Here is a 115,343-nt window from a genome sequence, read left to right as displayed (position 1 = left end):
TTAAAACGAATTATTCTGTATTTAATCTATAACACTTATAAGACACTAATTTTTCGAGTTCGTCACAATTTTTAGAAAAAATTTTCTGATGGTTATTTATGGACTTATCTTTGAACACAAATTATTACACCTAAACAAATGAAACAACTGCAATCCGTTATTGAAAACGCTTGGGAAGATCGTTCACTTTTATCTAATAAAGTATCCATTGACGCTATAAGAAGCGTTATAGATTTAGTTGATGCCGGAACATTACGTGTTGCCGAACCAACAGAAAATGGATGGCAAGTCAATGAGTGGGTGAAAAAAGCTGTTGTTTTATATTTCCCGATTCAGAAAATGGAAACTTTCGAAGTCGGTATATTTGAATATCACGATAAAATTCCTTTAAAACGTGGTTATGCGGATAAAGGGATACGAGTTGTTCCTCATGCCGTAGCTAGACATGGTGCTTATATTTCATCTGGTACTATTTTAATGCCAAGTTATGTAAATATTGGTGCTTATGTTGATGAAGGTACGATGGTAGATACTTGGGCAACGGTTGGTAGTTGCGCGCAAATTGGTAAAAACGTACATCTTTCCGGAGGTGTTGGAATTGGTGGTGTTTTAGAACCTTTACAAGCGGCGCCAGTAATTATTGAAGACGGAGCTTTTATTGGATCAAGGTGTATTGTAGTGGAAGGAGTTCGCGTTGAAAAAGAAGCGGTTTTAGGTGCAAATGTCGTTTTAACTATGAGTACAAAGATTATTGATATTACCGGAGATAAACCTGTAGAAACAAAAGGAGTTATCCCTGCTCGTTCTGTTGTAATTCCAGGAAGTTATACTAAAAAGTTCCCTGCGGGAGAATTCCAAGTTCCTTGCGCTTTAATTATTGGAAAACGAAAAGAAAGCACGGATAAAAAAACATCATTAAATGATGCTTTACGTGAATATGATGTCGCCGTCTAACAATTAACAGAATGGTAAATTATATAAATAGTTTAAAACTTTTTGCTAAACGTATTTTATTAGTTGTTGTAATTTACCAATTATGTAGAATTGCATTTTTACTCTTCAATTTTAGCACTTTTAATAAACCATTCTTTAGTACGTTCTTAGGAGGTCTGAGATTTGATTTATCTGCAATAGCTTATACCAATTTGCTATTTGCAATACTTCATTGTCTTCCAGGAAACTTCAAATACAATAGAACATATCAAAGGGTCCTTAAAGTTTTATTTTATAGCGTCAACTTAGTATTTATACTAACCAACTTTGTGGATTTCGAATACTATAAATTCACAGGCAGGCGTAGCACCTTTGGGCTATTAACCGCTCAAGGTATGGAAAATGAAATTGGCGGTCTTCTAGGAGTATTTTTATTGGAATTTTGGTATTTATTAGTTCTTGGAATTTTACTTGCCATAGGGTTTTACAAAGCAATACCGAATAAACAACATGCACTTATCACAGAAAGCAATTCAAAAAAGGATTATACTAAACAAGCTCTAATGTTTGTTGGAGTGATACTTGTCTTTATTATTTTAGGAAGAGGTGGCGTTCAAAAAAAACCATTACGAATTATAGACTCTAGTGCCTATGGCGAGATTAATCATGCTGCACTGGTACTCAATACGCCATTTTGCATATTAAAAACTTTAAACAAAACTGAAACTTTAACAAGCCCTAAATATTTTACTAAAGCCGAATTAGACAGTATATTTAATCCTGAAATCAGCATCAATCCAACTAAAGAAAAGACCAATCAAAACGTTGTTTTAATTATTTTAGAAAGTTTTGGTAGAGAAAACCTTCATATTGGAGCAACCCCCTTTTTAGATTCACTAATCACAGCCTCTTATTTCTTTGAAAATGGATTTGCCAATGGAAAACTTTCAATTGATGCCGTACCTTCAACATTAACAAGCATTCCTAGTTTATTAAAACACTCAATTATAACTTCGAGCTACGCTGTAAATGAAATTAATGGCTTACCTAAAATTTTAAAAAAGCAAGGTTATCATACCTCCTTTTTTCATGGCGCTTTTAATGGTAGCCAAAATTTTGATCAATATTCTAAAGTATCAAATTTTGATGCTTATTTTGGAAAAGATGAATATGAAGGGCCTGAAGCTTTTGATGGTAAATGGGGAATTTTTGATGAAGAATTTCTTCAATTTTTTAATAACACTTTAGATACATTTAAGCAGCCTTTTTTCAGTACTGTTTTTACAATTTCCTCTCATAACCCATATAAAATACCAGAAAGATACACTAATAAATTTCCGAAAGGCGAAACAAAAATCTATCAATCTGTTGCTTATTCGGATTTTGCTTTAAAACGTTTTTTTGAATCTGCCAAACATAAAGATTGGTATAACAACACGCTTTTCGTCATTACAGCAGACCACACATCATCTGAAACAAAAAATAAAATTTACAATACTAATGTAGGGAAGTTTAGAATTCCTATTTTATTTTTCGACCCATCTAACAATGAATTAGTTGGCACACATTTTAGAAATTTTCAACAAGTTGATATATCACCTTCAATTTTGGAATATTTAGGTATTTCTACAAAAACAATCAGTTACGGAAAGTCCTATACTTCAGAAGAGGATTATGTAGTCTATTACCTTGATAACATATATCATCTTATTGATGGTGAATTTTATTTAGCTTTTAATGGTAGTGAATCTTTAGCCTTATATAATATTAAAGAAGATCCTTTAATGAAAGTTAATTTACTTTCAAAAGAATCTCAATTAGCTCATAACTTAGAAAAGTTTATTAAAGCTTACATTCAGTCATTTAACGAACGAATGATTCAGAACAAATTAACCCTTTAATTTCTCAAGGCGCTGCAACTTTATAAGTTTTGCATATTTCATATATGAAAAGAAAGCTTGTATTAATGCTATTGTAATTCCATCTAATCCATTAAAAACTCCTTTTTTAAAAAAATAGCATCTAACAAAAGCAACTGTTCCGTTTAAAACAGGCTTGAAGCTATTAATGCGTTTACCTTGATTAAATAATTGATTAGCGTGCCAGGTTGAATATTGATTTTTTTTTGCAATTATTTGTTCAAAAGAATCCCATCCATAATGCAAAATATGAACGTTTACTTTTTTTTCATTGGTAGTGATTATCTTCTGATGAACTTTTGACTCTGACGGTTTCGCTGATTTTTTATTAAAAAATCTCACTTTATGATCAGGATACCAGCCTGAGAAATCAATCAACTCATCTCCGAGGAAATTTTTTACTCTAAAAGAAAACCCATCAAAATCACCGTCTAAATACTTCTTATCCATTATGAATTTTTCAGCATCAGTATCAAGAAACTCATCTGCGTCAAGATTTAGAATCCAATCATTTTTGCAATATTGTAATCCATGCGTACGCTGTGGTCCATCTCCCAAAAATGCTTGTGAAATAACTTTCGCCCCTTTACTTTGTGCGATCTCAACGGTAGCATCACTACTCATTGAGTCCACAATAATAACTTCATTACAAACCCTGAATAAAGCATCAATACATTTTTCAATATTTTTTTCTTCATTATATGTTATTACTAATCCGCTGATGTCCATAAATGTTGAGTTTATGGGGTAAAAATACAGTTTTTATTAATACTTTTACTTCAATAAATTCTGCACTTAAATTTACTTAATGAAGGTATTAATCATACAACAAAAGCGTATTGGAGATGTTTTAACCACTTCTATTTTAGCTAATATCTTAAAGAAAAACTACCCTGATGCCTCAATAGATTATTTGTGCTATTCGTACTGCGTAGATGTACTAAAAGAAAACCCTTCCATAGACAAAATAGTTGTTTTAGAAGAAGTTACTAGAAAAAATTATTGGTCTCTTTTAAAGTTCATCAATAGAATAAGAAGGGAAGAATATACAATTGTAATAGATGCTTATAGCAAGTTAGAAACGAATTTAATTACTGGTTTTTCAGGAGCTAAATATAAAATATCGTATCACAAAGGGTATTCGAATATTTTTTATAATCACAACATTAAAAGGCTTCCTAATGGCACTAATAGTAAAAATGGTTTGGCTATTGATAATAGATTAGCCTTATTAGAACCAATTTTAAAAACTAAAAATATCAAAGATTATAAACCAAAAATATTCTTATCTCAGTCTGAAATTGAAACGGCTAAATTACTATTAAATAAACATGATATAAACACATCTCAGCCTGTTTTTATGATAGGAATTTTAGGTAGCGAGTGGTATAAAACTTATCCGCTTGAAAGTATGGCTAAGCTTTTAGATTTTATTGCAAAGGAAACCAAGGCATCATTATTATTCAACTATATACCAAACCAGAAAGAGGATGCTCTAAAGCTATATAACCTCTGTAACCAATACACTCAAGAAAAAATTTATTTTGAACTTTACGCTACATCTCTAAGAGGATTCTTAGGACTACTATCACAATGTGATGCCTTAATAGGAAATGAAGGAGGCTCTGTGAACATGGCAAAAGCCTTAGATGTTCCTACATTTTCATTATTCTCTCCTAGTGTAGACAAAGAAACTTGGCAAATTTTTGAAGATGATAAAAATATATCTATCCATCTTAAAGACTTGAAACCTGAGATTTTTGAAGAGCACGACGAAAAGTATATAAAAGAACACACTATGAAGTATTTTGATGCTTACCCTATATCAAAAATCAAAGAAAAATTAAGTAAATTCTTAATTACTACACTTAAATCAAACAACTAAGTAATTGATTTGTACTAATGCTTCTTTTTATTGATGCCAAAATCTGTATAATAAGATTTTAATCGTTTAGTTTCTTTTCGTATAGCATTATTCTTTTGAAGAATTTCCTCATTTTTATAAGGTCTATCATGGTATAAATGAACGCAAATCGCACTATATCGAATTTGCAAAAACTTGATACCATTATTCATCATGCGCTCTCCTACTTCTCTATCCTCTGCTCCATACTGCATGCGTTCATCAAATCCATTTACCGCTAGAATATCTTGTTTATAACAGGACACATTCATACCATCAAAGGTTGCCTTTGTTGGCGTTAAAGTATTTAGCAGTCTAGCTTTAGTTTTCGATTTGGTTAATTTATTAAATTTAAAACTTTTAGTTTGACCTTGTGCTAAAAGCCATTCCTTATCGAAACATTCTTGTTTTTGGATCACTTCCTTCGAAATCTTATTAGATACAGAAGCATCTAACTTAAAATAACCACCAGAAAGAGCATATTTTGTTCGTCTTAAATTAAGGTGAGTTTCAACAAAATCTTTACGAGCTATACAATCGCCATCCGTAAAAATAAGATAATCTGTATTTGAAGCAACAATAGCTTTATTCAATATTTTGGTTTTCTGAAAGCCATCATCTTCTTGCCAAACGTGAATGATGTTTAATTCCGTTTTAGCCCTAAAACTATCAATAACTATTTTAGTTCTTTCATCTGAACCATCATCAGCTATAATAATTTCAAAATCATTTCTAGATTGAAAATTATAACTATGCAGCACTAAGTCTAACCAATTCGGCTGATTATAGGTGCTAATTATTACAGATGCTATAGGATTAGATTGCATAGCACAAAAATACTATTTTTACAGCTCAGAAATTAGAACCATGTTAAAACTATCTGGAGTCATAATTACTTTCAACGAGGAACGCAATATTGAAAACTGTTTACAGTCATTAGTGAATGTTGTAGACGAAATTGTTGTTGTGGATTCTTTTTCAACAGATAACACAAAACAAATTTGCAAAAAATTTAATGTAAAATTTATTGAACAGAAATTCCTGGGTTATATAGAACAAAAGAATTTCGCCTTATCACAGGCTAGTTATGATCATGTTGTTTCATTAGATGGTGATGAAGCCTTATCTGAAACTCTTCAAAAATCGATAATCGAGCTAAAATCTCATTGGAAATTTGATGGTTACTACGCCAACCGCTTCAATAATTTCTGTGGCCAATGGATAAAACATTCTGATTGGTATCCGAATAAAAAGCTTAGAATTTTTGATAGACGAAAAGCAGAATGGCAAGGAACCAACCCGCATGACCATGTGCAACTGCATGACTCTACTCTAAAGACAGGACATTTAAAGGGAGATATTTTACATAAAACGTATCAGACCTATTCTGAGTTCAACTTAAAAACCGAGCATTTTTCAACCATTGCAGCAAAAGCCTATTATGATAAAGGCAAGAAAGCACCACTCTTCAATATAATTTTCAATCCTACGTGGGCCTTTTTCAAATCTTACTTCTTAAGACTTGGATTTTTAGATGGTTTTAATGGTTTTGTAATCTGTGTACAAACCGCCAATATTACTTTTTTGAAGTACTCGAAGTTAAGAGAATTGTATCAAGAGAAGTAATCACTACTTATTTGTTTTCCAAAACCTAAGCTTCTTTTTTAATCGTTTTTTTCTGTAAAATCGTTCTTGAAATGCTTCAGTTTCTGACCACATTAGATTAAATACTCGATCGTAATCGTAGCCACCCATTTTAGCATATTCATCACTCATCACTTCAACCATAGACTTATGAGTGGTTAAACGTGCAAAGTTTTTAATTCGAGTCTCAAAATTCATTTCACCAAATTCCATTCGATTTAAATCCACCAAATAAAACTCATAGTCCTCCCCTACTTTTTTAATTAAAGTATTTCCAGGAGAATGATCTAAGAAATTAACCTGCTTTTCATGAAGTCTGTAAGTGAATCTGGTGAAAGCCCTTAATATCCCTTCATGATTAGGATAATCAAAATCGGTAGTTAATTCTCTGTAAGTGATATCACAATCTAACTGCTCTGAGATATAATAGCTTTTTTTAAATAACAACAACGTTTTAAACTCATAATAAGCAACAGGTTGGGGTGTTCCAATGTCTAAACTTTGTAGTTTTTTAGCATATTCAAAAGAGCGTTGTGCTTTACTTTTTCTAAGAAACCTATACGCTATTTGGTTAATAATATTAGGAACTCGAAACGATTTTACATTTAATGTTTTTCCTTCAAGTTCAAAAAGCTTTAATGAGTTTCTATCTTGATTTCCAAAGTTTTCGCCTAAGCTATCAAAATTGAATATAATATGATTAAGGCTTCCTTTTAAGTCTTTAAATTTATTATGTATTACAGAGTTTACACTCATAGGATGCATGGAGTTTACTAATCCTTTTTAAAAGGATAATTATCAGCAAATCTATTGAAATTTATTAGGGTATTTAATTATTATCATGATGTATTTCCTTTGCAATATTATATCATCTAAAGGATAAATTAAAGGTTTAATTATGAATTTAAACTATTATTTTATTTATTTTTCCGAAAATTAATATTTACAATTTTTAGAAATGAGATTAATTCAATTCACAGCATCTACTGTTTGGCGTGGACACGAGCAAAAAATAGTTTATCTATATGAAGCCTTTGCTGCACAGGGTTATGTGGAAGACCAATGGATTGTTTGTCCTCAAAATTCTGAAATTTACGAGGTTGCTAAAGAGAAAGGTTTGCAAGTGATTTCTTTTGATTTCACATCTGAGTATAGTTTTTCTTTTGCTAAAGAATTTAAAAAAATTGTTCAGGAAAAGAATGCTTCAGTAATTTTCATCCATAGCTCTAAGGCCCAAACTATAGCGGTGATGTCAGCCTTTATTTTTGGATTAAAAGTTCCATTAGTTTTATGTAGAACACTTATAAAACGAGTTGACACTAATTTTTTCAGAAAATGGAAGTACAACTATAAAGGAATCAAAAAGATCATTTGTGTTTCTCAACCTGTTGTAGAATCGTTAAAATTCGCTATTAAAGATCACAGCAGGTTTACCGTAATTGGTAGTGTTACCGATATAAATAAATTTCAAAAACAAGAAGGAACTGGATTGCTCCATGAAGAATTTAATATACCTAGGGAATACAAAATTATCGGGAATATTGCTGAATTCACTAAATTTAAAGATCATTACACCTGGGTTGATACGGTAAGTATTTTAGTAAAAGAAAACACTTTTAAAGCGAAATACATTCTCGTTGGAAAAGGTTTTATGGAAGAAGAGATTCGTAGTTATGTCGACGAAAAAGGTTTGACGGACCATATTATATTTGCTGGATTTAGACGTGATATTCCTGAAATTTTACCTGAATTCGATTTATTTTTATTCACTTCTAATAACGAACCAACTGGAGGTGTTTTATTAGAATCTTATGCATGTAAAGTTCCAATCGTAGCCGCCAGAGCTGGTGGAATTCCTGAAGTTATCGTCGACGGAGAAACTGGATTATTAGCTGAAGTTGGCAATCCTAAAGATTTTGCGCTAAAAGTGAACTCTTTAATTAACAATAAAACTTTGCAAAATAAATTGACATCTCATGGGTATCAATATCTTGTAGACAATTTCACCAAACCTGTTATAGCTAAAAAGATGTTTGATGAGCTATCTAAACATGAGTTGAAATAGGTAATTTCATTAAATCGCCCAATTCTTTATTTAACCGTTCAACTGTAAGACGTTTTAACCCTGCCCATGGAAAAAAGGTTAATTCACCGAAGTAAATTTTATCTTGAATTGAATATAAATCTACTCGGACAAAAATAAATTCACTTGAGAGTTTCTTAGAAATTGAAATCAGTTCATTTAGGTTTCCTGGTTTCGGTATCGATTTGTTTAGAAAGTCTTTTTTATTAGAGTCATCCTGAAGCTTGTTCCATTCTAAATCATAATAACAACTTCTAAACTTTCCATCACTAAAAGTTTTTACCCAAATATATTCGGGTTCTCCGTGTATACAGAAAAACTTGAAGTCTATGATATTCTCACTATCTGATTGATCTAGATAATGCTCGACTAAAATGCGAGGCTTTACATCTTTATAAATCAACTCTTTATACTTATCATAATAGTTTAAGTGGAGATACTTATTTAGAGTTTTCTTTACTTGACTGATATCAATTTTAGATTTATCATCCACAATAACATTATACCCTGAACCATGGGTTCCTTTTAAAGCATATTGATTTGGTAGCGCTTGAAAACCAATAGCATCAACATTGTCATAAATTGCAATAAAATCTACTAAATAATTCCCACCGATTCGTTTTTCTACAAACTTCCTTACTTCATATTTATCTACAAAATCACCATAATCCTCAGTATATAGATAAAATTTAAGCCAATTTAATTTTTCAGCAAACTCTACTGGATTGTCCAAATTTAATTCTCTTTCATTTTTTAAGAAATACTGTGCTTTAGTAAAGGCTACCTCTGAATTTGGCTTACTTTTTAAATACTTAGAAAGTAATTGATAATATTTCCTTTTAAAGAAATTCATAAATTAGTAATTGAGTTAGGACGTAAATGTATTAATTAAATTATCCATTTTAATTTAAAAATTCACAATTCACGGCTTCAATTATATTATTGACGGACAGTATTCAAAAAGCATTGCATTCATTTTAAAAGAATAGCAGTAAATCGTACATTTGCACAGCAAAAATCAACGCATTTTCGGTAATATAAAAAAGCGCTGACATTACCCTATTATGAACCACAAGCAAGCATTAAAGCACAATATATTTAATATTATTTCACAATCTGCTGAAGAGCTACAAGTAGAAAGCTACGTCATTGGTGGCTTTGTACGCGATTATCTATTGGACCGTGGTGACGCTAAAGATATTGATGTCGTGGCTGTTGGAAGTGGAATTGAGTTAGCAAAACAAGTCGCTAAAAACTTACCTAACAAACCTAAAGTTCAAATATTCAAAACATACGGAACAGCTATGTTGCGTTACGACGATATTGAAATTGAATTCGTTGGTGCGCGTAAAGAAAGCTACCATGAAGACAGTAGGAATCCGATTGTTGAAAATGGAACCCTAGAAGATGACCAAAATCGACGTGACTTTACTATCAATGCCTTAGCTCTAAGTCTGAATAAAGATAGTTTTGGAGACTTATTGGATCCGTTTAATGGTATTAGCGATTTAGACAAAGGTATCATCCGAACACCTTTAGAGCCTAACATCACTTATAGCGACGATCCGTTGCGTATGATGCGAGCTATTCGTTTTGCGACGCAACTAAATTTTAAAATTGAAGAAGCGTCGCTTAAAGCTATTACAGATAATAAGGAGCGCATCAAGATTATTACTAAAGAACGTATTGTTGTAGAGCTGAATAAAATTCTTGAAAGTGAAACGCCTTCCATTGGATTTATTCACCTGGAAGAAACAGGGCTTCTAGACTATATTTTACCTGAATTAACAGCCTTAAAAGGCATTGACGAAATTGAGGGTCAAAAACATAAAGACAATTTTTATCACACTTTAGAAGTGGTTGATAATATTGCAAAAACTACAGATAACTTATGGTTACGTTGGGCCGCACTATTACATGATATTGGAAAAGCACCAACAAAGAAGTTCCATAAAAAAATTGGTTGGACTTTTCATGCGCATGAATTTGTAGGCGCGAAAATGGTCTACAAACTTTTCAAACGTTTAAAAATGCCATTGAATGACAAAATGAAATTTGTTCAAAAAATGGTTTTAATGAGTTCTAGACCTATTGTTTTAGCTTCAGAAGTAACCGATTCCGCAGTAAGACGTTTGGTCTTTGATGCTGGAGACCATGTTGAAGATTTAATGACACTTTGTGAAGCAGATATCACGACAAAGAACCCTAAGAAATTCAAGAAATACCATAATAATTTCCAAAAGGTTAGAAATAAAATTGTTGAAGTTGAAGAACGTGATCAGGTTCGTAATTTCCAACCACCTGTTAGTGGCGAAGAAATTATGGAAGCTTTCAACTTAAAACCTTCAAGAGAAATTGGGATTATTAAGGAAGCTATAAAAGAAGCTATTTTAGAAGGTGAAATTCCTAACGAACATGAAGCTGCTTTTGAATTAATGCTAAAAAAAGGAAAGGCCTTAGGCTTAACTTCAACCATTACCAAATGAAAGTAAAATTTAGAAAAACAGTAAAAGTCGCATTGGTGCTCGTTTATTTAGTGATCATTGCGGGAGCTGTAGTGCGTATGACAGGTTCTGGTATGGGCTGTCCGGATTGGCCAAAATGTTTTGGATACTACATTCCACCAACTGAACTTTCTGAATTACAATTTAAACCCAACCACGATTATAAAAAAGGAGTGGTGATTATTGTAGATGAAACACTTCAAGTTGCAAAAGAAAATTTTACTTCGGGAGAATCATTAGATTTATCGCACTGGAATAAATATACCGCTCACGATTACGCTACCTTTAATCCAGTTCACACTTGGGTAGAATATATTAATAGGCTTTCTGGAGCATTATCTGGAATTCCAATTTTGATTTTTACCATAATGTCTATATGGCTTTGGAAGGATAGAAAACGTTATTTATTGCTATCTATTTTCACCGTAGTTGCCATGGGATTTCAGGCTTGGCTAGGTAAAACAGTGGTTGATTCTAATTTAGCCCCTTTCAAAATCACTATTCATATGGTTATGGCGCTAGTCATTGTTGCCGTTATTTTATATCTCATTTTTATCTCTAAAGAGAAATTCAAATTGGTGAAATTTGACCCATTATTTAAAAATGTTCTCATTTTTGCAACCCTTTTAACTTTAGTTCAGATTGTTTTAGGAACGCAAGTTCGCCAACATGTCGATGAACAAGTGAAAGCTATTGGCTATATAAAATCGCTGTGGTTAGACAATCCCACATTAGATTTTTACATACACAGAACGCTTTCCATTCTTGTATTAGCTGTTAATGTTTGGTTATACTACAGAAATAAAAAACAGCACTTAGGTTATACTAAATTAGATTGGGTACTAGTTTGTATTGCACTCGAAATTCTAACAGGCATGGCCATGTACTACTTCGATTTCCCATTTTCTACACAGACCTTACACTTAGTTATAGCAACTATCTTAATTGGAATTCAATTTTACATTGTTTTAGAAAGTAGTCGTAGAAGTGTTGATAAAACTGCCATAGCTTAAACATAAATTATATCTTTGCAAATTCTTAAACCAGAACAATGATTTACAGATTTAGAATTATACTTGATAACGATTCCGAAGAAGATGTATTCCGTGATATTGAAATTCGCGAAACTGACACTATGGAAGATTTACACAATGTTATTACCCAATCCTTTGGTTTTGACGGTATGGAAATGGCTTCGTTTTATGTGAGTGATGAGCAATGGAATCAAGGTGAAGAAATTGCTATGATGGACATCAGTGAAGCTGGCAACGAAATCAAAATGATGGGAACTACTATCATTAAAGATATTGTTCATGAAGCTAGTACTCGTTTAATCTATGTCTACGATTTTATGAGTATGTGGACATTTTACGTAGAACTTGGTGAAATCATTGAAGAAGCTGAAGGTACAGACTACCCTAATTTAATGTTTGTTCATGGTCAAATTCCTGATGAAGCTCCAGAAAAAATATTTGAAGCTGAAGAAGACGAAGATTTATTTAATGAATTCGAAGACGATTTAGACGTTGATGATTACAGTGATTTAGATTTCGATGAAAATTGGAATTAAAGAAATCGTTTTAAACTCACATCTTCATAATTACGCTTAACAAAATCGAGTGCATTTCTTAGAATTTCACCCATATTTTCACTTTTTCTAAAGTTTAAATCCATAGTAAATTCATAAATATCCTCTTTTAGCATTTCAATATGTTTTGGTATAGATATCTCATCTTCTACCATACAATCTAATAATGCATTAAGTCGCGTATGATAACTAATCATGCGCTTTGCGACGATAGAACGTTCTTCTATTTTATATTGATCGATAGATTCATTCTGGATTTTCTCACCTACTAATTCCACCATTTTATAGTTTTCTTTAAAAAATTGTGGCTTGTAAATTTTAAAATTACCCTCATAACACTGTTGATCAAAATCTATAGCTCTAATTTTAAATACAACATGATCAAAATCGTGGGTTGGTACAATCACGTAATTATATGAACGCATATCACCTAAAAGTCGAATTAAACAACGCTCATTAAACTTTACAAATTCTTTGGCGATTTGAGCTTTTTCAGATTCATTACAATCAGGAAGCATGGTGTTTATAAAAACATCTCCAGGAATTCCAGCAATATGTTCTTCGATCAAGGTATCTCCACATACCAAAAAGTTAATCTGATATGGGGATAACATTTGCTCCAATTCTAGTCCATAAACTCGAGAAGCATCCGCGGTTTTTACATAAAAATAGGTGTAATTATCATTTAGAATATTACGAACTTTAACTCTAAAAGGTTTAGAATTTCCAAAGGTGCAAAAGTCAATAGCATCTACACTTAGATATTTTAAAATACCTTTACCTCCATCTGAAATCAAATTAGAATAAACCTGCTTTAGGCTAATGTCTATTTCCTCACGTTCATAATCATTATAATATACTCGAACCCATAGTGTGTCCTCATCATTTTGATCGTAAACTACAACAGACCCTTGAAAACGCAGTAAATCTGAATAAAAAATAGGAAGGTCTATATTTCGTCGGTATTCCGACAAATAGGCATCTAATTTCTCAGAGATAGGATACGTTGGCTTTCGTTTTGAAATTTTCAAATCATCATTCATTTTCTAAATTTAAGAGTTCCTAAATGAATAGGAAAATCTTTAATACGAATTTTAGATATTTATTCGCAAATGATATAAAAATTGCCATTTAGAGTGCTTTTTTATAAGAAAACCGACCTTTTTCTTTCTAAAAATTGGAGTTTAACTCATTTCTATAGTAATACAAAAATGAATAAATGCGATAACTTTTATATCCCGATGTAATAAAACCAAATATTTTGTAACAAACATTTATATCACTCGTCTTATCTACATAACCAATTGATATTGTTTAAAAACTATTTAAGACAATGAGTTTTTGACAATTTCACAAAAACCAATCATTTTGGAGACTATCCTCACCATTAATAATCTCACAAAGAAATTCGGCCGTTTAACGGCTGTAAAAGATTTAAGCTTTACCATTCATAAGGGAAATGTTTACGGCATTTTAGGTCCTAACGGAAGTGGAAAATCCACAACTTTAGGAATCGTTTTAAATGTAGTAAATAAAACAAAAGGCGATTTTCATTGGTTTGATGGGAATACCACAACTCATGACGCTTTAAAACAAGTGGGAGCTATTATCGAACGACCTAACTTTTATCCTTATATGACTGCGGAACAAAACTTAAAATTAGTCTGCCGTATCAAAGAAGTGGATAAAAGTAAAATTGACGAAAAGTTGGACGTTGTTGGTTTATTGGATAGAAAACATCATAAGTTCAGCTCCTATTCACTCGGAATGAAACAGCGTTTAGCAATTGCTTCTGCCCTACTTAATGACCCAGAAATACTAATTTTAGACGAGCCAACTAACGGATTAGATCCACAAGGAATTCATCAAATTCGACAAATTATAAAAGATATTGCAGCTAGCGGAACTACTATTCTTTTAGCTTCTCACCTTTTGGATGAAGTTGAAAAAGTGTGTTCACATGTGGTCGTACTGCGTAAAGGTGAAAAATTATATTCGGGTCGCGTAGACGAGATGATTAACAGTCATGGCTTTTTTGAACTAAAAGCAGAAAAACATGATGAACTATTAAAGGTCTTAGATGTACATTCAAACATTGGAAAAGTAAAGGTTGAAGGTGAATTAATCACGGCGTTTTTAAACGAACCTATGTCAGCTTCAGAATTTAACAAAACCATGTTCGAACAAGGGATCTTCCTTTCTCATCTCGTAAAACGAAAAGAAAGTTTAGAAGAACAATTTCTTCAACTTACTGATAAAAAATAAAGCAATTACAAAATCAGCATAATTTTTAGCAATAGAAATTATGTAAAACCAACCCATATATGTTACGTCTTGTACAATTAGAATTACAAAAATTATGGCTCAATAGAGTAAGCCGAATTTTAATATTCATATCCTTCATCCTGCCTTTTACTGTCTTAATTTTATCGTCAATAAAAATCAACTTTTTTAACTTTTTCACTTTAGAATTAGGAGAACTTGGTATTTTTAATTTTCCTATAATTTGGCATATCACCACGTTTTTTGCGTCGTATTTTAAATTCTTTTTTGCTATTGTTGTAGTGAGCATGATTGGAAATGAATACAGCAACAAAACTTTAAAACAAAACCTCATCGACGGATTGAGTAAGAAGGAATTTATTCTTTCTAAATTCTATACCATTGTATTCTTCTCCTTGGCTGCTACTCTATTAATTGGTATAGCGACTTTTGTTATTGGGATGTATTATTCGAGTTATACAGAAGCATCCATTATATTTAGAGAGATAGAATTCTTACTAGCTTATGGTGTAAAACTTATTGGATTCTTTAGCTTGTGTCTATTCTTTGGCATGTTAGTTAAACGTTCCGCTTTTGCTTTGGCCTTTTTAGTAATTCTTTACATTGTAGAATGGTTAGTATTTTGGGCTGCCTATTATTTCACAGGTACGACCGATGCCGCTTTTAAAGTAAAAAACTTTATGCCTTTAGAATCAATGTATAATCTTATCAACCAACCCATACAACGAATAGCGATGACTAAATTCCCTGAAAAGAATGATTTAGCCTATGACTACGCTGTACACTGGTACGAGATTGCTATCGTTTTAGGCTGGACTGCTATTTTCGTTTCCTTATCTTATCAATTATTAAAAAAGCGAGATTTATAATAACGTTCATTCTTTCCTTTTTATCATTACCAACTAATACGAAGGTATTTTAATATCTTGTGGTTATATTGTATGCTTTATATGTATTTAGCGTATTAAGATTTTATGAAAAGGATTTGTTTCATTTTATGTATACTCTTTTCTATTGCTCAATGTTTTGGACAAAAGGAGGCTTCATTCTGGTATTTCGGCAAGAATGCTGGTCTTCGTTTTAATGCCGAATCGGGAACAGTTACGGCTATTACAAACGGACAGATTAACACCTTAGAAGGATGTACTTCCTTTTCTGATATGGATGGAAATTTACGCTTTTACTCTGATGGACGAACCGTATGGAATCGAAATCATCAAATCATGGATAATGGCAATTATGCTGCCGGAACTGGTCTTTTAGGCGATCCCTCAAGTACTTCCTCAGGCCTAATAGTTCCAAAACCCAACGACCCAGACAAATATTATCTTTTTACGGTTGATGAGCCACATCATGACAACGCTTCTGTATATCCAAATCAGTTTACCGGTATTTACGAAGAAGGCGGATCTGTTCCAGAATCTGATGATGGTTTTAATAATGGTTTCAATTACTCACTGATTGATATGACTCTTAATAATGGATTAGGAGACGTCGTTCCCACTGAAAAGAACATACATTTGGTTACCTACGATCCTGCTGACCCTTTAGAAATTCAATATAAATGTTCAGAAAAAATTACGGCAGTTCGTGCTGAAGACTGTACATCGTTTTGGGTAATAACACATTTTGTCAACAAATTTTATGCTTTTAAAATTGATGCGACCGGTGTAGAAACCACTCCTGTTATTTCAACAATAGGTCCAAATATTCCTTTAGAAGGCTACAGACGGAATGCCTTAGGTTATATTAAATCCTCTCCTGATGGATCAAAGCTTATATCAGCCAATTTTGGTGAAGCTACTGTGACAGGTGGGAATTCTGGAGGAAGCATATATCTTTTTGATTTTGATAATGAAACTGGTATTATTTCAAATTCCTTAGAATTATATGCTTCGACAAACAATGATAGTCCTTATGGCGTAGAGTTTTCTGCTGAAACTAAGAAAGCTTATGCTACCATCAACAAAGGTATTGAAGGCACAGGAACAAGTCAAGTATTGCAATGGGATTTAGAGAGTGCTAACATTCCTAACTCGCTCCAAGTGATTCATACCTCTAATGATATTTCGGCGGGAGCACTACAATTAGGTATTGACAGACGAATTTACAGAGCACAATTAAGTTATAGTAACCATCCTACACTCTCAAAACACTTAGGAGTTATCCAAAATCCTGAAGCTGATGGATCAGCGGCAAATTACGATGAGCATGGTGTCCTTTTAGATATTAATGGTTCTAACCAAAATGTCAGTCGTATTGGTTTACCTCCTTTCATTCAATCTCTATTTAATTCGGAAATTGATATCATTAAAAATGGAATCAGCACTACTGAACTAAATCTATGTACCAACGACAGTTATACCTTAAAAGCCGATGATATTGCAGGAGCAGACTATATTTGGTCTTTAGATGGTGTTCAATTAGCTGAAACCTCTTCAGAATTATTTATTACTAGTCCTGGTTTTTATGAGGTGTATATTGAACCGAATAATGGAGATTGCCCAATTGAAGGAAGTGCTGTAGTCGGTGTTTTTGATATTCCCATAGTTTATTCACTTTCCGACGAAATTATATGTGACGACAATGGAGATATTGGCTTTTACAGTTTGGACTTTAGTCATAAAAATGCTGAAGCCTTATTAAATCAAGATCCCTTAATTTACAAGGTGAGTTATTTCGAAACGGAAGATGAAGCCACTTCTGGTGAAAACGAAATTACATTTCCTTACAACAACATAAGTAATCCTCAAACTATTTTTGTTCGTGTTTATAATTCTGAAAACCCGAATTGTTTTGCCGTTAACTCCTTTAATGTTGAGATTTTTAACACACCAAAAATCCACTCATTAAATAATTTTGAAATTTGTGATAATCAAGGGGACGTTTCAGATGGCATCGCTACAATTCAACTTGGAGACTTAATACCAACAATTCGAGGCGACCAAGATGCGACACAAACTCGTGTGTCATTTCATGCTTCACAAAATGATGCTAACAATGGCTTCAATGAACTTCCTTTAAATTACACCAACACTTCAGCTGTCAATGAAACTATTTTTGTTAGGATAGAAAACACTCTAAATCCAGCATGTTTTTCAACAGGTAGTTTCAGTTTAATTATAAATCCGATTCCAATTGCTAATCAAACATCTATTGTGCAATGTGATGAAGATGGCATTCCTGAAGGATTCACAATTTTTAATCTCACTAATCACATCAGTGAAATTACCGATAACATTTCTAACCATAATGTAGAATTTTACACATCATTATTGGATGCCGAAAACCAAGAAAACAGTATAGATGCTGATGCCTTTGAGAATTATTTCAACCCTCAAATTATATATGCAAGAGTGATTAATACAAATTCCGGTTGTTCTAATATTAGTGAAGTTTCCTTAGAGGTTAATATCACATCTTCAATCAATACCAGCTTAACCCTATGCGATATCGACGGAACCGAAGATGGCTTGATGGCCTTTAATCTTTTGGATGCAGAAACTACTATTTTATCTGATTCACCAATAGGTTTAGATGTAACCTACTATGAAACTTACGAGGACGCACTTCTAGAAAACAACCCATTAGAAACTACGTTTACCAATACAGTTCCCTATAGTCAAACCATTTATGGACGAGTAGAAAATTCCAACGCATGTTTTGGCATCAGTGAAATTGAACTCACAGTTTTAAGCTTACCTAATCTAGCTACTGAATTTGAAACTTACTATTGCTTAAATCAATTTCCTGAAACCTTAACTATAAATGGCGGTATTCTTGAAGACTCCCCAAGTAACTATTATTATGAATGGTCTACAGGAGAAACCACTTCAGAAATACAAATTAATGCGGCAGGAATTTATAACGTTCGGGTAATGAACACCAACGGTTGTTTCAAAGATCGCACAATTACTGTTTTACCTTCAAACGTTGCCAACATTATAAATATTGACATTGTTCATGCTTCACAAAACAATTCAATCTCTGTTATAGTCAATGGTGAAGGAAATTATGAGTACGCATTAGATGATGTTAACGGCCCTTATCAAGACAGTTCTACTTTTAATAATGTTCAACCTGGTTTGCACACCGTTTACGTTAGAGACAAAAATAATTGTGGCGTTGTTGAAGATTTAATTTCGGTAATAGGATTTCCTAAGTTTTTTACACCGAATAACGATTCAATTAACGACTTTTGGCAAGTCTATGGAATTACAGAACAATTCCAAGCCAATGCAACCATTTATATTTTTGATAGGTATGGAAAACTTTTAAAAGAACTAGACCCTTTAGGTCCTGGATGGGATGGCACTTACAATGGTGCTAAAATGCCAACAAGTGACTATTGGTTTAAAGTTATATTAGAAGATGGACGCACCTATACCAATCACTTTACATTAAAACGATGATTCAATTCCCTCAACTTTGTCTAAAATCCTTATGGACAATTATATTAATCTTCTCCTTCAATTCTTTTTGTTTTGCACAACAGCCAAATGATTGCCAATTTGCTGTAACCGTTTGTGGAAATTCGGATTTCAATTTAGATGTTAATGGGGTTGGCACACAGGAATTAAATAATTCAAACTCTTGTGGAAGTAGAGAATACAATAGTATTTGGTTAAAAGTTGATATTGCAACAGACGGAACCTTAGCTTTTACATTGACACCCGACAGTAATAGTATTAATGAAGATTACGATTTTTTCGTATTTGGTCCTAATGTTGAATGTGGTAATATTGGGCAGGCTATTCGTTGTTCTACAACAAATCCAGCTGCGGCTAATCAAGGTAACAACTTAACAGGCTTAAACTCTACCTCAACAGAAACCTTTGATGGTCCAGGTGCAAATGGCGATAGTTTTGTTAGTGAAATAGATGCCTTAGCAGGCGAAAGCTACTTTATAGTTATTGATAGACCAATTGGTAATAGTCCCTTTTCTATGGAATGGACAGGAACGGCAACCTTCCCAGAAGCACCAACTAATCCTTTGTTAGACAACCTTAGTTCTACAAGTTTACCAACTATAGATATTTGTGATAATGATGCTCCGTTTGATGATAATATTATAGAATTGGACTTCACTTCCTTGACTCAGGATATCATTAATAACGAATCTGATGTAGAAGTGAGCTATCACTTATCGGAAAGTGATGCCAATATAAATATTAATCCCTTAGGAAATGTTTTTAATAATACCTCTCCAAATGAAACCATTTATGTTAGGGTAGAAAATACGACATCAGGCTGCTATATTATTAACGACTTTGATATAAATGTTTCAACATTAACCAATTTTAATCAACCTTCAGATTACCGTATTTGCGATAACGACTTAGATGGCGATGATCAAAATGGTCAAGTTACTTTTGATTTTAATATTAAAAGTGAAGAAATTCTCGATGGAATCGTCGGTGTTAATTATGATATTAGCTACCATTTGAGTCAATCAGATGCTGAAACGTCTACTTCAGCTTTACCTCTTCTGTATTCTAATACAGCTCCCACTCCAACTGATATTTTTGTTAGAATTCAAGATCTCGATTTAGGTTGTATAGGATTTACTTCTTTTAAGATTCATGTGAACCCAAAACCTATAGCCCATGATGTTACCTTGATTCAATGTGACGAAGATGGAATTCCTGAAGGTTTTACTACTTTTAATATCACTGAAGTTGCCGACGACATTACAGGAGGAAATCCAGATACTACCATTTCATATTACCTCTCTCTTACAGATGCCGAAAATCAAATTAATGAGATTGATGGCAATGCTTTTGAGAACTACTTCAACCCTCAAATTATTTATGCTCGAGTAACCAACCAAACAACGAGCTGTTCAAATATTAGTCATATCACTTTAGAAGTTAGTACAACGTCTACAAATAATACAAGTTTAAAACTATGCGATACAGATGGTATAGAAGATGGCTTTATGGAGTTTAATCTAGCTGATGCAGAGCCAATTATTTTAGCTGGAGCTCCTGCTGATTTAGATATCACTTATTATGAAAATTATGATGATGCTTTAGTCGAAAGCAATGCTCTTGGCTCAACTTTTACTAATACGATACCTTACAATCAAACTATTTACGCAAGAGTAGAAAACACAAATGCTTGTTATGGGATTAGCACGGTAGAACTTTCTGTTTTCGCACTTCCTAATATTGAAACTACATCTGAAGCTTACTATTGTCTCAATCTATTTCCTGAAACCTTAAGCTTATCTGGAGGAGTCATTGACGACATACCAAACAACTATAGTTATTTATGGTCTACAGGTGAAACAACCACTGAAATTAATGCAAATTCACCAGGCACTTATACGGTTAGAGTTACGAATTCTAACGGTTGTTTTAAAGATAGAGTAATAAAGGTTTTACCTTCTAATATTGCAAGCATAACCAACATTGAAATCGTTGATGGAACAATTAATAATTCCGTTTCAATCCTAGTGAATGGTGAAGGTAATTACGAATATGCTTTAGAAGACATATGGGGTCCTTATCAAGATTCAAATACTTTTGAAAATGTACCTCCAGGCCTCTATACGGTTTATATAAGGGATAAAAATAATTGCGGCATCACAGAAGATTTAATCTCCGTAATTGGTTTCCCTAGATTTTTCACACCAAATGATGATAACAACAATGACTTTTGGCAAGTAAAAGGGATTTCATCAGAATTTCAATCGAATTCCACTATTTATATTTTTGATAGGTATGGGCAACTTTTAAAAGAACTCGATCCGTTAAGCGTTGGTTGGGACGGCACATTTAATGGAATAAAACTACCATCTAGCGATTATTGGTTTAAAGTACAGCTTGAAGATGGCAGAACATTTACAAGTCATTTCACATTGAAGCGCTAACTTAAAAATTTGTATTTTGGTATGATCAACCTTCAAATTTGAAAACATACCAATACATATTATTATACGTCATAAGTATTTCTCAGCTGTTAATGGCTCAAGACATTTCCTTGTACCAGCAATTTAATGGTCGCTACGATTATCTCGCCATTGGAAATACTATGAACTTAGCCGAAAATGGCACTAGTGCTCCTTGTGAGATTCACACTGAATCATCGGCAAATTTAACTCTAAACGACAACCAAAATGTGGTCGCTGCCTATTTGTATTGGGCAGGATCTGGTGCTGGTGATTTTAATATCTCATTGAACAATATAGATATTACAACAGAACGAACCTTTAGCGATGCTATAGATAGTAATCGGATTTTCTTTGCTGCCTTTGCCGATGTTACTTCAATTATTATAGATCAAGGAAGTACTGAATATACCATTTCAAATTTCGACCTCACTGATGTAATCGCTCCCTACTGTCCATCGGGAACAAATTTTGGAGGTTGGGCCATTACTATTATATATGAGGACTCTAACCTTCCGCTAAATCAACTAAATGTATATGATGGTTTACAGAGTGTCCCAGAATATTTAAGTATAACATTAGATAATCTCAATGTTTTAGACAATGAAAATGCTAAAATTGGATTCGTGGCGTGGGAAGGTGACCGATCAATTGCTGTAAACGAACAGTTGACTATTAACGGAAGTGTTATTAGTAATTACCCTTTAAACCCTGCTAACAATGCATTTAACGGCACAAATTCTTTTACAGGAGAATCCAACCTCTACAATATGGATATTGATGTTTATAGCATTCAAAATCATATTAATATTGGCGACACCACAGCTAATATTGTTTTAACATCTGGTCAGGACTTTGTAATGATTAATAATATTATAACAGTTCTTAATAGTCAATTACCAGATGCTACGATCACGATTGATAATGATGCTATGAGTTGTGGTGATAACCAAATTGAAATTTTTTATACCGTTTACAATAGTAATAGCACCGCTATTTTACCTGCCAATACACCAATTGCGTTTTATTATAACGATAGTTTAATTGGCGTGAGTGTAACTCAAAATGAAATTGCTATTAATGGAAGCGAGAGCAGCTCCATAAGCATTAATCTACCAGACAACCTTGACTCTTTGGTTACAATTATTGCGATAGTAGATGATGACGGCACCATGAACGGAGTTGTTACAGAATCGAATGAAAACAACAATAGTGCATTTAAAGAGATTGAATTACTAATTATTCCTGAAACCACCATTCTACCAGACCTTATTGGTTGTAACGAAGGATTTGAAAGCTCAACTTATAATTTATTTGAAGCTATTGAAAGCTTGGATTTTAATGAGGAAGACCTATCATTTTATCGTTCATTGGAAGATTTACATTTAGGAGATAATTCTATAATTATGCCTAGCCATTATTATAATGTTTCAAACCCAGAAACTATTTATATTAAACTAATTAGTCCACCTTGTTATGAAATTTTTCAGTTTAATTTGAACATAGAAAATTGTCCTCCTTATATTCCACAAGGCTTCTCACCAAACAATGATTCAAAAAATGATTGGTTTAATATTCAGGGATTATATAATATTTTTACTGAGCATGAATTACAAATTTTCAATCGTTACGGTGAACTCATCTTTTACGGAAACAACGATAAACCGTGGAATGGCGAAATAAACAGAGGCTTAAATAATAAAGGCAATATTGTTCCTGTTGGCACATATTATTATGTCTTAAATTTGAATGATCCTAAATACCGACCTAAAGTAGGCTGGGTCTATGTAAATTATTAATATAAATTCAACTTTTTCTAAATTCAGTACTGCTTTATAATTAAAATAACAGTACTGAAGTCAACCTTCATTTGGCACATTTTACGCTTTCAGATTAACATATTTACGAATAAAGATAAAATTCTAATTATCAACTATTTAGTTTTGCATGGTATTTGATTAATATTTTGTACCTTTTAGTAATCCATATTTCAAAAAGATAAATAGGTTATTGAGAGTTTAATTTGTGGAAGGAAAGTGAATTTTTGGGTGCATTTTAACATAATACAACCTATACCGACAATAAATGTTAACATTTTATGTATTTCGTCGTATTTATTTGTATTTCGTCTTTAGAGTAGGTATATTTCGCCCCTATTAAATATGTGTAGTCTTGAGTTCTAGCTCGTCCTCCACTTAATTATTAAATTTAAGCGAAACTAATGACATATTTCAACCGCTCCCTCTTCTTAATTTTTTGCCTAATTTGTAGTATATCATATTCACAACAAATTTCGGTAGATAATTCAGTCTCGCCACAGGACTTAATTCAAAACACCCTTGTTCAAGGTTGTGTGGAAGTCTCAAATATTTCTTCGCCTTTAAATGGATCTACATTAGGAATAGGCAGTTATGGCTATTTTGAGCGTGGTGCTTCTAATTTTCCTTTTGAAAATGGAATCGTATTAACTACAGGTGACGCTAGCTCTGCAGGAAACGGTATAAATACAAATGTTTTAAATGCAGGAGATGACACTTGGTTAACGGATAGTGATTTGGAAACGGCTTTAGGAATTTCTGGAACGCTGAATGCAACTTCAATAGAGTTTGATTTTATTTCAATTTCAAACCAAATTCAATTCAATTATATTTTAGCCTCAGAAGAGTATTTTGGGAATAATCCATGTAACTATTCTGATGGATTTGCATTTTTAATTAGAGAAGCAGGAACGACTAATCCATATACAAATATTGCATTAGTACCAGGTACAACTACTCCAGTAAATACCAACACTGTACATGCTGAAATCGTAGGATTCTGTCCGGCTTCGAATGATGAATATTTTGAAGGTTATAATATTGGAGACACCAACTACAATGGTAGAACTACGGTTCTTACTGCAACGGCATCCATCCAACCTAATGTGCAATATCAGATTAAACTTGTGATTGCTGATCAAAATGATGAAAATTTTGATTCTGCTGTATTTATTGAGGGTAATAGCTTTGACGCTTCGGTAGACCTAGGTGAAGACTTTACGACTTGTGCAACGAGCTCTACTTTAGATGCTGATATTGGTAATCCAAATGCCGTTTACTCATGGTATTTGAATGGGGTGTTAATGCCATCTGAAACACAAGCAACTCTTAATGCAATACAATCTGGAAATTATAACGTTAAGGTACAAATTCCTCTTGCAGGTAGTTCTTGTTATATTGAAGATGATATTAACATCACATTAAACTCACCTCAAACATCAGATCCTATATCAGATTATGAAGTTTGTGACGATTTAGGCGGTGACGGAGTTGAAACTTTTGATTTATCAACTAAGAATGCTGAAGTATTAAATACCGTACCACCATCGACCTATACGATTTCATATCACTATACAGAAACAGATGCATTAAATAACAATAATGCTATCACTTCTCAGATTCAAAATACATCCAATCCTCAAACAGTTCACGTTAGAATTGAAGATAATGTTAATGGTTGTTTAGCTTATTCTACATTTAATTTAGTAGTTCATACACCACCTATTATAGGAAACCCTTCGGATGTCGTTATATGTGCAGATGCTTCTGCTAATGGTATCGCTTCTATGGATTTGAATTCTCTTAGAGATAGTCAAATTGTGCTAGGACAAAATGACCTAATTGTTACGTATCATGGGACGGCAAGCGACGCTGCAAATGGAGTAAACGCATTCCCAATGCCATATTCTAACACTAACCCTAACGAACAACTATTTGTAAGTATTAGAGATGTTGACACTGGTTGTATAAGAACAACTACTATAAATATAAGTGTTTTCGATAGTCCGACGATCAACGCCCTAGGGCCACATTTTATTGATGCTTGTGACTCAGATCTTGACGGATTTGCGAGTTTTGATTTAACATCAATAATTCCAGACGTGTTAGAAGGTCTAACAGGTGTATCCACAACATTTCATCTTACGGAAGAGGATGCTCTAACTGGTGCCAACCCCATAGCAGACGAATCTAATTATTCGAATATTAACGCAAACGTACAAACCATTTATATTAGAGTTGAAGACGATTCTTCTGGTTGTTCATCTGTTGCTCCGATTGAGTTACATAGTAATCTATTACTTACTGCAACTAATATTAGAGATGTGACTGCATGTGATATTGATGATGATGGCACAGAGGATTTCACCTTTGATTCAATTGCAACTACTATAATAAATAACTTAGAAGATGTTACTGTAACATTTTACGAAACGGAAGACGATAGGAATAATGGGACAAATCCAATTGATTCATCTAGCCCTTATCCGTCACAGGATAACCCACAGATTATTTATATTACTTTAGAAAGTCCAACATGTACTGAATTCGCGGAATTTGAACTGATCCTATTCCCAATAGTTGAATTTGATTCTGTTGGCACCTTAGAAGTTTGTGACGACGATCAAGATGGAATAGTCACCACTAATTTATCTCATTTAAATGCAGATGTAACGAACGGTCAAACTGGTTTTAATGTAAAATATTATTTAACGGAACAAGATGCAATAGACGATACTAACGCACTACCTAACTTATATGAAAACGTTTCAAATCCGTTTACTTTATATACACGAATTTCCTTTTCAGAAACGGGATGTTTTACAAATAACTCTTTAGAAGTAAACATAATCCCTGCTCCAGAAAGCGAAAAGCCTGATGATATAATTATTTGTGACGACGACAGAGATGGTTATTCTTCAGTTAATTTATACCAGAGCATTCCAACTTCAATTTTAGCGACATCAAATCGTACGGTAACTTTTCACAATAGCTTATCAGATGCGCAAAATGATGAGAATCCTATTCTATCCATGTATAACTATGAGGCAACAACGGAAATCGTTTATATGCGTGTTGAAAATAGTAATACAAACTGTTATGTAATAGAAGAACTTAGTATTACGGTTAACGCTTTACCTTTTGTAGGTGACTTAACCAACTATGTCGACGAATATAATTTTTGTGAGGATGTTTCTGATGGTATAGGAGAATTTATTTTCCAAACTAAGGATGAGGAAGCTTTAAGTGGTCAAGTTGGAAATGAAGTATCATACTACCTTACAGCTTTAGACGCAGAAAACAAGACTAACCCAATTGATAAAACTAGTGTTTATGAAAACATTAGCAATCCGCAAGAAATATATGTGCGAGTTGAAAACATCTCAGACGAATCTTGCTATATGACGTCATCTTTTCAAATTGAGGTTGGAACAAATCCAACTTATAATGAGCCAACAGATATTTTTGTCTGTGATGATATCTCTAACGATGGATCTGTTTTATTAGACTTGACGAGTATAGTTGATGAAGTATCGGCTGGAATTCCAGATATTCAAAGTGTTAAATTTTTCACTACAGAACTAGATGCAAAAAATAACACTAACGAAATTCCTCTGCAGTACGCAAACACGGTAAATCCACAACAAATTTACGTACAGATAGATAACGGAACCATATGCCAATCTATTACATCATTTGTAGTCAATGTTATTAAAGTCCCTGATATGACTCCTGTAGCACCAATGATTGTATGTGAAGAGGATATGGACGGAACCTCTGTTTTTGACCTAACTACAGCAGAAGATCATATTACGGATGTTAGACAGGAAAATATTGTTATTAATTATTATGAGACTTTAGAGGATGCTGAATCAAATACAAATGAAATAGCAGTACCAGAATCCTATACTAATTTAACTAACCCACAAACGGTATATATTAAAGTAACCAATACCTTATCTAATTGTCCAGCTTTAGTGCCTTTTGAACTAATTGTAAATCAGCCGCCAGTGATTAACGACTTTCAAACTTATAATGTTTGTTCGAATCCTGACAATACGGTTGATTTATCACTGATTAACCAAATAGCAACAGATGTTAACTTTAATGTATTATTTAGTTATTTCTCTAATGAGGCAGACGCTATTGCCAATACAAATGCCTTAGACACAAATTACGAGTATCAAAGTACTTCAGAAATCTTATATGTTAGAGCTGAATACAGTACCACTCATTGTTTCGATTATTATGAATTTAATTTAATAGTAGACCCATTACCTGTTGCAAATCAGCCGAGTGATTTGGTAGCCTGTGACGATAATCATGATGGAATCTTAGAATTTGATTTAACATCACAAAACGCATCCATATTAGGAGGTCAAAGCCCAACATTATATTCAATTTCTTATCATAATTCAGAGTTAGAAGCTCATGAAGATATCATGCCTCTTGATACGAATTATGTTGCATTTGATGGTGAGGTTATCTATGCTCGTATAGAAAACAACACCACAGGATGTTATAGTCTTACACAGTTTTCAATCATCATCAACCCTATACCTTTTGTTGATATAGGAGATCAAGTCGTATGTATTGATAATCTACCATTATTAGTTTCTGCTAATACTAACGTAAGCACTGATACTTATTTATGGTCTACAGGAGAAACGTCTCCAGAAATAGAAATTACGGAAGTAGGAAGCTACTGGGTAACAGTGACATCAGATTTAGGTTGTCCAAACACCAGTTCTTTTAACGTTACAGAGTCTGAAGCTGCCACAATTGAAACAACCGAAGTAGTTGATTTCTCAGATCCAAATAATATTACAGTGACCATTAGTGGAATTGGTAATTACATGTATCAATTAGATAATTTCCCTCCTCAAGAATCTAATGTTTTTGAGAATGTAGCCATGGGATATCATACAATAACAATTATTGATTTAAACGGTTGTTCTAACATTACTAAGGAAGTTCTAGTGATAGATATCCCAAAATTCTTTACACCAAACGATGATGGTGCATTTGACACATGGCACATTGTTGGTGTAGAAACCTTACCAGGAACTGTTATCGATATATTTAATCGATACGGTAAATTTTTAACGCAAATACGTTCTGATACACCCGGGTGGGATGGCACATTTAATGGCTTAAAATTACCAGCAAGTGATTATTGGTATGTTGCAAATGTAAAACGTGGTGAGATTGCCTTTCAATTAAAAGGGCATTTTACGTTAAGAAGGTAAATTTTATACAAATTTCAAAAACCATAAATTTCGTTAATTAACCATATTATAATAAAGGTTCTTAACTTTTTCATATTTTTATAAAAAAAGAATTATCCTCTCCTTTGGAGTATTAGTGAAAAAGTTAAGAACATTATGGTTTATTATTCTTTTTGTTCAAATCCAAGTTGGATTTGCGCAGCAGGTTTCTACAGATAATACCCAAGAACCTAATGAACTTATTCAAAATTTAGTTGGTAATGATTGTATCACGGTAAATAATGTTTCATCACCTATAAACGGAGACATTAACAATATAGTGAGCTACGGCTCATTCAATAATAATTCTTCCAATTTCCCACTTCAGAGTGGTTTAATTTTATCGACAGGCCGCGTAAGTTCGGCAGGAAATATTCCTAACCCAAATAATTTAAGTGAAGGTGATATAGCTTGGGGAACCGACTCAGATATTCTTGAAGTCATAGGAATCGATCAGACTCTAAATGCCACATCCATAGAATTTGACTTTTCTTCTCCCAATAATTCAATAGCATTCAATTATTTATTTGCTTCAGAAGAATACCAACAAGAATTTCCTTGTAATTTTAAAGATGTATTTGCCATTCTAATAAAACGCGCAGGTACTTCAGATCCTTACGTTAATATTGCAGTTATTCCTGAGACCTCTACTGAAATCAGTTCCAACACAATTAGACCAAATATTTCTGGTTTTTGTGACGCTCTTAACGAAGAATATTTTCGAGGTTATAATAGTGGAGACACTAATTTTAGTGGTAGCACACAGGTTTTAACAGCTAGAACAGACATTATTGCGAACGAAACATACCACATTAAATTTGTTATAGCAGATCATTTTGACGAGAGATTCGACTCTGCCGTCTTTATTGAAGCAGACGGATTCGGGACTTCAATTAACTTAGGACCCGATCAAACTATTTGCGGTAGAGCCCTGACTTTAGATGCTAATGTGAGTAACTCTGCAGCCAATTACTCATGGTATTTGAATGGGAATCTCATTCCAGGTGAAATTAACCCAAGCATAGACGTGGAAGACTCGGGAACCTATAGCGTGGAAGTTTCAATCCCTACTTCTAGTGGGAATTGTATACTCGAAGACTCCATAAACATAGAAATTACACCTTATCAAGATGCTGCTCTAATAAACAATTGGGAAGTCTGTGACCCTGAACCGAGTGATGGTCTTTTCGATTTTGATTTCTCGCTAAAAAATGAGGAAATCTATGCCAATTTACCATCTACAGATTATACTATAAGTTATCATAATTCACTAGATGATGCTCAAAATAATGAGAATCGGATTACTGGGATTTATCAAAACACGGAAAGTATTGAGACCTTTTTTGTACGGATTGAAAGTTTAGCTGGAGACTGTCTTCAAATTGGTACATTCGATATTTTAGTTAAAGAATCTCCTAATACTTTAGAATACACCATTGATGTTTGTAATGGTGAATTAGTAGAACCTTCATTCTACGATTTAAACTTATTCATTTATACCGTTTCTAACTTTGAACTAGATAACAATGTCACTTTTTACTTAACCGAAGAAGATGCTACAAATACTGAAAATGCAATAACTGAATTCCCTAATATTGACGATGAATTGCCTTTCTTTTATGCAAGAGTTGAAGATATCTACAACTTTTGCCCATCAGTTGTTCGTGTTAATTTAAATTATATAACTCCTCCAGATATTGGTGAACGCTATATTATCAACCTTTGTATGGACCCTGATTATAATGAGTCTATTGATGGAGAGACTTATGACTACAACAGCTTACCCATTCTTTATAATCTTGAGGACATGATAAGTGAGATTGAAACAATCTATCCTGATATTTTTGTTCAAATTGAAATGTTAGTGATGGGCATCCCAAGAACTATCACTACAGCATCACCTACCCAAATAGTACCCATTAGCATTAGAACAAATGGCGAAAACTGCCCAACATTTTTAAGGGTAGAGTTCCACAAAAATTTATTATTCAACAGGTTTAAAAAAGAACTTAATTTGTTTAAATGCGATGATGAAACTAACGATGGAGTTGTTAATTATAATTTAGCAGAAGTTGCCGCAGAACTCAAAGGTACTTACGACATAGACTTACAATTTTATGAATCGGAAGAAGATCGCTTAAACGACACTAATCCTTTAGATGAAAATATACCTTTAACAGTCATAGGTTCTAAAACCATTTATTTAAGTTCGTCGTATAAAGATTGCTCTCTCAATTCTAAATTAAACTTAGGAATAACTCCAGGTCTATACGTACCTCCCAAAACAATAGATTATTGTGGAAACACAAATCCTTTAACAAATACGACAAATATTGTTTTAGATCCTTTGGTTGAAACCGTAGTAGATGGCCTTAATATTGTTAGCCAAGTTGAATTTTACCTCACTGAGGAAGATGCAGAAAATCAAGTCAACCAATTAGTGGAGAGTGTAGATATCGTTGGTAATCAACAAACTTTATTTATAAGAGTGATAGATATATTTTCAACCTGTCACGACGTTTCAACTCTCCAAGTTAATATTACAAATGCTATCGGAGCTAGTAATCCCGACCCACTTATTATCTGTGATGATGATCAGGATGGATTTTCCAATGTCAATCTTGAGAATATACTACCCGAACTTTCTGGAGGAATGAATAATATAAACTTTACTTTTTTCGAGGACTATGAAGATGCTGTAGAAAATGAATATCCAATCATAAATCGGACTGACTATAACACAGAAAGTACTACCGTTTTTATTCGCAGTGAAATCGAAGGACTAGATTGTTTTTCAATATTTAGTTATGATATACAAATATATGCTACCCCTTTCCTGAATGAAATTACAGATTTTATTAAATGTGAGTTAGATCTAAGTACGCCTTCAGAATTTTTATTCATTAATAAAGATACCGAGATAATTAATGGACAGGAAGACATGCAAGTTCTTTATTTTGAAACTGAAGCAAATGCCATAAATCGAGTGAATCCGATTGATAAAAACACAGCTTATCTTCAGTCATCTAATCCTCAGACCATCTATGTTCGTTTAGAAAATGAAACTGGTAACTCTTGTTTTAAAGTAGCGCCAATGAACATTGAGTCTCGGCAAGCACCTATCTTTAACGAACCGAGTGATGTTTTTGAATGTGATATTAATAAAACAGGCTTAGCCACTACCGACCTAAATAATAAAATACAAGAAATCAACTTAGGCTCTCCTACGAGTTTAATTGTTACGTTTCACCTTTCCCCTCTTAATGCCGAACTAGGCACTAATGAAATTCCATTAAACTTTACAGCGACGAGTAATCCACAATTAATTTATGCACGAATTGAAAACATCAACTCAGGATGTCACGATACGGCTTCTTTTTGGATGAATACACTATCACTACCCGAAGTGAATTTTCACCAAAAATTAGAGGCATGTGGAAATAATTATAATTTATCACCAGAATGGGATTTAACCCAAATAGAGTTAGATATTTTAGATGGAAGACAATATAATATAGCCTTTACATATTACGAATCTGAAGATGATGCTATAGCTAATCAGAATCGAATACAGAGTCCGGAAAACTATATAAATTCTGAAGGCTCACAAACCATTTACGCAAAAATCAGGAATGCCACAACTGAGTGTTATGATATTGTTCCGTTTGAACTAATTGTGAACTCTCCTCCTCCAATTAATGAATTTGAGAATTACGAAATTTGTGAGAATTCAGAAAATTTTGTCGATCTAAAGGAGATTAATACAATCCTATTAGACAACACCTATAATGTTTTATTAAACTACTTCACATCTGAAGTTGATGCAGAAAATAATCAAAACCCTTTGAATACTGATTATTTCTATACGGATACAACAGATACTCTTTTTGCACGAGTAGAATACAGCACCACGAATTGTTATGCTGTTTATCCTTTTAATATCATCGTAAAGCCCTTACCAATTGCAAATACCCCAAGTGACTTACAAGCTTGTGATGACGATTTTGATGGAATATTCGAATTCAATTTAAACCAACAAACCACTCAAATTTTAGGTGATCAGAATTCAAATGAATTTCTGGTAACCTATCATCAAACAGAGGATGATGCGATTGAAAACATGGAAGCACTTAATGAAAATTATTTAGCTTTTGATGGACAAGTAATTTATATAAGACTTGAAAATATTCAAACAGGTTGTTTTGATACCACACAGTTTTCAGTTATAATCCATGAGTTACCATTTGCATCAATCACGGACCAGGTTATTTGTTTGAATGACTTACCTTTAATGGTTTCAGCATACACTAACGTAAATACAGACACCTATCTTTGGTCAACAAATGCTACAACACCTGAGATACAAATAGATGAGATAGGAACTTATACTGTAACCATCACAAACCAATTTGGTTGTCAAAATACCAGCACATTCAATGTAATAGAATCAGAGTCTGCCAATATCGACGTCGTGGAAACAGTAGATTTTTCAGACCCCAACAATATTACTATAACCATTAGCGGAATTGGAAATTACCTCTATATTCTAGATGATGGTGTCCCACAAAATTCTAATGTATTTGAAAATGTTGCTCTTGGTTATCATACTATTACCATAATTGATTTAAATGGCTGTGCCGAAGTTACTAAAGAGGTACTCGTTATTGATGCCCCAAAATTTTTCACTCCAAATGGAGACAGGCAAAATGACACCTGGCATATTATTGGTATCGAAACCTTACCCGGAAGTATCGTTTATATATTTGATCGTTACGGTAAGCTTTTAAAACAGTTGGGTCATAATTCTCAGGGATGGAATGGAACGTATAACGGTCATCATATGCCTGCTAATGATTATTGGTTTTTAGCTGAAGTTAAACAAGAAAGTATTGCATTTGAAGTACGAGGCCATTTCACCTTACGCCGTTAAGTAAACCTCCTACAATTTCTTTAACACCTATTTATATCTTTGATTAACTTGTATGCTTATCTTTGCCTTCTCTAAATTTTAAAATGAAGTATTTAGTCCTTTTAACTGCCCTCATTGGATCCTTATTTACGTATTCGCAAAATATAATCGTAGATAGCCAAAACTACACTCCTCAAGAACTTATTGAGAATGTATTAATTGATAGTGACTGTATTGACAATATTAATGTCACAAATGTAATTGGTGGTGACTTTGGGAGTACAGACAAAAGCTATGGCTACTTTGAAGCGAATGGATCTTCATTTCCATTTGAAAGTGGCATTGTAATGAGTACTGGACGATTAAGCAATGTCCCTGGACCAAACACAAGTTTAAGTGATGATGATGCACCAAATTGGGGAGGTGATATAGATTTAGAGAATGCCTTAAACGAATCTGGAACTGTAAATGCTACAATTATAGAATTCGAATTTACTTCTGCTGCTTCGCAAGTTAGTTTCAGATACCTTTTTGCTTCGGAAGAATATCAAGAAAACGACCCAAATAGTTGTAATTACTCGGATCTTTTTGGATTTCTGATTAAACCCGTAGGTGCTCAAAATCAATTTGAAAATATTGCCTTAGTACCAGATACAGATACACCTGTTAAAGCAACAACCGTAACCCCGGGAGTTCCTGGAGTTTGTCCGCCACAAAACGAAACCTATTTCGGAGGTTATAATGGTAGCGATGCACCTATCAACTTTAATGGCCAAACGGCAATTTTAACAGCTACCGCAAATATAACTCCTAACCAAACCTACCACGTAAAGTTGGTGATTGCTGATGAAAAAAATTACAGATATGATTCCGCTGTTTTTTTAGAAGCAGGAAGTTTTGAACTTTCTACGGACTTAGGTCCAAACATGCTTATAGCAACTTCTAATGCGCTATGCCATGGGGAAACTTTAGAAATTAGCGCAGTTCAAGATGGACAAAGCGCTTATAAATGGTACAAAGATGGAAATCTAATCTTATCTGAACCAAGTAACTGCACAGACTGTGAAACTTACACCATTACTGAGCCTGGCACCTACACTATTGAAGTCACATTAGAAAATAATTGTATTTCTTACGGAGAAGTCATAGTTGAATATGCACCTTTACCCGTTGTTAACGATTCGGTTTTAGTTGAATGTGATATCAATCAAGATGGATTAACCACTTATAATTTATTTAATGCCACATTTGACTTAGTAAATGGAGATCAAGATTTAAGTATCGAAGGTTTTTTCTTAACAGAAGCCGATGCTATAGCAAATGAAAATCCTATTACAACACCTGAAGCTTTTCAAAACACCTACCCAAATCAAATTGTCTATACACGTATTAAAAATCAAGCAAATTGCTCGAGTATTGCTGAATTAGAGTTACAAATTTCAAATAACGTCCTAAATATTCCAGACTTAAACGGATGTGATGGCGATATGGTTGATGGCTTCGCTAATTTCGATTTATCACTAATAGAAGGCTCTATTCTCAATCAAATTCCTGAAGGTGCCAATGTGAGCTATTATGAAACTGAAGAAGATGCTTTTAATGAAACTAACCCATTATCGAATTCATTTGAAAATAGTATAGCCAACGAACAAACAATTTACGTAAAAGTCACAAGTAACAATCAATGTTTCAGCGTAACGTCTGTGGACCTTAAAGTTCTTTACACACCTTTATTAGAAGCCGATGAAACGGTATCCTATTGTCTGAACACATTTCCCGAACCTCTTAAAATTTATGGAGGAGTTCTTAATGATTTGCCCAATAACTATTACTACGAATGGCAATTTAATGGTACAACTACAGATGTAACGACCTTGTTTTATAATGTTACAGAACCTGGGATCTACACCGTTATTGTTACAGATCCAAACGGCTGTTCTGCAAGTCGAACAATCACAGTAGAATCGTCAAATTTGGCCATCTTAGAAAGTGTGGATGTCATTGGAGTTGATCCTAATAATAGTGTAAGCATTAATGTTTCCGGAGAAGGTGATTATGAATATGCCTTAGATGATTACAATGGCCCCTATCAAGACTCTAACGTATTTACTAATGTCCGAAGAGGTTTCCATACCGTCTATATAAAAGATAAAAACGGTTGCGGAATTGTTGAAGAAACCATTTCCGTTTTAGGCTTTCCAAAATACTTTACACCAAATGGTGATAATCAAAATGATACATGGCGGGTTATTGGCACTAATGCTCAATTTAATCAAATAGAAGTCGTTCAAATTTATAGCCGTTTCGGAAAACTTATTACGCAACAAACAACGTTGAGCGGAGGTTGGGATGGAACTCTAAACGGTCGACAACTACCAAGTGACGATTATTGGTTTGTTGCTAAGTTTACAGATGGTAAGACCTATACTGGTCACTTTGCACTGCGTCGCTAATTGGCTGACATAGAACTTTATCGTAACTTTGCACTATGCGATTTAAAATTGAATCTGAATTTAAACCTACAGGAGATCAGCCTCAGGCTATAAAACAATTAGCTGAAGGAATTACTAATAACGATAAGTACCAAACACTTTTGGGTGTTACAGGGTCTGGTAAAACATTTACTGTGGCCAACGTTATAGAAGAAGTACAACGACCAACCTTAGTTTTAGCACATAATAAAACCTTAGCGGCTCAACTGTATTCAGAATTCAAACAATTTTTTCCAAATAATGCAGTTGAATATTTCGTCTCCTATTACGATTATTATCAACCTGAAGCTTACATTCCTGTCTCTGGAGTTTATATAGAAAAAGATTTATCTATTAATGAGGAGATTGAAAAGATGCGTCTAAGCACCACCTCTTCCCTACTCTCCGGTCGACGTGACGTGATAGTCGTTGCTTCCGTTTCCTGTTTATATGGTATCGGAAATCCAGTTGAATTTCAGAAAAATGTCATTTCAATAGAACGCGATCAGGTTATTTCCCGTACTAAATTGTTGCATCAGCTCGTTCAGAGTTTGTATTCAAGAACTGAAGCCGAATTTAAAAATGGAAATTTCAGAATTAAAGGAGATACCGTTGATGTGTTTCCAGGTTATGCCGATCATGCTTTCAGGATTCATTTCTTTGGAGATGAAATTGAAGAAATTGAAGCATTTGACGCTAGAACAAACGAAATCATAGAACGTTATGATCGTTTGAATATCTATCCAGCTAATATGTTCGTTACATCACCAGACGTTTTGAATGGCGCTATAAAAAACATTCAAGATGACCTGGTTAAACAATATGATTATTTTAAGGAAATAGGAAAGCATCTCGAAGCCAAACGACTTAAAGAACGTACTGAATTTGATTTAGAAATGATTCGTGAATTAGGTTATTGTTCTGGAATTGAAAATTATTCACGCTACTTAGATGGAAGAGCTCCTGGTACTAGACCATTCTGTTTATTGGATTATTTTCCTGACGACTACTTAATGGTTGTAGATGAAAGCCATGTGACTATTTCACAAGTTCATGCCATGTATGGTGGTGACAGAAGCCGAAAAGTAAACTTAGTGGATTATGGTTTTCGCTTACCTGCAGCCATGGATAATAGGCCTTTAAAGTTTGAAGAATTTGAAGCGCTTCAAAATCAAGTCATCTATGTTTCGGCAACTCCAGCGGATTATGAAATGCAAAAATCGGATGGTGTTTATGTAGAACAAGTAATCAGACCAACAGGTTTATTAGACCCAATTATTGAGGTTCGTCCGAGCCTAAATCAAATAGATGATTTAATTGAAGAAATTCAAGATCGTGTTGAAAAGGACGAACGTACTTTAGTGACCACTTTAACTAAGCGAATGGCTGAAGAACTCACAAAATATCTCACACGAATTTCAATACGTTGCCGATACATTCATAGTGATGTTGATACTTTAGAACGTGTAGAAATTATGCAAGATTTGCGTAAAGGGGTATTTGATGTTTTAATTGGTGTTAACTTATTACGTGAAGGTTTAGATTTACCTGAGGTGTCTCTTGTGGCTATTCTAGACGCGGATAAAGAAGGGTTTTTACGATCGGAGCGCTCATTGACACAAACAGTTGGTAGAGCAGCGAGACACTTGAATGGAAAAGCAATTATGTATGCGGACAAAATAACGAACAGCATGCAAAAAACTATAGACGAAACCAATTATCGTCGTGAAAAACAAATAGCCTATAATACCAAGCATAACCTCGTACCTACAGCATTAAATAAGAGTTTAGATAGTGCCTTATCAAAGAATTCGGTGAGCACATATAGAACAGAATTAGACGCACAAATTGCCGCAGAACCAGAAAGTGAATACTTATCTAAATCTGAGCTTGAAAAGAAAATCCGAGAAAAACGCAAGCAAATGGAACAAGCTGCTAAGGCTTTAGATTTTATGGAAGCAGCGCAGTTTAGGGATGAAATAACAGCTTATCAGAGTAAATTAGAAAAACTAAAAGTGAACTAACACCTCATTTTTCGTGTTGTCGAAAATGTGTGTCTGATATGCCATGATATTTATTTGCCAAGGTTTACTGAATCAACCTTTCAATTAATTATACTGTATCTTAAAAATATCGATCAAAAAATCAGGTGGAACGATTTTATTTGGAAAACTATCCATTAAATCTAAAACGCGATTTATAGATTCATGGCTCAATCCCATACGTAATCCAAAATTATGAATTTTAACCAATTGTTTGGGAGCAACCTTATGATCTAAATTCATGAGTAACACCAATCTGTGAAATTGGACAATCCGCTCACTATGGGATTTCAAATGTACGTAAGTTACAGGATGCTCTAAAAGGTACTGAAAATCCTCTTTAGAAATTTCTAATTGTTTAGCAATGCTCAAGAGAAAATTATATTCAATAGCTTTTATATTATCATCCGTTTGAGCAAAAGCTATCATCTCAGAAAGCAAGCTTAATTTTTCAGCACGATTTATCATGAGTCGGAGGGAGTTAAATTATACTGTAAAGTTAACGAGGTAGTTTATTTTATTGTCGTTGATATAATGTATCTTGTCGAAAAGTTTAATGTAATTGGTCGGTAATATTAAACGTTTATCAATTTACAACTGTTATAATCGCATGATATTGAAGCATTTACACCTGCTTGTTATTGTATTAGCCTTCTTTAACCTAACATCTCAAAACACTGTATATGAGAGAGTTACAAAATTTACAATTAACGCACCTCAACTAAATACAGTTAAAACTATTTGGGTTTATCTACCTACAAATTACCAAAACGCTAAAAATCATTTTCCTGTCATTTACATGCATGACGCACAAAACTTATTCGACGCAAGCACCTCATACGCAGTAGAATGGCAAATTGATGAGTTTATGGATAGTCTTCAAGCTAACCAAAGTATCATTGTTGGCATTGAACATGGTAATGAGAAACGCATTGATGAACTCACTCCTTATAACCATGAAAAGTATGGCGGAGGAAATGGAGAAGCTTATATCACTTTTATAAAAAACACTTTAAAACCACATATAGACCTAAGCTATAGAACAAAGCCGAGTGCAGAGTTTACTACTATATTCGGATCATCTTTAGGTGGGCTGATTTCATTTTACGCCACAATTAATTATCCTGAAACATTTGGTAAAGCTGGAGTGTTCTCTCCATCTTTTTGGATAAATCCAGAAATTTTTAAATTAGTAGTTGCGACCGATATTCCTGAGACCTCAAGATTTTATTTTGTTGCAGGCACAGATGAAGGTGAAAACATGGTTCCGAAATTAAAAGAAATGATATCATTACTTAAAACTAAAGGTATAAAAGATCATCAATTTGAAAGCCATATTGTTGAAGGGGGACAACATAATGAAAAATTTTGGTCATCTCAATTTGGAAAGGCATACTATTGGCTATACAGTCATTAAAAATTTTTAAAGTTCTAAATAAATTAAAAACATAAACGTCATGACAAATAACGACATATTTAAAAAACTACGAGTAGCTCATAAACTTAGAGATGATGATATTGTAAAAATATTAGAATTGGTCGACTTCAGAATTTCAAAAAGTGAACTAAATGCCTTCTTTAGAAAAGACGATCATCCAAAATATATGGAATGTGGCGACCAAGTTTTAAGAAATTTTTTGAATGGTTTAATTATTCATCTAAGGGGTCCAATGCCTAAAAAAGGAGAAAAGAAGAAGGATTAATTTTATCTACTATTTCGATTTAAAGTACAAAAAAGAGCGACTAAAAAAATTAGTCGCTCTTTTCAATTTATATAACTAAGTTATTTAAGATAAAACTTGCTGTACTTTATCAGCTGCTTCTTGGAATTCAGTTGCACTCATAACATCTAAACCAGAATTATCAATTAATTCTTTAGCGATGTCTGCATTTGTTCCTTGTAAACGTACAATGATTGGCACATTAATATTACCCATGTTTTTATAAGCATCAATAACACCTTGAGCAACACGATCACAACGTACAATACCACCAAAAATGTTGATTAAGATTGCTTTTACGTTCGGATCTTTCAAGATAATTTTGAAAGCTGCTTCTACTCTAGCTGCATCAGCAGTACCACCAACATCTAAGAAGTTAGCTGGCTCACCACCTGCTTGCTTAATTAAATCCATAGTAGCCATTGCTAAACCTGCACCGTTAACCATACAACCAACGTTACCGTCTAAGTCTACATAGTTTAATCCTAGAGCACCTGCTTCAACTTCGATTTGGTTCTCTTCACGTAAATCACGTAATTGAGCTAAATCTCTGTGTCTGAATAAAGCATTATCATCTAAAGTCACTTTAGAATCTACTGCCATAATTTTATTATCACTAGTTTTTAAAACTGGGTTGATTTCGAATAAGGATGCATCAGATTTGTCATAAGCCGTATATAGGGCTGTAACAAATTTTGTCATTTCTTTAAACGCTGTACCAGATAAACCTAAATTAAAGGCAACGCGACGGGCTTGGAAAGGTAAAATCCCAGTTGCTGGATCAATTTCTTCAGTAAAAATTAAATGCGGAGTTTCTTCTGCAACCGTTTCAATATCCATTCCACCTTCAGTAGAATACATAATCATATTTCTTCCAGTTCCACGGTTTAATAACACAGACATATAATATTCCTCTGGTTCACTATCACCTGGATAGTAAACGTCTTCAGCTACTAAAACTTGGTGTACCTTTTTTCCTTCTGCTGAAGTTTGAGGTGTTACCAGGTTCATACCAATAATCTGTCCTGCAATATCTTCAACTTCTTGAAGATTTTTTGCCAATTTTACTCCACCACCTTTTCCGCGGCCACCAGCATGAACTTGCGCTTTAATAACGTGCCATCCTGTACCAGTTTCAGCCGTTAATTGTTTTGCTGCATCAACAGCTTCTTTAGCACTTTGGGCAACGATTCCTCTTTGAATTCGTACTCCAAAACTACTTAATAACTCTTTTCCTTGATATTCGTGTAAATTCATTTTTAATCAGAAATTTTTGATTGCTCTTCGGAAAAATTAACACCGAAAGATTATTGCCACAAAAATAATTAATCACATTAACTTACCCTAATATTTGATAATGAATTAATCTAACTTCTCTAATTTATCCTATATTTAACTGGTTCTTTATAGAAAGAAATAAATTACCATAGTGTCAACCACAGAAATCTTAATAAATCCTCATTGAATTAATAAAATATGAATCAGCAACTTTTACAAATAGCAAAAGATTTTGGAAGCCCCGTTTACGTTTATGATTCTGAAAAAATCATTTTTCAGTATAATCGATTAACTAGCGCTTTTAAATCGGTTAAAAACTTAAAACTCAACTATGCAGTAAAAGCCCTGTCTAATATTTCTATTCTAAAGCTATTTAACACTTTAGGTTCTGGATTGGACACCGTCTCTATTCAAGAAGTGAAATTAGGATTAACGGCTGGATTTAAACCTGAGGATATTATTTACACCCCTAACGGAGTTTCTTTAGAAGAAATTGAAAGTGCTGCACAACTTGGTGTTCAAATTAATATAGACAATCTATCTATCTTAGAACAATTTGGCACGAAGCACCCGAATACGCCAGTATGTATTCGAATTAATCCTCATGTCATGGCTGGTGGAAACACTAATATTTCTGTGGGACATATAGATAGTAAGTTCGGCATATCAATTCATCAGATACCTCATTTATTACGTATTGTAGAGAATACAAATATGACTATTAATGGTATCCATATGCATACAGGCAGTGATATTTTAGATATTGAAGTGTTCTTATATGCTAGTGAAATACTTTTTGAAACCGCAAAACAGTTTAAAAATCTAGATTTTATTGATTTTGGATCTGGATTTAAAGTCCCTTATAAAGAAGGAGATATTGAAACAAATATTGAAGAATTAGGCGAGAAGTTGTCCAAACAATTTAATCTGTTTTGTAAAGAGTATGGTAAAGAACTAACTCTAGCATTTGAACCCGGAAAATTTTTAGTGAGTGAGGCTGGTGTGTTTTTAGCTAAAGTTAATGTTGTAAAACAAACGACCTCAACTGTTTTTGCTCAAATTGATTCAGGTTTAAATCATTTGATTAGACCTATGCTCTATGGTTCTCAACATGAAATACTAAACATCTCAAATCCGAATGGCCGAGACCGGTTTTATTCTGTAGTAGGTTATATCTGTGAAACCGACACCTTTGCTAATAACCGACGAATCCCGGAGATCACTGAAGGCGATATCTTATGCTTTAAAAATGCTGGCGCTTATTGCTATTCCATGTCCAGTAATTATAATTCTCGATATAGGCCTGCTGAAGTCTTATTGCATAAAGGTGAAGCTCACCTCATAAGACAAAGAGAAAATTTTGAAGATATATTGAAAAATCAAGTAGAACTAAATTTTTAAAATTGAATATAAAATTATGTTACTGGGTTAATCTTTTGTCTAATAAAATCACAATCACTTAAGCTTTACCTTTACCTTTGACCATCTCTAACTCACCATAATGAATCAAATTGCACCTAAAATAATCCGTCAAATTTTTGTCTTACTATTAATCATCCTCACAGGAAGTTTGATTTTTCGTGAAATGATTCCATATTTAAGTGGTGTTTTGGGAGCTATTACCTTCTATATCTTAATGAGGAAAATGATGAAGAAGTTGGTTAAAGAGCAAAATTGGAAACCGCCTTTAGCTGCGCTCTTCTTAATGGCGGCCTCATTTTTCGTTGTACTTATTCCACTTACTGGATTTGCGATTATGTTGGGGAACAAAATTTCTGAAGTCGATAATAATAGTGAGAGGGTAATCAATGCGTTTAAAGATCAGGCTGGTAGACTAGAATTAAAAAGCGGCATAGATATAAATTCTCAAATTGATACCCAAGGCATCACCACATGGCTTTCGGAGAGTTTACAAAGTATGGCTGGCAGCACCTTCAATTTATTTATTGCTATTGGTCTTATGTACTTTATGCTCTATTTTATGCTTACCAATAGAAAGGAATTAAGACAATCTTTGCGTGACTATATTCCTATGAATAATTATAACATCAATAAGATTGGTGTCGAAGTGCAAGCGATGGTAAAATCTAATGCCATTGGGATTCCTTTAGTTGCGGTTGCACAAGGTATTATTGCGCTTATTGGATTCTTCATTTTTGGTATCGAAGAACCATTCTTTTGGTTTGGAATAGTCACCATAGGTTCCATGATTCCATTCGTTGGTACCCTAATTGGAATTCTCCCCGTGTTTATACTGACTCTATCTACAGGAAACTCATTTCAAGCCTGGGGAATATTAATTTACGGATTCGTTGTAGTAGGTTCTACAGACAATATCATCCGATTATATGTCTTGCAAAAACTTGATAATGTCCATCCTTTAGTAACACTTATTGGGGTCATAGTTGGTGTACCTTTATTCGGATTTATCGGTTTAATATTCGGTCCACTCCTAGTGAGTATTTTTATGGCATTGGTTAAAATTTATAAAGATGAATATGGTAAACCCATAGAAGAACACCCTGCTGATAGAATTTAACTCCTGAAATTTTAAGTGAAGTTTGAGAATAAAAAACGACCGATCAGTAGAGTATACTTTTCGGTCGTTTTATACTGTACTATTTTTATGTTAAGATTACTCCTTCTCCAGTTGCTCTTTATAGTGGTCTACCTTCGCCTTTTGTTCAGCTGGTAATTCTGGTTCAGTTATATCTTCATATTCTTTTAAAGTGTCATATAAAATCTTCGCTACAATATAACGCGCTGTAGGTTTATCGTCTGCAGGTATATTATACCACGGTGCATGTGGTTTTGACGTTCTATCAATTGCATCCTCATAGCAATGTTGATATTGATCCCAAAGCTTTCTTTCGTCTAAATCGTCTGGAGAGAATTTCCAATTTTTAGTTGGTTTGTTTAATCGTCTTAATAATCGATTTTTCTGTTCGTCTTTAGATAAATTCAGAAAGAATTTAAACACAATGGTACCATTATTTGCGATGCGTTTTTCGAAATTATTAATTTCATCGAAGCGTCTGTCCCAAAAGGCATCGTTAACATCATCCACACTATTAATATCTGGCATATTTTCATTCAGTAAATACTCCGGATGAACTCGTGTTACCAATACATTTTCGTAATGTGTTCTATTAAAAATTCCAAATTTACCACGTTCTGGCAAGGCCACATCATGTCTCCACAGATAATCATGTCTCAACTCTAAAGCTGTAGGAGTTTTAAAACTATGAGCTACAATACCTCTGACATTGAATTCTTTAAAAACTTCTCGAATCAAGCTATCCTTTCCAGCAGTATCCATCCCTTGGATACACATAAGAACTGCATATTTTCCGTGAGCATACATCCTATTTTGAATCTCAGCTAAGTTTTCACTCACAGTTCTAAGCTCTCGCTTAATTTTCTTTTTCTTCGACTCTAAATCGTAGGATGTAGGTAAATCTTCAATTTTTATATCTGAGGTTATTTTAAAATCTTTAATATCTACTTCTTTCATAATGATCTGTTTTATTTTGAAGCAAAAGCCTTTACATCACTTTCACTAACTTCTGTTCCTCCTAAAATAATCAGGCGTTCAATCACGTTGCGTAACTCTCGGATATTCCCCGTCCAATCGTAATTCTGAAGCAACTTAATGGCTTTATCTGAGAACGACTTAACCGCGGTACCATGCTCTCCTGAAATCTTTTTTGAGAAATAATTAATTAATAACGGAATGTCCTCTCGTCTATCATTTAATGGAGGCACTTCAATCAAAATCACTGCTAGTCTGTGGAATAAATCCTCTCTAAAGTTCCCTTCTTCAATTTCTTTTTTAAGATTCTTATTGGTAGCTGCAACCACTCTTACATTTACCTTAATATCCTTATCACTACCAACACGTTGAATTCTACTTTCTTGTAAAGCGCGTAAAACTTTGGCCTGAGCAGACAAACTCATGTCTCCTATCTCATCTAAAAATATAGTACCACCATTAGCGGCTTCAAACTTACCTGCTCTATCTTTGGCCGCAGACGTAAATGCGCCTTTAACATGACCAAATAATTCACTTTCGATAAGTTCACTTGGTATAGCAGCGCAATTAACTTCAATCATCGGTCCACTTGAACGTTCACTTTTTTGATGAAGCCAATGAGCAACGAGTTCTTTACCTGTTCCGTTGGGACCTGTAATTAAAACACGTGCGTCTGTAGGTGCCACTTTGTCAATCATATCTTTGATACGTGATATGCCTTCGCTGTCCCCTATCATCTCGTAGTTTTTGCTCACTTTTTTCTTGAGCATTTTATTTTCTACTACAAGCTCTTTTCTATCTAAGGCAATACGTACTGTATTTAATAAACGATTTAAATCTGGCGGTTTAGAAATATAGTCAAATGCCCCTAAGCGCATCGTCTCTATAGCCGTATCTAAATCCCCATGGCCAGAAATCATGACCATTGTGGTTTCTGGTTTTATTTTTTTAACGGCCTCCAATACTTCGACACCATCCATTTTAGGCATTTTAATATCACAAAGCACTAAATCATAGTCTTCGTTTTTTATCTTTTCAACACCTGCTAATCCATCTTCAGCTTCATCAACTTGATATGAATCATTTTCTTCGGAAAGAATCTTTACCAATACTCTACGAATCGCTGCTTCATCCTCAATTATTAATATTTTCGGCATAATTATAATTTAAATTTTAATCCTGTTCTTAAGTAAAATGCATTTCTGTCATCTAATTTATAGACTTCATCCTTATCTTCATTTCTAAGTATATTATTTAAACGAAAGGTATAACCTGAATACACGTACAGAACTAGATGTTTCGTAAAATAATGCTCGTAGCCCAATCCTCCAACAGCAACAGATAAAGATACATGATCTGCCTGTTTACCATTGATTATAATTGGCCGTTGCAGATGCGCAAAATACCCGTCTAAACCAACAAAAGCTTGAACAATATTTTCCTCATTAAAAAAGTATTTTGCATTAGATTTTGGCACACCTAAATTATAAGACCAATTATCATTTAAACGTCTAAAATAACTCACGAATGGCAAAGGATAAGGAATACCCGTAGTTGAATTATAAGTTAATCCTAAGATTAAACGATACGGTTTTTCTGCAGTTTCATCATCGGTTCTATCATTGATCGCGTAAACACCTCCGTTTAAAAAGAGATCATCCATGGTGATAGTTTCATTTAGGGTTGAAGCAATTCTAGGATTAATTTTAGCACCAAATCTCCAAAATTCACTTGTTTTAAAGGTATAAGCGATATTTAAATCAATTATATTAATTGTTTCTAATTGTGAATTATCAAAGGGATAATTATCCTCAAGATTTAAGATGACTCTATTATACTCTCCTCCAATTACAAGGTAATTATCTTTTTTTAATTCTATTGGATAATTAACTAATGCTCTTAATCGTGTATACTGATCACCAGATTTACTCTTCGGAATAAAAGAATATTCCAACCTCGCTAAATCGGTTAGCTGTGCTAAACCCAATTGTGAAAAACACAATGCAAGTACTATAAATAGAACTCTATAAGTTTTTAGATTCATAGGATTGATAATTTTTATTTAATCAATTTCTTGAGATTTGATAATATGAATATCACGCTGCGGAAACGGTATCGAAATATTGTTTTCTCTAAATAGTCGATCAATCTCAAAACGAATATCACTTTTAGGATGTTGAGCTTTAAAGCTATCACGCAAAGTGAATACAAGTTTAAAATCTAATGAACTATCACCAAAATCTGCAAAAATTACTGTTGGTTCTGGCTGCGACATCACCTCTTCATGCGTACTTGCCGCTTGAATCAATAATTTTCTAACCAATTGCACATCACTTCCATATGCCACACCAACTTTTACACTTTCTCTTGTGAGCGTTCCATTTTGTGTCCAATTATACAAGGTATTGTCCAAATATAAATGATTGGGAATAATTAATACTTTATTATCGATAGTTACGGCCCTTGTTGTTCTTAATTTAATTTCTTCAACACGACCCACTTTTCCTTCCAGCTCTATAATATCACCAACCTGTAATGTTTGATCTACTAATATAAAAACTCCAGAGATAATATCCTTAAATAAAGTTTGAAGCGCAAGACCAACACCAATTAAAAGTGCTGCAGATGCTGCAAAAACCGCTGTAACTTTAACGCCAACACTATTTAAGGTCAAGATTAAAATAACAAAGTAAACAAGCCATCTAAAATAACCGTATACCACATTAAATTTCCCTTTGTTCTCTGCAGGCAGATTTCTTGTGATTATTTTTAATATAATTCTTAGTACTACGGTAGTTACAAGAATAGCTGTTATAACTACTAAGACGTCTAAAAGAGAGATACTAATATCTGAACCAAAATCAATATGTTGGTCCAAAAACTTCGTTATGGTTTCCCAAAGGCTACTTTGGGTAATACTATCTTCTATATCTTTAAGGTCTTGACTCATTTTTTAGTATTTCAACCATTTAAAAAGCTCTTTATAGGTTGGCTTTTTTCCGTACATTAAAATCCCAACACGATAGATTTTTGCAGCAAACCAAACTGTTGCTATAAATGTAATTATAAGTAACAAAAGTGACAACCCTTGTTGCCAAATTGGCACGCCAAACGGGATTCTCATAAGCATTACAACTGGAGAGGTGAATGGTATAAATGAGAACACTGTTGAAACAACACCATGCGGGTCTTCAATTACGGTAAATACGCCCACATATACCGCCAAAACTAGCGGCATCAATATAGGTAACATAAATTGTTGTGTATCAGTTTCGTTATCTACTGCAGCCCCAATGGCGGCATATAAAGAACTATACAATAAATAACCTCCAATAAAGAAGAATAAAAATGCGATGATAAGATTAGTCATTGGCAAATTTTGAAAGGCGATAAAAAACTCACCTACTTTTTGATCCATTCCAGAATTTTGAAGCGATTGCATGGCCATTTCTTGCTGCTGAGTCTGCATTGCTAAAATATCAATATTAAAAATGAAACCTACAAGCACCATAAGAACTCCACCTAGAATTGCCCAAATAATAAATTGAGTAACTCCAGCCAAAGACGTCCCTATAATTTTACCCATCATAAGTTGAATAGGTTTTACTGAAGAAATTATAACCTCAATAATTCGACTAGTTTTTTCTTCAATCACACTCCTCATGATCATATTACCATAAATGATAATGAACATAAATAATAGATAACCAGCTGCTCCACCAAACATCAATTTTACTACATTATCTGCTTTGGAGCTTTTTTCACCAGTATAACTTTCTTGGGCTATATCAACATTCGTTTTAGCAGCTTCAATTTGGGCTAGCGTAACCCCATCTTTTTCCAGCTTCATTTCGTTTAGTCGCTTTTCAATTCGCTGCTCTAATCCAGAAATAACGCTTAATGAAGGGGTTTCTTCTGAGTAGAACCTAATATGGTCCGAAACACCATCTAAATCATCAATTTTAGCAATATGTAATAAACCGTAATCTTCTTTTTCTTTAACTAATTCAATAGCATCCTTTAATTTCAATCCATTTAATATAGTATAAGAGGTGTTTTCTGTATTCTCAAAAACATTTGTTAGATAGCCCGTATCGTCTAAAACAGAAATGGTCCGCTGTTTATCATTATTTAATTGAGACAAATAGGCTACAACGGCGAAAAGCGCAATCATTATTAAAGGACTCAAGAACGTCATAACTATGAATGACTTATTCTTCACCTTTGTGAAATATTCACGTTTTATAATTAGTGGCAAATGATTCATCCTTAGTTGTTTTTTACGGTTTGAATAAAAATATCGCTTGCTGAAGGAATCACCTCAACAAAGTGGTGTACTTCGGCCTTTGCTGTTAAAAATGAAAGCAAATCGTTAGGTGAGACATCCTCTTTTAACTTCACATTTAACTTCACATCGTCATTCAAATTTTTAAATGTGGCAGGAAGTACTTCAAATTGATTTTTAATTTCAGTAATAACTCTATCGCTATTAGATGCTTGTAAACCTACTTCGAAGGTGTTTGTTTTATATTGCCGCTTGATATCATTTAATTTACCATCTAACACCTTATTTGATTTATGAATTAAAGCTATATGATCACATAACTCTTCTACGGATTCCATTCGGTGTGTAGAAAAAATCACAGTAGCACCTTCCTCTCTCAACTGTAAAATTTCATCTTTAATTAAATTGGCATTTATAGGGTCGAACCCTGAAAAGGGTTCATCAAATATCAATAATTTAGGCTGATGTAAGACGGTGACCACAAATTGAATTTTTTGCGCTTGACCTTTACTCAATTCCTGAATTTTCTTATTCCACCAATCTCCAATTTCTAGTTTATCAAACCAATATTTTAGTCTTTGTTTTGCTTCAGATTTGCTAAGACCTTTCAATTGCGCAAGGTACAAACATTGTTCACCAACCTTCATAGACTTATAAAGTCCACGCTCTTCTGGTAAATATCCAATATCTCTAACATGTTCTGGCTTGAGGGGCTGTCCATCTAAAAAAACACGACCTTCATCTGGCATGGTGATTTGATTAATGATACGAATCAGCGTAGTTTTCCCAGCTCCGTTGGGACCGAGAAGTCCAAATATACTACCCTTTGGGACAGCAATTGACACTTGATTTAGCGCTTTAAAGTTTCCAAAGCTTTTAGAAACGGCATCAGCGACTAATAAATCGTTCATATATAACTAGAATTTAATGCTGTGGTTAGTGCGTAAAGATATTAAATGTACGAGATTTAGAATAAAAATGATCTACTATTTATAGAATAAATACGTGTTTCTTTAACTCATTCAAAACATGTTGCCCGTATTAACAATTATATTGATCATGGAAGATAAAACATATCATAGATGTGTAACTGTAACTAAATTGCCTTTGACATTAGGGATAAATTTTAAGTTCGCAACAATGAACTTCGATAGTTAAATAGCAATTATTCTATAAAAAACAAAACCCACCCTTATGGTTAAACAAGGATGGGAAAAAATTGCTATGAAAAAGAAAAATTATCGCCAATTAGATTAGCGATATACCAAAGATAGCATTTTTTCTTAAATAGCCTCTAAATTAAGAAAACATATCTTTTACCTTTTCAAAAAAGGACTTATCTGAACTTTCTGGCTTAGGTTCAAAGTGTTCATCCTCTTTCATACTTTCAAAAAATGACTTCTGTTTTTTACTTAAAGTTTTTGGTGTCCAAACATTTACATGCACTAATAAATCACCTTTACCGTAACCATTAATACTTGGAATACCTTTACCACGAAGTCTTAATATCTTACCAGACTGTACTCCTGGCTCAATTTTAATTCTCACTTTGCCCGTTACAGTATCAATTTCTTTAGAGTTTCCTAAAACAGCATCTGGAATACTCACATACATATCATAATGCAAGTTATCACCTTCACGTTTTAGTGTAGGATGCTCTTCCTCTTGAATGGCCACTAATAAATCTCCAGCAATTCCATTTCCAGGTGCGTCATTACCTTTACCTGTAACTTTAAGTTGCATGCCATCTTCAACCCCAGCTGGAATCTTAACAGAAACTGTTTCTTCTGCTATTTTCAGACCTTGAGCATCTGCATCAGCAGGTTTTTTGTCAATTGATTGACCAGCACCACCACAGGTTTGGCAAGGCGAAGCCGTTTGCATTCTACCTAATATGGTATTTGTTACTCGTGTCACTTGACCAGAACCATTACAAGTACTACAGGTTTTATAAGTAGTTCCAGGCGCTTGTATTTTACGCTTTACTTTTATTTTCTTTTCAACACCATTAGCGACTTCTTCTAAAGTCAACTTCACACGGATACGTAAATTGCTTCCTTTAACTACACGTTGTCTGCCACCGCCGCCGAAACCACCGAAGCCTCCGCCGCCGCCAAAAGCGCCTCCAAAAATATCTCCGAATTGACTAAAGATATCATCCATATTCATTCCGCCACCGCCGAAGCCTCCTCCGCCGTCGAAAGCCTGGTGTCCAAATTGATCATAACGGGCTCTTTTATCTGCGTTACTTAAAACCTCATAGGCTTCAGCTGCTTTTTTAAATTTATCTTCAGCTTCCTTATCATCTGGATTTTTATCAGGATGATACTTCAATGCCATCTTACGATAGGCTTTCTTTATTTCGGATTCGGATGCTCCTTTACTTATTCCTAATATGTCGTAATAATCTTCTTTCATCAAATAATTTATTCTTCATCTTCACTAAAGTGAAAACTCTTGATTTAACATTCCTGTTATCTATATTTATTGCCCTACTACTACTTTTGGGAAACGAATCACCTTATCTCCTAATTTATAGCCCTGTTCTACAACGTCAATGATTTTTCCTTTCAAGTCGTCACTTGGTGCAGGAATTTGAGTTACCGCTTCATGATTATCTGCATTAAACACATCTCCTTGTCTAACCTCAATCTTAGCTAATCCTTTTTGTTCTAAAGTTCGGATTAACTTACTTTGAATTAACAAAACACCTTTTCTTAATTCTCCTGTTTCTTCCGTCTCCTCGATATGTGCTAATGCACGTTCAAAATCATCTAAAATTGGCAACATGGCTAACATTACATCCTGACTTGCTGTCTTAAACAGTTCAATACGCTCTTTAGTCGTTCGCTTTTTATAATTTTCAAACTCCGCAAATAGGCGCATGAACTTTTCTTTTTCAGCAACTAATTGGTCTTGAAGCTGCTCTTCAGCAGTTTTAGTTTCTTCTTGTTGTTCTTCTGACTCTGCCGTAACTGTAGCCTGATCCTCAACTTGTGGATCTTCTACCTTCTTATTTTTATCTTTCTTACTCATTTTGAGTTCTTTTTTTAAAATCTTCGATTTAGAATGGGCAAAAGTACTGCCATTATTCTAAAAATGTCAAAATGTCATTAACAATTTATTTTGATTGTTTGTTCTTCCATTTATTTATATTTGCATCCTCAAACAAATAAAATAAAAACATGAAAACACTATTATTAAAATCTTTTGTTCTAGTAGCCTTAATTACATTCACTAGCTGTGGAGACAAAGCTAAAGAAGCTGAAACAACTAAAGCTGCTGAAGCTGCGAAAGCTGAAGCAACTGCAGTTAACTACAAAGTAGATACTGAAAATTCAACTATTGAGTGGAAAGGATTCAAACCAACTGGTGAACACTTTGGAACTATTGCTATTCAAGAAGGAAAATTACAAGCTACTGATGGCGAATTAGCTGCAGGTAAATTTATTATTGATATGAATAGTATCGAAGTTTTAGATATTCCTGCTGACGATGAGAGCCATGCAAAATTGACTGGACATCTTAAGAGTGCAGATTTTTTCGAAGTTGAAAAATTCTCAACTTCAAATTTTGAAATGACTGGTATTTCTACAAAAGATGGTCAAACTATGCTTTCTGGAAACTTAACCCTTAAAGATGCTACAAACAATGTTACATTTCCGGTAACAGTTGATAACAAAGGTGAGACCATCACTTTAACAAGTGAAACCTTCACTATTGATCGTTCTAAATGGAATGTAAAATATGGTTCTAAATCGTTCTTTAGTGATTTAGGTGACAAATTCATCAACGATGATATTGAATTAAAAGTGGTTGTTAAAGCAACTAAAGCTTAATACAAACTAACTTAAATAAAAAAAAGCAGTCCTATAAAAGGCTGCTTTTTTTGTTTGATATTTTATTTTTTTTGTCAATAATTATTGAAACCTTCCTAACTCAGGCTTTTAGAAGTTTTAAAAGAATTTGATGCAAAAAGATCGACTACATAAAAATGTATTTAATAGCAGCGATCATACCTATAAAACCTATAAAAGCAATTAAAACCCAAATAGTTCCCTTATAGTAACGTTTATGAAGACGAAGATCTTTACGATATTGGTAACCAATGATAATGGCAAAGGCTACAAAAAATAATATTCCAAAAATCAATTGACCAGTACTAAACATCTTCTTATTTTTATGCAAAAGTAAGGATTAAGCAACTAATAAACCACAACTATGCAAGACAAAATTAATGCTGTTAAAGCGTTTCACACCGCATTTAAAATTGGACATCGAGAGACTCCGAAAGCCGATTTGGGCCATGAAAAAAACATGCTACGCTATAAACTGATGCGCGAAGAAAATGAAGAGTATTTAGAAGCCGCTAATAATAACGATTTAGTAGAAGTAGCCGATGCTTTAGGTGATATGCTTTATATTTTATGCGGTACGATTATAGAACATGGTATGCAACATAAAATCGAAGAAGTCTTTGAAGAAATACAAAGAAGCAATATGAGTAAATTAGGTGAAGACGGAGAACCTATATATAGAGAAGACGGCAAAGTATTAAAAGGCCCTAACTACTTTCAACCTCATATTAAGGAAATCTTAGAACGATAAATAAAAAAAGCAGCTAAATAGCTGCTTTTTTTATTTATAACCTGTGATAAAAGCTTATTTCACTTCATATCTCCAACCATGCTTATCTTCAGATACATTATGCTGGATATTTAATAAGGTTTGTTTGAATAGTTTCGCATATGAGTCTTCAGATACAGGAATATCAAATAATTCATTTTTATGTTCAAATGCAGAAATAGGACTAATTACCGCTGCAGTTCCAGCACCAAATATTTCTTTTAAACTTCCGTCTTTGGCTGCGGTTTTTATCTCATCAACTTTGATTTTTCTCACTTCACATTTAATACCTAAATCTTCCGCTAATTGAACAATACTCTTTCTGGTAACACCATCTAAGATTCTGTCACTAGTTGGTGCCGTAATTAAGGTATCATTTATTCTGAAGAATACGTTCATCGTCCCCGCTTCCTCTAAATAAGTATGTGTACTAGCATCGGTCCAAATCACTTGCTGAAAGCCTTTCTCTTGAGCTAAACTTGTAGGATAAAATTGCGCGGCGTAGTTTCCAGCAGCTTTAGCAAAACCAACACCACCATCTGCAGAACGGCTATATTCCTCTGCTACTAATACCCTAACTGGAGCATTGTAATACGCCTTTGCTGGCGAACAAATAATCATAAATCTATATGTATTTGCAGGCGAAGCAGAAATCGCTGGTTCTGTAGCAATAATAAATGGACGTAAATAAAGTGAATTACCCATTCCTGGCTTAATCCATTCGTTATCTAATTTTAACAACGTTTCTAATCCTTCAAAAAAGTAGTTCTCAGGAAAAGCAGGCATAGCTAAACGCTGAGCCGATTTGTTTATTCTGTCAAAGTTTTGTTTAGGTCTAAATAGAAAAACTTTTCCATTATCATCCTTATACGCTTTCATTCCTTCGAAGACAGCCTGTCCATAATGGAATACTCTTGCAGAAGGTTCGTAGGACATAGCTTGATAAGGCATCACCTTAGGTGTTTGCCATTCTCCATCTACGAAATCACAGACAAACATATGGTCTGTAAATTCTCGTCCAAAATTTAAATTACTAAAATCAACACTATCTATTTTAGAAGTCTTTGATATTTCAACACTAACGTTCTCTGTATTAATAGCCATAAAAATTCTTAATTAAAGCGCAAAAATACACAATCACTACGGTTAAAAAAAAGTAATATTCCATTAAATTGATTAAATTAGCAATTCAATATTATTCAATTCACAATATACTCACAATGAAAAAATCTGTACTACTTATAGCTATTTGCTTGGCTGCATTCTCTTGTAAAAACAATACGGAATCCACAGAAGAAAATATTCAAGAGACCACTAAAGAAATAGCATATGCTTCCTTTGGAGATGAAATTAATGATTCGGATGTGTTTTCTGCTGAAACCATTATGGAGAAGTACAAAAACATGAAAGTTGGCGATACTTTAACTTCTAAAATAAAAGGCGAAATCAAAGAAGTTTGTTCTAAAAAAGGATGCTGGATGAAAGTTGATGTAGACGGTGCAAATGAGGTAATGGTGACATTTAAAGACTACGGTTTTTTCATGCCTTTAAATGCTGAAGGCCATGTAGTCCTTAATGGAAAAGCCTATATAACAGAAACTTCAGTTGAAGAATTAAAGCATTATGCGGAGGATGCAGGAAAACCTACTGAAGAAATCGCAGCAATTACAGAACCTAAATTAGAATATCGCTTTGAAGCTGACGGTGTTTTACTTGAAGAATAATCACCTATATATTGTCTGCCTGTCCTTTTTCATGTTCTTATGCTGTAAAGATGAAGGAAAACTAACTCAGGAACCTGTTAAGCCAATGGTGAAATACGACATGTATCAACCTTCAGAAATGGCAGATTTCATGAATCTAATGTACGCCTACAACCAGCAGTTAAAAGCAAAAATTATGGATGGAGAGGTGCCGAATTCAATGTCTTTGGATTTGTTGAAACTTCATTCAGCAGAGATGACCGATGGAAAATCTAGATCTCAAAATTGGAAGAGTTTCGTCAATGTCTTCATTGCATCTCAAGAAGCCGTTGTAGATACACTTTCCAATAAAAATTTAAAAGACCGTTATAACGAAGCAATAAATAATTGTTTGAATTGCCATAAAACGGAATGTACAGGACCTATTCCAAGAATTAAAAAACTACTGATTCAGTAAAATTGAAACGAAAAATAATCACAACTTCAGATGGTTCAAAAACCATACAAATTGAAGAATGGAATGAGCAATATCATTCTATTCATGGCGCCGTTCAAGAGGCTATCCATGTTTTTATAAAACACGGTTTATTTCATTATTCCGAGACTATGCCCTCAGGCAATAGTAACGAACAAATAGACAAAAATAACAGCATTAATATTTTGGAAATAGGTTTCGGCACAGGTTTGAACGCCTTCTTAACCTTTATTGAAGCAGAAAAGAGAGCACTACCAATTCACTACACAGGAGTAGAAGCCTATCCCGTTTTATTAGATGAAATTGAACAACTTAATTATGTCGATTTAATTGCAAAACACCGCAAAGCCATTTTTGAAGAACTTCATAAAACATCGTGGGAAACCACACATGCGATTTCATCTGACTTCCACTTAGAAAAGCAACAGAAGTTTTTTAAAGATCTAGATTACCATAACGAATTTAATATCGTTTACTTTGATGCTTTTGGTGCTCGTGTTCAACCTGAATTGTGGACTGAAGAAATTTTCAAACTTATGCTTAACGCGTTGAAGGAGAATGGCATTTTAGTTACCTATTCGGCCAAAGGCAGTGTAAGGCGCGCTATGCAAGCTGTTGGCTTTTTAGTAGAACGTCTCCCAGGTCCTCCTGGCAAACGAGAAATGCTAAGAGCCACTAAACCTTTTCTGAATGAATAAGTTAGAAATAAACACCTATCACCACATACCTCTTAGACCTAAACGTTAAATCCAAACTAAAGTCCATTCCCACTAGTATTACCTATTGTATCTTTGACTTAAAAGTAAGAAATGACAGTTTTAATAACAGGTGCTACAGGATTAATTGGAAAAGAAATCGTTAAACAATGTCATAGACAAGGTATAAATGTTCATTACCTTACAACATCAAAGTCTAAACTTAGCACAGAACCTAATTACAAGGGTTTCTACTGGAATCCAAATAATAATGAGATTGACCATAAATGTCTAGATGGTGTTTCTGGGATTATCAATATGGTTGGGGCTTCTATTTCTAAACGTTGGACAGACGATTATAAAAAAGTAATTATTGAAAGTAGAACTAAAACTGCTCAACTACTTCAAGACACCATTAAGACACATAATTACAAAATTGAACAAGTCGTTTCCGCAAGTGCTATTGGTGTTTATCCAAGTAGTTTAACGAATTACTATGATGAAACAAATAATGGCGTTTCAGATTCTTTTCTAGGAAAAGTAGTATCGGAATGGGAAGCTGCTGTAGATAATTTTGAAGCATTGGGAGTTCGTGTGGCTAAAATTAGAATTGGATTGGTATTAGCTGAGGATGGTGGCGCCTTACCGCAAATAATCAAACCTATAAAATATGGAGTTGGGGCTGCTTTTGGAAGTGGTAAACAATGGCAAAGTTGGATTCATATAGAAGATCTTGCCTCCTTATTTGTGTATGCGGTCCAAAATAACTTTGAAGGCGTTTATAATGGGGTTGCTCCTAATCCAGTAAGTAATGAAGAATTAACAAAAGCTGCTGCTCATATTTTAGATCGGCCACTTATACTACCTAACATTCCTAAGTTTGTTATGAAATTAGTTTTAGGAGAAATGCATATATTATTATTTGATTCACAAAGGGTTTGTTCAAAAAAAGCAGAAGAAGAGGGATTCAGTTTTGATTTCGTGAATTTAAAACCAGCCTTGCAAAATCTACTCGGTTAAACAAGTGAACTCTGAGTCGATGCTCTCTACAATGTCCAAACAGATAGCCTAAATGTTTTGTTCTTTTTATAAAACAAGGACTTCCCACCTGTTAGGTTAGAAGTCCTTGTTTTTGTAAATTAATAGATACTTAAGAGCCTATCTATTAAGTACCATAGTATAATCGACATCAGTATACTCGCCTTCTCCATTACCTCCAGGAGCTTCATTTCCTTTTAGAACTAATTTGGAACTCGTCAAAGATTCAATTTGAAATACAGATGTACCTTCTTCATCAGTTATTGTTAAAGTACTTCCGGTTTTTACCCAAGTTCCTGCCCCTGTGAATGGGTCGACAGGAATTACGAAAGATTGCCCTGCTGCAGTTAGCTCTAATTGATAACCACTATCGGAACTAGATGTTAATTCTCCATTTGCTTTAAAATTAAGCTTAGCATTAATTTCATCGAGGTTTATGACCTCTCCTGTCAGAGGCATACCATCTGCGTTAGCACTAAAATTTAAAGAAGTCACATCCCATATGCCAACAATATCGTTTGAAGGATTATCTGGACCGCCATCATCATCACTGTCACATGAAAATAAAGCAACGAAAGAAAATATAATTAATGCAAATGAAAGAGGTTTAAAAATTGTTGTGGTTTTCATAAAATATAAATATTTAATAGGTTAATAATCTTATAAAGATATTGAATATCAAACGATTAAAAAAGAATTAATGGGTAGTTGGTATATAAACCTTTGTAGATAGTCTTAATCCTATATAGTTGGTAAGTCAATTAAATTCAGACATAGTTTTAGAAAAATAATGCAATCATGCTACTAACTTAATTACAAATCGTTCTCTTTAAGTTCTGCAAAAGTTCTCCTGCTCATCAGCCACATTAATATGCCACCAGTTATAAACATCCAAATAGAATAGGCTAAAGTGGGAATTCCAATTTCTACGTTTTCTAATATAGAATACGCGATGACTATGGCTAAAGTGCCATTTTGAATCCCACTTTCAACAGTAATTGAAATAGAACTCTTAAGGTCTAATTTAAATAATCGTGCCGATAAAAACCCGACGAACATAGTAAGTATATTTAAAAGTAAGGTAACCACACCGACCTCCTTCATCGCCTTTGCAATGCTATCTAAGTTTGCCGCAAACACCAAAATAAAGACTAAAATAAAGATAATGGTTGAAGCGATTCGCATGGTTTTCTCGAGACCTAAAGCAAATTCTGTTTTAAATCTACGTATAAGCATGCCTATTGATATCGGAATAACCGTTATAACCATGATTTGAAGAATTGTATCTCCTACAGGCAACTTAATAGCCATATCTGTTTCAATACCAAAGTAATTTAAAGCAATAGATAGTAAGAAAGGAATTGAAACAATACTTAATACACTTGCTAAAGCCGTTAATGACACGGATAAGGCAATATTTCCTTTACAAACCTGAGTAATTAAATTACTTGTTGGACCTCCTGGACAGGTAGCTAATATCATTAATCCAACAGCCATTAATGGACTTAAATTAAATATTACGGCTAATGAAAACCCTATTAATGGCAATAAGATAAGCTGATTGGTAAGACCAATAAGAATAGCTTTAGGATACTTAAAAATTCTCGTAAAATCAGAGGGAACTAGTGTCATTCCCATTCCTAGCATAATTATAGCAAGAGATAATGGTAAAAACACCTTACTTATTAATTCTGCAATAGTCATAAACCCATGAATTAAAATTATACAATCAGCGCATTTCGTCTATGTGAAATGACAACATGTCAATGTTTTAACGAAATTTTAAATAATTATACTGAAATTTTGTCATACAGCAAAAAGAAATCAAGTAAATAAAGCCTACAAACCACAAATATTATAATTGGCATTTATTTTGCCATTATATAAGCGAAATCACATAACGATTTCAGATTTGAAATAATGTTTAATTTAAAAATTTATACTTATGAGCAATTTAGTAAATGTTCCAAAAAGTGGAGGTTTGTCGAACACTAATTCAAATATAAGCTTCCCTACATGGTCTAGTTGGATAGATGAGATGTTTAACAGAGAATTACCATCGGTATTTACTTCTAATTTTAATACGGGAATGTCTTCTCCTAAAGTAAATATAAAAGAAACAGAGGACGCATTTGAAGTTGAAATGGCTGTTCCTGGCTTAAATAAATCAGATTTCAAAATTGACCTTGACAATGATACATTATCGATTTCTACAGAAGTCAAGGAAGAGAAAGAACACACAGAAGAGAATTATACGCGTAGAGAATTTGGATATTCTTCATTCAAACGAGTATTCACTTTACCAGAAAGTATAAATGAAGACCATATCAATGCTAAATATGAAAATGGTATTTTAAATATTCATTTACCTAAAAAGGAAGAGGTAAAACAAAAGCCTGTGAGAAGTATTGAAATTTCATAATACACCTTAATTTATTAGTTTAAAGTATACAGAAGGAGACCATTTAGTCTCCTCTGTTCCTTTACAACATTACGCTCACATTCTTATGGTATCAATAAATCTGAGGTCTAATTTTAAAATTTATAATTATGAAAAAATATCTTTTAATAGCTTTAGCAGCCGTATTTAGTGTGAATTGTCACGGACAGGATAATGGGACAAAAATCACAAAAGAAAAAGACACACAGATTACGGAACAACCTAAGGGCACTTGGAAAGTAGATAAGGAATACGATGAGTATGGCAATTTGATTAGATACGACAGTATTTATTCTTGGTCCTCACGTGAAAAATTCGACTATCCTTCAACCTTAGATAAAGACAGTTTAATAGAATCTTTTAAATCTCGATTCTTTTCCAACTATTCGAGATTTGAAAATCATGGATTTGAAGATATCTTCGCTCAAGATTCTTTATTTAGTCAGCGATTCTTCAATGATGATTTCTTTGGAAGTGATTTCGGTAAAGACTTTATGGATATTGACAAAATCACTCAAGACATGATCGCAAGACAAAAGCAGTTTTTAGAAAAATATAAGTCTGAATTTATTAGACCAGAAGTGGACATCGAGGAGAAAAACATCTAAACCTCTTACCACGATTAAAACAAAAAAAAGCACTTACGTTTCTGTAAGTGCTTTTCAATTTAATATTACAACTGAATTAGTTAACCTCAGGAAGGTTGTTATACGCCTTACTGTAGTTTAACATCTGGTCAGCAAATCCTTTCGGTTGAGTTACTTTGATAGAAGTAATCTCCCCAGCATCATTAGTTTCAGGAACTAAAACAGGGTTTACAAATCCGCTATAAGGCGCAGATGTAAACTGTTTGTTACGCTCTAATATTTCTGCATGAAGATCTTGATCTACTTTTACACCGTAAGTTTCTACTAATTTCTCAACGGCATCGTAATCACCTTCACTCTTAATTCTTTGAGTTTCTCTTAATAACTGTCCGAATAAATCATGTAATTTTTCGTAGTCGTTAATGTTGAAGTACGTTTTTCCATCACGAGTCACTTTCTCAATGACATTGTCAGCTTTTCCTTTTTCATAAACCCAAGAAGAAACCCACTGACGGTTACGCATATGTGCTTGTACTACATCATCTCCAAGGTTAAGACGAATTAATTGAGTCATTAATCCATTACGGATATAACCATCGTAAGCAGCCATTCCCACTTTTTTCCAATCATCCACTAAACCTAGTTCTTGAAGTTTTGGAGTGTATAAATAATAAAGTCCAACTAAATCTGCACGCCCTTCTTCTAAAGTAGATGCATAATTTTTAAGTGTTTCTTTCGTTTCACCAACTCCAGGGTTTAATTGTCCTGAGGCATGACCAATAACTTCGTGAAGTGCCGTATGAAGTTTATCAGCGACTTGACCGTATTCTTTCTCTAATTCTAATTCTTCTTCATCGTGAACAAACTCTTTCAATCTGCCAGAGCTTCCTGCATTATTATACGCTTCAATAATGTTTCCTAAAGAAACAGACTTACTACCTACGGCAGCACGAATCCAGTTCGCATTTGGAAGGTTCACACCAATTGGTGTACTTGGCGACGCATCTCCAGCTTCACCTGCAACGTTTACAACTTTGTAAGTCACACCTACAACATTTTTCTTTTTATGTTCATCCATCAATGTTGAATTATCTTCAAACCATTGTGCATTTTCAGAAAGAACAGCCATTTTTTCAGACATGTCGAAATCTTTAATCTGAACAATACTTTCATAAGTCCCTTTATAACCTAATGGATCTTGATAAACTTCAATAAAACTATTGATATAGTCAATATTACCCTCTGTTGCAGCCGTCCATGCTACATTATAATCATCCCAAGTTTGAAGATCACCAGACTTGTAATATTTAATTAATAAACCAATAGCATCACCTTGTGCTTGATTTTCTGCAACACCTTGAGCTTTTTCAAGCCACTCCACTACTTTATCGATAGCTTCACCATAAAGTCCACCTGACTTATACACCAATTCTTTTACCTCACCATTCTCTTTAACTAGTTTAGAATTTAGACCGAATGACAAAGGCTTTTTAGCATCTGGAGATTTCTTTTTAGCGTAGAAATCTACGACGTCTTTATTAGTAACACCAGGTCCATAAAAGTTTACAGCACTTTGAGCCACATTATCAATTCCGTTAGACTGATCTACTTTTTTAAGATCTTTATCATTAAAAATCACCTCAAAAGCTTCACCTTCTAAAGTTGTATTTGTATCCGCTAACAATTGTTTCAAGTAGTCTGAAGAGAACTCAGGCTTTAACTTATCACTTGAATAATGGTGGTGAATACCATTACTAAACCAAACTCTTTTTAAATAAGTTTCAAAATTGTTCCAATCATCAGATGATTTATCACCTTCATAATTTTGGTACACATTTTCTAATGCTTTTCTAATCGTAAGGTTATGTCTGTAATTTTGATCCCAGATGATATCTCTACCTTCTAATCCTGCTTGAGTAAGGTAATAAACCAATTTTTGCTCCTTTAAAGTAAGCTTGTCCCATCCTGGAATTTGATAACGTAAAACTTTAATATCGGCAAATTGCTCAACCGTATAATCAAATTCTGTAGTTTTCTCCGTTTCCGCTTTTGCTACAGGCTTTTCTTTTACGTCATTCTTACAAGCCACAATTAATAGGGCCAAAAGACAAATTTTAAATAGTGATTTTAAATTCATTCTGTTATATTTTAGTTGTACACAAATGTAATATATATATCACATATCATAAAATCACTATCTTTGATCAACTACAAAACAAAATCCCTATAATGAAAGCATTTAAATATGTCTTATTATTACTCTTAATCTTAGTCATTGGAGTATCCATTTATATTGCCGTACAACCAAATTCATTCGAAGTAAGCCGAACTCAAAACATTAACGCACCTCAGTCTGTGGTATATAACAATGTTATTGATTTCAAAAATTGGGAATCCTGGTCGCCTTGGGTTGAAGAAAATCCTAAAACGGTAATTACACTTCCAGAAAAGACAAAAGGCATTGAAAGTTTTTATGAGTGGAAAGACGATGATGGTACTGGTAGAATGACTACGACTGAAACTCAACCGAATTCATCCATAACACAAGAAATGCAATTTGCAGATTATCCAATTTCTGATGTTAATTGGAGTTTTAAATCCAACGATGATGGCACTACCAACGTAACATGGACCATTTCTGGAGATAATTTACCATTTGGCTTTAAGATGTTTTCAGCATTTATGGGTGGAATGGAAAAACAAATTGGACCTAGGTTTGAAAGAGGTTTAACGTTGTTAGATAGTGTTGTTCAAGCTGAAATGAAAGTTTATAGCATCAAAGTTGAAGGTGTTACACAACACAGTGGTGGTTATTATCTATACAATACCACCTCTTCAAAGTTCAATAATTTCAAAGAGAATATGCAAACTCACATTTCTAAAGTGGGTGCTTATGCCGTTACACATAATATCAGTATGGCAGGAACACCATTTGTAATTTATCACAAGTGGGATGAAGCGAATGATGCTATTATTTTCTCTTCATGTATTCCAACCAACTCGAGAATTATTTCTGAAGAGCCTGAAGTCTTAACAGGACAGTTAGAATCTTTCAGAACGGTAAAGACTCTTTTAAAAGGTGATTATTCCAATTTGAAAGAAGCTTGGGGTGCGACTAAGAAATATATTGCAGACAATAATCTTAAGATTAAGGAATCTGGGCCAATGATAGAAACCTATCTAACAATGCCTGAAAATTATCCTAATCCTGCCGATTGGAGAACAGAACTTTATATAGCAGTAGAAGAATAGTTGAATACTTAAAAACTAAAGTCGTTTGAAGCACATAATTTTAGTATTCCTAGGTGGTGGTTTTGGAAGTGTATTGCGCTTCATTATTGGAAAGTGGCTCAATAATTTTGAAAACGGAATTCCTTATGGAACTTTTGCAGCAAACATTATTGGTAGTTTACTTATTGGTATTATTCTCGGTTTAGCAGCGAAAAATGAAACACTCTCTCAAAGTCAGACCCTCTTATTGGCCACAGGGTTTTGTGGCGGTTTTACAACCTTTTCTACCTTTGCTTATGAAAATCATGTATTCTTAAAGTCAGGCGACTTTACAAGTTTTGCGATTTATACTATTGCTAGTTTTGTTATAGGATTCTTAGCTGTGTTTTTAGGGCTTTATTTAGCCAAATAAGCGCACCTCTACTCCAACTATTTTACAAATGCTTTTACGCCTGCTTCTACATCAAGGTCTATATAGTTTTCACTTGGCACAATTGGACAAGAGTATTTCTCATCGTAAGCGCAATAGGGATTGTAAGCCGAATTAAAATCAATTGTCATCGTGTTTCCGTTTGGAATGCTTAAATCGATATAACGTCCACCTGCATAGGTTGAAGAACCATTTGTATTATCTAAGAACGGTAGGAATAAATAATTCTCATAGCCTTCTGTTTGCATGGTTTCTTGACCTTGATACACATTCAAATTATAGGTTTTTCCATGTAACTCAAAGCTTAAAACTCCAAAAACACGCTCTTTAGACAAACGATCTGTTGTTGTTTTCATATCAAACCATTCTGTACCTGGAGTTCGCTTTAAATTTGCTGTAACCACAAAAGTGGAATCGTATGGAAAGAAATCTAATCCTTCAAAGTTTTTTAAGTCTTTTGCTTTTAAAGGCGAAGTAGAAGCATCCTTAAATTCTGAATTTATTTTTTTCTGAAATGGCGTCAGATTCGAGTCTATCACTTTTTTCTGACCACAACTTGCTAAAAACACAACCGTAAATAAGAGTACTAAATTTCGCATAATTTTTCTATTTAAATTTCAAAAATACAACATAAAGATTAAGATTTAAGAGATATTTAATAGACTAAATTTTATAAATGCAATCAATAAGTGTAATTTTAAATTTATGTTGAAAAAAGAAGATTTGGACGTATTAATTATTGGCGCAGGACCTATAGGTATTGCATGCGCCTTAGAGTGTAAAAAACAAAACCTCAGCTATTTAGTACTCGAAAAAGGAGCTTTAACTAATTCATTATTTAACTATCCGTTGAATATGACTTTTTTTTCAACATCTGAAAAGTTAGAAATTGACGGTATTCCCTTTATCAGTAACAATCCAAAACCAACACGAAACGAGGCTTTAGAATATTACAGGCGAGTTACCACGTCTAATAATCTCAATATTAACTTATATGAAGCTGTTTTAAATATTGATAAAACGGATTTTGGTTTTAGTGTGACCTCCGATAAGGCCAATTACAAAACTAAAAAAGTCATTATCGCAACAGGATTTTACGATATTCCTAATCCACTGAATGTTCCAGGTGAAGAGCTTCCAAAAGTTTTTCATTATTATAAAGAAGCGCATCCATTTACCTTACAAGATATTGCTGTGGTTGGCGCTAGTAACTCCTCTGTTGATGCCGCCTTAGAAATTTATAGAAAAGGAGGCAGAGTAACTATGATTATTAGAGGCGATGCTATTGGTGAACGTGTCAAATATTGGGTAAAGCCAGATATTTTGAATCGAATTGAGGAAGGTAGTATAAAAGCTTATTTCAATTCTCAAATAAAAACCATTACGCCTCATGACATTATAATCGATACGCCAGATGGTGAAAAAACTTTAGCTAACGATTATGTGATTGCCTTAACGGGTTATCAACCGAATTTTAAATTTTTAAAAGCGGCGGGAATTGAATTTTCAAAAGACGAAAAACATATCCCGAAATATAATTCAGAAACTATGGAGTCGAATATTGAAGGTCTTTATTTGGCTGGCGTAATTTGTGGCGGAATGGAAACACACAAATGGTTTATAGAAAACTCTAGAATTCATGCGAAATTAATTGTTGATCATATTGTAAACAAAGCACCAATAGGGGCTAAATCATAAGGTGGATTACCTCTAATTTATAGGTTTTATCTCTTTATACTTTATCACATGAGACAGTACAATTTGTGTTTTAGTTTCACCATAACTAATCAACTGATCAATGAAGGTCTCTAAATGCTTTTGATTTTTTAAAACCACTTCCATGACTATATTTTCATTTCCAGTAATTCGGTAACAATTTACAACCTCATCATAGGTCTTTACCTTTTCTAAAAATGGTTTTAGCATGCCCATAAAAGCTCTTAACGTTATCAACGCTTTTAACTGATAACCAGCTTCAAAGGGGGAAACAAAAGTGGTATATCCTTGAATAATTTCAGCATCTTCCATTCGTTTTATACGTTCAGAAACCGCTGGTGAGGTGATCCCCACACGTCTACCAATTTCGGCATTTGACATGCGTGCATTCTCTTGTAAACATTTTAAAATCTTCCAATTTAAACTATCTATACTCATTTAAAGAAAATTAACACTAAATACACATTTATTAAAGCAAATATACAATTCTACTTTAATAATTAAAGTCAACTTTCAATATTAGTCCTTAATTTCGTGTTCCTTGCTATTGAAAAGTTATGAGTTACAATTTACCATCACATTTATCTGATTTGCCTATTTATAAAAAGGCCATGGATATTGTTGCGCTTTCTCAAAGCATTTCAAGCTATCTCAATCAAGATTTGTCTAGATTAAATGAAGATGGCACTGAAGATAATCATATCTATTTTTCAGGAGATATTGTTCAGCAATCTACAAGTCTTACACCTAAAATTATAAATGTAGAACGCGAAAGTTGTTCAGATAAAAAATACAAGCATTTAGAAAGCTTAGACCGATTAATTTCACGTTTGTACAATAATTGTAAACGTTTAGAACGATCGAACAGTAACGGTAGAGATTATTTACCTATTCTTCGTGGCGAATTGCGCAAGTTTAGAAAACTACAGCGCCATTGGATGATGACTTTATAAAAAGCTTATTTCTGCTTTAAAATATGTGCATTACTCATAAATGAGTTTTGATAATTCGAGATTTTTGAATTCATCTCTTCAGCAATAATTACAAATTGACTTTTCTCTATACTTTCCGATAAGCGTAAAATTAGATTATAGGCATTGCCTCTACCTAAAAAGTCGGCATCGTCAATAGCAAACAATTTAACCTCTCCCATATGGATACCATTTAAGAAATACAGCTTGCTCAACCTTGCAGGTGTTGCAATGACTATGTCTTGACCGTAGTAAACCTCAACTTTTTGTTTTTCGATATCATATTCGTCATAAAGTGCATAAACTCTTAAATCTGTATTCTTAGTGAATCGTTCGAACTCATCTTTTAAGGCTAAGACCTCTTGCTTATCCTTAGCGACTACGATAGCTCTTGGAGAGTCTTCAAACGCTTGAGCCTTTAATTTTTGAATGGTAGCAATTATAAGCGCAGTAGTTTTACCACTTCCTTTAGGCGCAATAAGATAGGCATCTGCTCCGCCTTTTAGAGTTGGTAATACTTTTTTCTGAAATGCATTAGAGGTTTCGTAATCTGCATTTTCTAATGATTCTTTTAATAAAGGGTGTAATTTTTTGAAAGACATTGATTAGTTTAAGATAGTAGCTTGATTAATGATTTAGCTAATATTCTGTAAATATACTATTAATGACATACTTTACAGTCGGCTTTGTCTTGTATTTCCCCGACTAAATGACCATCATCATTCATTTTGAACCCACAGCAATCCATAAAACCTTCAGTAATCTGTTTTCTAGCCCGTTGAATCTGCGACTTTACTGTAGCTAAAGGTAGGTCTAATTGATCCGCCACTTCCTGTTGCTTTAAACCTTTTATGTCGGCTAAAAACAAAGGTGTTCTATATTTTTTACGTAAGTTTTTAATAATGCTTCTAAGACAGTCATGCTCTGTATGCTCTTTAATGTTGGGTTCTGACTCTAGCTCTAAATCTTCAACTGGAATAAGAGGATTACTTGTTTTAAAATAATCCAAAAGTGTATATCGAGCTATAGAAAATAGCCATGCCTTTAATTTCGATTCGTCTTTAAGTGTATGTAATTTTGTATGCACCTTAATGAAGGTATCCTGAAGTATATCTTCTGCAATGATTTCATCTTTTACTTTACTTATAATAAAGCGACGAAGATCGTTGGCGTACAAGGTCCAAACTTTTGAAGTAGTCATAAATTAAAGATATAAAAAACAGTTCGAGCAACAAAGTGATGACCCGAACTGCTTATTATTTAACAATTGCAATTTGAACAAGTACAATTGCTGCAAGTACAATCCTTACAACGTCCATCCTGACATGATTCGCAATTACATTCGCATTGATTTATATTTTTCATATTAATTAAATTTTAAGGTTCATCTAATAGACGATGAATGACATGAAAAGATGCAAAATATTTCAATATTATTAAAAAAGCCTTTCCGTATAGAAAGGCTCTTTTTTATCTAAACTGCATTGATAATAAACTTTGTCTACGCTCAGCATAAGCGATTCACACACATTTCGAGAAGGTCGAAAAGTGGTTCTCTGCTTACATATTTCGACGATACTGTCCTCCTACTTCGAATAAAGCAGAAGTAATCTGACCTAATGAACACACTTTACAAACTTCCATTAAAGCTTCAAAAATATTTTCATTATTAATAGCTCTGTTTTGTAAGTCTTTCAACAAGTCTTCGGTATCATTATCTTTATGTAAATTCTCTAAAGTCTTAATCTGATATTGTTTTTCTTCTTCAGTAGCTCTGATGACTTCCGCAGGTTGAACCGTTGGCGACCCCTTACTACTTAGGAATGTATTTACACCAATAATTGGGAATTCACCATTATGCTTTAAAGTTTCATAATACAAACTCTCTTCTTGAATTTTAGAGCGTTGGTACATAGTTTCCATAGCACCAAGAACGCCACCTCTTTCAGTAATTCTATCAAATTCTAATAAAACAGCTTCTTCGACCAAATCGGTTAATTCTTCAATAATGAAAGACCCTTGAATTGGGTTTTCATTTTTAGCTAAACCTAATTCTTTATTGATGATTAACTGAATCGCCATTGCTCTACGAACAGACTCTTCAGTTGGCGTTGTAATCGCTTCATCATAGGCATTTGTATGTAAAGAATTACAGTTATCATAGATGGCATATAAAGCCTGAAGCGTTGTTCTGATATCATTAAAATCAATCTCCTGTGCATGTAAACTACGACCAGACGTTTGAATATGATATTTCAACATTTGCGCTCTTGCATTTGCGCCGTATTTATGCTTTAGAGCTTTTGCCCATATCTTACGAGCCACACGACCAATAACAGCATATTCAGGATCGATACCATTTGAAAAGAAGAATGATAAATTCGGTCCGAATTTATTGATATCCATTCCTCTACTTAAGTAATATTCTACATAAGTAAATCCGTTAGATAGTGTTAATGCCAATTGAGTAATTGGATTCGCACCAGCTTCTGCAATATGGTAACCTGAAATAGAAACTGAATAGAAGTTACGAACATTGTTTTCAATGAAATACTCCTGTACGTCTCCCATTAATCGCAAGGCAAATTCCGTAGAGAAAATACAGGTGTTTTGCGCTTGATCTTCTTTTAAAATATCAGCTTGAACGGTTCCTCTAACCTGAGCAATTGTTTTAGTTTTAATATCTTCATAAACATCAGCAGGTAATACTTGATCTCCAGTAACACCTAACAACATTAAACCTAAACCATCATTTCCTTCTGGTAATTGTCCGTTGTATTTTGGACGTTCTTTACCTTTATAAATAGCAGCTATTTTCTTTTCAACTTCTTTTTCAAGACCGTTTTCTTTAATATAAATCTCACATTGCTGATCGATAGCGGCATTCATAAAGAAACCTAATAACATTGGCGCAGGACCATTAATCGTCATACTGACCGAAGTCATCACATCAGCTAAGTTGAAACCAGAATACAATTTCTTAGCATCATCTAAACAGCAAATAGAAACCCCTGCGTTTCCGATTTTCCCATAAATATCTGGACGTAAATCTGGATCATTTCCATAAAGCGTTACACTATCAAAAGCTGTTGATAGACGTTTTGCTGGTAATCCCATACTCACATAGTGGAAACGCTTGTTTGTACGTTCTGGACCACCTTCTCCGGCAAACATACGCGCTGGATCTTCACCTGTTCTTTTAAAAGGATATAATCCTGAAGTATAAGGGAATTCTCCTGGTACGTTTTCTTGCAAACACCATCTTAAAATATCTCCCCAAGCTTGGTACTTTGGAAGTGCTACTTTAGGAATATCGGTTTGCGATAAGGATTTGGTATGTGTTTCAATTTTAATCTCTTTATCTCTTACTTTGAACGAATAAATTGGGTCTTTATATCGATTTACTTTTTCATCCCAACCTGTAATAACTTCCCAATTATAAGGATCTAAGTCTAATTTTACACGGTCGAACTCAGCAATAAGAAGTTTGATAAAATCTTGTTTATCTTCCTTCACCGAACTTAGAATTTCTTCTTGATCGACTCCGAATTTATTTAAAAGTGAATTTTCAGATTCGCCTGAAACGGCAGCAACCGAACATATGGTTTTAAAGATTCCATATAATTTCTGCGCCACTTCAACTTGCTCATTCGCCTTTTTATCATAAGCTCTGTTACTCTCTGCGATTTCCGACAAATATCGTGTTCTTGAAGGTGGAATAACAAAGATCTTCTCACTCATTTCCTTTGAAATTTCAAAGGTCGATTTTAAATCAGTATCTGTTCTTTCCACAATTTTATCCATGATAGCTTTGTAAAGCGTATTCATTCCTGGATCGTTAAATTGCGAGGCGATAGTTCCAAAAACTGGCATTGTATCTGGGTCTTCATGCCATAAGTTATGATTTCGCATGTATTGCTTTTTCACATCTCTTAAAGCATCTAAAGCGCCACGTTTATCAAACTTGTTGATCGCCACTAAATCGGCAAAATCAAGCATATCGATTTTCTCCAATTGTGTAGCAGCTCCAAATTCAGGAGTCATCACATAAAGTGACGTATCTGAATGCTCAATAATTTCCGTATCTGATTGTCCAATTCCTGAAGTTTCAAGAATAATTAAATCGTATTCTGCCGCTTTTAAAACTTCAATCGCTTCATTAACATATTTAGATAATGCTAAGTTAGATTGACGCGTTGCCAAACTACGCATATAAACTCTCGGTGAGTTGATAGCATTCATACGAATACGGTCACCTAAAAGTGCACCACCTGTTTTTCGTTTTGAAGGATCTACAGAAATTAAACCAACAGTTTTTTCTGGAAAATCGATTAAAAATCGTCTCACTAATTCATCTACTAAGGATGATTTACCAGCACCACCTGTTCCTGTAATTCCAAGAACTGGCGTTTTTGAAGATTTATTTTTTTCATGAATGGTATCCAAAGCATCTTTAGCCACTTCAGGGAAGTTTTCAGCCGAAGAAATCACTCTTGCGATAGCCTTTGGATTTTTCTTAGCAAGCTCATTTACATCAACATCAAGTTGATCACCAATAGCATAATCTGATTGTTGAACCAAGTCATTTATCATTCCTTGTAACCCAAGTGCTCTTCCGTCATCAGGAGAATAGATTCTGGTTATCCCATAATCCATTAATTCCTTAATTTCTTCAGGAAGAATCACTCCTCCTCCACCTCCGAATATTTTGATATGTCCTGCTCCTTTTTCATTCAGCAAATCGTACATATATTTAAAATACTCATTATGTCCACCTTGGTAAGAGGTTAAGGCAATAGCATTGGCATCTTCTTGAATCGCAGTATTCACAACTTCTTCAACACTTCTATCGTGACCTAAATGAATCACTTCTACTCCTGTTGATTGAATAATACGACGCATAATATTAATCGCAGCATCATGTCCATCAAAAAGAGATGCTGCAGTTACTATACGTACTTTATATTTTGGCTTATAAGGCTTAACTTGTTCCATTCGTAAAAATCTAACTTATTTGAGGAGCAAATTTAAGGAATATTCAAAAACTTAAAGTATGAATCTCTAAATATATAAACTTGTAGAAAAGACGAAAAACTCGCGCTAATTATGATTGTTGCTAAGTCTATAATTGCCATTACTGGAGATTGGATTTTTATGTATTTCGCTCAAAATGAATTGTATGATTTCAATAATATAAACGGCATAACTTTTGAATAGCTATTACTTTTATTAAATTATATTTGCTCAAATTAAAAACATCGAATTATGATTAAAAGAATTTTCGCTTTACTTATACTATTTAATTTAACAGCTTGTGCTGAATTACAACAAGTTGTTGATTCATTACCTCAATCAGGAGGTGTTCTTAGCAATGCTGATATAGCTTCGGGTTTAAGACAAGCTTTGGATTTTGGAATTGATAAGCAAGTGACCAAACTGACTCAAGAAGATGGTTTTTACAAGAATGAATTGGTAAAAATTATGTTACCTGAAGAATTACAAAAGGTAGATAACGCTTTACGTAAAATTGGATTAAGTAGTTTAGCTGACGAAGGATTAAAGGCGCTTAACAGAGCCGCTGAAGATGCTGTAAAAGAAGCCACTCCTATTTTTGTGAATGCGGTCAAAGAAATTACATTTAACGATGCTAAGAATATTCTTTTAGGCGAAGACGATGCCGCAACTTTATATTTAACCTCTAAAACACAAGCTGAGCTTTACGCAAAGTTTAAGCCCGTTATTGATAATTCATTTAGCAAGGTTGGCGCTGACCAAATTTGGACAAATCTTATCACGAGATATAATAATATTCCTTTAACTACAAATGTGAATCCTGATTTAACGGACTATGTTACTGGTGAAGCCTTAAAAGGTGTTTATACGATGATTGCTGTTGAAGAGAAAGAAATTAGAACTAAGATCTCATCAAGAAGTACTGATTTACTAAAAAGGGTGTTCGCGCTTCAAGATTAGATTTTTATTTTTTAGATTTTTTTTAGACTTTTTAAAATATAAATCACTAACTTTCTGTGGGTAATTTTAAACTTTCAGGACGTGGCACACATAAACAAACTTCTCAATAAAAGAAAAAGGCTTAGAAAAAAATACACGCAACTCATTGAGGATGCGTACAATCTAAGACAGACCGACCATGCTTTAAGTGATTTTTCAGAATATAAAGCCACAAAAATTTTAAATAAACTTAACAAATTAGAATTTGTAGTAAGAAGTTCAGATGTTCAGGCGCAATAAACACAAAGCCCTTTTGTTAAAGTTTATTTGACCCTTTAGTAACACTCTGGTAAGATTCAAATTAACATAAGTTATCATCTTTGTACCACAAAGATTGAGTTAGTTAGTATCTTAGTTTAGGATTGAACAGTTAGTTAGAAGTCGGTATAAATTTGTATCGACTTTTTTGTGTTTAGTTATGAAGCGTCTCGAAATAACGGTACGATTTTAACAACCTGCTACCATACCACGAGAACATTTCACCATCTACGATTCGAAATATCTTATCAGGAAACTGCTCTTTTAATTCTGAAATATGTTCTTCTTTAAATGGGAAAGGTTCGCTAGACAGAAAGATACAATCCGCTTCTTTTAATTTCGGATGATCCAACTCTATTTCAGGGTATCGCTTTTCAGCTTTAAACACATTTTGAAAACCAGCCTCCTCTATCATCACGTCGATAAAGTTATCAGACGCGGCCACCATCCAAGGTTTTTTCCAAATAAAATAAGCCACTTTCAAATTAGATGTATGCTGAATTTTAAATGTTTCTCGCCCTAATTCAATATCAGCTATTAATGCAGAAGCTTTAGTTTCAATATTAAACAGTTCACCATACCTATTTATAAGATCATAACAATCTTTGAGATTATAAATATCACTAATATGAGTTGGAGCTATGGATTCTAGCTGCTCAATCATCTCCTTGGTGTTTTCTTCCTTATTACAAAATATAATCTCAGGCCTCAGTGCTTTAATCTTATCTATATTGATTTGCTTGGTTCCTCCAACTACGGCTTTAGACATTCTAAGGTGCTTTGGGTGCACACAGAACTTAGTAACCCCAACAATATATGCTTCGAGCCCTAAATCGACTAATAATTCCGTTTGAGAAGGTACCAATGACACTATTCGTCTTGGTGTTGATTTTAGATGTAATTCTCTATGGAGTTGGTCTTTATAGATCATGATTAAATTTCAACTTAAATGCTTTGACTATGCCGAGAATGCTGTTAATTTCATTTTCTAACGCAGAATCTGACTTCTGATGTATTTTTAAGTAAAACTATATCGCTAAAACAGCAGCCATTTGCTGTTGTAATTCTTCAGATTTATCGGCAGCAGCTTGTGCAAAATTCTCTTCTTGGGAAGCATATATAATTCCGCGAGAAGAATTAATTAATAATCCTACTGAATCATTCATTCCGTATTTACAAACCTCTTGAAGATTGCCTCCTTGTGCCCCAACGCCAGGCACTAACAAAAAGCTATTTGGAATAATTTTTCTAATATCCGCTAGAAACTCCGCTTTGGTGGCACCGACAACATACATAAGGTTTTCAGCATTCACCCAAGATTTAGAGGTTTCCAAAACTTGTTTATACAGTTGGACACCATCAACCGTTTTCGTTTGAAAATCGAATGCACCTTGATTTGAGGTTAATGCTAATAGAATGGTGTGTTTATCTTTAAATGCTAAAAAAGGTTCCACTGAATCTTTTCCCATATAAGGTGCAACAGTGACACTATCAAAGCCTAAATCTTCAAAAAAAGCTTTAGCATACATGGTGCTTGTATTCCCTATATCACCACGTTTTGCATCGGCAATGGTATAAATTTCAGGATGATTATCATTGAGATAATTGATTGTTTTCTCTAGTGCTTGCCAGCCTTTGATTCCATAAGCTTCGTAAAATGCTGTATTAGGTTTATAGGCTACACAAAGATGATGTGTAGCATCAATAATAGCTTTATTAAAAGCGAAAATAGGATCCTCTTCTTTTAATAAATGCTTTGGAATTTTATTTAAATCTACATCCAAACCTATACAGAGGAAGGATTGTTTTTTGCGGATTTGCGTGATTAGTTGGTCTGTAGTCATAGTATAAAAAAAGCCTCAAAAAAGAGGCTTCAATTTAAATCACATCATCATTAGCCTTCAACAACTCCGTGTTTTCAGCTAACATTAATTCGTCAATTATTTTTTGAATATCACCATCGATAATATTCGATAGATCGTAAAGTGTTAACCCAATTCTATGATCCGTTACACGTCCTTGCGAATAGTTATAAGTTCTAATCTTGGCACTTCTATCACCAGAACTCACCATACTTTTACGTTTTGCTGAATCGGCCGCTTGTTTCTTAGCCAACTCAATTTCATATAAACGAGAACGTAATACTTTTAACGCTTTTTCTAAGTTTTTATGTGATGATTTTTGATCTTGACAACTAACAATCATACCTGTAGGTTCGTGATGTAGTTTAATTGCCGAGTACGTCGTGTTTACCGACTGACCACCAGGACCTGTAGATGTTGTACGCTCGATACGCACTTCGGTCATATCTAATTCTACGTCAAACTCCTCTGCTTCTGGTAAAACCATAACTGTTGCGGCACTTGTATGTACACGCCCTTGCGTTTCTGTCTGTGGTACACGTTGTACACGGTGCACGCCAGCTTCGAACTTTAAAGTACCGTAAACATCTTCACCAGAAACTTCGAAAATAATTTCTTTGAATCCACCTGAAGTGCCTTCACTAGTACTTACCACATCAACTTTCCAGCCTTTATCGCTACAGTATTTAGAATACATTCGATATAAATCTCCAGCAAAAATACTCGCTTCATCGCCACCCGTTCCGGCACGAATTTCAACAACTACGTTTTTAGCATCATCTGGATCTTTTGGAATAAGCATAAAGCGAATCTCTCCTTCTAGCTTTTCAATAGACTCCTTAGCCTCATCGAGTTGCATTTTAGCCATCTCCACCATTTCGGCATCAGAACCATCAGCTAAGATTTCTTCTGCTTCAGACTTATTGTCTAATGCTTCTTTGTACTCTTCGCCTTTGTCTACAATTAGCTTCAGGTCTTTGTATTCTTTCATCAGCTTGGTATAACGCTGCTGATCTGATATAATATCTGGCTGAATGATAAGGTCGTTCACCTCATCAAATCGTTGTTTTATAATCTGTATTTTCTCTAACATCTATCTTCAAAAATTGAGGTTCAAAAATACGATAAATTATGGATTTTAATAAAATAGTCTATTCGGTATTTTATCAAAATATTTTCCTGTAGCTGAATCCTCTTCTAGCCCTAGGATGAAGTTTTGGTTGTGAAAGGTTTGAACGGAGTGCTGTAAAGGACCTAAGAAGCTCCGTTTGACTTGATAATATTATCTAAATCTACAACAACACCAATACCTAGAATTTGCTTCCATTGTAGTTTTGGACCTACAATTGTGATTTCTTCATTAGTCACTTCATTCTTTTTAGACTCCGTTTTTATATCATCGTCATATCTAAGATGCGAACCCAAAGTTGCTTTTACGTACTTATTGACTTTCATATCTAAATGAAGTTCCCATTCTATATCAATGTTACCAAAATCATTGATATAGTCCGTATACAAGCGTAGCAGACTATTCACTTTTATATTTTCAAAAAGTTGCTCTTCGTATTCATTAGTAAAAAGAATCCCTAATTCTTGCCTAATTTTTCTACCTTCTCGCAACATATTTCCTTCCAAATCGTAAATGGCCGGGGCCACACCAAAAGACCCACGGTTTGCCAACTCTGTATCTAAAACAAAGGTGGTTTTAAAGGTGAAAGGAGAAGCGTAAATAGACATGCGTTCAATATGTCGACCGTATTCCATACCTAAACCGAAAAACATATAACCAGGCGCTAAGAATTTAGAAATGGCGTCATCTCTGTTGGGATAGTTGTATCCATTGGCAAATTGGGTATTAAAACTAAATCGTGCTGAATAGAACCAGTTACTTGTAGGATCTTTTTCTAAACCGAAATTCGATATTACTTCAATAACATCGTCTGTTTTTCTAATATCCTTATCTTCCTGCTTGTTTAAACCGTATCGTAGGTTAAAATTTGAATTCCAAAACCATTTCTCTTGCTTGTAACGAGCAGAAGCTTTACCTGATATAAGCCCTGATATTGAATTGGTACCACCAGCATTCCAATTGGTAAAAGAAACTTGGTTTAAAAACAAACCAACTTCTTTTTTGGTAACCCAGCCTAATTCTAGGGGTTCCTTTTTTTTCTTTTGAAAATATAAAGAGTCAGGTTGTGCAAATGCAATACTTGAGCATACTAAAAATATGCTAAAAATAAACCAAGAATAATTCTTCATTTTACAAATATTAATACGTAAATCTGCCGTATTCACTAACTATGGTAAGCTCCTTCTTATCTGAAGCCTCCACTCTACCAATAATTTTCGCATCTACATTAAAGGATTTAGAAATCTCTATTACTGCCTCTGCAACTTCTGGTTTTACATATAACTCCATTCTATGACCACAGTTAAATACTTGGTACATTTCCTTCCAATCTGTTTTAGACTGCTCTTGAATGAGTTTAAATAACGGTGGAACAGCGAACATATTATCTTTAATAATATGAAGATTATCAATAAAATGTAGAATTTTTGTTTGAGCTCCACCACTGCAATGAATCATACCGTGAATAGTATCGCTATCAAACTTATTTAGTATCGCTTTTATGATTGGTGCGTATGTACGTGTTGGTGATAACACTAACTTCCCAGCATCAATTGGAGAGTTTTCTACGGCGTCTGTCAATTTGGTTTGTCCCGAATACACTAAGTCTTCCGGAACTGCTGCATCGTAGCTTTCAGGATATTTTTCAGCTAAGTATTTAGAAAACACATCATGTCTAGCCGATGTTAATCCATTACTTCCCATTCCACCATTATATTCAGTTTCATAAGAAGCTTGTCCAAAAGATTCTAATCCGACAATAACATCACCTTCAGAGATATTAGCATTATCTATTACGTCGGAACGCTTCATACGTGCTGTTACTGTAGAATCTACAATGATAGTTCTGACTAAGTCACCAACATCTGCTGTTTCGCCTCCTGTTGAATGAATAGTAACACCAAAAGATTTAAGGTCTTCGATTAATTCTTCAGTTCCATTAATGATGGCTGAAATAACTTCACCTGGAATTAAATTTTTATTACGCCCTATTGTAGAAGACAGCATAATATTATATGTAGCACCCACACATAGCAAATCATCAATATTCATGATTAATGCATCCTGTGCGATGCCTTTCCAAACTGAAAGATCTCCAGTTTCTTTCCAATACATATAAGCTAATGCCGATTTAGTCCCTGCACCATCAGCATGCATAATTAAGCAGTAGTCATCATCATTCGTTAAATAGTCTGGAACTATTTTACAAAATGCTTTAGGAAATAATCCTTTGTCTATATTTTTTATTGCATTATGGACATCCTCCTTAGAAGCTGAAACTCCTCTTTGTGCATATCTCTTACTAACTGAATTACTCATGGCGTTGTTTATTAGTATTGGAATTGCAAAAGTAAGAATTGCGTTTAATTTTATGGATAGATTAGGTTGGAATTAATGACTGTTTTCATTTTTTTACGAATGGCTTCCTTTTTCTTTTGACCACCAAAGTAAATATTGAGGCCAAGTCCAATTCTTAAAAGACTATCATCTGAACTTCCTTGTATAAGTCCATCAAGTTCATCCGTAAACATATAATTATATTCACCGAACAACTTTAAACCCACTTGGTATGCGACCATGTACTCAATACCAAGCCCAGCTTGCGCCTTAGTTGCAGTAGTATTATAGTAGTTAGAAGCATTATACCCACCGCCTACAAAAATATATGGGGAAAATTTATTGAAGGGTGTAATGAGGTATTCTAAATTTACATCGAAAGACATATAGCCCTCATTATATAAATCTTTAATAACCACATTATATTTATTATAAGTTAGATTTATATTTAAATGACTAGTGATATGATATTTATAACCTAATCTAAAAGAGAGGTCTAATTCAGAATTTGAATAGTCGCTATCTATTAAAGTAGCACTTCCAACAGCTAAATCTATAGCATGCAATCCTCTAGAATCTAAAAAAGCAAATCGGTTGTTAATTTGTTTTTCACTTTTGTCTGTCTGTTTTTGAGCAAATGCTGTAGTTAATGCCATTAAATTTAGAACAAAACACAATACAGCAAATTTTAAATTAAAATTCATATGATTCAATTTGTGGGCGGTATGCTATAATAAAATAAAGATGAGCAATATAGAAAATATTTTATAAAGTGAAACTCAAATAAAATTTTACAAAAAAAAAAAGGACAAAACCGAATTTCGATTTTATCCTTTATTTTAATGGTAAAAAAATACCTAATTTACGATCTTATTTCATTAAGATTTTACGGTAGCCTCGATTGAACAATTGCAACATCTTCATTCATTACTTTGTCCAAGTTGTCAGAATTATCCTGTGACAGAATTAGAGTTGCTCCAATGAGAATAGCTACACTTAGTAGTAACTTTTTCATTTTTACAAATATTGATTAATAGCACTTCAAATATAGGAAATTAACCCTTTGTAAACATGATATTTATCAGTATTCATCTACCTTTTCGACAATCCGTTTGTTGCTATCGACAAACGACACGGATTTAAAAATCAGTGTCGTTTCATATACGTATTTATACGTAGTTTCATCAATAAAACTACTCTAGTTTCTAAAATAAAAAGTAGTATAAATTTATTATTTTGTAAATAAAAGCTCTCTATACTTCGTCATTGGCCATATTTCATCGTCAACCATCAATTCTAATTTATCACAATGATATCTGATATCTTCAAAAAGAGGTTTCACTTTGTTACAATAACCATCGGCCTTCTTTTCTATGTCAGTTTCTTTATTAAACTGTTTACGGGCTTCAATCATATCGGTAACAGAGGAATTGATCGCTTCAATATGACCAGAAATTTGCTCTATTAAGGCTAATTGCTCTTTAGCAAAATCTTTAAATCGATCGCCATAAATACTCTTTAAACCGGTAACATTATCAATCAATATATTTTGATATCTCACTGCAACTGGCACTATATGGTTTCTAGCAATATCACCTAAAACTCGACTTTCAATTTGAATATGTAGAATATATTCTTCCATTTCAATTTCGTATCGAGATTCTGATTCAACCTTATTCATAACACCTAACTTTTCAAAAAGTTCGATATTAGCTTTAGTCATCTTCACTTTAAGTGCTTCAGGAGTGGTCTTATTATTACTTAATCCACGTTTTTTAGCTTCAACTTCCCATTCTTCACTATAACCGTTGCCCTCGAAAAGTATGTTTTTAGACTTCTTAATATACTCTCTTAAGACATTAAAGATAGCATCATCCTTCTTCATAGTCTTACTTTTAATTAAAGCATCTACCTCCTTTTTAAATTCCATTAATTGGTTGGCAACAATCGTATTTAATACTGTCATTGGTTTAGCACAGTTCGCGGTTGAACCAACAGCTCTAAACTCGAATTTATTACCTGTAAAGGCAAAAGACGAAGTTCTATTTCTATCTGTATTATCTCTTAATATTTCTGGAATTTTTCCAACGACATTAAGTTTTAAATCTGTTTTTTCTTCTGGAGATAATTTTCCATTAGTTACCGATTCAAGCTCCTCTAACACTTTAGTTAATTGATCACCAATAAATACAGACATAATTGCTGGCGGCGCTTCATTAGCCCCTAAACGATGGTCATTACTTGCAGAAGCTATAGCAGCTCTCAATAATTCTTCATGATCTTGAACCGCTTTTATAGTATTAATAAAAAACGTCAAAAATTGAAGGTTACTCATTGGCGTTTTTCCTGGTGCTAATAAATTAACACCAGTATCTGTGCTTAAACTCCAGTTGTTATGCTTACCAGACCCATTAACCCCTTTAAAAGGTTTTTCATGCATGAGCACTGTAAAATTATGGCGCTTTCCAATTTTCTGCATAATGTCCATCAGCAAAGAATTGTGATCCACTGCTAAATTAGCTTCCTCAAAAATTGGCGCTAATTCAAACTGATTTGGAGCGACTTCATTATGTCTTGTTTTTGCAGGAATACCTAATAACATACAGTGGTGCTCAAGATCACGCATGTACGCCATAGCTCTAGCTGGTATCGTTCCGAAATAATGATCGTCTAATTGCTGACCTTTTGCAGCTGTATGCCCTAAAAGGGTTCTTCCTGTAAGAGAAATATCAGGTCGTGAACTTGCTAAGTCACTATCTATTAAAAAATACTCTTGCTCCCAACCTAAAGAAGCCGTTACTCTTTTTACGTTTTTATCAAAATACTTACATACAGCAACTGAAGCCGTATCTACAGCCTGCAATGCTCTTAAAAGCGGCGTTTTAAAATCTAAAGCTTCACCTGTATAGGCTACAAACACCGTAGGAATACACAAAGTTTTATCATATATAAATGCTGGAGATGTTGGATCCCAAGCTGTATATCCTCTTGCCTCAAAAGTATTTCTAATACCTCCATTTGGAAAACTTGAAGCATCAGGTTCTTGTTGCACTAATTGGTCTCCTCCAAATTTCTCAATAGCTAATCCATCTCCTATAGTTTCGAAGAAAGCATCATGCTTTTCTGCTGTTGCTCCTGTTAAAGGCTGAAACCAGTGTGTATAATGAGTTGCTCCTTTTGAAATAGCCCATTCTTTCATACCTGTAGAAATATGATCAGCCACATGACGATCTATTTTGGTTCCCTTTTCGATCGCCTCTAAGACACTTTTAAAAGCCGTCTTAGTTAGATATTGTCGCATAGCTGCTTCGTTAAAAACATTAGCTCCAAATATTTCGGAACGACGTTTCCCTTCTTTAATCTTTAAAGGTTTTCTTTTTAAAGATGTTTTAATTGCATGAAATCTAAGTTGTGCCATATCGTATGTATTTTGGGTCAAAAGTACAAAAAAATTAAAAACCCCGACGTAACCCTGTAAAAAAATAGGGTCAACACATCATAAAATTACATTTTCACAATATACACCCTACAAAATACCATGCTAAAAATAAATTACAACCTTAGCTCATTTTTAAAATTTATAATTTAAATATGATTATTTTGGATTAATTGATTACTAACTAAAGCTATTTTAAAGTCAATAAGCTATTCAAATCGGGAAATATAAAATAGAAGCTTTAAGAGAATTTAATAGAAGTTTAATCTGATGTTGTATTTACTGCAAGTATAATTCGGTCACAAAATTAATTTAAGCGACCCTCCTATTTTGAGAGATTAATGACTTAAAAGACTCATAAAACCTAAAGGGTTTTTGAAATTGCATGGTAGATTTATATAAATCGATTCTATCGATTCCGAAGCTATAAATACGTAAATGTAATGGTCTACTTTAAAGCTATAAATATGAAGAGTAAGTAAGCACCGAAAAGAATCATTCCTTTTAATCTACCAATTTCAAAACGTTTTGGTATTATAATCATTGGTATTAAAATCGCAGCGAAACCAATCATCCAAAAGATATTTGTAGATAATATTTCTGGTGTAGCTGGATTCACCACTATAGGCTTAATAATTGACGTTAAACCAAGAACAGCGGCAATATTAAAAATGTTAGAACCAATAAGGTTTCCTAAAGACAAAGCTTTTTCCTTTTTCAGTGCTGCGATTACAGAGGCTGCTAATTCCGGCACACTAGTACCTATTGCAATAACTGTTACAGAAATAGCGTAATCACTAATACCTATAGCTAAAGCTAGTTGCTTAGCTCCTTGCACTAGCCAATCTGATCCAAAATACAATCCGGCCGCACCTATTAATAGCCACACAGCTATTTTAAAGTTTGAAACCACAGCAAGTGAATCATCTACGTCCTCTAAATTTGCTTTATTTGATTTTCTAGAACTTCTAATCAGAATAACTAAGAAAATAATTAATGCCGCCAACATGATTCCACCTTCCAGTGCTGTTAGTACATTGTCATTTTTTAAAAAGTAATATAATGCGAATGACAGGATCATCATCATAGGCCAATTCAGCTTATAAAAGTCCTTATCCACACCTAGCGGTGATATTATCGCGGTGATCCCTAAAACCAATCCAATATTAGCGACATTGGAGCCAATCACATTACCTAGAGCTATATCAGAAACTCCGTCTAAAGCAGCATGTAAACTCACTAGCAATTCAGGTGCTGATGTCGCAAAAGAAACAACCGTCATTCCAATGACTAGTTTCGATAATTTCAGTTTAAAAGATAGGCCAACTGAGGCTCTTACTAAAAAATCACCGCCAACTACCAACAACGCCAAACCAGCTAAAACTAGAATTACACTCATCTACTTTTTTTATGAAGCGAAGATAACATTTCATTCTTAGAGAAAAGAAATCTATCAAAAATTTGAAAAATAATTAACAAAAAAAAGTCATGACAAGTATTTTAAGATGTCATGACTTTTAATTATTTAATAAAAATTTATTTAATCGTTATCTACACTAACAAATACACCATCCAGAGTAAACGTTAATTCGATATCATTATCCAATTCTACTTTTTGCTCATTAGAATCTAATTCCCATTCTGTAATATAATTACTTGGATAATTTTCTGACACATAAGCTAAAATTGCTTCAGGAATCACTGAATCTGGCAGCTGCGTGTCGCTTTCTATTTTAAGCACCTGAAATTGACTATCAAATTTTAAATCAATATCTCCACTTAATTTTATTTCGTACTCCACACCGTCATCCTCATTATCAAGCCAAGCCGCAATTACCGAATTTGAAGGAAAATGAGTTGAAATATAATCCGTAATAGCTGAAGGAATTTCATCTAGGGCTAAAACATCGTCATCATCCTCATCATCATCGGAATCTACCCTAATAAACTCACCATCTAATGTAAATTCTAATTCTATATCGTTATCTAATTCAACTTCTTGATAGTTATCTTCAAGCTCCCATTCCGTGATATAGTTATCTGGATAATATTCCGCCACATAATCTAAAATTGTTTGTGGAATTACAGAATCTGGCAATTGAGAATCACTTTCTATACTAATAATTTCAAATTGACTATTAAATTCTAATTCAATATCTCCATCTAAGTTAATCTCATAAGTCGTTTCGTCATCATCATTATCCATCCAAGCTCCAATAATTGTGCTAGAGGAAAAATGTGTTGATATATATTCCGTAATAGCTGATGGAATATCTGCAATAGCTAAAATTTCATCATCGTCATCATCATGATCTACTCTGATAAATACGCCATCTAAAGTAAACTCTAATTCTAAATCATTATCCAATTCTACTTCTTGGTAATCATCTTCTAGTTCCCATTCAGTAATATAATTATCCGGATAATGCTCAGCAACATAGTCTAATATAGACTGAGGGATTACAGAATTAGGCAATTGATCCATACTACTAATCTCTAAAACATCGTAGCTATCACTAAAAACTAAATTAGTATTTCCCGATAATAAAATCTCATAGGTGACTACTCCATTAGTTGTTGTTTGTGTAGCTAAATCTATAATACGTGATGGAAAATGTGTGGTTACATAAGTTTGAATTGTGACGGGTGTTTCATTTTCGGTTAGAACAATAGATGTAGAATCACCTCCATCGTCATCGTTACTACACGAAGAAAAACTTAACGTTACGAACAACGCCATTATTACTAATTTTAAATTTTTCATAATTGGAAAATTTTCAGGTTTATATTATTTAAATATGATTAATTCAGTTTGATTAATGCCAGTAAGGCCTCAACAAAACTACCTATATTATAACGTTTTAATCTTAAAACTATTATAATATCGTCCTAAACCTTTCTTAATAACTACCTCTATCGTGAAATTTCATAGAACAAAAAAAAGCCAAACGTCTTAAGACATTTGGCTTTTATTCAACTTTTAGAACATGTTTAATCTACTAGCACTTTTTTAACAAGAGTGCTACCATCTACATTTAATTGTAATAAGTATAAACCTGCTTCCATATTTAAATCTATATAATCTGTAACAGAATTAAATCGCTTTAACAACTTTCCATCTACTGAGTAAACCTCTACATCTATATTAGAAGAAGAAGAATCCGAAAAATACAATCTTTCATTTGTAGGGTTAGGGTAAACAGATAGTTGTTGAAATTCGTTGTCTTCAATACTCATTGACTGCATCCATGTCTCACCTACATTATTACCCCAAATATATTCCACCAATAGTGGCTGATCGATAAACGGATTTCTATTTTTCTGCCAGTTATAAACTATATTATTTCTATTCATTTCAAAATCATCAGGTGGGTCATTCCTGTGCCATTCTAATAAAGTAGCTAAATCTCCCATTTGACCTTGGGTCGTTGAAAAACCATTTACAACTTCTAATCCATTATATCTGATTTCCATGTACAAAACGCTTCGAGCGACATCACCTTTGAAACTACCTAAATTTCCCGTTGGACCATTATATTCTCCGTAGTGCTTATTGCCACGAGAACTATTTTCAGAAGCATCTGCTGCTCTAAGTGCATGAGCATCTGAATTACCATGACGTAACGAATCTGCTTCAGTAGTCCAGTAAATATCGATACCATCTGCTATTTCATCTGCTTCAATATCGAAAAAACCACCTCTAGATCTTGGAAAAGTATGCTCTCTATTCCACTTATTCGTACTATTTGAACTGGTTTGTAAATCTAACTTAGGTCGTCCTTCTTCCGAATATACTAACCATACCTGATTACTGTTCTCCGGATTCTGATCGGCTTCCATTAAAATACTATATACATCTGCATAAGTTTGCGCTCTAACCACGGATGGATCTGCAATAAGATCTTGAAGTGCTTGTCCTAAAGCCGTATCTGCTAAACCATCTAAACCATCATAATAGCCTTCGGGCTGTGTACTTTCCACAAATCCTGTTGTTGGATTAGTAGGCGTCCCGAATTCAGCAATCGTAAAATCGTTATCTACAATTCTAACTTCTATGTAATTATTTTCAGGAACAAAAGGCTCAACCAAGTCCACAAAATGAATACGTGCTACCTCATCGCCTTCATCAAAAGAATCGTCAATAGTTGATATTGTTGTGCTCGCCCAATTTAAGCCAACTGGAATTGTTAAAGTGGTTTCACCAGTGTAATCTGACGTATTAAAGCCGTAGTTGTCTAAACTAATAGTGAATGTTAAGCTTGAAGTCATTGGTTCTTCCGAAGTAAATAATATATCAAAAGATTCACCTTCGTTTATTTGTGATTCAGTTACCGTAATTGTTATTGGATTAATAGGAATACCCGAACCATCATTCTCTCGTCTTGGTGTTGGAGTTTGTGCTGAGAAAGTTACAACCCCTTGATCGTCTACAAAACGTTGAATTGACTTAGGGTTAGAGTTGGTTCCACTGTCATTATGTTGAATTGTTTCACCTAACAAATTTAATAAACCAGTAGCATCAGGATCATTGGTGCCGTAAACCATTGCGTCTATTAAATTAGTTTGAGTTGCTAAGGTACCTTCTGGAAAATCATCTACACTTGCCTGATATATACCAACCGCATCTGCCCCATTTTGAATAACATTATCAGGAATTAAATACTGAGGAAAAGGTGACACTTCAGATCCGCCTACAACTAAAAGTCCATTATTATCTGTACTATAACCTTCAAGGTCAATTACCATATAACTTGAATCTCCACCACTTGAAGATCCATTAAAGAAGACTAAAATGTATCCATCTGTTGAAAAATTTGGAGTTTCTGACTTTAATTCAATAAACTCAGCTGTATCTATACTCGGAGAATCGGGGTCTAATTCATTAATTAATAAAACTTGTGACCAACCAAATCCTGAAATTAACAGCAATAATGCGAAAGTAATTTTTTTCATATTAAATCTATTTTAAACAAAGATATCATTTTATTATAGCTAAGTGGGAAATCAGATTTAATTACAAAAAACAATCTGAATAGAATATGAATTTCACCACATAACATTTTAAAAAAATGACGAAATGATCAAAATTTCCATTTTAAAAGATCAAAACCCCCTTAGTTCAAGAAGACGAATATAAAAAGGCCCTTGAATTATATCTATTTGCAATCTTTATGCTCAATTATGGTTACAAATTATAACGTAACTTAAGACAGGTCACAAATTATTAAAACAATTTAGATTTATTTACTTATATAATTAAATTCAATTTTGTCGATTTTCACATAAACACTTGGAAGATAATGTGTTGAACCTATATATTGAAAACTCATTCAATTATTAACCTTCAAAAACCTAAAATTATGATGACACTTGTAAAGATAATTATTGATATAGTTTTTTCAATAATATAAGCTAGACGAATCGATAAGACTATCGATCAAATTAAAGGTAAAACTTAGTTCTAGAATAAGTTTTACTATTTTTGACTTAAAGTATAAAAATTATGAAGACGTCACTTTTTAAGTTTCTGGCAAAATTAAACAAAGCCATTCTTCCAAGTTACTCTAAAAAGCAACTAGATCTTAGTAAGGCAACTAAACTTCAAATGGCTATAATAGGTTGGCGCGTTTATGTGACTAAAAATGCGATAGAATAGCTTTTGGGTTTAAAGAATTTTTCTATTATTCTCCTCTTACTACATCTCACTTTTACCTATTTATGTAGAATATATTAAGGTTTTATACAACTTTATTTAACGGTTACACCTCTAAATTATAGACTGTATTTAGTCCATTGTTTTTTTTAGTTTCTATAATTACGTAAAACCTTAGTTTATTATTTGTTGCTATGCCCTATTCTTCGGTTTAAGGTGTTTTTGATTCTAGAAACTTTCCATTGATGCTTATATTATTGTATGGTTTATTTTACATTATCTAACCCTACACTATCCATACACCATCCATACACCATCCATACACCATCCATACACCATCCATACATTATCGAGACACCATCTGATATATTATCTGAATACGGTCATTAATTTAAGCCAAATGTAAGTAACTTCTCTAGTGGTTTAGACTCAACTATAAATGTTCTTTTTTTGTTGGGTGACAGTAAAGTTGTTTAGATAATTTATGGATTCGCTATTAGTAACATTGTTTTTATTTTTTAAACATATAGTCTTGCCATTTCACCAATATGTATTTTTCTGTTCCTTTTTCTACTTTCTTTAGGAATCCATATTCGTATACAAATAGGTATACATCGTTCTTTTTGTTTTTCCAAAAGTGCGTAAAGAAATTTGGATTGAATCCCATTTCTAATAATATATGACATCTTACTGTGGCCTTACCTGCTTTATTAAAGCTTTTTAGGATTCGTCTATTCTTTTTTAACTGACGATCTACTTTATAATAAAACTTGGGTGTTTCTTCTAAATATTTCCCATAGTGATAAGCGCTTTTACAATTGGCATTACAGAATTTTTTATCTGATCTGCCTATTAAAATTTTATCACAAGCTTTACAAGTTTTATTTTTTTTATTGGTAAGCATATCTACCTGTTAGTTAAACGTTTATTATTCGCTTATTAAACTCTTAAGATACTTATAAAGCTTAATTTAAGCAAAAAACATATTATGAAACATAGTCAGCACATCCAATTAAAGCATTTATTAATAGACAACAAGAGGCACATTGGTCTTCAGTTTTACACAAATAAGGCTTTAGAAATTTTAGTTAAAGAGCTTGATTCTGTACAGTGGAGTGACAGCTTTAACATGTATTATATTCCTAACACCAAACGTCACTTAGATAGTGTTTACCGTATATTTAAGGGTGTTGCATGGATTGATTCCAAATATTTTTTTGAAAAGACAAGATCTAAACAACTTGACGAAGATTTTAATATTGGTTGGTATAAAAGACGTAAGCATCGATTGAACTACAAGTATTGTCCGGATTCATATGTACAGAAGCTTGAGTTAAAAAAATATTCGAATAACACTGTAAAGTCTTATATTGCTAGTTTTGAAGACTTCATTAATTTTTATTACAATAAGGAGATTGACTCATTGAATGAGATTGACATTAGGGCATATTTAACCCACCTTATAGAAGAAAATCGTTCTAATTCTTATATTAATGTTGCTATTAATAGTATAAAGTTTTATTATGAAATTGTAAAGGGCATGCCTAACAGGCTGTATATGATTGAGCGTCCTAGGCCGGAAAAAAAGCTTCCTATTGTTTTATCTAAAGAGCATGTTAAGCGTATTATAGAATGTACTAATAATATAAAACATCGTTGTATTGTAAGTTTACTATATTCTGCCGGTTTAAGGCGGAGTGAGTTATTAAATTTAAAGCTTTCTCATATAGACAGTTCACGGATGCTTATACACGTGACAGACGCTAAGGGAAATAAGGACAGATACACCTTACTATCTGTTAACACTTTAAATGATTTACGCACATATTATAAGCAGTGGAAGCCAAGTGATTACTTATTTGAGAGTCCAACTAAAGGACCATATAGCGCGAATAGTGTGGGTAAGATAGTTTCTGATGCTGCTAAGAAAGCAGGGATTAAGAAACGAGTTTCCCCGCATATATTGAGGCATAGTTTTGCTACTCATTTATTAGAATCTGGGACTGATCTTCGTTATATTCAGTTATTATTGGGTCATAATTCTACCAAAACCACTGAAATTTACACACATGTAGCAAAAAGTAGCTTTGATTTTATAAAAAATCCATTAGATTTGTAAGTATATGTATAGTTGATATATACACAACACTAAACATACAACAACGTTGGCAAACATTTGAGAAATGACAAAAATCAGATATTCAAAAGAAAGATTAAGAAGTAATTTAAGAATGGGAATATTCTTTGTAACAATCGGAATTATTTTCGTTTTGTTATCTTTTATTATAAAATGGAAAGAAATTTCACTCGCTTCAATTGGAATTGGACAAATTTTGGCAGGAATTCCAATGTTTATGATTTACTACTTTGAGAACAAAAAACAATATCTGACTCTGAAAAACGGAGAATTAATTAAGAACACTTTATTTCCGAAAAAAATAAAACTTAAAGAAGTGAAATTTATAAGAGAATTTGCTGGAGATTTAAAACTAATTACGGAAAAAACTGAATTTGTAATTGACACTCAAATCGTCGAAACGAATTCTTTAATGGAATTGAAAAGCTTACTGAAAAATTATAATCTGAAATAAAAAAACGATTTGCCAACACCGTATATAAAAAATTGCTGGTTTCTGGCTTAACCAAAGTTAGTTGCTAGTTTTGTTACGTCTGATTTTCCTTCGGAAAATCCTCGCACACAAAACCGCAACTTTCCATATACATAAACGTTACCCTACATTTGAATGAACATTCGTCTAAGTTTAATATTATTGATTTTCATCTTAGTTTCTTGCGTAGAAAAACACACGTCAGATAATGTTACAGTTTTAATAAATCAATTCGGAAACGAATCATTCCGTTATGGAAATTTAAAAACGTGGGAACCTAATAAATCAGAAATCAATTTTACCGAAAAATTTATAAAGGAAATAATTAAAAATAATATAACGGATTATGGAGTCAAAGAACTTAGTATAAATTTCAATGACTATTATTATCAATTTATCCCTTACTTAGACAAAAACAATCGGAAAATAATTTATGTAAATTCATTGTGTAAAGATTTTGTTCAAAATCCCATTCAGGATTTAAGCAGTAAAGATGTTCAAAAAGAAATTGAATGGAAATCTCATTATTTCGATGTTTATGATGGTGGAAATTGCTTTTGGCAAGTCCAAGTGGATGTTGATAAAAAAGAATATTTTGATTTTTCAGTAAACGGATTTTAATAAAAAATAGAAACGTAGGGTAACACCGTGTAAAAAACATTGCTTATTTTGGTCTAAACTATTGGTCGTTGCTTTTTTGTAACTCTGATTTTCCTGCGGAAAATCCTCGCATACAAAACCGCAACGTTCATTACACAAATACGTTGTGCATAATGCAAAAAATCGTTCTAAAATTCAACATTTGAACTAAAAAAGCCAACCGCACAAACAGCACATTTATTTTTTTTGCCAACGCGAAATACCAACGCTAAAAAAATAAAAGAGCTGTTTTTCGCCAACGCTCGAAAAAAATGATACATTAGGAAAATGCAAACTGAAGAAGAAATCCTAAAAATAAAAAAAGTAAAAAACACCGCAGTCAGAACTGTGGTTTTACGACATCTTTTGAGCCAAGAAAAAGCCCAATCTTTAAAAGATATTGAAAACGCGTTGGCATATACTGACAGAAGTTCGATTTTCAGAACGCTGAAAACATTTGAGGAAAACAAAGTTATCCACAGCATTGAAGATGGTTCTGGAATGACCAAATATGCGGTTTGTGCCAAAGGCTGTAACTGCGACCCAAAGGATTTGCACTATCATTTTTATTGCACAAACTGCGATAAAACATTCTGCCTTTTTGATGTTCCTATTCCCAAAATTCAACTTCCCGAAAACTTCAAACTACAACAAGCAAATATGGTCGTAAAAGGTCTATGCGATAACTGTAACAAGTAATCTTTGCAATCGAGTTGCAGTAAATCCTAAATACATTTGCATTATTCTTTTAAACCAGAATAAGCAGATGAAAAACATATTTTTAAACACATTATTTTTATTCGTATCAATTATATCTTTCGCACAGACGAGTGATATTTCCATTTCTGTTAGAGATGCAGAAACTAACGAACCACTATTGGGAGCGACCGTCTATTTTGAAGAATTAGAGAAAGGAGCAGTAACCGATTTTGACGGAATTGCAAGGTTCACAGAAATCCCAAACGGAAACCTTATTATAAAAATTTCTTACATAGGCTTTGAAACCATAGAAACTACTATTGATGTTGGAACAAAAACAGCGTTCGATTTCAAGCTCGAATCGGGAGGAAATGAACTTGACGAAGTAGTCATACAATCTTCAAGAAGTACAAGAACTGTTAGAAAAATACCGACGAGAATAGAATTTATCGGAGCGGAGGAATTAAGCGAAAAAGCAGTAATGAACCCAACGAATATTTCAATGGTACTTCGGGAAAGTACAGGCATACAGATGCAACAAACTTCGTTAAGTAGCGGAAATACCAACATTAGAATTCAAGGTCTCGATGGACGATATACACAACTTTTGAGAGATGGATTTCCACTTTATGGCGGTTTTTCTAGCGGTTTGAGTATTTTACAAATTCCGCCATTAGACTTAAAACAATTTGAAATAATAAAAGGAAGTTCATCAACGCTTTATGGTGGTGGTGCGATTGCAGGTTTGATAAATATGGTTTCCAAAACACCAGACGAAGAACCTGCTTTGGATATTATGTTGACACAAACCCAAGCTCTGGGAAGTACAGCAAATGTATTTTACAGCAAACGGAATGAAAAATTTGGTGTTTCACTTTATGGTTCAGGTCATTATCAAAAAGCGTATGACCCAGAAGATGATGACTTTAGTAACTTGCCAAAAACAACTTCGATTTCATTCAACCCAAAGTTCTTTTATTATCCATCGGAAAAAACAACATTTTGGTTTGGCTTAAACGGAACGTATGACGACAGAATTGGTGGCGACATCACAAAAATTGAAAGTGGCGAAAATGGCATCCATCAATATACCGAAGAAAACGTATCGAAAAGATTGAGCAGTCAAGCGGTTTACGAAACTCAAATAGATTCCGTCAGTTCATTAACTATCAAAAATAGTATCTCGTTCTTCGACAGAGAACTGACCATTCCCGATTTTACATTTGACGGTAAACAAACCAATACATTCACGGAAATAAACTATCAAAAGTCAGCCAATAAAACAGATTGGATTTTTGGAGCAAACCTATATACTTCTGATTTTGATGAAAATGATAATGCAACTTTGCAACGCGACCAAACAGACATAACTTATGGAGCATTTGCAAATAACATTTATGACATTTCGGATAATTGGATTTTGGAAACAGGATTGCGAGCAGATTACAATACTGATTTTGGCTTTTTTCCGCTTCCACGAGTTTCATTGCTATACAAAAACGATAGTGGATTTTCGAGCAGAATTGGTGGTGGATTAGGTTACAAAATTCCAGATATTTTTACAGAAGAGGCGGAATTTATCAATTTTGTAAATGTACTTGGTATTGATAAATCTTCACTAAATGCGGAACGTTCTTACGGTGTAAATCTTGATTTCAACTATCAAACACGTTTATTTGAAACCGTTGGTTTTTCTATTAATCAACTGTTTTATGTAACTGCGATTAATGATGCATTACTGTTAAATTCAACTGATAATGGATTTTTCCAATTTGAGAATGCAACAGATGAAATTTTGAGCAAAGGTGCTGAAACAAACATCAAGTTTACCTATAAAGATTTTCGTTGGTTCTTGAATTATGCACTCATTGACACAAAATTGAATTATTTGGCTGGAAATCCACAAAAACCGCTAACTGCAAAACATAACGCAGGAAGTGTTTTGATGTACGAATCTGAAAAATGGCGAATCGGTTACGAAACGTTTTACACAGGAAAACAATTTTTGTCTAATGGAACAGAAACAACCGACTTCATAACAATGGGTTTTGTGGCAATGCGAAATTTTAAATGGGGAACAACGTTTGTGAATTTTGAAAACTTTACGGACAGAAGACAAAGCAGGTTTTCGCCATTGGTTTTGCCACCACACGACAATCCAGAATTTTCCGAAATTTATGCACCAACAGACGGTTTTATATTTAGCGTTGGAGTAATAATCAAACCTTTTGGAAACGAAGATGACGACTAAAATGAACAAAACGATATTTGAAATCAGTAAGATGGATTGTCCTTCCGAGGAAAATCTTATACGAATGAAATTGGACGGAATTTCAAGTATTGCGAATTTGGACTTTGATATTCCGAACCGAAAACTGACTGTTTTTCACAGCGGAGAATCCGACCAAATTGAAAAGTCAATTATCGAATTAAATTTAGGCGGAAAGAAAATTTCGACCGAAGAAACCAACGAAAAAGATTTTGTAGAAAACACCAACCAAAAAAAGCTACTTTGGATTGTACTGGCGATAAATTTTGTCTTCTTCATTATCGAAATGACCACAGGACTCATCTCGAAATCAATGGGATTGGTTGCCGATAGTTTAGATATGCTTGCGGACAGTTTCGTGTACGGAATTAGTTTGTTTGCGGTTGGTGGAACGTTGATTAAGAAAAAACGGATTGCAAAAATTGCAGGCTATTTTCAGATAACACTTGCGATTATCGGATTTGTGGAAGTATTGAGAAGATTTTTTGGAGCCGAAAAACTTCCCGATTTTTCAACGATGATTATCGTGTCGATTTTGGCACTTATCGCAAACGGAATTTGTCTTTACATTTTACAAAAGTCAAAGAGCAAAGAAGAGGCACATATGAAAGCAAGTATGATTTTTACTTCCAATGACGTGATTATCAATTTGGGAGTAATAATTGCAGGAATTTTAGTGAATTGGCTAAATTCCAACAAACCTGATTTAATTGTTGGAACAATCGTTTTTATAGTGGTAATACAAGGTGCATTTCGGATTTTGAAATTAAGCAAGTAATCGGAATTGCCAACGCTTAAAGCCAAACACATTTACAGTCGCTCAAGCCATCGCACCACCAAAACTGTAAAAGAATATGTCTTGCCAACGCTCAATTTAGAACTAAATAACAAACATCGGAAAACCAAGCAAAACGTGAAAAGCACTATGCACAACAATGTATATAAAACATAGCTATTACAGGCTTTCCGAGAGGTTTTTGCTTCTCTATTAAGTCCACCAAATTTTTATTTTTGTATATTTAAAAAATTAAAGATAAATAGAAAAAATAAAAATTTGGCTCGTGTATAATCCGAAAAGTTAGTGTTTATTTATACGCTACGTTTCATATACTAGACCGTTAGCAAACATTTAAAAATGAGCAAGTTAATACTAATTTCTCTAATGATTTCAACAATGTTAAGTTGTCAAAAAAATATTGACCATCTTAATATTGAAAGTGAATTAAAAGGAAATACTTTTGACATTATATCAATTGAAGAAAAAGACACTCTAACTATTGAATTTAAAGACTCAACATATTCGGTTTTCTCGTCTAGTGCATTTTTCGAAGCAATGTACAGAAAATTACCTTGGAGAGTCACGACTTTTGATAATAATCAGTTTTTAGTTATGGCTTACAAAACATTCGCTATCAAGCAATTAGATAAAAATACTTTTGATGGTTTACTAATTGGTGTGAAAGATTATGAATATACTCTCAAGAAAAGAAATCCGAAATGGAATAAAGAATTGTTAATAGGTACTTGGGTTATGAATGAATTAAATGATTATTATAAAAACGACAGCATTCCCAAAACACCACCTAATCTTATTCCACCACCTCTACCACCACCAAATTTTAAACATAAAAGAGACTTTCAAGAACAATCTTTATATGACATTACATTAGACTCAATTAATGTAAAATATGGCTACTCTGAATCAAAATCAAAAATTCACATAAATAGTAGCTTTGAATTTATAACTATGGACGTAAAAAGCAATTTTAGAATAACTGAACAAGTCTGGAAAATAAAAACGCTTACTGATAGTATAATGGTTGTTGATAAAATTATAATGGAAAATAATGATGATTATAACGGTGTTAACGTGAAAACAATAGAAAATATCGTATTAATAAAAAAACGATTTGCTAACACCGTGTATAATTAATTGCTTGTTTTAAGCTTACTTACGAACATTCCTGCGGAATTTTCTCTGGCTTGTAAAAGTTTGCTAAATTAGCTACCTAACCACGCAACTAATCATACACAACGACGTTGGCAACAATTAAACCAAAACGCAGATGAATACTTCAATTTTAGAATCTAAATTGAAAAGACATAGAATTTCCTACTCAAATGAAAACGGAAAAATAATTATTGGGAAATCAAAAGCAGATTATGGAACACTAATCGGACTTGTCATTCTTCCAATAGTTGCTGCTCTTGGAATTTGTTTATTTATGTTTATAAACGATGTTGAATTTCGCGGAAAAATTATTGCTGGGATTATATTATTGTTCGGAACAGGATTTTTTAGCTACTCAAGAATAAGAGCAAAAAAACAATCAAATGACAACTTAAAAACACTTGACCACAAAGCAATTAAAATAAAAAACGATTTTGGAGAATATACCTTTGACGCAAAGAGCATAAAAGATTTTGAATACTCTGCCGAACAAATTGGAGAAGAAACCTACGAGGGAAATCTTTACTTAATAGACAACGAAGAAAGGAAACATCAAATTCTCGGATTTGACGACGAAAATGAAAAATATGTTCTGAATGATTTAAAATGGTTTTCGGAATATTTAATGAATCACGTAGAATTAAAAATAACTGTTGCCAACAATGTATAACCGCCATTGCATCTGATTTTCCTTTCGGAAAAACCTCGCAATTGGCTAATGTTGTGCTTATTAATATTCATAATTTCTTTATCTTGCAACGGACGGTTATACAAATCCGTTACCCAACATTTGACCAAATATGCACGATAAACTGAAAAACATAATTCTGACTTTAACACTAATTGGAATTGGATTAGGAATTTTCAGTTACAGTAAAATGTACGAGTTCTTTTATCAAGAATTTTACTTTCCAGCAATATTGGCGATTATATTAATTGTGTTTTTCTTCTTGCCAAAGAATTTAAAGATAAAAAGCAAATTTTTGAATTTAACAGCACTCGGAATTGGAATTGTTTTAGTGACTCTGACAACTCAACTGACTTTGGACTATTTTGGAATGATAAGGACTGAAAAAATATTGACTGAATATCACGAATTAGATTGCGAAAAAATAACTGACCGATTTACAACTGATTTAGCAAATAATGAAATGAAATATTTTTCGAGTGGTTTAGTTGGTTCAGGAAATTTATCGGAAAATATAAAAGAATACGGAATAGAAAATTTTGACCTTGGTTGTATGGTTTACGACAATCTGAATTGCTACAATAAACTCGTTAGCAATTATCTAAAAGACAAAAAGAATATTACGATTAATGAACTGTATGAATAATAAAAACGTTGGGTAACACCGTGTATAATTAATGGCTGGTTCTCGCCTACTTACGAAAATCCTCGCGGATTTTCTATTCGGTTTTTATTTGCTAAATTAGTTGCTTAAACACGCCACTAATCATACACAATCACGTTGTGTACCATTAAGAGATATGGAAAATCATCAAAATATTCCCTCATTATTAAAGTCAATTAATTTAGAAAAACATATAAAAAGTAATGATTTTCATATACTAAGGTTTGAAGATCATACCAATGAAATTCCTCATAAAACAACTTTACGAAAATGCGAATTTTATCAAGTTTATTTTTCCAAAGAATATAACGCTGATATTATTATAGATAATGTTTCTTTTTCCTCAAACAACAAAACAATTTTATCATTTCTTACACCGCAACAAACTCTTTCAGTTAATGTTAAAAGTGTAGAAAACTTATCAAACGGATATATGATATTATTTAATTCGTCATTTATAAGCAATACGTTAAGTGATTTTAACCTACAAAAAAAATATCCTTTTTTCAATCTAAACTACTCGCCATTTTATCAATTAAATGAAAACCAAAATCTTTTCAAAGAGTTGTTTAGTAAAATTTATGATTTGTTCAAATGTTTTACACTTGACAATGAAGAGATTATTAAGTCCTATTTAAAAATACTTCTTCTTGAAACTAAAAAATCTCTAGTAAACGAAACTCTAACGAATTCTTTTATTTCACGAGAACAACAAATTGCATTCAAATTTGAAAGTTTAATCAGAAAATATTCTCACACTCGTAATTCATTAAGTTTTTACGCTAACGTACTAAATTTAAGTGTGGTTTACTTGTCTGAATGTGTAAAAAAAGCTACAAACAAAACAGCTAAAATGGTTATTAATGATTATGAAATACTTGAAGCCTCTACACTGCTAATACAATCAGAAAAAACAATAGACGAAATAGCTGACCTATTAGGGTTTAGTGCAACATCAAATTTTATTAATTTCTTTAAAAAGATGACAAATCAATCTCCTACAAATTTTAGAAAAACACAAAAACCTAACTTTTAATAATTAACACATAGATTTTAGTATTATAAACAATGTTTTACCGTTGTAGTTTTGCAGTATGAATTTTAAAAAAAAAAGCATAAAATGAATACAGTAAAAACAAAAAGAGACTTTAACTGGTTAATAGCAACATTTATTTCTTTAACTGGATTAGGAATAGTCGAACTATTTGAGCAAATTACCTATGTAACCAATTGGTTGGTTGGTGACATCGTTGAAAATGCAGAAAATTTCAGAAAATTTCACCACGTGGTTGATGCAGGAGTTTTTCACTTCCCTACTTCAACCATTGTGCTAATCGGATTTATTGGCTTAGTTATTAAAAAATCTGGCTTTATGCAAAAAAAGCAAGACAAAAAAATTGTTTGGAAGGCTTTTATAGCATTTTTAATTACTTATGGAATTTCAGTTTACATTATTACATTTATTAATGTTCCTGTTTTTAGTGAAAACATTATTCCTGCCGAGCAAATACCTTCAAAACTAAAATTATGGGGGATTTTGAATGCTTTTCGAGTGATTTTACCAGCTTATGCCGTTTACCAGTTAACAAAGTTGTTTAGATTGAAAGAAAATAAATAAACGGTACACAACAATGTGTATAAGTAATAGCGGTTTGAGTGCAAACTCGAACCGTTTCTGTGTTTATTTGAGTATATTGCTTACCGAAAAGTAGTGCTTATATATCCGCTACTACTCATACACTAGACCGTTGTGCATAATTATGACAAAAACCCAAAAAATCGTTATAGCCATTATTTCAGTTATTATAATTGGAATCATATACTGGAATACAAGAATTCAAATTGAATATTATTTTCTAAAAAAACACGTGGTTTTTTGGTCTGAAAACGTGGAAATAAAACCATCTGATTTTAAAGCAGAAGCTAATTTGAATTCTGACTCAAACGAATCGTGGTTTCACGGACTTTACTTAAAATCGACCAACTTAAAAGATGCAGAAGTAAAAGCATTATTTGATCAAAATAAATCGTGGATAAAAGACACAACGGATTTCAAAGAACTGATGAAAATGCAGAAATTGCGATTTGACCTTTACGAGAGTTTTGCGAGAAAATTTAATAAAGAAATTAATAAAATTAAATACAGAGATGACATATTATATTCGGATTTAGAAAAAATTGGCACGAAAATTTATGCTGAATTATTAGCAGTTGAGGATAGTATCTATAAAACTGACTTGCCTATAGAAGAAAATATTGACTATTGGAGACCAAAAATAAACCGAATGTTGGAATAAAATAAATAACTATGCACAACACCGTGTTATATTAATATACCTTTGTATGTGTTGTGTTTAAAGGCTTAAAATAAATATTATTAAAATAGGTATAACATAGGTCTAACATTTTAAACCTGATAATTAAGTGATTTGTAAGCATAAAAAAACCGCTTCTAAATTAATAGAAACGGTTTTTAATATGTATTTAAACTTAAAGTTATTAAGCTGCCGTACCAGAGCCTAAATACACACTATTCGATACTGTTTTACCATCTTCAGTTACAAATGCCATAAAAAGCTCTACTGTATCACCTGCATAGGTATTTGGTATTGTTACCACTTGAGAGCCTACAGTTCTATCAGCACCATCAAGGATAGATATTGATTCCCTTTTACTTGGATTGTAAACTAAAACCATTGCTTTGTCGGTTACATTTGCATTTCCTTCTGCTGAGTTATCATCCCAACTAAAAGCAACTTGACCAGGAGTAGCTAAATCAGTTGCACCATTTAGAACACTAGATAAACCACCTCTACTTAGTAAAGCTAAAGAGTAATCAATAGTAAAGTTCGGTGCAGAACCGCCTACAGCATTATTCAGCACATAAGACATAGCAGCATTAAATTCTGTTTTCTTAGTTGCAAAAGCCTTATAACCGATCTTTACAAAATCTTTATTTGCTTGTAGATACTCCAATGTAATAGTGAATTTATTACGTTGATTAACTTGCCCCTCTGTACGAGGGTTTGCCACGCTTGATGGCTTAATTCTAATATAGTCAATACCTTTCCAGCTACCGCCTATAATGTTACCTACCTTACCAGATAAGCCTCCTAAAATTCCTTGGGCTATTTTCCCCATCTTTATAAATATTTAAAATTAATACTCGTTCGGATTTGGTACGGACTTGATATTGCTTTTAAACCTATTTAACTCTATTAATATAACGAAAATAATGCCTTTTTGTTAATGTTCTAGGCACTTACGATGCCTTTGCATTAGACAACTTTACTTTGCATTAGATTGAAACAATTACGGATATACGCCATCTTCAAATCGGACATTTTATTAATTGTATTTTGAAGCTCATTTTGTTTTTTAGTAATAACCTCAACAACATTAATAAGCTTTTGTATCTGACCAGAGTTGTTTCTGTTTGATATTAAGCCTTTTTTAAGCGTGTTTCTGCAATCATCTATTGATATGAACGGAATAACACTTCCTTTTAAATAGTGAGCGTAGAAACCGCCTATTTGCAACATCATCGACAAGTAAAAAAGGGTATTTTTATCTGTTTCTGTCTTTGTGATTACAACAAAACAGTTAGGGCAAGGATCTGGTAGTGGTTTTCCACTATTTAGACCTTTATTTAAGATGAAAAAATGAGGGTTTGAGTAGGTTCTTCCGACTTGGTGTGTTTTTAGTTCAAAAGTTGACATAGCTATCCAATTTAAAATTGCTTCGCTATGCTTCGCACCATTATTTTTTTTTGAAAAGAAAAAAGACAGCTATGTTGAATGTGACGTGGGTAAGGCTGTCAAGGTTTACGGGAAAAATACTACCTGGAAGGTGGAGATTTTTTCCGTAACCCGTAGGGCTTGACCTTGATAGGCTTTAGCGTTGGCTGAAGGAAGGCACATATATTTGCATGCTTTTTTATATTTTATAACCATCTTTCTATTGTAAAGGAGTAACAATGTTAATCACTTTTTGGGGTATTAACACTTAAAAAAATAGGTTTTAGTTCTACATTGAGGGGTGGGTGAAGCGGTTGTATGGGTAGCGTTTTAAATTGTTGCTTGGTAAAGCAGCTTTTAAACACGCTACGCATACTGGACTTGTAGCCGATAGCTCTTTTCTTTTTTGACTCCTTGGGCTTTTGCCCAGGGTAAGGCGAAAAAGGAATGTGCTATGGCGTAGTACTAAAGTTTCTAAACCTATTTTTTTATTACCGCTGAAAAGGGTGGTTGGGGAAAAGTGGAAATTATAATCGTGAGGGATTGGTAGTACTACAGTTTCAATTTATACGGTTGTTTGTTGGTTGTTCGGATGTGCGCGTGGGCTGAGCGGATATTTTACATAATGACAGTTATAGGAGAGCTTTGGGCTAGTGTGGGTGAAGCGGCTGTTCTATAACTACGCATTATGTAAACATAGCTTGGGGTTGTTTTTATGGCGGCATAGTTGTTTGAGCGTTGGCAATAGCTCTTTGCTTTTTTATTGTACAATTTTCTAAAAATAGATACTTTTAAATAAAACAAGCAATGTGCTATTATAGCGTTGGGTACAACTATTGTGACATAAAAACAACTAGGCGGCTGGGCGGGGAACAACACAAAAGACAGAGGGGTTTTGCTTTTTCGCAAAATACTGGGTTTTGTGTTGTGGGGACTAGAGTTTCTGTTCTCTTAGATTTGGTTCTTCTAAAAAATTATTAAATCTATCAAAAACATTATAGTCAAATTTAGAAACTAAAATTATTTCAGATTTCGGGATTAAAATCCCCATTTTATCATCAATTAGTCTCTCTTGATCGTTTTTTATAAAATATTGTAAGACTGATATGTAATCTGTTGTAAGAATAAATTCTTGAGTATCTTTATCTCTATAACCACTAAAATTAGGAATAATTGTAATATGTGAATTACCTATAGGCTCTGAAATTCTGCTAACATAACCAACATATACTTTATTATTTTTTGTTGTTATCATTAAGAGTTTGTCTTCATCATTTTTACTTTGTAATGAAGACCAAAATAACTTCTCATATTCATCCCCCCATTTATCTACTACATAATTTAACATATAGCGATTACTAATTAGAAAATTCAAAAATTTAGCAAAAGGAAAAGCAATCAAGAATATTAAAATAGAATGATTTAAACCGGAATAATTTATAGGTATTATATTTCCAAGTGACTCTCTAATGTTGATCAAGCATGCACTTTTCAAAACATATTCATCTAAAAATAATCCTAATAGTGATACAAAAAAAGCCAAGATTAATGAATTAAATATCAATCTTTGTCTTTCTATTCTTTGGTGATAAAACTTAGTTAGTTTAAATGTTATTAAAAAAACATAGCCCCCTAAGAGTGGAAGTAGAAGCAAGTCAAATTTAGGCATTTAAATCTGCTTTACTCTCAGTTTAGTTTTAGCAATACTGTTAGTCTGATTTGACTTGTATCTATCAAGAGCTTTAGAAAGTTTTGATAATAAGGACAAAGATTCTGTTTTATTATTAAAAATATCCTCACTACGCATATAAAAAGCACCATTAGAGGTTACTCTAATTTTGGAGTAATCAGTATTTTTTTTTATTGTTCCTTTTCTAGTGTTCATGATATAATGAATTTTGTAATTAAATATACAAAAAAGATACCAAATATATCTTCGTTTATTTAAATAAGCTTGAAAACAATTTCCAATGTTGTGTTAATTTACCTGGTGTATAATTATAATCAAAACTTACTTTATCTCCCTTATCCTCCGTGAGATACTTTTCATTATTGAAATAATACCATTGATTATTTTCCAAAACAACTAAACCACCTACATAATTGCCGCCTTCTTTATTCAAAACTTTTAATTTATTTGCTAGACCTTCTGCTCTACCTTCTGGATTTTGTGCTGTATTACCACTCTTTGTGTCAAATATGCCTATTCTACCATCTTTGAATTTAATTATCCAATCTGGGTAAAATAATGCTTCTTCTTTCTTACCTGTATTAAAATATTTTAAGCAATAGTATTCTTTACCTGAATCGCCATTTTTAAACCACCAATCTATTTTATCTTTATGTTGTTCTAAATAGTTTAAAAACTTTAATTCGTTTACTCTACCATTGTATTGTTTCTTTAAATAAAAAGGTTGAACTACACTTAATTCTGAAGTACCTTCATCTTTGGTTAATTCTGCATAATCATCTGTAAAGGTATATTCTTCTTTGATTTCAAACAAAGGTGCTTCTCGTTTTTCTATTTCAGTCTTACGCTTTTCTAAAAACGCTTTTTTAATTGGGTAATATGTTTTTAATGTTTTGGTTAATGCCTGACGAAATATACTTGATTGCTCTTTGTTTAAATCATTAATTAATATGCGATAATACAAATTACTATCTTGGTCAAAAATGCTCTTAAACCATACTCTAAATGCTGATTTTAAAGGTGACCAAGAACGAGCAACGTTAGATACTTTTGCTTCTGTTTCTGTTTGCTCTGTTAATAATTGATAGCAATATAAATTGAACATTTTTTCCACATCATTCCTTGATATTTCGTAATCTTCTTCATGACCTTTTTTAGCGTAGTCAAGATTTATTTTATCATAATCTGTAAATACTGCATCGACAATTAATTTATTGGTAACTGTTGGGTTTATATCTACTCCTTTTGCTGCGATTTTTTCTCTAATACTAATTGGATGGTCTTTTTCTTCAACATCAAAAAAGTCATTAAAGGAACTTAAAAATGACATTTGAAATTTTACTGCGTGACCTAAATCACCATAATCAACCCTTGATACAAAATCTGAATATAGACCTTTTATATTTTCAATATTATCCTTTCTTGTAGAAGTATAAATAAAAGGTTTGTTTTTTAGTGTTTGATCTGGAATTTCTACATCATTACGTTTGTAGTTAGTAAATAGATAACCTGTTCTTAAATTAGGATTGTTTTTATAATCGTCTTTAGCATTAGGTTCTGGCATCCTTAAAATTCTACCAATAGTCTGTGTGTAAAATGATGCTGAATTTATTTCCCTAAACATTACTAAAACGTGGGCTCTTGGACAATCCCATCCTGTTCCTGCTGCTTGTTTGAACAACATAAAATCAATATCACTTTCATTATGAGTAATGAAATCCATGTTTTTCTGTTTACCATCAAACCATGAAGCAACTTTACGCTCTACGTCTATTTTCTTTTTAGTAAGATAATCAAGTACTATTTGTTCTTTTGTTTTTTGATTAGACTCTTTTAATTTACTATCATCATTTGGTAATTGAATTAATACTAAAGGGTTAATTTCTTTCCCCAAATCTTTAAATTCTTGTTTTAATTCTAATTGCTTTTTAATTGCTAGCTCCAGTAATAATTCGTCTAAATCTTTATTAGGGTATTTTATTAAATCTTCTTCTGTTTGAACTGCTATTTTTTCTTTGATTAATCCCTCGGCTACGACATCATTTCTATTAACTCTTACATAACCTGCAAGACCTTCATCTTCTTCATCTCTATTTGGGATATACTTTGGTGTTGCAGAAACGTTTAGTATTACTTTTGGATTTATTATATCAATTATATTTTGTGCTAAATTTGTTCTACTACTTATGTGGCTTTCATCTACAATAAGTATGATTTCCCTTCCTTCTTTATGCGTGTTTTCAATTAAATCTTCAAAATAATAACCCTGTTCTTTTAATAAGACTTTATCATCTGGTCTCCTTAACACTCTATTATCAGCACTGGTAGAAACTAATTTTTGCCAATTGATAAATAGAATATCATTCTTATAAAACTTACCTTGTTTAAAATCATTAACTGTAAGCAATCCATTTTCTAAATTAGAATCAAAATATTCTTGAAACTTATCTTTACTCTGCATTGCTAAATCATCAGAAAAAGTAATCCAAATAAAAGCCTTGTCATAATCCCAATTTGGTAACGCATTAAGGCCGTGGACAAAATTTGAAACCATAAATGTTTTACCACTACCTGTTGGGGATTTAAACACTAAATGTCTTTGAGGTTTTGTTTGCTCCCAAAGTCTAATAAAACTTGATGTTAATTTATCTATTGCTTTCTTTTGAAAGTCTAAAGGACTGAATTTGCTCATACAGTTACTATATTGTATATTTTTTTGTAAATCTCTAAAATTGGTTGAGGAATTGTTTTGATAGTAATATGGTCTAAATGGTCAAATAAACTCTCAAACTCACTTCTATTGCCCCAACTAAATAAATATAATGCTATTGGTTTTTTTATGCTCTCTACTTTATCTAAAAAGGCTTCCATTTCGGTTAACTCTTCTTTAAAATAAATAGCTGTTACCTTTTTATCATTTCCAAATAATTGATAACATTTACTTAATTCTATTTCTTCTAAAGTGTTTTCTGCTATTGAAAGTAAATAACCTGCTTTATGTGCTAAATTAGATTTATCTTCATCTGTTGCTGATAATATATTATTAGATCCAACAAAATCTGTTTTGTAATATTTTAAAGAATTACCAAGCCCTGTAATTTTGTTTTGCTTTTTTGTATAACCACTAATTATAAACCTTCCCTTTTTAACTTCTACTTTTATATCATCATATTGACTTTTATAGGGTTCATTAGTGTATTTATCAATAGCTTCTAATATTGATGAGTTATCTTCAAGATTCCCTTTATTTAAAGTTAATTCGAACAGAGTGTCTTTTTGGTTTTTTTTTTGTTGATAACCATTTATTACATTATTAAGTCTTGGGTGGGTGACTTCGTGAGCAATATTTGCTTCATTATTAGTACATAAAATTACCTGACGCTTACCTTGATCTATATTATTTTGCTCTAATACTGCTTGACCTGTTGAGCCGCTACCTGCAAAAAAATCTAATATTATTGAATTTTTGTTATGAGTACCAATACTAAAAACAAACTTTAAAAAATCAACTGGTTTTTTACCATTTGTAAACTTGATACCACCTTCATAACCAACATTATTAAAAATCTCTTCAAAATCATAGAAGTTAGGATAAGGAACAAGTTTAGTGTCTTTTTTGTTTAATGGTAAACCTTGATAATAAAAACCATTAGTACCAGTTGTATCAAATGGTTGGCGAATATAACGATAACCTAAACCATCACCACGAGTACCCATATCAATTACCTTATACAACGTACCTAAACCATCACTTTCTTTTCTACTTCTTAAGTTTAGTTCATAATATTCAGATGCAGAACCACTCTGGGTAATTAAAGAACCTCGAATATTATATTCTTTTAGAGCTTCTGTAGAAGGCTCAACTCTTTCAATTTCATATTCGCCTGCTTTAAATATATGTACCTCTCTCCCTGCAATATTAGCAATATTTGGGTTGTCTATTTTCTCTACTACTTTATATTGATATGCACTTAATGATGTATTATCCTTAACTCTCTTTATTGTTTTGAACTTATTTGATTTACGATACATCAATAAGTATTCAGATGTTTCGTGAAAATCATTATCTCCTCTCAAAATTCTATCCTCGTGTCTTACCTTTATATTAAATGTTGTTAGGTAATTAGAAGGATGAAAAATTTTATCACATAACAATTTTAAACCAGCAAATTCAACCTCATTAATGGAAATAAACATAGTACCATCATCTTTTAAAAGATTATGTGCTAATTCTAACCTTTTATTCATAAACGACAACCAGTAACTATGCCTCAATGGGTGGTCTTTTGGCACTTCTGTGCCATCTGGATATTTATCTAAAATTCTTTTATCTTTATACCTAAAACCATCAGAACCTGTGTTATAAGGTGGGTCTATATAGATTAAGTCAATTTTATTTTTGTGTGTATAATTTAGACAAGTTAAAGAATGGTAATTATCACCTTCAATTAATAAATGGGTTGGTTTACCATCATTATTTTTAATTGCTTTGTCTTTTACCTCTGTTAAAATTGGTAATTGGTTTTCAGATTCTTCTTCAAAAGCTTCTGGAACATCTAACCAAGTGATACCATATTTTTCTGTTTTTATTCTATTATTTGAAATCTCTAATTTCTTTTTTAGAGCTTCAATTTCTGCAAGTAATTCTTTTTCTGTTGGCATTAGTTATCGATTTCTTTATTAGAAACAATCAAATCTTTTATATCTACATTTAATATTTTAGCAATATCATAAAGGACTTCAAGTGTAGGCTGGTTTCTGTTTTGAACATAACCATTTACAGTATTAAAACTTTTACCTAACTTATCTGCTAACCAGACCTGTTTAATACCCTTTTCTTCTAAAACTTCTTTAATTCGGTTCATAAAAGCTTGTGATTTGAAGCAATAAATATATAGTATTTACATTGTATTTATATAATGTCTTGCGTTATATTTTTGATTAATATGATTTAGTATTGATAATATAAGTAAAAACTAATAATCGCTTAATAGTGATTTCACCTCTTGAAGCCTTGATAAATAGGGTTTATAAATCAAATTACCATTGTTTGACTTAATGGTTAACATATGACTATTTATAAATTTAGAAACATCTAAAATCATAGTACAATCATTAAGTTTTATAGGGTTTTTCGACAATGTAATAGATTCAAAAAAATCGTTAAGTTCTTTTATCTCCTTGTCCCAATTTAAGACTTGCTTATCTTCACAGGTTTTATTAAATATATTGTCATCTATTTTAATTGCTTCAATTGGTTGAGCCTTAACTTTAGACTTTTTAATAATTGAATCTGGTTTTAACTTCTGTTCTACTTTCGGTTGATTTAAAGTAGTTTTTGGTTTAGGCTTTAAAATTGGTTTCTCTCTGAAATCTTGCCAATTCAATTTTATTAGATAGTCTGCTATATCTTTGCCTTGATCTCTGTCTTGATTAGGTGCAAATTGCTCTAATAAGTTTGAAACAATGAAAGTTGAGTTTTCTAATTTTGATTGAATATTTTGAGCTTTAGTAGACCACAAGTTATATGCTTTACTTTCTTTAGATAAATCTGGAAAGAGGAATACTTTACGACCTTTTAAGGCCTTACATTTTTTTAGATTTAAACTACTTAAATTATAAACCGCTAACCAAAGCAAATTTTTAGGGTTGTTAGGAAAGCCAAAATACAATGTACTATAGATTGCTGTTTTTGGTGCTTCGACTAATGCTATTGGATTGTGAGGATATTTAGACAATAGATGCTCACCGAATAAACAAGATACTTTAGTGTCATTGTTGTTATAATCTTTTAGCCATTGTGGAATTTCTTTTTGATTGTTAATGCAATGCTTTTCTATAATGGCGTGTAAAAAATTTGTGTTTATCGTATGGTTTGATTTATTGAATGTTTTCACTTGAATTGCTCTAACATTGTTTTGAATATCGATAAAAGGAAATGTTGTACCACCTTTACAATATCCTTTTGTTATAGTACCTAAATGATATTGTGCAATAATTTTCTCAACATCATCAGCTTTAAAGGGGTATGCAATATTGTTCAGTAAATTTTGAATAAAATCATTTTCTTGATAAGCCATTCTTGTTTTGTAAAACACTTCTTTTGGAATAAATACTTGTTTTGGCTTTTCTAACGGTATATTAATTTGATATAGAAAATCGTTCTTAATTGTATTATCTTTTGCATAACCATTTTTATATGGGTTTAAATGATAACCGCAATTAATCTCTCTATCACATCTTCCATAATTATCAGGTAAATATTGCTGTGTTTCTGCATCAACATATCTTACAAAGCGTTTTTTATGACAAGCTGGACAACGATGTTTTTTGCTGCCTTTTTCAAAAGTGTATCTATATTGGCTCATAAAAAGTTTTCTCTAGAGGGTAACTTTAGTAACTTTAGTAACTCTTACTGTTACTTTAGTTATTTTAATTACTGCTTTTAAACATCTTTTTTTTAATAGGGAATTTCCTTTGTAATAAAAGCTGCTAGTTTATTACCTGTTACACGCTCTACTATTATTTTATAGTTTTTTAGCCTTTTAGAAAAATTGACTTTACTTACTGGTTTAAAACCATCTTCATAACAATACTGTCTGTAATGTGGGTACAACTCTTTTATAAGCGTATACTCATTTGGGGAAACAACATAATCGTTTTCATCAATAAACATTTTAACGCTGTCCGATTGTTTTTTATAATCTGCAACTGCTTCTTCTGCTGCTGTACATTTTGAAAAGCCTTTTTGTTCTAATAAACGATTTAAGCCTTCTAAAACCCAATTAAAGACACCTGATAGTTCTGTTTCTATAATTTTATTATGTAGGTTTTTGTCTTGCCTTTCTGGTGGAATGGTAACATCAAAAGGAATAATTAAAAATCGCCTAAAATATGCGTTTGTCTGTTCTACCTCTTTTGGCAGATCATTACAATTGAATATTAATTTTGCATATTGTTTTAAAGTAAAAGGTTCACCATAAGGTAATCGAGCTTCTACAGGTTCACCTGAAACTAATTGTTTAAAAATTGAGCTTTCTAATTTGCCATTAATTTCTGATGCATAATTCACTAATTTGTTAGCAATTTTTGCTCTGAAATAGCCATTCTCATTTGTTAAGCTCTGTAAAGAATAATTACTTGTGTTTTCATCACCAAGTAAGGCACTAACAACTTGAAAAAATACAGATTTTCCATTTGCTCCACCACCATATAGAATTAATGCTTTTTCTTCTTTGAGCCTATTGCTATTGTGTTTTATAAAAAGAAAACCTAAAAATTCTGCTAATACATTTTGACGCTCTTTATCTGGTAACACTTCATCTAAATATGCTTTAAATATTGGTGCTTCTGCTTCTGGATTATATTCAAAAGGTAATTGATATGTAATAAAGTCATTAGGGTTAAATGGTCTTATTTGAGTACCATCTGCATTTATTTCAAATGTTCCATTTTTTAAATTTATTAAAACATTGTCGGCTGATGGTGGTATAGCTTCCAGGTAAGCGGTTGCCAAAAATTGTTCGTATAATTCCTTTTTGAATTTATAATATTTCGCAGAAAATTTAGGCACACCCATTTTTTCAGCTGCTTTACCTAAAAATTTTTGAAATGCTTCTTTGTCAATTTCACTCCAATAAGAACCATTGTATAAATAAATGAAACTATGATTTTTACATAAACCCCAATTATTACTTTTAGCTACATTTAAAACAGTATCAATTGAAATAATTGAATAGTGTTTATTTGTTAGTTTAAAATTGTCGTGAACACTTGGGTTTGCTACTCTCTCAAAGTCTACTTTATTAAATTGGTTTAAAAGTTTAGATAAGATATTAGTGTGTTTAACCTCTTTAGTTTCTATCAAGCCATTAATATGTCTAATAATTGTATTAGGCTCTTCTAAACTCTCAAATTGAGGGTTTAATGGTACAGCATTACTCATAACTTTACAGATTTAAGGATTAATACTTACGTTTGTTAGAAAATGCAGCTTTATAGTTTTTGTCTAAAAGCTTTTGAACATCACTCATTCTATAATAGATTTTAGAGCCTATCTGTGAAAATGATACAATGCCTTCGTCACGCCAAGTTTGAGCGGTACGTTTGCTAATATTCATTAACTGAAGAAATTCTTGATTGTCTAAAAAAGTGTCTTGAGGCTTCTTTTGTTTTTCCTCTAATTGCTTGTTTAAAGCGTCTAAACGATTAACTAAATCTTTGTACTGTTGGGTGCTTAAAATAATTGCTTCCATTACGATATATTTTTAAAATTATACCGCAATATTGCCCTAAACATAGGTAGCTATAGGGTCACCCTTATAATACCCTTATAACAGGTGTATTTTAATGTATTGGGTTGTTTTTAATGTACTGTAATGCTTCCTTTTTGTAATTCTCTGATGTTGTAGATGCATCTAATTCTGACCTTAATTCTAAATTTATTTTATCTGCAAAAACATTGCATAACGTTGATAAACCAATATTCGGAATTATCATCTTTTCCCTTAATGCTTCTATCACTCCCCTTAATGCACCTTTCTTTCTTGGTGTTAAAATGCTAGTGCCATTTAGCGTTATACTTAAATCTTCAAGTAACTGTAAAATATATTCTTGTTTGTTGGTTTGTGGAATAAGAGAATTGAAATCTTTCTTTAATTCTTTAGATGGTTTTTTAGATGGTTTTTTAGATGTAGATGTGATACCATTTTTAAAATCGTTTAAAGCATTTATTGTAGCTTCTTTAAATAACTCAAAATGTTTAGTATAATGTTTCCAAACGTGCATTGCATATTTAGATAAATAGGTTTCTTCTTTGTATTCCATATAATTTGGAAACCAATACGTATCGTGATATAGTCTTTTAAATGCTTCTACTCGTTTTTCTGGTGTATGGGTTTTAAATTGATTTACCGATAATGTTAGGTATTTATTAATTTCAAAGTCGTTTAAGGGTTTAATTCTTTCATATAATGATTTTAAAAACTCATTGTATAAGTCGCCAGATATGAAGTTATCAAAATACATAGGGTCAAAAGTGTATTTTTCCCATTCATCATCAAGTTTACGTTTGTATCCTACTGCTTCTATTGCTAAACGTTTTTCTAATTCTTCTACAATAAAAACGTTTTTAGATTCATCGTTTTGGTAGTTGGTGTAGGTCATTACTGGATTGGTCAATTTCTCTCTTTCTTGTTGTTTTTTTTCTTTCTCTACACTTTTCAATATACTCTTGAAAGTTGTTAGTCTATCTGCAATCGCCATATATTTGATAAAATGCGACATAAACTTATTATCAATACCAAAATACCCTTCTTCAATCATTTCTTCCCATTCTAATTCATCAAGATTCTCGACATCTTCTACCTTTTTAAACTTCATTGTTAAGACTTCTAAAACATCATCAAACTCTTGTGATAGAAAATTTCTAATTAATCTTACCCTGTATTGATCATAATTATCACCTGATAAATCAAATTCGGTTGGGCTTATATAGCATCTTAAAAACTCTGCAATATCTGGACTGCATTTAGCGAGTTTCTTTTGCATTTTCTTAATCTCCTTTTTGGTAAATACATCTTTTTCTTCATCATTAACACAAGAACTATACATTAATTTATCCTTATCCCTTTGAGAGTAAATAGCTGATTGAATAAAATTATCAATAGCTTCCGTGAATTTGTTTAACAACAATAATTCTATTTTTGAATATTCACCCATATTAATTGATGTATTTATCTACTGCGTTATCTAATTCACTACTTATAATTTTTGCATACACTTGGGTAATACCAATATCTGAATGGTCCATAAGTTTAGAAACGTGTTCTATACGCATACCATTGTTTAATGCCCTTGTAGCAAATGTATGCCGGCTAATATGAAAGGATAGATTAAAAGGTAATTCTAGCTTTTTCCCCATTTTACTTAAATACATGTTGCTTAATGCTATCGCTCTATTTAGTAATAAATTTCTATGTTCTTTATCCGTAAAATATGCATCATCAATATTTGCAAAGGGAAAAATTATATCTTCTTGCGTCTGGTCTTTATGTGTATACTTATTTAATATATCAACTGCTTTCTGACCAATTCTAATGCTATGCTGCCTATTAGTTTTCCTGATAACCTTAGTTATTTTGCTGTTTTTTTTATCATAATTCTTCCATTTTAGCTCAATCATATCACCAAACCTTAAACCACCAGCGAATACAGAAAAGATAAACATGTCTTTAATGATTTGAGCTTTGTGTTCATTAGAAACTTCTAATTTAATAAAAGTATCTAATTGTTCGTCTGTTAAATAGCGCTTAGTACTTTTCTCTTTTTTAACTCTAAATTTGCTAAATGGAAATAAATCTAATGGTATCAAATCTTCTCTTTGAGCTTCTTTAAACATTATTTGAAGAATCTTCAATGAGAAATTTATAGTTGTATTATTGTTGCCTAACTTAGAACTACAATAAGAGGCGTAATCTTTAAGTGTTGTTACTGTAATATCTTCAAACATTAACTCACGATGGCCTACAAACTTTTCAAATTTATTTAAGTAGGTTTTATAGTTCTTATACGTGGAATATGCTAAGGTATCTTTTAGCTTTTCGCAACGATTATCAGCGTATTCAAAAAAGTTAGTTAGAGGCTTTCCTTTAATGGCTTCTTTTAGTTTTCTAGCTGTTGTAGATTGATTCCTTCTTTCTAAGTCTGCAATTTCGCCTTTTGCATCTGCTACCTTTTGAGATATGTAAGCATTTAGTCTTGTAGAGTTGCTATGATTCTTTTTTACTTTTTGCTTATCTTCATCCCATTCATTAGGTTTTAATTTTAGGCTTAATGAAATGAATTTAGTTTTACGATCTTTGATAATTCTTATATAAAGAGGAGATTCACCTGCTTTATCCATCTTATCTGTTCTTAGTATTAGTTTTATTGAAGACATAAAGTACTGGTTTTTAGGCATGCAAAAGAGAGCAACCGAATACTAAGGTACAACAAGTGGTATAACAAAACAAACATTTAAGTGCATTTTGTTGCACTATATTACATTCTGTAAAAACTATAAAAGCCTATGTATAAAGGGTTTCAAGGAAAACAAAAGAAAAGGAGGGAAGTATCTATATAACACCGTGTATAATTAATTGCTTAGTTTTCGCATACTTACGAAAATCCTCGCGGATTTTCCATTCGGTTTTTATTTGCTAACTTTAGTGCATAAATCACGCAACTAACCATACACAAAACCGTTGTGGTGCATTAAAACGAACCTATGGAAATACTATTTGTAAACGAAAAATTTGATGACGTTATTCATAGTGACGGCGGACTTTCTGAACAAAACCGAAAGGAAATCGAGGAATTACTTGGACTTGGTTCAGTTGAAAAAGTTAAAGAAGTAAATATTGGACCTGGAGCGGATTTATTTGTTATTCTCGCATCAATAAACGCTATAGTTAACGTTTTTTTAATTGGCGATCGATTGGTGAAGGGAATTGACGGATGGATTGAAATCGGAAAAAAAATTAAAAGTCTTTGGAAAACTGAACGTTTAGTATCTGTAGACAAGGATGGAGCAAGTCTGTTGGCAATTGAATATTTAGCAAGCCTTGAGAATATCACTTCTTTAGAAAAAGTTAATGAACAGGAAATAAATATTGTAAAACTTAATGGACTTTTTAATGATAGACAACCAAATGAATTAATTTCTAAACCTCACGGATACTTTGTTCAAAGCTATGTGGTTAATGACGAAAAGTTTTACATTATAGGAATAAAATCAAGTGGCGAAGTTAATTTGATAAAGTGTTTTGAATATGGCAATCCATACGGACTAACTGAATTGAAACCTGAAAAATAACGCACCACAACAATGGCTATAAGTAATTGCTTGTTCTCGCCTACTTCTGAAAATCCTCGCGGATTTTCAGTTTGGTGTGTACTTGCAAAGTTAACTGCTAACCCACGCAACTACTCATAGCCGAGACCGTTGTGTGTAATGTAAAAACAGAAATGATTCTTGATTAATAGTTATATAATCCAAATTAAATTACAAAATTTTGTAACAATATTTATTACTATGCGTCAAATAAGAAAATAATTTAAAATATATAAATATGAAAACAAATGATTTAATACTTGTAGTTGGAATTTTGGGAATTTTATTTTGTGGATACTTTTTGATAATTGGAAAAGATACATCAACAAGTTTAATTGGATTTATATCTGGATCAAGCTTGATATATCTTTGGAGTTATTTAAGGAAAAAAACAAAAAAAATATAACTAAATCTCTTTTGTTGTAATTTTGGAGTTTTACGGTAAGCTTAATTTAGATATGTTGGAAAATATACAGTTACAAGATTAATTGAGTTTATTTACAAAATAATCATAATATTTTTCGGCTCTATGTCGATTGCAATGTGTCGCTTTATATTGTATAATTATTTTTGATTATGCAAATCATTACTGATACAAATGTTTATCCTTAAAAGACTTACGATATAAGTTAATTTTTAAAAACATAATGTCCATCGTATTAGACATCGAACCATTTTTTCTTAAAATTGTGGAAATAAAACAGACATATGAATCCAAACTCTGAATAGAATCATATTCTAATGTAAAAACACTACACACAACAAAGTACTGTGGTAAAAAACAAGTAAAAAAGCATTAATTTCTCACCAAAGAACTTCTGTAACTATCCTCATATATTAGTCCAGATTTAGCAA

The 115,343-nt window shown here is 32.9% G+C and carries 99 protein-coding genes and 1 pseudogene; 51 read left to right on the top strand and 49 right to left on the bottom strand.

Annotation, left to right across the window (positions count from 1 at the left end; translation table 11 throughout):
* The first annotated feature begins 138 nt into the window (after positions 1-138).
* A complete protein-coding gene (locus tag DFQ11_RS09435; RefSeq protein WP_110475640.1) occupies positions 139-954 on the top strand; it encodes a 2,3,4,5-tetrahydropyridine-2,6-dicarboxylate N-succinyltransferase in 816 nt (271 codons plus the stop codon).
* An 11-nt stretch (positions 955-965) separates the two neighbouring features.
* Positions 966-2,834 (top strand): LTA synthase family protein, encoded by a 1,869-nt coding sequence (locus tag DFQ11_RS09430; RefSeq protein ID WP_110475639.1) that lies wholly within the window; start codon positions 966-968, stop codon positions 2,832-2,834.
* On the opposite strand, the gene DFQ11_RS09425 is transcribed toward DFQ11_RS09430, so the two are convergent.
* Positions 2,823-3,581: a glycosyltransferase family 2 protein gene (locus DFQ11_RS09425; RefSeq protein ID WP_110475638.1), complete on the bottom strand. Its 759-nt coding sequence runs from the start codon at positions 3,579-3,581 to the stop codon at positions 2,823-2,825. The two genes, DFQ11_RS09430 and DFQ11_RS09425, sit on opposite strands and share 12 nt — an antisense overlap.
* A gap of 79 nt (positions 3,582-3,660) precedes the next feature.
* Here DFQ11_RS09425 and DFQ11_RS09420 point away from each other — a divergent pair, with 79 nt between their 5' ends.
* Positions 3,661-4,737: a glycosyltransferase family 9 protein gene (locus tag DFQ11_RS09420; RefSeq protein WP_110475637.1), complete on the top strand. Its 1,077-nt coding sequence runs from the start codon at positions 3,661-3,663 to the stop codon at positions 4,735-4,737.
* Between the two features lie 14 nt (positions 4,738-4,751).
* On the opposite strand, the gene DFQ11_RS09415 is transcribed toward DFQ11_RS09420, so the two are convergent.
* A complete protein-coding gene (locus DFQ11_RS09415; RefSeq protein ID WP_110475636.1) occupies positions 4,752-5,582 on the bottom strand; it encodes a glycosyltransferase family 2 protein in 831 nt (276 codons plus the stop codon).
* A 40-nt stretch (positions 5,583-5,622) separates the two neighbouring features.
* Here DFQ11_RS09415 and DFQ11_RS09410 point away from each other — a divergent pair, with 40 nt between their 5' ends.
* Positions 5,623-6,381, top strand: coding sequence for a glycosyltransferase family 2 protein (locus DFQ11_RS09410; RefSeq protein ID WP_110475635.1), 759 nt, complete (start codon positions 5,623-5,625; stop codon positions 6,379-6,381).
* A gap of 3 nt (positions 6,382-6,384) precedes the next feature.
* Here the strand turns inward: DFQ11_RS09410 and DFQ11_RS09405 are convergent, their stop codons facing one another.
* The gene (locus DFQ11_RS09405; RefSeq protein WP_229791272.1) at positions 6,385-7,155 is read right to left on the bottom strand and encodes a lipopolysaccharide kinase InaA family protein; all 771 of its coding nucleotides are present in this window, start codon (positions 7,153-7,155) and stop codon (positions 6,385-6,387) included.
* 202 nt (positions 7,156-7,357) lie between these two features.
* On the opposite strand from DFQ11_RS09405, the gene DFQ11_RS09400 reads away from it, so the two are divergent.
* Entirely contained in the window at positions 7,358-8,464 is a 1,107-nt protein-coding gene (locus DFQ11_RS09400; protein ID WP_110475633.1) for a glycosyltransferase family 4 protein, read from the top strand.
* Here the strand turns inward: DFQ11_RS09400 and DFQ11_RS09395 are convergent.
* Positions 8,445-9,335 (bottom strand): ATP-grasp fold amidoligase family protein, encoded by an 891-nt coding sequence (locus DFQ11_RS09395; RefSeq protein WP_110475632.1) that lies wholly within the window; start codon positions 9,333-9,335, stop codon positions 8,445-8,447. The two genes, DFQ11_RS09400 and DFQ11_RS09395, sit on opposite strands and share 20 nt — an antisense overlap.
* A 211-nt stretch (positions 9,336-9,546) precedes the next feature.
* Here DFQ11_RS09395 and DFQ11_RS09390 point away from each other — a divergent pair, with 211 nt between their 5' ends.
* Genes DFQ11_RS09390 through DFQ11_RS09380 form a run of 3 tightly spaced genes read left to right on the top strand, consistent with a single transcriptional unit; the run spans position 9,547 to position 12,556 of the window.
* Positions 9,547-10,968, top strand: a complete 1,422-nt coding sequence (locus DFQ11_RS09390) for a CCA tRNA nucleotidyltransferase (RefSeq protein ID WP_110475631.1) — start codon at positions 9,547-9,549, stop codon at positions 10,966-10,968.
* A complete protein-coding gene (locus DFQ11_RS09385; RefSeq protein WP_110475630.1) occupies positions 10,965-11,999 on the top strand; it encodes a COX15/CtaA family protein in 1,035 nt (344 codons plus the stop codon). Before DFQ11_RS09390 ends, DFQ11_RS09385 begins: the two co-directional genes overlap by 4 nt.
* 38 nt (positions 12,000-12,037) lie before the next feature.
* On the top strand, positions 12,038-12,556 hold the full coding sequence (locus tag DFQ11_RS09380) for an IS1096 element passenger TnpR family protein (RefSeq protein ID WP_110475629.1): 519 nt from the start codon (positions 12,038-12,040) through the stop codon (positions 12,554-12,556).
* On the opposite strand, the gene DFQ11_RS09375 is transcribed toward DFQ11_RS09380, so the two are convergent.
* Positions 12,553-13,617, bottom strand: coding sequence for a hypothetical protein (locus tag DFQ11_RS09375; RefSeq protein WP_110475628.1), 1,065 nt, complete (start codon positions 13,615-13,617; stop codon positions 12,553-12,555). The genes DFQ11_RS09380 and DFQ11_RS09375 overlap by 4 nt on opposite strands.
* A 325-nt stretch (positions 13,618-13,942) precedes the next feature.
* Between DFQ11_RS09375 and DFQ11_RS09370 the strand changes: the two genes are divergently transcribed.
* The 10 genes and pseudogenes from DFQ11_RS09370 to uvrB all read left to right on the top strand — a co-directional run bounded on the left by DFQ11_RS09370 (position 13,943) and on the right by uvrB (position 38,237).
* On the top strand, positions 13,943-14,839 hold the full coding sequence (locus DFQ11_RS09370; RefSeq protein ID WP_110475767.1) for an ABC transporter ATP-binding protein: 897 nt from the start codon (positions 13,943-13,945) through the stop codon (positions 14,837-14,839).
* A gap of 59 nt (positions 14,840-14,898) precedes the next feature.
* A complete protein-coding gene (locus DFQ11_RS09365) occupies positions 14,899-15,726 on the top strand; it encodes an ABC transporter permease (RefSeq protein WP_110475627.1) in 828 nt (275 codons plus the stop codon).
* A gap of 105 nt (positions 15,727-15,831) precedes the next feature.
* Complete coding sequence (locus DFQ11_RS09360) at positions 15,832-19,269, top strand: T9SS type B sorting domain-containing protein (RefSeq protein WP_110475626.1); 3,438 nt, start codon at positions 15,832-15,834, stop codon at positions 19,267-19,269.
* Positions 19,266-21,731, top strand: coding sequence for a T9SS type B sorting domain-containing protein (locus tag DFQ11_RS09355; RefSeq protein WP_110475625.1), 2,466 nt, complete (start codon positions 19,266-19,268; stop codon positions 21,729-21,731). The genes DFQ11_RS09360 and DFQ11_RS09355 overlap by 4 nt, the downstream gene beginning before the upstream one ends.
* 38 nt (positions 21,732-21,769) lie before the next feature.
* Positions 21,770-23,548 carry a T9SS type B sorting domain-containing protein gene (locus tag DFQ11_RS09350; RefSeq protein ID WP_229791271.1) on the top strand — a complete coding sequence of 593 codons (1,779 nt, stop codon included), beginning with the start codon at positions 21,770-21,772 and terminating at the stop codon, positions 23,546-23,548.
* A 422-nt stretch (positions 23,549-23,970) separates the two neighbouring features.
* The gene (locus DFQ11_RS09345) at positions 23,971-28,815 is read left to right on the top strand and encodes a T9SS type B sorting domain-containing protein (protein ID WP_110475623.1); all 4,845 of its coding nucleotides are present in this window, start codon (positions 23,971-23,973) and stop codon (positions 28,813-28,815) included.
* A gap of 115 nt (positions 28,816-28,930) precedes the next feature.
* Positions 28,931-29,704: pseudogene (locus DFQ11_RS15460) on the top strand (choice-of-anchor L domain-containing protein); the annotation flags it as partial.
* 1,782 nt (positions 29,705-31,486) lie between these two features.
* Complete coding sequence (locus DFQ11_RS15455; protein WP_373287854.1) at positions 31,487-33,763, top strand: T9SS type B sorting domain-containing protein; 2,277 nt, start codon at positions 31,487-31,489, stop codon at positions 33,761-33,763.
* Positions 33,764-33,846: 83 nt separating this feature from the next.
* Complete coding sequence (locus DFQ11_RS09335) at positions 33,847-36,195, top strand: choice-of-anchor L domain-containing protein (RefSeq protein WP_110475621.1); 2,349 nt, start codon at positions 33,847-33,849, stop codon at positions 36,193-36,195.
* A gap of 35 nt (positions 36,196-36,230) precedes the next feature.
* On the top strand, positions 36,231-38,237 hold the full coding sequence (gene uvrB / locus DFQ11_RS09330) for an excinuclease ABC subunit UvrB (RefSeq protein WP_110475620.1): 2,007 nt from the start codon (positions 36,231-36,233) through the stop codon (positions 38,235-38,237).
* An 84-nt stretch (positions 38,238-38,321) separates the two neighbouring features.
* Here uvrB and DFQ11_RS09325 read toward each other — a convergent pair whose 3' ends face one another.
* A complete protein-coding gene (locus DFQ11_RS09325) occupies positions 38,322-38,723 on the bottom strand; it encodes a TerB family tellurite resistance protein (RefSeq protein ID WP_110475619.1) in 402 nt (133 codons plus the stop codon).
* A 142-nt stretch (positions 38,724-38,865) separates the two neighbouring features.
* Between DFQ11_RS09325 and DFQ11_RS09320 the strand changes: the two genes are divergently transcribed.
* On the top strand, positions 38,866-39,672 hold the full coding sequence (locus DFQ11_RS09320) for an alpha/beta hydrolase (protein WP_110475618.1): 807 nt from the start codon (positions 38,866-38,868) through the stop codon (positions 39,670-39,672).
* A gap of 40 nt (positions 39,673-39,712) precedes the next feature.
* Positions 39,713-39,958, top strand: a complete 246-nt coding sequence (locus DFQ11_RS09315; protein WP_110475617.1) for a DUF1456 family protein — start codon at positions 39,713-39,715, stop codon at positions 39,956-39,958.
* A gap of 84 nt (positions 39,959-40,042) precedes the next feature.
* Here the strand turns inward: DFQ11_RS09315 and sucC are convergent, their stop codons facing one another.
* Positions 40,043-41,233, bottom strand: coding sequence for an ADP-forming succinate--CoA ligase subunit beta (gene sucC / locus DFQ11_RS09310; protein WP_110475616.1), 1,191 nt, complete (start codon positions 41,231-41,233; stop codon positions 40,043-40,045).
* A gap of 219 nt (positions 41,234-41,452) precedes the next feature.
* On the opposite strand from sucC, the gene lysA reads away from it, so the two are divergent.
* Both lysA and DFQ11_RS09300 read left to right on the top strand, forming a co-directional pair.
* Entirely contained in the window at positions 41,453-42,655 is a 1,203-nt protein-coding gene (lysA, locus tag DFQ11_RS09305) for a diaminopimelate decarboxylase (RefSeq protein ID WP_110475615.1), read from the top strand.
* A 100-nt stretch (positions 42,656-42,755) separates the two neighbouring features.
* Complete coding sequence (locus DFQ11_RS09300) at positions 42,756-43,793, top strand: AI-2E family transporter (RefSeq protein WP_110475614.1); 1,038 nt, start codon at positions 42,756-42,758, stop codon at positions 43,791-43,793.
* A 96-nt stretch (positions 43,794-43,889) separates the two neighbouring features.
* On the opposite strand, the gene DFQ11_RS09295 is transcribed toward DFQ11_RS09300, so the two are convergent.
* The 8 genes from DFQ11_RS09295 to DFQ11_RS09260 form a co-directional block, all read right to left on the bottom strand.
* A complete protein-coding gene (locus DFQ11_RS09295; RefSeq protein ID WP_110475613.1) occupies positions 43,890-44,768 on the bottom strand; it encodes a PPK2 family polyphosphate kinase in 879 nt (292 codons plus the stop codon).
* 11 nt (positions 44,769-44,779) lie between these two features.
* Positions 44,780-45,943 carry a sigma-54-dependent transcriptional regulator gene (locus DFQ11_RS09290; protein WP_110475612.1) on the bottom strand — a complete coding sequence of 388 codons (1,164 nt, stop codon included), beginning with the start codon at positions 45,941-45,943 and terminating at the stop codon, positions 44,780-44,782.
* A gap of 2 nt (positions 45,944-45,945) precedes the next feature.
* Positions 45,946-46,830, bottom strand: a complete 885-nt coding sequence (locus tag DFQ11_RS09285) for a DUF6268 family outer membrane beta-barrel protein (protein WP_110475611.1) — start codon at positions 46,828-46,830, stop codon at positions 45,946-45,948.
* Positions 46,831-46,848: 18 nt separating this feature from the next.
* Positions 46,849-47,736 carry a mechanosensitive ion channel family protein gene (locus DFQ11_RS09280; RefSeq protein ID WP_110475610.1) on the bottom strand — a complete coding sequence of 296 codons (888 nt, stop codon included), beginning with the start codon at positions 47,734-47,736 and terminating at the stop codon, positions 46,849-46,851.
* A 3-nt stretch (positions 47,737-47,739) separates the two neighbouring features.
* Complete coding sequence (locus DFQ11_RS09275) at positions 47,740-49,053, bottom strand: ABC transporter permease (protein ID WP_110475609.1); 1,314 nt, start codon at positions 49,051-49,053, stop codon at positions 47,740-47,742.
* A gap of 2 nt (positions 49,054-49,055) precedes the next feature.
* A complete protein-coding gene (locus DFQ11_RS09270) occupies positions 49,056-49,982 on the bottom strand; it encodes an ABC transporter ATP-binding protein (RefSeq protein ID WP_110475608.1) in 927 nt (308 codons plus the stop codon).
* Positions 49,983-50,370: 388 nt separating this feature from the next.
* Complete coding sequence (gene dnaJ, locus DFQ11_RS09265; RefSeq protein ID WP_110475607.1) at positions 50,371-51,489, bottom strand: molecular chaperone DnaJ; 1,119 nt, start codon at positions 51,487-51,489, stop codon at positions 50,371-50,373.
* A 66-nt stretch (positions 51,490-51,555) separates the two neighbouring features.
* Positions 51,556-52,107, bottom strand: a complete 552-nt coding sequence (locus tag DFQ11_RS09260; RefSeq protein WP_110475606.1) for a nucleotide exchange factor GrpE — start codon at positions 52,105-52,107, stop codon at positions 51,556-51,558.
* Positions 52,108-52,256: 149 nt separating this feature from the next.
* Between DFQ11_RS09260 and DFQ11_RS09255 the strand changes: the two genes are divergently transcribed.
* On the top strand, positions 52,257-52,910 hold the full coding sequence (locus DFQ11_RS09255) for a YceI family protein (RefSeq protein ID WP_110475605.1): 654 nt from the start codon (positions 52,257-52,259) through the stop codon (positions 52,908-52,910).
* Positions 52,911-53,055: 145 nt separating this feature from the next.
* Here the strand turns inward: DFQ11_RS09255 and DFQ11_RS09250 are convergent, their stop codons facing one another.
* A complete protein-coding gene (locus tag DFQ11_RS09250) occupies positions 53,056-53,241 on the bottom strand; it encodes a hypothetical protein (protein WP_110475604.1) in 186 nt (61 codons plus the stop codon).
* 51 nt (positions 53,242-53,292) lie between these two features.
* Here DFQ11_RS09250 and DFQ11_RS09245 point away from each other — a divergent pair, with 51 nt between their 5' ends.
* Positions 53,293-53,679, top strand: coding sequence for a pyrophosphohydrolase domain-containing protein (locus DFQ11_RS09245; protein WP_110475603.1), 387 nt, complete (start codon positions 53,293-53,295; stop codon positions 53,677-53,679).
* Positions 53,680-53,733: 54 nt separating this feature from the next.
* Here DFQ11_RS09245 and DFQ11_RS09240 read toward each other — a convergent pair whose 3' ends face one another.
* Positions 53,734-54,801, bottom strand: a complete 1,068-nt coding sequence (locus DFQ11_RS09240) for a branched-chain amino acid aminotransferase (RefSeq protein ID WP_110475602.1) — start codon at positions 54,799-54,801, stop codon at positions 53,734-53,736.
* Between the two features lie 116 nt (positions 54,802-54,917).
* On the opposite strand from DFQ11_RS09240, the gene DFQ11_RS09235 reads away from it, so the two are divergent.
* From DFQ11_RS09235 to DFQ11_RS09220, 4 genes are all read left to right on the top strand, one after another.
* The gene (locus tag DFQ11_RS09235) at positions 54,918-55,421 is read left to right on the top strand and encodes a DUF4920 domain-containing protein (RefSeq protein ID WP_110475601.1); all 504 of its coding nucleotides are present in this window, start codon (positions 54,918-54,920) and stop codon (positions 55,419-55,421) included.
* An 85-nt stretch (positions 55,422-55,506) separates the two neighbouring features.
* Complete coding sequence (locus tag DFQ11_RS09230; RefSeq protein ID WP_189343011.1) at positions 55,507-55,857, top strand: hypothetical protein; 351 nt, start codon at positions 55,507-55,509, stop codon at positions 55,855-55,857.
* 2 nt (positions 55,858-55,859) lie between these two features.
* The gene (gene mnmD / locus DFQ11_RS09225) at positions 55,860-56,573 is read left to right on the top strand and encodes a tRNA (5-methylaminomethyl-2-thiouridine)(34)-methyltransferase MnmD (protein WP_110475599.1); all 714 of its coding nucleotides are present in this window, start codon (positions 55,860-55,862) and stop codon (positions 56,571-56,573) included.
* Positions 56,574-56,684: 111 nt separating this feature from the next.
* A complete protein-coding gene (locus tag DFQ11_RS09220; protein ID WP_110475598.1) occupies positions 56,685-57,590 on the top strand; it encodes a TIGR01777 family oxidoreductase in 906 nt (301 codons plus the stop codon).
* Between the two features lie 138 nt (positions 57,591-57,728).
* Here the strand turns inward: DFQ11_RS09220 and DFQ11_RS09215 are convergent, their stop codons facing one another.
* Positions 57,729-58,238, bottom strand: coding sequence for a lipocalin family protein (locus DFQ11_RS09215; protein ID WP_110475597.1), 510 nt, complete (start codon positions 58,236-58,238; stop codon positions 57,729-57,731).
* 183 nt (positions 58,239-58,421) lie between these two features.
* Entirely contained in the window at positions 58,422-59,312 is an 891-nt protein-coding gene (locus tag DFQ11_RS09210) for a bile acid:sodium symporter family protein (RefSeq protein WP_110475596.1), read from the bottom strand.
* A gap of 241 nt (positions 59,313-59,553) precedes the next feature.
* On the opposite strand from DFQ11_RS09210, the gene DFQ11_RS09205 reads away from it, so the two are divergent.
* A complete protein-coding gene (locus DFQ11_RS09205) occupies positions 59,554-60,030 on the top strand; it encodes an Hsp20/alpha crystallin family protein (RefSeq protein WP_110475595.1) in 477 nt (158 codons plus the stop codon).
* 128 nt (positions 60,031-60,158) lie between these two features.
* Positions 60,159-60,656 (top strand): hypothetical protein, encoded by a 498-nt coding sequence (locus DFQ11_RS09200; protein WP_110475594.1) that lies wholly within the window; start codon positions 60,159-60,161, stop codon positions 60,654-60,656.
* 76 nt (positions 60,657-60,732) lie between these two features.
* On the opposite strand, the gene DFQ11_RS09195 is transcribed toward DFQ11_RS09200, so the two are convergent.
* The gene (locus tag DFQ11_RS09195) at positions 60,733-62,772 is read right to left on the bottom strand and encodes a dipeptidyl-peptidase 3 family protein (RefSeq protein ID WP_110475593.1); all 2,040 of its coding nucleotides are present in this window, start codon (positions 62,770-62,772) and stop codon (positions 60,733-60,735) included.
* Between the two features lie 92 nt (positions 62,773-62,864).
* Here DFQ11_RS09195 and DFQ11_RS09190 point away from each other — a divergent pair, with 92 nt between their 5' ends.
* Positions 62,865-63,887 carry an SRPBCC family protein gene (locus tag DFQ11_RS09190; protein ID WP_110475592.1) on the top strand — a complete coding sequence of 341 codons (1,023 nt, stop codon included), beginning with the start codon at positions 62,865-62,867 and terminating at the stop codon, positions 63,885-63,887.
* Positions 63,888-63,912: 25 nt separating this feature from the next.
* Positions 63,913-64,278, top strand: a complete 366-nt coding sequence (gene crcB / locus DFQ11_RS09185; protein ID WP_110475591.1) for a fluoride efflux transporter CrcB — start codon at positions 63,913-63,915, stop codon at positions 64,276-64,278.
* A 17-nt stretch (positions 64,279-64,295) separates the two neighbouring features.
* On the opposite strand, the gene DFQ11_RS09180 is transcribed toward crcB, so the two are convergent.
* Positions 64,296-64,895, bottom strand: coding sequence for a DUF1684 domain-containing protein (locus DFQ11_RS09180; protein ID WP_110475590.1), 600 nt, complete (start codon positions 64,893-64,895; stop codon positions 64,296-64,298).
* A 106-nt stretch (positions 64,896-65,001) separates the two neighbouring features.
* On the opposite strand from DFQ11_RS09180, the gene DFQ11_RS09175 reads away from it, so the two are divergent.
* On the top strand, positions 65,002-65,994 hold the full coding sequence (locus DFQ11_RS09175; protein ID WP_110475589.1) for a YpdA family putative bacillithiol disulfide reductase: 993 nt from the start codon (positions 65,002-65,004) through the stop codon (positions 65,992-65,994).
* Between the two features lie 12 nt (positions 65,995-66,006).
* On the opposite strand, the gene DFQ11_RS09170 is transcribed toward DFQ11_RS09175, so the two are convergent.
* Positions 66,007-66,450 (bottom strand): Lrp/AsnC family transcriptional regulator, encoded by a 444-nt coding sequence (locus DFQ11_RS09170; RefSeq protein WP_110475588.1) that lies wholly within the window; start codon positions 66,448-66,450, stop codon positions 66,007-66,009.
* 119 nt (positions 66,451-66,569) lie between these two features.
* On the opposite strand from DFQ11_RS09170, the gene DFQ11_RS09165 reads away from it, so the two are divergent.
* Positions 66,570-66,965, top strand: coding sequence for a hypothetical protein (locus DFQ11_RS09165; protein WP_110475587.1), 396 nt, complete (start codon positions 66,570-66,572; stop codon positions 66,963-66,965).
* A 5-nt stretch (positions 66,966-66,970) separates the two neighbouring features.
* Here DFQ11_RS09165 and DFQ11_RS09160 read toward each other — a convergent pair whose 3' ends face one another.
* The 3 genes from DFQ11_RS09160 to DFQ11_RS09150 all read right to left on the bottom strand — a co-directional run bounded on the left by DFQ11_RS09160 (position 66,971) and on the right by DFQ11_RS09150 (position 71,978).
* Positions 66,971-67,585 (bottom strand): DEAD/DEAH box helicase, encoded by a 615-nt coding sequence (locus DFQ11_RS09160; protein WP_110475586.1) that lies wholly within the window; start codon positions 67,583-67,585, stop codon positions 66,971-66,973.
* 59 nt (positions 67,586-67,644) lie between these two features.
* A complete protein-coding gene (locus DFQ11_RS09155; RefSeq protein ID WP_110475585.1) occupies positions 67,645-68,184 on the bottom strand; it encodes a sigma-70 family RNA polymerase sigma factor in 540 nt (179 codons plus the stop codon).
* Positions 68,185-68,543: 359 nt separating this feature from the next.
* A complete protein-coding gene (locus tag DFQ11_RS09150; protein WP_110475584.1) occupies positions 68,544-71,978 on the bottom strand; it encodes a methylmalonyl-CoA mutase family protein in 3,435 nt (1,144 codons plus the stop codon).
* Positions 71,979-72,248: 270 nt separating this feature from the next.
* On the opposite strand from DFQ11_RS09150, the gene DFQ11_RS09145 reads away from it, so the two are divergent.
* Together DFQ11_RS09145 and DFQ11_RS09140 are read left to right on the top strand one after the other, a co-directional pair.
* Positions 72,249-72,956: a DUF4197 domain-containing protein gene (locus tag DFQ11_RS09145; protein WP_110475583.1), complete on the top strand. Its 708-nt coding sequence runs from the start codon at positions 72,249-72,251 to the stop codon at positions 72,954-72,956.
* Between the two features lie 81 nt (positions 72,957-73,037).
* Positions 73,038-73,235: a Lacal_2735 family protein gene (locus DFQ11_RS09140; protein WP_110475582.1), complete on the top strand. Its 198-nt coding sequence runs from the start codon at positions 73,038-73,040 to the stop codon at positions 73,233-73,235.
* Positions 73,236-73,407: 172 nt separating this feature from the next.
* Here the strand turns inward: DFQ11_RS09140 and DFQ11_RS09135 are convergent, their stop codons facing one another.
* The 11 genes from DFQ11_RS09135 to DFQ11_RS09090 form a co-directional block, all read right to left on the bottom strand.
* Entirely contained in the window at positions 73,408-74,184 is a 777-nt protein-coding gene (locus DFQ11_RS09135) for an ABC transporter substrate-binding protein (RefSeq protein WP_110475581.1), read from the bottom strand.
* Positions 74,185-74,281: 97 nt separating this feature from the next.
* Positions 74,282-75,097, bottom strand: a complete 816-nt coding sequence (gene pyrF / locus DFQ11_RS09130; RefSeq protein ID WP_110475580.1) for an orotidine-5'-phosphate decarboxylase — start codon at positions 75,095-75,097, stop codon at positions 74,282-74,284.
* Between the two features lie 34 nt (positions 75,098-75,131).
* Entirely contained in the window at positions 75,132-76,208 is a 1,077-nt protein-coding gene (gene prfA / locus DFQ11_RS09125; RefSeq protein ID WP_110475579.1) for a peptide chain release factor 1, read from the bottom strand.
* Between the two features lie 161 nt (positions 76,209-76,369).
* Positions 76,370-77,374, bottom strand: a complete 1,005-nt coding sequence (locus DFQ11_RS09120) for a DUF3078 domain-containing protein (protein WP_110475578.1) — start codon at positions 77,372-77,374, stop codon at positions 76,370-76,372.
* A 10-nt stretch (positions 77,375-77,384) separates the two neighbouring features.
* Entirely contained in the window at positions 77,385-78,563 is a 1,179-nt protein-coding gene (locus tag DFQ11_RS09115) for an AIR synthase related protein (protein ID WP_110475577.1), read from the bottom strand.
* Positions 78,564-78,613: 50 nt separating this feature from the next.
* Complete coding sequence (locus tag DFQ11_RS09110; RefSeq protein ID WP_229791270.1) at positions 78,614-79,285, bottom strand: porin family protein; 672 nt, start codon at positions 79,283-79,285, stop codon at positions 78,614-78,616.
* A gap of 182 nt (positions 79,286-79,467) precedes the next feature.
* Positions 79,468-79,596, bottom strand: coding sequence for a hypothetical protein (locus DFQ11_RS15380; protein ID WP_262508283.1), 129 nt, complete (start codon positions 79,594-79,596; stop codon positions 79,468-79,470).
* 216 nt (positions 79,597-79,812) lie between these two features.
* Positions 79,813-81,999, bottom strand: a complete 2,187-nt coding sequence (locus DFQ11_RS09105; protein WP_110475575.1) for a glutamine synthetase III family protein — start codon at positions 81,997-81,999, stop codon at positions 79,813-79,815.
* A 466-nt stretch (positions 82,000-82,465) separates the two neighbouring features.
* Positions 82,466-83,416 carry a calcium/sodium antiporter gene (locus DFQ11_RS09100; protein ID WP_110475574.1) on the bottom strand — a complete coding sequence of 317 codons (951 nt, stop codon included), beginning with the start codon at positions 83,414-83,416 and terminating at the stop codon, positions 82,466-82,468.
* 141 nt (positions 83,417-83,557) lie between these two features.
* Positions 83,558-84,781 (bottom strand): PepSY-like domain-containing protein, encoded by a 1,224-nt coding sequence (locus tag DFQ11_RS09095; protein WP_110475573.1) that lies wholly within the window; start codon positions 84,779-84,781, stop codon positions 83,558-83,560.
* 227 nt (positions 84,782-85,008) lie between these two features.
* A complete protein-coding gene (locus DFQ11_RS09090) occupies positions 85,009-86,970 on the bottom strand; it encodes an endonuclease (RefSeq protein ID WP_110475572.1) in 1,962 nt (653 codons plus the stop codon).
* A gap of 550 nt (positions 86,971-87,520) precedes the next feature.
* Between DFQ11_RS09090 and DFQ11_RS09085 the strand changes: the two genes are divergently transcribed.
* Positions 87,521-87,673 carry an SsrA-binding protein gene (locus DFQ11_RS09085; protein ID WP_110475571.1) on the top strand — a complete coding sequence of 51 codons (153 nt, stop codon included), beginning with the start codon at positions 87,521-87,523 and terminating at the stop codon, positions 87,671-87,673.
* Positions 87,674-88,181: 508 nt separating this feature from the next.
* Here the strand turns inward: DFQ11_RS09085 and DFQ11_RS09080 are convergent.
* Complete coding sequence (locus DFQ11_RS09080) at positions 88,182-88,574, bottom strand: hypothetical protein (protein WP_110475570.1); 393 nt, start codon at positions 88,572-88,574, stop codon at positions 88,182-88,184.
* An 84-nt stretch (positions 88,575-88,658) separates the two neighbouring features.
* On the opposite strand from DFQ11_RS09080, the gene xerA reads away from it, so the two are divergent.
* From xerA to DFQ11_RS09020, 12 genes are all read left to right on the top strand, one after another.
* Positions 88,659-89,789: a site-specific tyrosine recombinase/integron integrase gene (gene xerA, locus DFQ11_RS09075; protein ID WP_110475569.1), complete on the top strand. Its 1,131-nt coding sequence runs from the start codon at positions 88,659-88,661 to the stop codon at positions 89,787-89,789.
* 64 nt (positions 89,790-89,853) lie between these two features.
* Complete coding sequence (locus DFQ11_RS09070; protein WP_110475568.1) at positions 89,854-90,261, top strand: hypothetical protein; 408 nt, start codon at positions 89,854-89,856, stop codon at positions 90,259-90,261.
* A gap of 153 nt (positions 90,262-90,414) precedes the next feature.
* Positions 90,415-90,900 (top strand): hypothetical protein, encoded by a 486-nt coding sequence (locus DFQ11_RS09065; RefSeq protein ID WP_146221520.1) that lies wholly within the window; start codon positions 90,415-90,417, stop codon positions 90,898-90,900.
* A gap of 306 nt (positions 90,901-91,206) precedes the next feature.
* Complete coding sequence (locus tag DFQ11_RS09060; protein WP_034647249.1) at positions 91,207-91,617, top strand: Fur family transcriptional regulator; 411 nt, start codon at positions 91,207-91,209, stop codon at positions 91,615-91,617.
* A 67-nt stretch (positions 91,618-91,684) separates the two neighbouring features.
* Complete coding sequence (locus DFQ11_RS09055) at positions 91,685-93,868, top strand: TonB-dependent receptor (protein WP_110475566.1); 2,184 nt, start codon at positions 91,685-91,687, stop codon at positions 93,866-93,868.
* Between the two features lies 1 nt (position 93,869).
* Positions 93,870-94,664, top strand: coding sequence for a cation transporter (locus DFQ11_RS09050; RefSeq protein WP_110475565.1), 795 nt, complete (start codon positions 93,870-93,872; stop codon positions 94,662-94,664).
* Between the two features lie 357 nt (positions 94,665-95,021).
* Positions 95,022-95,819, top strand: a complete 798-nt coding sequence (locus DFQ11_RS09045) for a hypothetical protein (protein WP_146221519.1) — start codon at positions 95,022-95,024, stop codon at positions 95,817-95,819.
* A gap of 133 nt (positions 95,820-95,952) precedes the next feature.
* Entirely contained in the window at positions 95,953-96,507 is a 555-nt protein-coding gene (locus DFQ11_RS09040) for a hypothetical protein (protein WP_110475563.1), read from the top strand.
* A 130-nt stretch (positions 96,508-96,637) separates the two neighbouring features.
* Positions 96,638-97,171, top strand: coding sequence for a hypothetical protein (locus tag DFQ11_RS09035; RefSeq protein ID WP_110475562.1), 534 nt, complete (start codon positions 96,638-96,640; stop codon positions 97,169-97,171).
* Between the two features lie 154 nt (positions 97,172-97,325).
* Positions 97,326-98,225 (top strand): helix-turn-helix domain-containing protein, encoded by a 900-nt coding sequence (locus DFQ11_RS09030; protein ID WP_110475561.1) that lies wholly within the window; start codon positions 97,326-97,328, stop codon positions 98,223-98,225.
* Positions 98,226-98,309: 84 nt separating this feature from the next.
* Positions 98,310-98,807 carry a hypothetical protein gene (locus tag DFQ11_RS09025; protein WP_110475560.1) on the top strand — a complete coding sequence of 166 codons (498 nt, stop codon included), beginning with the start codon at positions 98,310-98,312 and terminating at the stop codon, positions 98,805-98,807.
* A 142-nt stretch (positions 98,808-98,949) separates the two neighbouring features.
* Positions 98,950-99,486: a hypothetical protein gene (locus DFQ11_RS09020; RefSeq protein WP_110475559.1), complete on the top strand. Its 537-nt coding sequence runs from the start codon at positions 98,950-98,952 to the stop codon at positions 99,484-99,486.
* 202 nt (positions 99,487-99,688) lie between these two features.
* On the opposite strand, the gene DFQ11_RS09015 is transcribed toward DFQ11_RS09020, so the two are convergent.
* The 12 genes from DFQ11_RS09015 to DFQ11_RS08960 all read right to left on the bottom strand — a co-directional run bounded on the left by DFQ11_RS09015 (position 99,689) and on the right by DFQ11_RS08960 (position 113,555).
* On the bottom strand, positions 99,689-100,330 hold the full coding sequence (locus DFQ11_RS09015) for a DUF6266 family protein (protein ID WP_110475558.1): 642 nt from the start codon (positions 100,328-100,330) through the stop codon (positions 99,689-99,691).
* A gap of 137 nt (positions 100,331-100,467) precedes the next feature.
* The gene (locus DFQ11_RS09010) at positions 100,468-100,908 is read right to left on the bottom strand and encodes a DUF6943 family protein (protein WP_110475557.1); all 441 of its coding nucleotides are present in this window, start codon (positions 100,906-100,908) and stop codon (positions 100,468-100,470) included.
* Between the two features lie 952 nt (positions 100,909-101,860).
* The gene (locus DFQ11_RS09005; protein ID WP_110475556.1) at positions 101,861-102,595 is read right to left on the bottom strand and encodes a hypothetical protein; all 735 of its coding nucleotides are present in this window, start codon (positions 102,593-102,595) and stop codon (positions 101,861-101,863) included.
* Positions 102,596-102,811, bottom strand: coding sequence for a hypothetical protein (locus DFQ11_RS09000; protein ID WP_110475555.1), 216 nt, complete (start codon positions 102,809-102,811; stop codon positions 102,596-102,598).
* A gap of 55 nt (positions 102,812-102,866) precedes the next feature.
* Complete coding sequence (locus tag DFQ11_RS08995) at positions 102,867-105,308, bottom strand: DEAD/DEAH box helicase (RefSeq protein WP_110475554.1); 2,442 nt, start codon at positions 105,306-105,308, stop codon at positions 102,867-102,869.
* Positions 105,305-107,278 carry a DNA methyltransferase gene (locus DFQ11_RS08990; RefSeq protein WP_110475553.1) on the bottom strand — a complete coding sequence of 658 codons (1,974 nt, stop codon included), beginning with the start codon at positions 107,276-107,278 and terminating at the stop codon, positions 105,305-105,307. The genes DFQ11_RS08995 and DFQ11_RS08990 overlap by 4 nt, the downstream gene beginning before the upstream one ends.
* Positions 107,278-107,481 carry a helix-turn-helix domain-containing protein gene (locus tag DFQ11_RS08985; protein WP_110475552.1) on the bottom strand — a complete coding sequence of 68 codons (204 nt, stop codon included), beginning with the start codon at positions 107,479-107,481 and terminating at the stop codon, positions 107,278-107,280. The genes DFQ11_RS08990 and DFQ11_RS08985 overlap by 1 nt, the downstream gene beginning before the upstream one ends.
* A gap of 111 nt (positions 107,482-107,592) precedes the next feature.
* Positions 107,593-108,984, bottom strand: a complete 1,392-nt coding sequence (locus tag DFQ11_RS08980) for a DUF6965 family protein (RefSeq protein ID WP_189343010.1) — start codon at positions 108,982-108,984, stop codon at positions 107,593-107,595.
* 92 nt (positions 108,985-109,076) lie between these two features.
* Positions 109,077-110,561 carry a DNA primase family protein gene (locus DFQ11_RS08975; protein ID WP_110475551.1) on the bottom strand — a complete coding sequence of 495 codons (1,485 nt, stop codon included), beginning with the start codon at positions 110,559-110,561 and terminating at the stop codon, positions 109,077-109,079.
* 19 nt (positions 110,562-110,580) lie between these two features.
* A complete protein-coding gene (locus tag DFQ11_RS08970) occupies positions 110,581-110,871 on the bottom strand; it encodes a helix-turn-helix domain-containing protein (protein ID WP_110475550.1) in 291 nt (96 codons plus the stop codon).
* A 91-nt stretch (positions 110,872-110,962) separates the two neighbouring features.
* A complete protein-coding gene (locus tag DFQ11_RS08965) occupies positions 110,963-112,336 on the bottom strand; it encodes a hypothetical protein (protein WP_110475549.1) in 1,374 nt (457 codons plus the stop codon).
* A 1-nt stretch (position 112,337) separates the two neighbouring features.
* A complete protein-coding gene (locus DFQ11_RS08960) occupies positions 112,338-113,555 on the bottom strand; it encodes a site-specific integrase (protein WP_110475548.1) in 1,218 nt (405 codons plus the stop codon).
* A gap of 327 nt (positions 113,556-113,882) precedes the next feature.
* Here DFQ11_RS08960 and DFQ11_RS15110 point away from each other — a divergent pair, with 327 nt between their 5' ends.
* Together DFQ11_RS15110 and DFQ11_RS15170 are read left to right on the top strand one after the other, a co-directional pair.
* Entirely contained in the window at positions 113,883-114,470 is a 588-nt protein-coding gene (locus tag DFQ11_RS15110) for a hypothetical protein (RefSeq protein WP_146221517.1), read from the top strand.
* Between the two features lie 256 nt (positions 114,471-114,726).
* Positions 114,727-114,894, top strand: a complete 168-nt coding sequence (locus DFQ11_RS15170; protein WP_158524997.1) for a hypothetical protein — start codon at positions 114,727-114,729, stop codon at positions 114,892-114,894.
* The last annotated feature ends 449 nt before the right edge of the window (positions 114,895-115,343 follow it).

It is taken from the genome of Winogradskyella epiphytica (genome assembly GCF_003217215.1).
Lineage (GTDB): Bacteria > Bacteroidota > Bacteroidia > Flavobacteriales > Flavobacteriaceae > Winogradskyella > Winogradskyella epiphytica.
This window is presented reverse-complemented; position numbering and strand designations above follow the sequence as displayed.

Bases quoted from the DNA above. Each gene is read 5' to 3' on its own strand.
- DFQ11_RS09435 (WP_110475640.1), top strand. From the start codon at position 139: ATGAAACAACTGCAATCCGTTATTGAAAACGCTTGGGAAGATCGTTCA.
- DFQ11_RS09430 (WP_110475639.1), top strand. From the start codon at position 966: ATGGTAAATTATATAAATAGTTTAAAACTTTTTGCTAAACGTATTTTA.
- DFQ11_RS09425 (WP_110475638.1), bottom strand. From the start codon at position 3,581: ATGGACATCAGCGGATTAGTAATAACATATAATGAAGAAAAAAATATT.
- DFQ11_RS09420 (WP_110475637.1), top strand. From the start codon at position 3,661: ATGAAGGTATTAATCATACAACAAAAGCGTATTGGAGATGTTTTAACC.
- DFQ11_RS09415 (WP_110475636.1), bottom strand. From the start codon at position 5,582: ATGCAATCTAATCCTATAGCATCTGTAATAATTAGCACCTATAATCAG.
- DFQ11_RS09410 (WP_110475635.1), top strand. From the start codon at position 5,623: ATGTTAAAACTATCTGGAGTCATAATTACTTTCAACGAGGAACGCAAT.
- DFQ11_RS09405 (WP_229791272.1), bottom strand. From the start codon at position 7,155: ATGAGTGTAAACTCTGTAATACATAATAAATTTAAAGACTTAAAAGGA.
- DFQ11_RS09400 (WP_110475633.1), top strand. From the start codon at position 7,358: ATGAGATTAATTCAATTCACAGCATCTACTGTTTGGCGTGGACACGAG.
- DFQ11_RS09395 (WP_110475632.1), bottom strand. From the start codon at position 9,335: ATGAATTTCTTTAAAAGGAAATATTATCAATTACTTTCTAAGTATTTA.
- DFQ11_RS09390 (WP_110475631.1), top strand. From the start codon at position 9,547: ATGAACCACAAGCAAGCATTAAAGCACAATATATTTAATATTATTTCA.
- DFQ11_RS09385 (WP_110475630.1), top strand. From the start codon at position 10,965: ATGAAAGTAAAATTTAGAAAAACAGTAAAAGTCGCATTGGTGCTCGTT.
- DFQ11_RS09380 (WP_110475629.1), top strand. From the start codon at position 12,038: ATGATTTACAGATTTAGAATTATACTTGATAACGATTCCGAAGAAGAT.
- DFQ11_RS09375 (WP_110475628.1), bottom strand. From the start codon at position 13,617: ATGAATGATGATTTGAAAATTTCAAAACGAAAGCCAACGTATCCTATC.
- DFQ11_RS09365 (WP_110475627.1), top strand. From the start codon at position 14,899: ATGTTACGTCTTGTACAATTAGAATTACAAAAATTATGGCTCAATAGA.
- DFQ11_RS09360 (WP_110475626.1), top strand. From the start codon at position 15,832: ATGAAAAGGATTTGTTTCATTTTATGTATACTCTTTTCTATTGCTCAA.
- DFQ11_RS09355 (WP_110475625.1), top strand. From the start codon at position 19,266: ATGATTCAATTCCCTCAACTTTGTCTAAAATCCTTATGGACAATTATA.
- DFQ11_RS09345 (WP_110475623.1), top strand. From the start codon at position 23,971: ATGACATATTTCAACCGCTCCCTCTTCTTAATTTTTTGCCTAATTTGT.
- DFQ11_RS15455 (WP_373287854.1), top strand. From the start codon at position 31,487: ATGAATAATATAAACTTTACTTTTTTCGAGGACTATGAAGATGCTGTA.
- DFQ11_RS09335 (WP_110475621.1), top strand. From the start codon at position 33,847: ATGAAGTATTTAGTCCTTTTAACTGCCCTCATTGGATCCTTATTTACG.
- uvrB (WP_110475620.1), top strand. From the start codon at position 36,231: ATGCGATTTAAAATTGAATCTGAATTTAAACCTACAGGAGATCAGCCT.
- DFQ11_RS09325 (WP_110475619.1), bottom strand. From the start codon at position 38,723: ATGATAAATCGTGCTGAAAAATTAAGCTTGCTTTCTGAGATGATAGCT.
- DFQ11_RS09320 (WP_110475618.1), top strand. From the start codon at position 38,866: ATGATATTGAAGCATTTACACCTGCTTGTTATTGTATTAGCCTTCTTT.
- DFQ11_RS09315 (WP_110475617.1), top strand. From the start codon at position 39,713: ATGACAAATAACGACATATTTAAAAAACTACGAGTAGCTCATAAACTT.
- sucC (WP_110475616.1), bottom strand. From the start codon at position 41,233: ATGAATTTACACGAATATCAAGGAAAAGAGTTATTAAGTAGTTTTGGA.
- lysA (WP_110475615.1), top strand. From the start codon at position 41,453: ATGAATCAGCAACTTTTACAAATAGCAAAAGATTTTGGAAGCCCCGTT.
- DFQ11_RS09300 (WP_110475614.1), top strand. From the start codon at position 42,756: ATGAATCAAATTGCACCTAAAATAATCCGTCAAATTTTTGTCTTACTA.
- DFQ11_RS09295 (WP_110475613.1), bottom strand. From the start codon at position 44,768: ATGAAAGAAGTAGATATTAAAGATTTTAAAATAACCTCAGATATAAAA.
- DFQ11_RS09290 (WP_110475612.1), bottom strand. From the start codon at position 45,943: ATGCCGAAAATATTAATAATTGAGGATGAAGCAGCGATTCGTAGAGTA.
- DFQ11_RS09285 (WP_110475611.1), bottom strand. From the start codon at position 46,830: ATGAATCTAAAAACTTATAGAGTTCTATTTATAGTACTTGCATTGTGT.
- DFQ11_RS09280 (WP_110475610.1), bottom strand. From the start codon at position 47,736: ATGAGTCAAGACCTTAAAGATATAGAAGATAGTATTACCCAAAGTAGC.
- DFQ11_RS09275 (WP_110475609.1), bottom strand. From the start codon at position 49,053: ATGAATCATTTGCCACTAATTATAAAACGTGAATATTTCACAAAGGTG.
- DFQ11_RS09270 (WP_110475608.1), bottom strand. From the start codon at position 49,982: ATGAACGATTTATTAGTCGCTGATGCCGTTTCTAAAAGCTTTGGAAAC.
- dnaJ (WP_110475607.1), bottom strand. From the start codon at position 51,489: ATGAAAGAAGATTATTACGACATATTAGGAATAAGTAAAGGAGCATCC.
- DFQ11_RS09260 (WP_110475606.1), bottom strand. From the start codon at position 52,107: ATGAGTAAGAAAGATAAAAATAAGAAGGTAGAAGATCCACAAGTTGAG.
- DFQ11_RS09255 (WP_110475605.1), top strand. From the start codon at position 52,257: ATGAAAACACTATTATTAAAATCTTTTGTTCTAGTAGCCTTAATTACA.
- DFQ11_RS09250 (WP_110475604.1), bottom strand. From the start codon at position 53,241: ATGTTTAGTACTGGTCAATTGATTTTTGGAATATTATTTTTTGTAGCC.
- DFQ11_RS09245 (WP_110475603.1), top strand. From the start codon at position 53,293: ATGCAAGACAAAATTAATGCTGTTAAAGCGTTTCACACCGCATTTAAA.
- DFQ11_RS09240 (WP_110475602.1), bottom strand. From the start codon at position 54,801: ATGGCTATTAATACAGAGAACGTTAGTGTTGAAATATCAAAGACTTCT.
- DFQ11_RS09235 (WP_110475601.1), top strand. From the start codon at position 54,918: ATGAAAAAATCTGTACTACTTATAGCTATTTGCTTGGCTGCATTCTCT.
- DFQ11_RS09230 (WP_189343011.1), top strand. From the start codon at position 55,507: ATGGTGAAATACGACATGTATCAACCTTCAGAAATGGCAGATTTCATG.
- DFQ11_RS09220 (WP_110475598.1), top strand. From the start codon at position 56,685: ATGACAGTTTTAATAACAGGTGCTACAGGATTAATTGGAAAAGAAATC.
- DFQ11_RS09215 (WP_110475597.1), bottom strand. From the start codon at position 58,238: ATGAAAACCACAACAATTTTTAAACCTCTTTCATTTGCATTAATTATA.
- DFQ11_RS09210 (WP_110475596.1), bottom strand. From the start codon at position 59,312: ATGACTATTGCAGAATTAATAAGTAAGGTGTTTTTACCATTATCTCTT.
- DFQ11_RS09205 (WP_110475595.1), top strand. From the start codon at position 59,554: ATGAGCAATTTAGTAAATGTTCCAAAAAGTGGAGGTTTGTCGAACACT.
- DFQ11_RS09200 (WP_110475594.1), top strand. From the start codon at position 60,159: ATGAAAAAATATCTTTTAATAGCTTTAGCAGCCGTATTTAGTGTGAAT.
- DFQ11_RS09195 (WP_110475593.1), bottom strand. From the start codon at position 62,772: ATGAATTTAAAATCACTATTTAAAATTTGTCTTTTGGCCCTATTAATT.
- DFQ11_RS09190 (WP_110475592.1), top strand. From the start codon at position 62,865: ATGAAAGCATTTAAATATGTCTTATTATTACTCTTAATCTTAGTCATT.
- DFQ11_RS09180 (WP_110475590.1), bottom strand. From the start codon at position 64,895: ATGCGAAATTTAGTACTCTTATTTACGGTTGTGTTTTTAGCAAGTTGT.
- DFQ11_RS09175 (WP_110475589.1), top strand. From the start codon at position 65,002: ATGTTGAAAAAAGAAGATTTGGACGTATTAATTATTGGCGCAGGACCT.
- DFQ11_RS09170 (WP_110475588.1), bottom strand. From the start codon at position 66,450: ATGAGTATAGATAGTTTAAATTGGAAGATTTTAAAATGTTTACAAGAG.
- DFQ11_RS09165 (WP_110475587.1), top strand. From the start codon at position 66,570: ATGAGTTACAATTTACCATCACATTTATCTGATTTGCCTATTTATAAA.
- DFQ11_RS09160 (WP_110475586.1), bottom strand. From the start codon at position 67,585: ATGTCTTTCAAAAAATTACACCCTTTATTAAAAGAATCATTAGAAAAT.
- DFQ11_RS09155 (WP_110475585.1), bottom strand. From the start codon at position 68,184: ATGACTACTTCAAAAGTTTGGACCTTGTACGCCAACGATCTTCGTCGC.
- DFQ11_RS09150 (WP_110475584.1), bottom strand. From the start codon at position 71,978: ATGGAACAAGTTAAGCCTTATAAGCCAAAATATAAAGTACGTATAGTA.
- DFQ11_RS09145 (WP_110475583.1), top strand. From the start codon at position 72,249: ATGATTAAAAGAATTTTCGCTTTACTTATACTATTTAATTTAACAGCT.
- DFQ11_RS09135 (WP_110475581.1), bottom strand. From the start codon at position 74,184: ATGATCTATAAAGACCAACTCCATAGAGAATTACATCTAAAATCAACA.
- pyrF (WP_110475580.1), bottom strand. From the start codon at position 75,097: ATGACTACAGACCAACTAATCACGCAAATCCGCAAAAAACAATCCTTC.
- prfA (WP_110475579.1), bottom strand. From the start codon at position 76,208: ATGTTAGAGAAAATACAGATTATAAAACAACGATTTGATGAGGTGAAC.
- DFQ11_RS09120 (WP_110475578.1), bottom strand. From the start codon at position 77,374: ATGAAGAATTATTCTTGGTTTATTTTTAGCATATTTTTAGTATGCTCA.
- DFQ11_RS09115 (WP_110475577.1), bottom strand. From the start codon at position 78,563: ATGAGTAATTCAGTTAGTAAGAGATATGCACAAAGAGGAGTTTCAGCT.
- DFQ11_RS09110 (WP_229791270.1), bottom strand. From the start codon at position 79,285: ATGAATTTTAATTTAAAATTTGCTGTATTGTGTTTTGTTCTAAATTTA.
- DFQ11_RS15380 (WP_262508283.1), bottom strand. From the start codon at position 79,596: ATGAAAAAGTTACTACTAAGTGTAGCTATTCTCATTGGAGCAACTCTA.
- DFQ11_RS09105 (WP_110475575.1), bottom strand. From the start codon at position 81,999: ATGGCACAACTTAGATTTCATGCAATTAAAACATCTTTAAAAAGAAAA.
- DFQ11_RS09100 (WP_110475574.1), bottom strand. From the start codon at position 83,416: ATGAGTGTAATTCTAGTTTTAGCTGGTTTGGCGTTGTTGGTAGTTGGC.
- DFQ11_RS09095 (WP_110475573.1), bottom strand. From the start codon at position 84,781: ATGAAAAATTTAAAATTAGTAATAATGGCGTTGTTCGTAACGTTAAGT.
- DFQ11_RS09090 (WP_110475572.1), bottom strand. From the start codon at position 86,970: ATGAAAAAAATTACTTTCGCATTATTGCTGTTAATTTCAGGATTTGGT.
- DFQ11_RS09085 (WP_110475571.1), top strand. From the start codon at position 87,521: ATGAAGACGTCACTTTTTAAGTTTCTGGCAAAATTAAACAAAGCCATT.
- DFQ11_RS09080 (WP_110475570.1), bottom strand. From the start codon at position 88,574: ATGCTTACCAATAAAAAAAATAAAACTTGTAAAGCTTGTGATAAAATT.
- xerA (WP_110475569.1), top strand. From the start codon at position 88,659: ATGAAACATAGTCAGCACATCCAATTAAAGCATTTATTAATAGACAAC.
- DFQ11_RS09070 (WP_110475568.1), top strand. From the start codon at position 89,854: ATGACAAAAATCAGATATTCAAAAGAAAGATTAAGAAGTAATTTAAGA.
- DFQ11_RS09065 (WP_146221520.1), top strand. From the start codon at position 90,415: ATGAACATTCGTCTAAGTTTAATATTATTGATTTTCATCTTAGTTTCT.
- DFQ11_RS09060 (WP_034647249.1), top strand. From the start codon at position 91,207: ATGCAAACTGAAGAAGAAATCCTAAAAATAAAAAAAGTAAAAAACACC.
- DFQ11_RS09055 (WP_110475566.1), top strand. From the start codon at position 91,685: ATGAAAAACATATTTTTAAACACATTATTTTTATTCGTATCAATTATA.
- DFQ11_RS09050 (WP_110475565.1), top strand. From the start codon at position 93,870: ATGAACAAAACGATATTTGAAATCAGTAAGATGGATTGTCCTTCCGAG.
- DFQ11_RS09045 (WP_146221519.1), top strand. From the start codon at position 95,022: ATGAGCAAGTTAATACTAATTTCTCTAATGATTTCAACAATGTTAAGT.
- DFQ11_RS09040 (WP_110475563.1), top strand. From the start codon at position 95,953: ATGAATACTTCAATTTTAGAATCTAAATTGAAAAGACATAGAATTTCC.
- DFQ11_RS09035 (WP_110475562.1), top strand. From the start codon at position 96,638: ATGCACGATAAACTGAAAAACATAATTCTGACTTTAACACTAATTGGA.
- DFQ11_RS09030 (WP_110475561.1), top strand. From the start codon at position 97,326: ATGGAAAATCATCAAAATATTCCCTCATTATTAAAGTCAATTAATTTA.
- DFQ11_RS09025 (WP_110475560.1), top strand. From the start codon at position 98,310: ATGAATACAGTAAAAACAAAAAGAGACTTTAACTGGTTAATAGCAACA.
- DFQ11_RS09020 (WP_110475559.1), top strand. From the start codon at position 98,950: ATGACAAAAACCCAAAAAATCGTTATAGCCATTATTTCAGTTATTATA.
- DFQ11_RS09015 (WP_110475558.1), bottom strand. From the start codon at position 100,330: ATGGGGAAAATAGCCCAAGGAATTTTAGGAGGCTTATCTGGTAAGGTA.
- DFQ11_RS09010 (WP_110475557.1), bottom strand. From the start codon at position 100,908: ATGTCAACTTTTGAACTAAAAACACACCAAGTCGGAAGAACCTACTCA.
- DFQ11_RS09005 (WP_110475556.1), bottom strand. From the start codon at position 102,595: ATGCCTAAATTTGACTTGCTTCTACTTCCACTCTTAGGGGGCTATGTT.
- DFQ11_RS09000 (WP_110475555.1), bottom strand. From the start codon at position 102,811: ATGAACACTAGAAAAGGAACAATAAAAAAAAATACTGATTACTCCAAA.
- DFQ11_RS08995 (WP_110475554.1), bottom strand. From the start codon at position 105,308: ATGAGCAAATTCAGTCCTTTAGACTTTCAAAAGAAAGCAATAGATAAA.
- DFQ11_RS08990 (WP_110475553.1), bottom strand. From the start codon at position 107,278: ATGCCAACAGAAAAAGAATTACTTGCAGAAATTGAAGCTCTAAAAAAG.
- DFQ11_RS08985 (WP_110475552.1), bottom strand. From the start codon at position 107,481: ATGAACCGAATTAAAGAAGTTTTAGAAGAAAAGGGTATTAAACAGGTC.
- DFQ11_RS08980 (WP_189343010.1), bottom strand. From the start codon at position 108,984: ATGAGCCAATATAGATACACTTTTGAAAAAGGCAGCAAAAAACATCGT.
- DFQ11_RS08975 (WP_110475551.1), bottom strand. From the start codon at position 110,561: ATGAGTAATGCTGTACCATTAAACCCTCAATTTGAGAGTTTAGAAGAG.
- DFQ11_RS08970 (WP_110475550.1), bottom strand. From the start codon at position 110,871: ATGGAAGCAATTATTTTAAGCACCCAACAGTACAAAGATTTAGTTAAT.
- DFQ11_RS08965 (WP_110475549.1), bottom strand. From the start codon at position 112,336: ATGGGTGAATATTCAAAAATAGAATTATTGTTGTTAAACAAATTCACG.
- DFQ11_RS08960 (WP_110475548.1), bottom strand. From the start codon at position 113,555: ATGTCTTCAATAAAACTAATACTAAGAACAGATAAGATGGATAAAGCA.
- DFQ11_RS15110 (WP_146221517.1), top strand. From the start codon at position 113,883: ATGGAAATACTATTTGTAAACGAAAAATTTGATGACGTTATTCATAGT.
- DFQ11_RS15170 (WP_158524997.1), top strand. From the start codon at position 114,727: ATGAAAACAAATGATTTAATACTTGTAGTTGGAATTTTGGGAATTTTA.